Here is a 112265-nt window from a genome sequence, read left to right on the forward strand (position 1 = left end):
TGACCGCGCCGCTTTGGCTGCCCTACAAGACCGAGGATCAGGACTTCACCGCCGTCCTGTCCGGACCCACCGGCGCGCACTGGCTCGGCACCGACGAACTTGGCCGGGACATCCTGAGCCGCATCTTCGCGTCGGCAGCCGGCACGTTGGGGACGTCGATGATCACGGTGATGGTCGCCGTCGGACTTGGCACCATCCTGGCCATGCTGGCGGCAGCCGCCGGTGACCGCGTGGAAACGGTGATCAGCCGCGTCACAGAAGTCATGATGTCCCTGCCCGGCACCGTGATCATCCTTGCCGTCATCGGAGCAGTGGGAACCAACATTCCGCTGATCATGGCCATCCTCGGCGTGCTGATCTCCGCGGGCATGTACCGGGTGATGCTGGGCCAGGCCAAGTCCCTGCAGTCCCAGCTCTACGTGGACGCAGCCAAGGTGGACGGCGTCAGCACCCTGGGCATCAGCCTCCGGCATGTCCTGCCCGGCCTGGCGAACACCATCGTGGTGCAAAGCGCCCTGATCTTCGCCGTCGGCATGCTCATCCAGGCCGGGCTGGCGTTCATCGGTTTTGGTCCGCCCATTCCCGAACCGAGCTGGGGCGGCATGATCCAGGGCGCATCCCAGAACGTCTACAATGCACCCTGGCTCATGGTTCCCACCGGTGCTGTGCTGGCGCTCACCGTCCTGTCCGCCAACGCGATCGGCAACGCCCTCGGCAAGGCACCTAACGCAACTGCGTCGCACCTGCCTTCGGCCGCGGCACGGCGCCGCCGGGCAAAAGCGGTGGCCGCAATCGCTGCAGCAGCCCCCGCCCCCAACGATTCAGCCAAGAACACGCTCAGCGTCCGCAACCTCTCGGTCGGCGTGGACTCTGACGGTGCAGGCCGCGGCGTCCGCCTGGTCACCGACGTCTCCTTCGACGTCGAACCCGGCACCGTGCTGGGCCTCGTGGGGGAATCAGGCTGCGGAAAGACCATGACCGCGTTGTCCCTCCTGGGGCTTCTGCCCTCCGGCGTTTCCGTGACCGGCGGCCAGATCCTGTGGAACGGCAGGAACCTGGCCGCGGCAACTGACAAAGACATGGAAGGCGTCCGGGGCCGCGAGGTCGCGCTGATCTCGCAGGAACCCATGCGTGCCCTGGATCCGATGTTCACCGTGGGCTACCAGCTCACCGCGGCCATCCGACGCCTCCGCGGAATGGGCAGGGCCGAGGCGAAGGCCGAAGCCTTGGGCCTGCTGGAGAAGGTGGGCATCGTGGACGCCGCCCGGATCCTGAAGACCTACCCGCACCAGATCAGCGGCGGCATGGCCCAGCGCGTGGCCATTGCCCTGGCACTCTCCGGGCGGCCCCGGCTGCTCGTGGCGGATGAACCCACCACAGCGCTGGATGTCACGGTGCAGGCCGAAATCCTCTCGTTGCTGCGCGGCCTGGTGAAGGACACCGGGATGTCCGTGGTGATGGTCACCCACGACCTTGGCGTTGTGGCCGACCTCTGCGACCAGGTGGCTGTGATGTACGCCGGTGAGGTGGTGGAGAACGGCCGGACGGACAGCATCCTGGACAACCCGCGCCACCCCTACACGCTTGCCCTGCTGGCCGCGGACCCGCACGCCAACCACGCCGCGGACATGCCCGAGCGCCTTGCCACCATCAGCGGCCAGGTTCCCCAGCCCAAGGGCTGGCCCAGCACCTGCCGCTTCGCCGCCCGCTGCCAGTTCGCCGGCTCTGCCTGCATGGTGCCCGTCCCGCTGCTTCCCTCCGGAACCGAGGACGGACTGGTGCGCTGCGTCAAAGCGGACGAACTCGCCGTCGAGGGCCTGGACTGGGTGGCCACCGACGTGCCCAGCCACCACGTCCTGAACCTGGTTGAAGCCGGAACCGCCCCGGCCGGACCCGCCAAAGCACCTGCCGGACTGGAACGCCGGACTGTAGAAAAGGACCACGCATGAGCACCACAACCTCAGTCCGCCCTGACGCGCAGCGGCCGGCTGCCGCCCAGCCGCTGCTGGACGTCAAGGACCTGGTGGTCCGCTACGGCCGCGGACGCAAGGCAGCCGCGGCCCCCGCCGCCGTCGACCGCGTCAACTTCAGCATCGCGCCCGGGGAAACCGTGGGCCTGGTGGGGGAATCCGGCTCGGGCAAATCCACCATCGGCAAGGCCATCCTGGGACTTCAGAAGGTCTCAGGCGGGACCATCACCTATGAGGGCCAGGACATCACGTCCGCCGGCGCATCCCAGCGCAGGGCCCTGGGCAGCGAACTGCGGGCCGTCTTCCAGGACCCCAACTCCTCGCTGAATCCGCGGAACACGGTGGGCTCTTCGCTGGCAGAGCCGCTCCGGCTCCGCGGCGTGGGCGCTGCCGACGCCCGGCAGCGCGCTGAGGACATGCTGGAACGCGTAGGGCTCCCGCGGGACGCCGTGGACCGGTACCCCAGCCAGTTCTCCGGCGGCCAGCGGCAGCGCATTTCCGTGGCCCGCGCCCTGATCTGCGACCCCAAGCTCGTGGTCTGCGATGAAGCCGTCAGCGCCCTGGACCTCTCCACCCAGGCGCAGGTGCTGAACCTCCTGGCCGACCTGCGCGACGAGCGGGGCCTGGGCTACCTCTTCATCGCCCACGACATCGCCGTGGTCCAGTTCCTGGCCCAGCGCGTGGTGGTCCTCTACCGGGGACAGGTCATGGAAAGCGGGCCCGCCGCCGCCGTCACAGGGAACCCCAAGCACCCGTTCACCCAGGCGCTCGTCGCGGCGTCGCCGGTGCCGCGGCCTACCGAGCAGGCTGCACGCCGGGAAGCCCGCGAGTCACTCGGTGTCCGGACCGGGGCGGCCGCAGTGCCCTCGCCGGGCGGCTGCCCCTTCCGGCTGCGCTGCCCGCTGGCCACGGACCTCTGCGCCACCGAGCGGCCCGCGCTCCGGCAGGTGGGCGGCTCCGCCGTCGCCTGCCACTACGCTTAGACAACTTTTCGCCATTTTCAGAACGGACCGCTCCTTCAATGACTTCCACTCCCTGGCTCGCTGCCATGATTTCGCCCGAGCAGGACTTCGACGGCGCCCCGCTCCTCCGCAAGGAATTCCAGCTTGCGGAGGGACACGGCGGCGTTGCCCGGGCCACACTGCGTGCCACCGCCTTTGGCGTCTATGAGGCGTTCATCAATGGAGCGCCGGTGGGCGAGGACGTGCTGAGCCCGGGCTGGAGCTCCTACGAGTGGCGGCTCCGCTACCGCAGCTATGACGTCACGGCCCTACTGGGGCCCACCACGGTGATCGGTGTGTCCCTGGGCAACGGCTGGTACCGCGGACGCCTGGCCTGGCACGGCATGTCCAACCTCTACGGCAGCGAGCTGGGCTTCTTCGGGCAGCTGGACATCGAGTTTGAGGACGGACACATCCAGTCCGTGGGCTCTGACTCCACCTGGCAGTCGGGTCCCTCTGCAACCACCTTCAACGACCTCTATGACGGGCAGGCCATCGACGCCCGCCGGAACCAGGACGGCTGGGCCGAACCGGGCGCCGGAACTGGTCCCGGCAGCTGGGCGGGCGTGCGTGTGCTGGAGTTCGACGTCGACCGGCTGGCTGAGCCGGTGGGCCCGCCGGTGGTGCGGGCCGGCGTCGTCCGTCCCGTGGAAATCTTCACCTCACCCACCGGCCGGACGCTGGTGGACTTCGGCCAGAACCTGGTGGGCTGGCTGCGGTTCTCCCTCCAGGGCGAGGCAGGGCACGCCATTACCATCCGCCACGCCGAAGTGCTCGAGAACGGTGAGTTGGGCGTCCGGCCGCTCCGTTCGGCCAAGGCTGCGGACACGTTCGTCCTGTCCGGCGGCCAGGACTTCTTTGAACCCACCAAGACGTTCCACGGCTTCCGCTACGCCGAAATCAACGGCTGGCCCGGACCGCTCACCGAGGATTCGGTTGAGGCCGTGGTGGTCCACTCGGATCTCGAGCGCACCGGCACCTTTGAATGCTCCAACGAACTCGTCAACCAGTTGCACCGCAACATTGTCTGGGGCCTCCGGGGCAACTTCCTGGACCTGCCCACCGACTGCCCGCAGCGGGACGAGCGGCTCGGCTGGACCGGGGATATCGCCGTCTTCGCGCCCACTGCCGCCTTCCTGTACGACGTCAGGGGCTTCCTGCAGGACTGGCTCCTTGACCTCGCCGCGGAGCAGAAAGCAGGTGACGGGCTGGTGCCCATCACCGTGCCGGACGCCCTGAAGTACTGCCCGCAGCCGCCTGAGTTTCCGGCGCCGGAATCCTCGGCGCTGTGGAGCGAAGCGTCCGTCTGGGTTCCGTGGGCACTGTGGGAGGCCTACGGCGATGACACCGTCCTGAAAAACCAGTACGAATCCATGGCCGCGCACACCCGCCGGGTGGAGGGCCTGCTCTCACCCACCGGACTCTGGGACACGGGTTTCCAGTTCGGCGACTGGCTGGACCCCGACGCCGAGCCGGACAAGCCGTGGGACGCCAAGGCGGACACCGGCGTGGTAGCCACCACGTGCATGTTCCGCACCGCCTCCATCACTGCCCAAACGGCGCGGCTGCTGGGACACCAGGACGACGCCGATTATTTTGACCAGCTTGCTGCGCGTGTCCAGGCCTCGTTCCTGGAACACTACGTGTCCGGCGACGGCACTATCCACAGCGACTGCACCACGGTCTACGCGCTGGCGATTACCTTCGGGATCCTTCCCAACCGGGAGCACGTCGACTTTGCCGGAGAACGCCTCGCCGAACTGGTCCGGAAAAACGACTACCGCGTCTCCACGGGCTTTGCCGGCACCCCTTTCATCACTCACGCCCTCACCGACACCGGCCACGCTGACGAGGCCTACCGCCTGCTCCTGGAGGAGGGCTGCCCGTCCTGGCTCTACCCCGTGACCATGGGCGCCACGACTGTCTGGGAGCGCTGGGATTCGATGCTTCCGGACGGCACCATCAACCCTGGCGAGATGACCAGCTTCAACCACTACGCCCTGGGCGCGGTGGCCGACTGGATGCACAAAACGGTGGGCGGCATCAGCCCGCTGGCGCCCGGATACGCGAAAGTGCGCATTGCGCCCGTCCCGGGGCAGGGAATCGACTGGGCAAAGACCTCCTTAAAGACGCCGCACGGACCCGTCCGCGTGGAATGGAGGCTCGACGACGGCGCGCTCCACCTCGAGGCGACCGTACCTGAGGGGGTGGAGGCCGACGTCGTCCTTCCGGGCGGTGAGCCCCGCACCGTCCAGGGCGGCACCCACCGCTTTGACCACTGTATTGTGGCTGCCCACCTGATCCACCAGGAAAGCTGCTGATGGGCCGGAGCAACCAGCCGGCGGCTGTGCAACAACTGCGCCTCGGGGAGATCCGGATGCGCGACCCGTTCATCCTTGAGACGGTTCCAGGCGAGTTTGTCCTGTTCGGGACCAGCGACCAGAACGTCTGGGGCGGACCAGCGACTGGCTTCGACTGCTACACCAGTAACGACCTCGATCATTGGGATGGCCCCATCCCCGCGTTCCGCCCACCACCGGGCTTTTGGGCGGATACCCAGTACTGGGCGCCGGAGGTTCATGCTCTGGAAGGACGGTTCTTTATGTTCGCCACCTTCGCTGACTCCACCCGCGCCCGATCCCGTGGAGTCGCAGTCCTTGTCTCCGACCAGCCCGCCGGCCCCTACCAGCCGTGGAGTGACGGGCCGGTGACACCGGCTAACGAACCGTGCCTGGACGGAACCCTTCACATCGATGATGACTCCACGCGGTGGCTTGTCTATAGTCGCGGGACGGAAGGGACATCCGACAGCCCGGGGATCGCCGACGGTGAAATGTACGCCCTCCGGCTGTCAGAGGACCTGCGCACCGGCGTTGGTGAGCCGATCCTGTTGTTCGCCGCCTCCTCGGCGGGCTGGACCCGGCCGCTGCGGTTTCCACAAGGGGTGGAACCTCCAAAGGACCTGCACCTTGCCAAAGATCCACTGTTCACCGACGGGCCCTTCCTGCTCCGCTCCAACGAGGAGACACTGCTAATGCTTTGGTCAAGCCATGGTGAGGCAGGGTACGCAATGGGCATCGCCGAGTCGGAGAGCGGAACCGTCGCGGGGCCGTGGATTCAGCACGATAGCCCCCTGTGGTCCAGCAACGGAGGTCACGGCATGGTCCTCCGCGCGTCCACCGGGCGGGACTACCTGGCCTTCCACTGGCCGAACAACACCCCGGACGAACGCGTCCAGCTCACCGAAGTGCACATCAGCGGAGCCAGCGTCAGGATCCTGTGACCATTCGGGAGTCGGTGCTGGTGCACGCACGGTGCAGCGCCGCAGCCTACCCCCTGGAGTGGGTCCGCACGTCGGGGCTGACCTCCGCGTGGTGGCCCAGGTTCCTCGAGACGGCGCGTGCCGCGGCGCGGACGGCCGGGGCCAGCACATTCGGGGGAGTGGAACCGTCCGGGACCACGATGGACAGCGCGGCCACCACCGAGCCCTGGGCGTCGAAGATGGGCGAGGCAACCGAAACGGTCCGGGAGGGCAGGCTGCGGCGGATCATCGCGATCCCCGTGCGCCGGACGTCAGACAGCGTGCGGCGTACCTGGCCCTCGGGCATGTCCGGAACGCCGGGCTCGTTTTCGGGAGGCTTCCGCAGGATGGTCTCCTGGAACTGTTGGTCAGCTCCGGCCAGCAGGACCAGGCCCACGGCGGTGGACCGCAGCGGAGCCCGGCCGCCCACCCGGTACGCCACCTCGGTGGCGTCCTTGGAGGACAGCCGTTCGATCAGCACCGCCTGCTCGTTGTCACGGACGGCCAGCAGGACGTGGTGCCTGGTCACCTCGAAAAGGTCCTCCAGGTAGGGGAGCGCGATTTCCCGCACGCCATGCCCGCGCGGCGACAGTGACGCGACCTCCCACAGCCGGACCCCCACAACGTAACGGCCGTCGTCGAGCCTTTCCAAGGCACCCCAGGCAACCAGGCGGGCAATCAGCCGCAGTGCGGTAGGTGCGGGCATGCCGGCGTACCGGGCCATCTCTGACAACGTCAGGGCGCGACGGCGGTCGGAGAAGACCGCGAGCAGGCTGAGGGCGCGGTCCACCACCGGTTCGCCCTGCTTAGGCCGTTTTCCGCGGGCGGGGGTGGCGTCGGTGTCCGGCTGGACGGTCATGGCTTGATTCCTTGCACTGTCTGTTGTGAGCTGCGCCGATGCGTGAGCTACCCCACAATACTATTCCAACCAATGAAAGACGGGTGTGGGCTGCACGTGCCCGCACAGGAAGCTGTAACAGTTACCGCCATACGTTCAGGAGTCCGCCTGCAATGACCTCCACCAGCCTCGACGCCGCCGTCGACATCCCGCTCCGGGCGCTGCCGGCGCCCGCCCGGCTCCGCGTTGAACATCTGCGGGAGGCCTTCGGAATCACGGAAACCGCACCTCGGCTCAGCTGGACCCCGCCGGCCGGCACTGTCCAGCAGACCGCCTACCGGATCACTGCGGACAACGGCTGGGACACCGGAAAGATCACATCCGCCGGGCACCTGCTGGTCCCGTACTCCGGCCCGGCGCTCCAGTCCCGCAGCCGGTTCGAATGGCGTGTGCGCACGTGGAACACAGACGCCGACGGCACGGAAACGGCGAGCGCATGGTCCGATCCCATGCCGGTGGAGCTGGGGCTGCTGGACGCCGGGGACTGGACCGGACAGTGGATCGGCCCGGAGGAACCGGACGTTCCGGCCCCCGGCGATCGCCCCGGCTACGCCCTCCACAAGACCTTCACCCTGGACGCGGCTCCGGAGGCAGCCCGCGCCTACGCCACCGCCCACGGCATCTATGAGCTGTTCCTGAACGGCGAGCGGGTGGGGGACCAGCAGCTCACCCCGGGCTCCACCAGCTACAACACCACCCTCCAGGTCCAGGCCTACGACATCACGGCACTGCTGCGGCCCGGCACCAACACCATTAGGGCCGTCCTCACCGACGGCTGGTACCGCGGAACCTTCGGATACACGCGCGACGCCGACATGTACGGCAGCAGCACGGCCCTCCTTGCGCAGCTGGAGATGCAGTCCGGGGGCAGCAGGACGGTCGTCGGCACCGACGGGTCGTGGCAGGTATCCCGGACGGAGATCCTCAGCGCGGACCTCATGGCTGGGCAGCGGACGGATTTCCGTGCCGGCACGGACGATGGCGGCGCACCTTGCGGAAGTGCCGCCGTCGTCCGGCCCGGCAGCTACGTAACGCTGACCGGCCCGGTGGCGCCGCCCACCCGTATCGTGGAAGAACTCACGCCGGTATCCATCACCAGGCTGGCCGGCGGCCACCAGGTGGTGGACTTCGGCCAGAACATCCATGGGTGGGTGCGGCTCACCATGCTGGGCGGGACGGGCGAACCGGTGACCCTCGTGTACGGCGAGGCCGTGGATGCCGCGGGCGACGTCACCCAGGACCACCTGCGCCCGCACGACTTCCGCCGCCCGGGCCAATTCCTGCCTGCAGGGCAGGTTGACGTGGTGACGGTGTCGGGCGCTGCGGGGGAAGTGTTTGAGCCGCAGCACACCACCCACGGCTTCCAGTACGTGTCCGTGCAGGGCCTCACCACTGACTTGGCCGCGGAGGACATCACGGCCTGCCTGGTCCAGACGGACCTGGAGCCCCTGGGCAGCTTCACCTGCAGCGACCCGCGGCTCAACAAGCTCCACAACATTGTGGAGTGGAGCTTCCGGGACAACGCCTGCGAGGTGCCTACCGACTGCCCGCAGCGCGAAAAGGCCGGCTGGACGGGGGACTGGCAGCTGTTCGTGCCCACCGCCGCGTACCTCTACGACGTCACCGGCTTCTCGCGGAAATGGCTCCGGGACGTCCGTTCCGACCAATGGGAGAATGGCATCATCGCCAACATCTCGCCGTCGGCCGGTCCCGGGGTTACCTCCGCTGAGTTCATGGCGTTCACCAACGGATCCTGCGGCTGGGGCGATGCGATCGCGATGGTGCCCTGGGAGATCTACCTGGCCACCGGGGACGCCGGGGTCCTGGCCGAAAACTGGGATGCGATGAACAGGTGGCTCGGCTTCATCCGGACCACCGCAGAGTCGCAGCGGCACCCGGTCCGCGCCGATGCCGGCCCGGTTCCGGCACCGCACGGAAAGTACCTCTGGGACACGGGCTTCCACTTCGGCGAATGGATGGAACCGGACGGCCCGAAACCGGACCTGTTCGCCGCCCGCTCCGCAGACCATGGGATTGTGGCCACTGCCTATTACCGGAACACCACGGCGGTCATGGCCAAAGCTGCTGCGGTCCTGGGCCGGGCGGAGGAAGGGCGGGCGCTGGCGGAACTCTCGGAAAACGTCCGGCAGGCGTGGGAGAAGGAATACGTGGGTCCCGATGGCCAGGTCACCGAACCGAGCCAGGCCGACTGTGTCCGCGCCCTCGCCTTTGACCTGGTCGGCCCGCACCACCGCTCCACCGTTACCGCCCAGCTGGCCGCGCTCATCCGGAACGCCGGCACGCACGTGGGTACGGGGTTCCTGGCCACGCCCTACCTGCTGCCCGTTTTGGCGGACAACGGTGAACTGGACCTCGCCTACGAACTCCTCATGCAGGATTCCGAACCCTCATGGCTGACCATGGTGGACCGCGGCGCCACCACCATGTGGGAACTGTGGAACGGCATCGACGCCGACGGCACCGCGCACCAGTCGCTCAACCACTACAGCAAGGGCGCCGTGGTCTCCTTCCTGCACCGGTACACGGCCGGGCTCCGCCAGTCTCCCGGCAGCGCCGGCTGGGAGCGCATCTTCATCGAGCCGCGCCCGGGCGCCGGCCTCACCTCCGCGTCCACCGCGCACAAGGGGCCGCGCGGCCTGATTGAGGTGCGATGGGCAGTGGTGGAGGGGACAACGCTCGACGGCGTGCTGACGCTTACTGCCACGATCCCCGCCGGCACTACGGCGGAGGTGCTGCTGCCTGGCGAGCCGGCCGCCGTCGTCGGACCCGGACACCATACTTTCCGCGCCGGTACCGGCGGGGACACCGCACAACCCGAGCTGATGAGGAGCACACTATGACAGTGGATGACGCTACCGACGTACTGGATCCGTCCCGCCCGGATGTTTCCCGGCCCGTAGGCAGGGAGGTTCCGCCGTTCCCGGTCTTTGACGCGCCAGGAACAGCGGAGCAGGCCTCCGGCATCTCGGCCGTGCATCGCGAAGTCACCTACGCCAAGGCCATAGGGTTCCGGCCGTTGAAGATGGACATCTGGCTGCCGAGCAACGCCTCCGCGCCCACGCCGCTCGTCCTGTGGGTCCACGGCGGTGCGTTCCAGCTGGGCGACCGCCGCGAACTGCCGCCCACCTTCGCTCCCGACTCCGTGTTCCGGCTGCTCAACCAGGCTGGAATTGCCTGCGCCACGGTTGACTACCGGCACTCCCTGGAAGCGCCGTTCCCCGCGCAGCTCCATGACCTCAAGGCCGCTGTCCGCTACCTCCGGGAATACGCGGACCACCTCAACATCGATCCGGACCGGTTCGGGGCCTGGGGCGAATCCGCCGGCGGCCACCTGGCGGCGCTCCTGGGGCTCACCGGCAACCGCAAAGACCTGGAGGGCGGACTCGGTGCGCAGGGGCACTCCAGCGGCGTCAGCGCCGTCGTCGACTTCTACGGTGTCTCCTCGTTGGTGGACCTCCCCCTTATGAGCACGCCCGAGGGGCTCTTCCCGGCTGCCCTGACCGCCGCCGTCCCGCCGGGGATGCCACTGCAGCCGGAATTCATGCTGGTGGGCGGCTTGGATGATCCGGAACTGCTGGCCGCGGCCAGCCCCGTCAGCCATGTGACCGCTGATGCCGTGCCGTTCCTGCTGGTCCACGGTGACTCCGACGGCCTGGTCCCGCACTCGCAAACCGACCTGTTGGCCGCCGCGCTCGCAGACGTCGGAGTGGGACACGAGGTGGTGACCATTACGGGCGGTGACCACTGCTTCTTCGGTGCCGAGGAGCAGCTGGGCACCATCCTGGCCGCCGCCGTCGACTACTTCTCCCGGAAGCTGGGAACGCCATGACACTACGAACAGAACCAGCAGCGGTTTCCCCTGAGGCTGCCCCGGCAGGCGCGCCCGGACAGATCGCCGCCGGTTTCGCCGAATACCTTGCCAGCCCGGAGGGGCCGCAGTTCCTCAACGCGGACGCCGTCCGGACCCCGGGACCCGATGTTCCCATCCGCACTGTCACGGCCGACGGGCGGCACGGGCCGGTGGCAGTCCGGATCTATGGCGAACCGGCCGGCACGGACAGCCCCGCCCTTGTGTGGCTGCACGGCGGCGGCTTTGTCAGCGGCAGCGTGGACATCCCGGAATCGGATTACCTCGCACGTGTACTGGCGGACCGGGGCATGCCGGTGCTGTCGGTGGACTACCGGCTGGCCCGCGACGGCGTGTCCTTTCCGATCCCGCACGACGACGCGCTGGCCGGGTGGTTCTGGGCCCGGAAGAACGCCGAATCCCTGGGGCTGAATCCTGGCCTGCTGTGCCTGGGCGGTGCCGGTGCCGGCGGCAACCTGGCCGTAGGCGCCGCGCTTTACCTGATTGACGCCGGCAAGCCGCTGCCTGCCAAGCTCCTGTTGGCCTACCCCTTCCTGGATGCCGAGCTCCCGCCGCCGGCCGGCGGACTGGACGAGGCGGTCATGGCAGGCCTTCCGCGCCACCTGAGGTTCACCCTTGAGGACTGCATCCGGACGGCGGAGAATTACGTTGGCGGACCGGTCAGCATGGCGCCGTCCTACGCGATGCCCGGCTACGCCGACCCCGCCGGGCTTCCGCCCACCGCGCTGCTTGCCTGCGAGTACGACGACGCCCGCGGCTCCACCGAGCTGTTTGCCTCGGCTTTGGAGCAGGCTGCGGTTCCGGTGTCCCTCTTTCTTGCCGAAGGCGCGGTCCATGGCCACCTCAACCACACCGCCGGCCTGCCGGAAGGGCAGGCGGCCCTGGACTTCCTGGCCCGGGAACTGGCTGGAGCCACGGCAGAGTGAACCCGTTTCATTCAGTGAAACCGGCCACGCGGACACCACCAGCCGTGCCCCACAGTTGAGTGAAGACGCGGTCCGCAGCAGCGGCCGGCGGGGATAGAAACGGCGCGGCGCACAATGGAGTCAACGATGACGGCAGGGCAGGTCCTGAAGGGGATCGAGTTTTCCCACCCCGAGGGTGCAACTCCGTTGCTGCTGGACCTGTACCTGCCCGCTGATTCCGATACCGGCGCTGACGCCGGCGCGGCCGGGTTCCCCGCCGTGATCCACTTCCACGGCGGCGGCTGGCGGACGGGGGAGCGGTCATCGCTCGGACCAGCCGTGGACGGTTTCGGACTCAGCCCCATCGAGCAGCTGGTGGAAGCCGGCTTCGTGGTGGCATCCGCCGACTACCGCCTGACAGATGTTGCTATGTTCCCGGCCCAGCTGCTGGACGCCAAAGCAGCCGTCCGCTGGCTGCGCGCCCATGCTGCCGATTACGGGGTTGATCCGCACCGGATCTACGCGTGGGGCGATTCGGCAGGCGGCCACCTCGCATGCCTCCTCGGATTGACCGCCGGACCCGCGGAATTCGCTGAGCCGGCCGGCACCCCGGACGGCGGCGGTGATCACCATGTTGCCGCCGTCGCTGCCTGGTACCCGCCTACGGACCTGAACCGCATGGGGGAGCAGGCCCGGCCCGACGCCGTCGCCCGCGCGGATGACCACGGCTCCCGTGAGGCGCTGCTGATCGGCGCCCAGCCGGCCAGCGCGCCGGACAAGGCCAAGGCAGCCAGCCCCCTCACCTACGTGCATCCGGACGCGCCACCCTTCCTCCTCGTCCACGGAACGGCGGACCGGTTCGTCCCGGTGGCCCAGTCCGCCAGCCTGGCCGAAGCACTGGAAAGTGCCGGTGCCGCCGTCGACCTTCTCCTGCTGGAGGACGCGGACCATATGTGGCAACTGCCGGACGGGAGCCAGAATGCTGCACGACAGGCCACCGCCGCCACCATCGATTTCTTCCGCCGCCAGGCGCAGAAGCACTGATCTTTTCGCAATCCGCCGGCGCCCTCGCGCCCGGCAAGACCTGAAAGGCCCCGCCATGCAATTCATTGGCATCACCCACCACAGCGAACCCTGGGCTGCCGCCCTCATGGACTCCCGCGTTTTCCCGCTCGCCCCCGTCAACGACTTCTGGTCCGACCCCAGCGGCTGGCAGGACAAAGCCGCTTCGCTGGCACCCAACTCCTCCAGCGCGTCCGACGCCGAGAGCTGGCTGGAGCGGAGAAGCGTCACCGACGTACCGCTCGTCCCCGCGTCCGCACGGGTCATCTGCGTTGGCCTGAACTACAAGGCCCACGCAGCGGAGGGCAGCTACAAGGATCAGGAATTGCCGCCGTACCCCACCCTGTTCGGCCGGTGGACGGCGTCCCTCTCCGTGGGCAACGTGCCCGTCCCGGTACCCGCCGGCGAGGCCGGCCTGGACTGGGAAGGCGAAGTAGCCGCGTACATCGGGCAGCGGGTGCAATCCGCGGATGAGGCCACCGCAGCCGGGGCAGTCTTCGGCTACTCAACCTTCAACGACATCACCTCCCGAACCGCGCAGAAACTCACCTCGCAGTGGACGTTGGGTAAAAACGGCGACTTCAGCGGACCCCTAGGACCGCTGGTCAGCCGCGACGAGGTGGGAGACCTCCGCGACGGGCTCCAAGTACGGACCCGGGTCAACGGCGTCGAGGCCCAGAACGGCAACACCCGGGACATGATCTTCTCCGTTCCGGAGATCATTGCGCTGATCAGCCAGACCTTCACCCTGCACCCCGGTGACGTAATCGCCACGGGCACCCCCGACGGCGTGGGCTACGCCCGCACCCCGCAGTGGCTCCTGCAGCCGGGCGACACCGTCGAGGTGGAAATCGACAAGCTCGGCACTCTCACCACTCCGGTAGGCGATGTCTCGCTCCGGAGCCGTGCCTGATGGCCAGCTTCCCGAACGCCCCAGCGGCCGAGATCCCGGGGGAGGCGCAGGTCCTGGTCTCCGGCGGGGGACCGAGCGGCCTGTTCCTTGCCCTGGACCTCGCAACGCGCGGGATCCCCAGCACGGTGATTGAGCCCCGCACCTCGGTGGACCACACCAGGCCACGCGCCAAGACCACCAATGCGCGCACCATGACCCACCTCCGCCGGCTCGGCCTGGCGGACGCACTGCGCGCAGCGGCTCCGCTCCCGGTGGATTATGCGCAGGACGTCATTTTCTGCACCCGCCTCACCGGACCTGCAGCCCATGAGCTGCGCCGGTTCCGGAATGCGTTCCAGCTGGTCCCCGGCCGTTATGGCCCGCAGCCGGAGTGCGGGCAGCAGGTCCCGCAGCCAGTCCTCGAGGAGGTACTCCGCGCCGCCGCCGCCCGCAACCCGCTGGTCACCTTCATCACCGGGTGGAGCGTCGCGGAAGTACGGGAACTCCGGCATGCGGAAAGCCAGGGCGCAGGTCACGGCGCGTCGCCGCTGTACGCCGCCGTCGTTACGGACCTATCCGGCAGCACGGCGACCATCCGAAGCAGCTATGTGGTGGGGGCCGACGGCGGTTCCTCCGCGGTGCGCCGCAGCCTGGGGATCCGCCTGGAAGGCGGCTCCGCTGCACTGTCCAACATCAGCATCCTGTTCCGCTCGAAGAAGCTGGGCCCGGCCATCGCCCTGGATTCCGCCGTCCAGTACTGGGTGGTTGGGTCGGAGGCCGCCGGCATGGTGGGACGGATGGACCTGGCCGACACCTGGTGGGCCATCATCCAGGGCGTGGACCCCGCCAAGGAGATAGCCCCCAATGACGCCGCGGCCCAGGTCCGCTCCCTGGTGGGTACGGACGCGGCGGATATTGACGTTGACGTGCTGGCCACGGATCCGTGGACGGCGCGCATGCTCCTGGCCCCGCAGTACAGCCGGGGAAACATCTTTCTGGTGGGGGACGCCGTGCACCTGAATCCGCCGTGGGGCGGGCACGGATTCAACACGTGCGTTGGCGACGCCGCCAACCTCGCCTGGAAGCTTGCCGCCGATATCCAGGGCTGGGCAGGACCGGAACTCCTGGACAGCTACGGACTGGAACGCCGCCCCGTGGCAGCGCGGACCATCCGCGACGCCGCCGCAAACGGCAAGGCCCTGGCATATCACTTCGCCGATCCCCGGCTGGACCACGACGGCCCCGAGGGCGGGGCGGCACGGCGGGCGGCGCACGAAGCGCTCGCCGTCAAGCAGAGCGAGTTTGATTCGCTGGGCCTGGTGCTGGGCTACACCTATGCTGATTCCCCGGCCGTGGTGCCGGACGGATCCCCGGTGCCTGCCGAGGATCCCATCCGCTACGTTCCTTCCGCCACCCCCGGCGCGCTGCTGCCGCACGCCTGGCTGCGGGATTCCTCCTCCCTGTACAGCCGGCTCGGGGGCGGCTTCACCCTTCTGGCCGACGGCGGAGCGCTGGGCGGCGTGCCGGCAGACCTCGCTTTCGCCGAGGTGCTGGAAACCGGTGCCCGCCACGGCATACCGGTAACAGTTGCCGTGGTGGGGCCCGCCGGCGATGGCACCCCGCTGTCCGATCTGTGGGGCGCCCCCTCGGTGCTGGTCCGTCCCGACCAGCACGTGGCGTGGCGTGGTAGTTCGGCCGAGGCCGCAGCGGCAGCTTTGGCCGTTGCTGCCGGGTTCGCCCGAGCGGGGGTATCACCGCGGGGCACATCATTCAGCGTCCAGGACGAAACAAGGAGCAACCGTGTCGACGCCGTCATTCCGTGATTACCTCTTTGCCACCGATCATCCCCGCGTCGCGGACATCCGGGGCCTGGATGCCCGCGGGTACGCCGAGGCAGCTAAGCAGGACTCCTTCGCCGGCCCCATGATCGAGGGATGGAAGAAGCTGTACCCGCAGCCGTTCGTGGGGATCACCAGCGACGGAGTGCGGCGTGAGGGGCTGTTTCCGCTGGCGCCGGCCCGGCCCGGCGAGGAGGCGCCCACCGCGGAGATGGTGGCGGCAGCCCGGAAGCTCCTGGGAGCGGTGGGGCAGGAACAGGCGAAGAAGCTCACCTACGCTGTGGACGCCCCGGAGTGGCAGAGCTGGGCGAACCCGGAATTCCTGCAGCACGATACCGGCCTCCGGCTGGATGAGTTGGAAACGCCGGTCCGCTATGCTGCCCTGGCCGTGGTGGAGGCATCCCTGAGTGCCGAGGGTTTTGAGCTGGTCCGCAACCTGATGCGCATCAACGGGTTCCTGGGGGACCTGGTGGAGCTGCCCCTGCTGATGAACGAGTTCAGTTATAACTTCGCGCTGTACGGCGACCCTTCCGAAACGGAACCGTGGGGGTGGCAGATCTTTGGCCACCATGCGGCGCTCAACTGTCTGGTGGCGGGAACCCAGCTGGTGGTCTCGCCGGTATTTATGGGTGCCGAGCCGGACATGATCGACGACGGCCCGTACAAGGGCGTCCGCGTGTTCAAGGAGCGGATCTCCCTGGCCCGCGAACTGATGGCAGCGCTGCCGGCGGACCTGCGCGCAGCGGCCACCGTCTACGCATCGATGGTGGACCCCGCCATGCCCGAAGGCCGCATCCACACCGGCGATGAACGCCACCTTGGCGGGTGTTTCCAGGACAACCGGGTGATCCCGTACGAGGGCATCCGGGTGGCGGATATGCCGGCAGAAGCCCGCGCCCTCCTGGACGCGGTGGTGGACGACTATATTGCCTACCTGCCCGCCGGCCCCCGCGCCGCCCGACGCCGGGAGATCCATGAGCAGTACGGCGAGAGCTTCTTCAGCTGGATCGGCGGCTGGGATGGCCAGGAAGCGTTCTATTTCCGGCTGCAGAGTCCTGTGGTGGTGCTGGAACTCGACCACCACACTGGGGTTTTCCTGGACAACGACGAGCCCGCGCCGTTCCACATGCACACCGTGGTCCGCACACCTAACGGGAACGACTACGGCCGCGAACTGGTGAAGCAATACCCATCCATTGCTCCCTAACTGCCGTTTTCGACGTCCATAACGGCATCTACTCAGCAGCCGACGGTCCATAGAAGCCCCATGGCCCGGACTTCCTTTCGGAGGTCCGGGCCATGGGTTCTGAAGTTGGGGTATCTGGAGGCGCTAGGAGATTTCCAGGGCTGCGCGGCGCTGCGGCGGCGGGCCCACCACGGTGAGGTCCATCTCTGCCTGGGCGCGCCCGAAGCCCTCCATGTCCATGTAGGGGGTCCCGCCTTCGGTGTACATGTAGTCCTCGGTGGGCTTGTTGAAGTACTCGAAGAACCCGTTGAAGACCGACGGCGTGAGGAACCCTAGCATCTGGGTGTTGTGCGAGTCCAGGGCGAAGGAGTGGACAGTGCCGGCAGGGGCGTGCAGGAAGTCGCCCTTGGTCAGCAGCACCTCGCGGCCGTTGGCATACAGCCACATCCGGCCTTCCGTGCAGATGAAGTTTTCCGTGTGTTCGGAATGGAAGTGCAGCGGGATGTAGGGCGTCTTGGCTCCCTTGGTGTGCACAGCGAAGTAGTTGGAGCCGGTGTTGGCAGGCCGGGACAGGTAGGTGAACATCGTCTGGTAGCTGGCCAGCCGCTCGCCCTCGTGGGCGCTGAGGAAGTAGGGGCTCTGCGTGGGCGGCAGGCCGGCGTCGTGCTTGAAGGAAGGATCCACGCGCTCGACGTCCGGGAAGGTGATCCCGAACTCCGCCCCCACTTCAGCCTGTTCCTGGAGGCCGGCCGTGCGGCCTGCACGGACCGGGGGCACGTGCGAATCGACGGGGGTGCCCACCCGCTCGTAGTAGGCTTCAGCCCCGCCCGGCGTCATCCAGTTCAGAAAGCGAGTGTAGTGGCTGGCCATCCGGTACGCGTGCGGGGTGTTGGGGGGAATGACTACGGAGTCTCCCGGGGTGAGGATGCGGCTTTCGCCGGGCAGCCAGACGTGCAGGATCCCGTCGAAAACGTAGAGCGTCTTGTGTTCCACTTTGTGGCTGACGAATGGCGACTCTGCCCCCATGCCGCCCGAGATGTAGGCAGCGCTGAAGATGCCGCCGGTATCGGCTGCACGGGCGATGACCGTCACCAGCTGGCCGTTGATTTCGTAGCGTGCGCCTTCGCCCGAGGCCATGTAGTAGGGGACGGCTTCGCCGGGCAGTGCGTTGGCAACCGGGAGCTGCCTGTTCATTTCCTCAACGCTGAGGGACATGGGTTCCTTCTTTCCAGTCGGCCGGCCATCGCCGGAGCGTGACCTACATCATGGCTGCCTGGAGCCTCCTGTCACGAGTCGGGATTCCAATGAGTGAAAGCTGAACTTGGCAATCCGGGCGGCGGGGGAAGCGGAACAGTTCCGCTTCCGCAAGGCTGCCGACCTAGGACTCACACTCCTTGCAGTACTTCCGGCCGTCCTTTTCCCTGGCGAGCTGGCTGCGGTGGTGCACCAGGAAGCAGGACATGCAGGTGAACTCGTCGGCCTGGACCGGCACCACCTGGATCAGCAGCTCCTCGTTGGACAGGTCCGCCCCGGGCAGTTCGAAGCTGTCCGCGAGCTCGGTCTCGTCGACGTCGGCGATGGCCTCCCTTCGGCCCGACTTCTCGGTCTTCAGCTCCTCGAAGCCGCTGTTGGGCTCCTCCTCGGGCGTCACCCGGGGAGCGTCATAGTCAACTGACATTGGTGCGTTCTCCTGTCGACTGGATGCAGTTCCTCCTGAACAGAGCAACAACAGAACGTGGGCTTTGGATATTCCCCGGCCGATTTATAGGTAGACTGACCTACCTACCTGCCGCCGTCCATCAAGGAGGCCTTTTGTCCGCCAGGAATACCGCTGCGCACACGCCTGCGCCGCCGAGGCGTCCGGCCCGCGCGCTGCTGCTTCAGGCTGCGGCGCGGCTCTTCTATACACAGGGCGTGGCCGCTACCGGCATCGACACAATCACCACCGAAGCCGGGGTGGCCAAGAAGAGCCTCTACAACAACTTTGCCTCCAAAGCTGAACTGGTAGCGGCGTACCTCGAGGCCCGGCATGCGGAATGGCTGGGGCTGTACAGCAGGCGGCTGGAGGATGCCAGGAGTCCCCGCGAGCGGGTGCTGGCCGTTTTTGACGCCTATACGGACCATGCCAACGCCGCCTACGTCAACGGGTTTCGTGGATGCGGACTGCTCAATGCGGCCGCGGAACTGCCAGCAGGTGCGCCGGGGCGGCTGGCGGTCCGGAAGCACAAGGAAGAGGTTGAGGAACTGCTGGCACGGCACGTGGCCGAGGTGCTTCCTGCAGGCGATGGCCGCGCCGCCGGACTGGCCCGGCACCTGGCCTTCCTCCTGGAGGGTGCCATGGCCCGGGCCGGACTCGAGGGCAATGATGCGTGCCTGAAAGAGTGCCGGACCATCGCTGCCCGGCTGCTGGCGGACGTGTGAAAACGGCGGCCGGTTCGGCCCACGCGCCGCTCTGGGGCGCTTTGTGCGTGGTGGCGGCTTCCGTGCTGTGGGGCACCACGGGCACCGCTGCCACGTTCGCGCCGTCCGTGAGTCCGCTGGCCATTGGTGCGGCAGCCATGGGCATCGGCGGCCTGCTGCAGGCGCTGTACGCCGCCAGTGCAGTCAGGGAACAGTGGCCGGGCCTGCTGGACCGCTGGCGTTTGCTGTCCCTGGGCGCGGCTGCGGTGGCTGTCTATCCGCTGGCCTTCTACAGTTCCATGCGGCTCTCCGGCGTGGCGGTGGGAACGGTGGTATCCATCGGTTCCGCGCCGGTGGCAGCCGCGCTCATCGAGCGCTTCGCCGACGGCAAACACCTCACCCGCCGCTGGATGGCGGGAGCCCTGCTCGGCGTCTCGGGCGCAGCACTGCTGTCCTTCGCCGGGCATGCGCCGGCCGGTTCCTCCGGCAATTCCTGGACATCGCTGGCCGGGATAGCCCTGGGCCTGCTGGCCGGCGCCACCTATGCCCTCTATTCCTGGGCAGCGCACCGCCTGATCGGCGGCGGGCTGTCATCGCGGGCGGCCATGGGGGCAGTCTTTGGTCTCGGCGGACTGCTGTTGATGCCCGTGCTGGCAGTCACCGGCAGGCCCCTGGTTGAGTCATGGGCCAATTTCTCGGTGGGCGCCTACATGGCCCTGGTCCCGATGTTCGCCGGGTACGTCCTGTTTGGATGGGGCCTGGCCAGGATCAGGGCCAGCACCGCCACCGGGATTTCCCTGCTTGAAACCGTGGTGGCCGCTGGGCTGGCGGTCCTGGTGGTGGGTGAGCGGTTGCCGCCGCATGGCTGGCTTGGCGCCGCCGTCGTCCTTTTCAGCCTCTTTGTCCTGACGCCGGGGCGGTCAGCCCGCCGGCCGCTCCGGCCGCCTTCCCCGCCCGGGAAAAAACTTGCCCAGCAGCAGGCCGGTGCCCAGCCCCACGAGTGAAAGCCCCAGCACCACCAGCACAACGATCTGGCCGCTGAGGCCGGCGATCAGCAGTACAAGCCCGGCCAGGCCGGCGAGCGCGCCGAAAAAGAGGTCCAAACGGAACCTTGGCGCGGGGTAGCCGGAGAGCAGCTCCATGGCCAGGTGGGGGTCGTCGGCGATCAGCCCCAGCTCCAGCTCCTTGAGCAGCCGCCGTTCCTCGTCGGACATTGGCATGGGATGCCCCTGGTTTCCGGGTAAAAGGGATATCGGTATCGACGCTAAAACTCCCGTGCCGCTGCGTCAAGAGGCCGGACTGCGCCGCCGCAAGCATCAATCCAGGACGTCGTACCGCAGTACATTCCCCAGGACCCTCACGCCCTGGGTGGGGACGTGCGGGGTGGACTTGGCCGGCGGCATCAGATGTGCGACGGGCAGCCCGGCGAGCAGGAGGCAATGGTCCGCGATGAGCCTACGGTGGCACCGCCACCACACGGTTTCGCTGCACATGATGGCAGTGTGCGCAGTGTGTTCCAGCTGTGCCGCAGCAACGAGCTCTGCCGCTGCAGCGGCGAAGTCAGCGGTGCGCATGTAGGCGGCGTAGGCCCGGAACGACTCATTGCGCAGGGCAGCATCGGGGGAATCGGGAGGAAGCTTGCGGAAGCCACCAAGCCGCCGTTCCCAGCGGTAGCTGATGCCAGCCTCGGGAAGCCACGACTCCATGCGGTCCTTGCCGAAATGCGGGTGGTTCCTGCTGCCCGGCCCGATCCGGACGTCCACCAGCGACGCCACACCGGCGTCTTGCAGGCGCGAAGCGAACTCCGCTTGGGAAGCGGTCCCGTGACCGACAGTGAACAGGGCCCTCACGCAAGCAATGATAGGCACGGCTCCGAGCCCTCTCCCAACAGGCCGGGCTGAAGGGACGAACAGCCGGGAAGCAGCGGGTCCCCGCATGTGACCAGGCCATAATCCAGGCCTTGGTTTCGTCTCTGCGCCGCCCTGCAATAATCTGAACCAATCGGTTGTGCGCGGGGGTGCAGGCGCCCGGTGCAACAGGCAGCACTGTAAGTTCGGGCGACATCACACCAGACGAGGCGGACACGCATGACGGCTTCAGACCAGCAGCACCCACAGCGCACAGGGATGCCAACAGACCCTCCCGGGCTTTCGCCCGCGGCGGGCGGGGCTGCTGCCGGCGTGGCCGTGGACCCCCATTTGCTCCAGAAACTGGCCGATGCGCATGGCGTGGGCACCTCGTTCCAAGGCTGGGACGGACTGCCGCACAGTGTGGCTGAAGGGACGCTGGTCAAGGTCCTGGCTGCCTTGGGGGTGCGGGCGGACACGAACCAGGCCATCGAGGCCGCACTGGCGGAAGCTGAACTGGCCCCCTGGCGGCGGATGTTGCCTCCCGCCGTCGTTATCCAGCAGGGTGAGCCCGCGCTGGTCCCGGTCCATGTGCGAGATGGCGCCGCAGTGCAGCTGGGCATCGCCCTGGAAGGCGGGGCCGGCTCTGTAGACGCGGTCCAGGAAGACGTCCGGGAACAGCCCCGGGAGGTCGACGGCGTGGCCACCCGCCGCATGACCTTCGCCCTCCCGCAGGACCTGCCCCTCGGCTGGCATACCCTGAACGCACAGGCCGGCGGCGCCAGCGCGTCGGCCACCCTGGTGGTGACGCCGCGCCAGCTCACCACCGCGCAGCCGCTCGAACAGCGCCGCGGCTGGGGGCTGGCCACACAGCTGTACTCCGTCCGGTCCAGGCGCTCCTGGGGGATCGGTGACTTCGCCGACCTCGCCGACCTTGCCGCCATCAGCGGCGAACGCGGGGCCGACTATGTGCTGGTCAACCCGCTGCATGCGGCCGAACCCGTGCCGCCGGTGCAGCCGTCGCCGTACTCGCCGTCCACACGCCGGTTCTTCAACCCGCTCTACATCCGCATCGAGGCTGTTCCCGAGCTGGCGTACCTCAAGCCGCGCCGGCGCGCCGTGGTGGAGAAGCTCCGGGAGGAGGTGTCCGGGCTGAACAAGGATGGCGCGCGGCTGGACCGGAACGCCGTTTACGCGGCCAAGCTCCAGGCCCTGGAAATGCTCTACCACGCACGCCGCTCCCCGGCCCGGCAGGCTGCCTTCGATGAGTTCTGCCGGATCTCCGGGCAGGGACTGGACGATTTCGCGCTGTGGTCCGCCATTCGGGAGGACCTCGCGCCGGATGACCCGCTGTGGACCGATCCCGCCTGCGCGCTGGGCACCCCGGAGGCCGAGGCGCTGCGGGAAAAGCTGGGGGACCGGATCGGATTCCACCGGTGGCTGCAGTGGATCTGCGACGAGCAGCTCGAAGAGGCCCAGAGGGCTGCGCTGCGTTCCGGCATGAGGCTTGGGGTGGTGCACGACCTCGCCGTAGGCGTGGACCACAGCAGCGCCGACGCCTGGACACTGCGCGGCGTGCTGGCTCCCGCCACCAGCGTGGGCGCCCCGCCGGACATGTACAACCAGCAGGGCCAGGACTGGGGACAGCCCCCATGGCATCCGGCGCGCCTGGCCGAGGCCGGCTACATCCCGTTCCGGAACATGCTGGCCACCGTCCTGCGGCATGCGGGCGGGATCCGGGTGGATCACATCCTGGGCCTGTTCCGGCTGTGGTGGATCCCGGTGGGAAATGCCCCGGGCGACGGTGCGTACGTGCGTTACGACCACGAGGCGCTGATCGGCATCCTCGCCCTGGAGGCGCAGCGTGCCGGGGCCGTAGTGATTGGCGAGGACCTTGGCACCTTTGAGCCGTGGGTGCGCGATTACCTGGCTGCCCGCGGCATCCTGGGTACCTCCATCCTGTGGTTCGAGTACGACGGCGACTCCCCCCTTGCGCCCGAAAAGTACCGGACGCAGGCGCTCGCCAGCGTCAACACCCACGACCTTCCGCCTACTGCCGGTTACCTCGCCGGGGACCATGTGGCGCTGCGCAGTGGCCTGGGTTTGCTGGAGCGGTCCGAGGCGGAGGAACGCGCGGATCACAACGCGTCCCTGGAGAAGATGCTCGCCCTGGTCCGGGAACGTGGCTACCTGCCCGGGACAACCGCGGGCGGGCAAGCGGAGACGGAAGAGCAAACCATCGAGGCGCTGCACCTCCTGCTCACCCAGACGCCGTCGGTCCTCCTGGGTGTTGCCCTCGTGGACGCGGTGGGGGAGCGGCGGGTCCAGAACCAGCCCGGCACCACCGAAGCGCTGTATCCAAACTGGCAGGTCCCGCTGGGCGGGCCGGACGGTAAACCGGTGTTCCTTGACGACCTTCCCGGCAACCAGCGCTTCAACACGCTGTTGGCAGCGGTTGAAGGGGCCCTGCGCAGCTAACTGTCCGCCAGCAGCCTGTTGCCGCACACAGCTTGTTGCCGCAAACAGCTTGTTGCCGCAAACAGCAATGCGGGGTCACCCTCCGCCCATTTCCGGAGTCCGGAACGGCGAAGGAGTGGCCCCGCATTGACTGTTCGTGAAACGGGTTCCGCTAACCGGCCGTCATCACGTGGGTGAAGTGGTCGTAGCGGAAGGTTGCCGGGCCGCCGCCGTGCTCGAACACGATGTTGGCACCCGGCGACGCGCCGCCCGCGCCGTAGCTGACATTCCATGACCGGTCCAGGGCGGCCTTGAATTCATAGGTGCCGGCGGGCAGGGCCGGAGCGGACAACTTCCACACGAGGTCAGCCGGATCGAGCTGAAGCTGTGCCTGGTCGCAGGCAGGCTCCCAGTCCGCGCCGCAGCCAAGCTCACTGTTCATGCTCCCGGCAGCCGCTACGGCACCGGGCTGCTGGGAGGAGTAAACGGCGCTGAGCAGGCGGGTGCTGTTGTCATAGCGGAACGTCACCGGGCCGCCGGGATGGTCCAGCGTGATGTTCGGCCCGTCGAGCGCACCGCCGGAACCGTAGTTCTCGTCCCAGCCGCCGTTCAGCGCTGCCTTGTATTCGTACTGTCCCTCAGGAAGATCCACTGTGAGCCGCCAGATCTTGTCCGCGGGGTCGAGTGCCATCATTGCCTGGGAACATGCCGGGTCCCAGGGTTCGGCGCAACCCATTGCCTGGTTCAGGGAACCGGCAACCGTCACGGAATCGGGCTGCGGCGCTTCGCCCACCGTCACGGTCCGGGTTTCGCTAACCACACTGAAGCCGGGGCCGCTCAAGGAGGCCCGGTAGGCCACCTTGGCGCCGTCATCGAGCCCGGAGACGTCGTCCTGTGCCGAGTACACGGGCGAGGAATCATCCGTGGCCACCTCGGTCCAGTCGCCGTCCGCCACGCTTCGTTCGAAGGTAACTGTGTGGCTTGCCTTCTCGGGGTCCACGGTGGCACTCAGCTCCACCTGGCCCTCGGCGCTGCTGCCCTCTGCGGGCCTGTCCAGCGTCACGATGGGAGCCGCCACGCTCGCCGTGCGTGGCTGCGAGGTGGCGGTGTGCCCGCCATTGTCCAGCACGGTGGCGCGGTACTCCACGGGCGTGCCGGCGTCCAGCGCGGCCACGTCATGGAACACCTGGTACGGGGCGGTGTCGTCAGTGCCGATGGGCACCCACTCGCCGCCTGCTGTCCTGGCCTCAAAGGTGACCTCGTAGAACGAAGAACCGCCGACGTCGGCCGTCACCTTGAGGCGCCCGTTGTCACCGGGAGCCGCTGCCGGGTCCTGGAGGGCGACGGCGGGCGCGGCCTTGGAGTGCGGGATCCGCCCGGACGACTGGTACACCACGGCGGAGAGCGGCGGGACCGTAACCGTCAGCGTGCCGGCCTCGGACGTCTTGGTTTCAGCCGCAGCGTCTCCGTAGATGCGGGTGTAGTTGCGCTTGTTGATGTAGGTGGGCACCTCCGCGGTCTGCGCCTGTTCGCTGTTGTTCAGGGCCACCACGTACTCGCGCTGGTCCCCGGCGTCCGTGCGGGAGAAGGCGTAGATGCCCTGACCCTCGGAGGCGTACCGGTGCTGGTGTGCGCCGTCGCGCAGGGCCGGGTGCTCCCTGGTGAGGGCGGCCAGCTCGCTGATCTTGCGGTACAGCGGGTGGGCGGTGTTGAAATTGTCGCTGGCGTGCGTGGCATCCGTGCCCAGAAGGTCGTCGTCGAGGTACTCCGGCACCTGGCTGGCGAACAGCGTCTGGCGGGCGTCCTGGTCCCCGCCGGGGCCGGTGAAGCCCTGTTCGTCACCGTAGTAGATGACGGGGTTGCCGCGGGAGAAGTACATCAGCTCGTGGGCGAGCTGGTCGCGTGCCACCTGCTCGGCGTCGGACGATCCGGGGTTGTCCGCGGCGATAAAGCTGCCGATGCGGCCCATGTCATGGTTCCCGAGGAACGTTGGCAACTGGTAGACGTTCGAGTCCGCGTCCGTGTACCAGTCGTCTCCGGCGAAGAACGTCTCCAGCGTGCGGGCGTCCTGGCTCTTGGAGGCGAAGCTGCGGGCGGCGTCCTGGAAGGGGAAGTCCAGGACGGCCTGCATCTGGTTCCGGGTTGTGTACTGGGAGGTGAAGCTCTTGGTGGTGTCGAAGACCTCGCCGAACATAAAGAACTCGTCCTTGCCCTGCGCTTTGGCGTAGCTGAGGACGTCCGGGCCGAACTCCTGCCAGAACTCGTTGTTGACGTGCTTCATGGTGTCGATGCGGAAACCGTCAACGCCAAAGTCGCCGATCCAGGTCTTGTAGATGTCCTTCATGCCGTCCACCACGGTGGGGTGTTCGGTGAACAGGTCGTCCAGGCCGAAGAAGTCACCGTAGTATGCATCCTCGCCGACGAAGGTTGTGTCGCCCCGGTTGTGGTACAGCGTGGGGTCGTTCAGCCAGGCGGGAACCTTCAGGTCCTCCTCGCCGTCCTCCAGTACCGGGATGTAGGGGAAGGAGGTTTCCGGGTCGAGCTTCGGGAAGCTTTCCGAACCGGCGTAGTCGCGGTCGTCGAACACCTCGCCGTCCGCGGTTTTGTACGGAACCTCGTCCTTGGAGGTGTATCCCTTGCGGGCGCCTCCTTCATAGCCGATGACATCCGCGGTGTGGTTGGTGATGATGTCGAAATAGACCTTCATGCCGCGGGAGTGGGCCTCGTCGATGAGGGCTTTCAGCTCATCATTGGTGCCGAGGTGCGGATCGATCTGCGTGAAGTCGGTGATCCAGTACCCGTGGTACCCGGCTGACTTGTCCTCGGGCTGGACTGCCTTGTTCTTGAAGCTGGGGGTGAGCCAGATGGAGGTGGTGCCGAGGCCCTGGATGTAATCGATCTTCTCCAGCAGGCCAGCCAGGTCTCCGCCGTTGTAGAAACCCTTCTTGGTGGGGTCGAAGCCGGACACCATGGGATCGCCGCCCAGCCCGCCGTCGTCATTTGCGGCGCTCCCGTTGTTGAAGCGGTCGGCCATGACGAAGTAGAAGTTCTCGTCCGTGACGGGAGCGCGGAGCGAGTGGAAGGCCGACGCTGCGCCCGGGTCCTTCGGGCCGGGTGCGGCGTGGGCGGGGAGGACTGCCGCTGAAACTGCGACGGCGGCCGCCAGCAGGCCCGCGGCTGAACGGAAGGCGGTGGTTTTGGCGGTGATCTTGGTTGTGGTGCGGGCGGTGGTGCCGGCCCGTTCGGCCCGGTCGGTGCGGTCCGCCCGCTCGGCCCGCTCGGTCTGGGAGGGCGGGGCCGGTGGGGAAGCGGCGGATGTGCGGGCGGGCGCGGACACGCTGGAATGGGTGCGGAATAACAAGGGTGAGACCTTCCTGGGAGCGTCGCTGCTGTTCAGGCTTGCCGAGGAAAAACAGGCGGCAATGATGAGTGCGGGTCACAGGAAAGCCAGCTTTTCCGTGAGGCACGTCACAACTGTAAGCGCTTGCACTGAATAACTCCAGTGATTGTGCGATGGCGTCCGGGGCCGCCTCGCGTTTCTCCCGCTCTGCCGGTCCGCCTCAGAGGCGGGTTGGCAGGGCTCAAGCGGCAGGGCTCAAGTGGCAGTGTTCAAGCGGCAGGGCATACACGGCAGCGCTGCTCCGGACGCCGCCCGGCAGCGCCTATCCGGCAGTCTTCGCCAGCCCTTCCCAGTGCCCAGCCGGGGGCGACTAGATTGAAGGCACCAAGGCGGTTGGCGAGGGGGTCTGCAGGTTGTGGACAACGTCTCCCGGGCAGCCCGTGACGGCGTCCAGGGCAAAGGTGGCCACGTTGTCGGACCGCTCGTGGGCCACGTGGAGCCAGTTCCCCCTCACCAGGTGGTGGCGCGGCCAGTTTCCACCGCTGGGTGTGTCCTTGACGGGAATCAGTTCCGTCCCGCCGGCACCAACCTTGAGCACGCTGATGACGTTGGACCCACGAACGCCCACATACGCATAGGAACCTTGGAAGCCGAGGCAGATTTCCGCGCCGGAGTCGTCCGGGAGGCTGCTGCCCGAGGTTGCCGGACCGCGGAAGACCAGTTCGAATGTCCCCGCATCCGGCCTCACGATGAACACTTCAACGGAGTACTCGGACACCACGAACACGTTTCCGTCCTGGTGCTGCACCAGGTGCCGGGGGCCACTGCCGAAGGGGAGGACAACTTCGTGGTCGGCCACAAGGCCCGTGCCCGGCACGTAGTTCCACACCCGAAGGGTGTCGTGGCCCAGATCCGTCGTCATGATGCGCCCGTCTGCCAGCATCAGGCTTGCGTGGGCGCGGCTCTGCCGGGGCTCACCCGGATTCAGGCTTGTATGGGGATCGACCGACGGCGCAGCAGGGAAACGGCCGGTCATCCCGCCGTCGGCATCCAGTTCGAAGAGCAGGACCTGGCCGTCGCCCCAGCAGGCTACCGTGACGAAGCGGCCCTGCCGGTCCACAGCGACATGGCACGTTGCTTCTCCGGCGCGTTGCGGATCGCCAAGGGGCTCCAGCCCGAAGTCGCCTGAGCGGCGGAAAGCCCGGACCATTTTGCGCTGCTCCGCAACTGCGTACACCACAGGCAGGGTGGGATGAACGGCAACGAACGACGGCGAGTCGGTCTTCGCCGCAGTCCCCAGCCATCCGAGGCTTCCGTCAGGGTTAGCGGCCAGGGCGCCGATGCCGTCGGCACGGCCTCCTCCGTCGGGGGTGTAGGTTCCGGTCCAAATAACGGGGTGCTGGGCAGGCGAAGTCATGGGTCCATCCTGCCAACAAATGGATGCTTTGCGGTGCACTTGCCCACTAACATGGGCCTCCAGCCACGCCATTGGCTGCAGGCCCTTGGGAAGGGATGATGATGCGAACTTACGATGCGACTGCCGCGCCCCTTACCCTTGCTCCCATTGTGTCCGCCCTGCGCGCAGCGGGCTGCGTTTTCGCGGAAGACGAAGCGCAGCTGCTGGTAGCCGAGGCGCCGGACTCCGAAACACTCGCCGAATGGGTGGACTGCCGCATTTCCGGCATGCCACTGGAACACATTCTTGGGTGGGCGGCCTTCTGCGGGGAACGGATCGCCGTGGACCCGGGAGTTTTTGTGCCCCGGCGCAGGACAGAACTGCTGGTTCACCAGGTGGTAAGCCTGCTGCGGCGGGACCGGCCGTTGTCACCGCACCCTGTCGTTGTCGACCTTTGCTGCGGGTCGGGCGCGGTGGGTACAGCTTTAGCCCGGCTGTACCCGGAGGTGGAGCTGCACTCTGCCGATATTGATCCTGCCGCTGTAAACTGTGCCCGCCGCAATGTGGACGCGGTGGGTGGCCGCGTGTATCAGGGTGACCTGTTCGCAGCACTGCCGCCGCAACTTCAAGGACGGGTGCGGATCCTCGCCGTCAACGCGCCTTATGTCCCCACTGAGGCGATAAAAACCATGCCGCCCGAAGCGCGCCTCTATGAGTCACGGGCAGCGCTGGACGGAGGCGACGACGGGTTGGACTTCCACCGCCGTGTGGCGGTAGGGGCCCGCAAATGGCTTGTACCTGACGGGCACCTGCTGATCGAGACCAGTGGGCAGCAGTCCGGGCGGACAGCAGGGATTGTCGCTGAGGCAGGGTTCACCGTGCGTACCGTCCATTCTGATGAGCTGGGCGGGACCGTGGTGGTTGGTGCGCCTCTTTGTGGCGAACGCTCCCGGCGGATTCCAGGGCGTCGTGCGCGGTCTTACTGATCAATCCAGGTCCTTAGCCGGTGGCAGGCCGGGTTGCGCCGCGTTACATCCGCGACCGGAGGATGGGCAGTCCGGGGCCGGCGAGCTCGTCTAGGTAAGGCTTGCGGCCGGCCATGCCCATTACCAGGGCGAGGGTTGAACCGGTGACCATCGGGCCGGTGCCCGCGGCGAACGTTCCATCATCAGCGCGTAACTGCAGGCCGGCCGAAATTGTGTCGCTTTCCACGGTGAAGTTTCGTCCAGCAAAAAAATCGGCCACGACGGTCAGAGCCTCAACGCCCGGCCTCCGGGGAAGTCCCAGCGGTTGGCGGATGTCTTGGGCATGCACCACAACTTCGCCGAGGTAGGCCGCAATGTGGCCGGAGGGCGCTTTAGTACTGCCGAGTATGGCGCGGAAGTGCTCGAGCGTCTCGGCAGGCGTCCTGCCGCGATGCTCGGCCAGCCTGCGCTGATTATGGACGTCGGGACGGAACCGCGCACCCAGTATGCTGCGGAGCCACTGCCACTGGTTCAAACTCGCTGCGGCCGTGAGGTGGGCGAGAACCTGTTCGACATCCCACTGCGAACACAAAGTGGGGTGTTGCCACTGCTCTGCGGTGAGGCTCGCCAGGTCTTCTGCCAGCGCGGTCCGCTCAGCTCGAACCATGGACCATAAGTGTTCGCTTCTCGATGTCGTCATCCGACTCCCTCGCGGCCGGTGCTCACTGGCGACGCTCACGCGAGGCCGACGCGCCAGCGGCTGCCCCGACGAGACGGGAGGCGCCGCTGCCGTCGAGTCTCTCTTGGGCAACCCGGCGCCCGGAGACCGCGAGCAGCAAATCGAGAGGATCGGCCTCGACGTCGTCTCCCTTCCCCCAGGTGGCGCCGGTACTCCGGTCGATCAGCAGCAAGCCCGCGGCACGCTCGCGTCCTCCGCCGAAAGAAACAGGGGTGCGCAGTTGGTAGGAGAGCGCCTGGACGATGGCGTGCCGTGGATAGCTCCCAGACGTGCCCAGGGGGCGGCGAATGTCCTCGCCGTGGACAATGGCCTCGACCAGACGTGTAGCGACGTTTGCCGGCGGCGTGCGAGTGAACTCAGCAACCTCCCTGAATGCGCTGAGCGTGTCCTGTGGGTCCTGCCGCTTCTCCCGGGCTATACCGTTCTCGTTCGCACGATCGAAGTCCATGCGTGCCATCACCAACTCCCGGGCGAACGAGAGCCGGCTGGTTAGCGCCGTATCCACCATATGAGCCAGGACGTCATGAATGTCCCACCCTGGGCAGAGTGAGGCGAGGTTCCACTGTTCGTCAAGCAAACCCGAGAGATCAGCGGCCAGTTGGCGCCTCTCGGAGTGGACAACTTGCCAGACAGTAGCTGCTGACGCGCGCATGCCGGTTCTTTCGTCCGTGTGGGTGTGAACTGCAGATCGTCTCGAAGAATACCGAGATAGACATTATCGGGAAACATGCATCTTCGGGACCGGTTCATCGAACATATCAAGGCTATGAGTCCTCTTACTCCAGCTGTGTCCGCGGTGGCGGGGGTGGTCTGAAGTAGTAATTCTGTTGCGGTTTTTGCTGGGGGTCGATGTGTGGCGGGGGCGTGAACCAGGGTGTTCCGTGGCGGGACGTGATGGTCCATTGTTCTTTGTGTACGAGGTGGTGGTGCGCTGAACAGAGAAGTGCGCCGTTGCTGGCAGTTGTGGGTCCGCCGTTTGACCAGTAGGTGATGTGGTGGGCTTCGCACCACGGTGCTGGAATGGTGCAGTTGGGGAAGGTGCAGCCTTGATCGCGGGCAATGAGGGCTAGGCGTTGGGCCGGGGTAAAGAGGCGGGTCTTGCGTCCCAGGTCCAGAATCTCGCCCTGGGTGCCCAGGACTGCGGGGATGATATCGGCGTCGCAGGCGATCTTGCGCAGGGTAGCGGCGGCCACTGGACCGGTAAAGACGAAGTTCCCCGCCCCGGAATTTGGTCCTGTTCCGGTTACGGTGCGTGTATCCGTGCCTGTGGCTGCTCCAGTGTGAGCGCGTGTGCCTGTGGCTGCTCCAGTGTGAGCGCCTGTGCCTGTGGCTGCGCCTGCGCCTGTGTCAGTGCGTGTGCTTGCGCCGCCCGCGCCTCGGCTCCACGGGCCTGTTTCCTGGCTTCCGAGGGAGGTGGGGCGGTGGGGAAAGAGGTCCTGGTAGTTGATGGTAGCGATGATCTGGGGCCGGTTGCCGCCGGTGGCAGGCAGGGCGTTGGTGGTGAGCCCTGCTTTGACGGCGCCGATGATGCCGTCGAGTTGTTTTTGGGGACGGGTGCGACGTTCCAGGTCCGGGCCCGTGTCCTGGTGCGAGTCTTTCCAGACAGTGCCCTGCACGGCCGCACTTCCGTCTCCGCTTGCAGCGGCCAGGACTCTGTCCAATGTGGCGCCGTCCAATGCGGCGCCGCTGTCTGTGTCGGTTTCGGTCCGGATGCGTGTCCCGCTGCCGGCATCAGTATCGATGCCGATTCCTGTCCCTGTCCCTGTCCCTGTCCCAGTCCCGGTGGAGACGGTAGTGCGGGGGTTAGTGGCGGCGTTCATGGCGGTGAGGAGGTGTTCGTACTGGTCTGTGGTGGCGAAGATTTCGAGTCGGTGCAGGCCATGGCGGGGTTTGCGGATGAACGCGCCCTGGGTGTGGCGGAGGGCTTCTTCGCTGGGTTCGGTGCCGTCGGCGTCGATAGTCTCGGCCCAGCGCTGGGCCAGGCGGGCCACGAAGTCGGGGTCGGCCGTGGCCGCGGCGGTGGTGAGTTCGTGTTCAACCCGGTCCAGGGCGTCCGGAGTGGTGTGGTGCCGGATCCGGTCCAGCGCAGCGGTGATGATTGTCCCGGCGTAAGAGGACACTGCTGGTGCTGAAGCCCGCTCCGGCGAGACCCCTTTCATGCCCTCGTCCGTACCTTCGTTCGTGTCTTTGCCCGTGTCCGCGCCTGTTTCCTCAGGAGTTGCTGCGCCATCGGCTGGCCCGGCCGTGAGTGGGGTGGCTGCCGGGGAAAGGGCGCGTGCGAGGTGTGGCCGGGCCGGTGGGAGGGGTTCGCCCCTGAGGCTGGTCCCGGGCAGGGCCTGGTCAGCGAGTGCGAGACGGCGGCGGGCCTCGCGCAGGGGGATCCGGAGCCTGAGACGGAGGAACTCCGCGGTGTTCCTGCACCCGTCGTCGGCCGGAGAAGTCACGACCGGCACTACGCCACTGGTCCCGGTTTCCGCAGCGGGAAGGACTATGCCTCCAGCCGCAGTGGCTGCGCTGGGCGTCGGGTCGCTGGGTGCGGGGCGGTTAGGTTTCGAGTCGTTGGGGTCCGCGTCGCCCGTTGTGGCCTGGGCCGGCCAGTCGGCGTCTGTCTCGTTGAGTGTTTCAACGCCGTTGTCCCACCCGGTGACCCAGCCCCGGGACCGGGTGGACCGGGCGGCAGCCGCTGCGATGATCGCTTCGCTTCGGGTCCGGTCCACAGCCCCGGCAGCGAGTAGCTGCAGGCATTCAATACTCCGGGCGAGGTCCTCAACCTGGCCGGCGAAGTCGGAAGCCTGGACGTAGCCAGCCGCTGCAAGGGTATCCGGGGCAGCCATGGCCGCAGCATTGAGGAGGTCCCCAATTCCTGCCAGCCCGGCTTGTGGCTGCCCAGCTGCTTCCCCGGTACGTCCGGAGGCGCCATCAACAGCCAATGCCGGGAGCGAATGAGTCCCGGCAGTGGGTTTCGGAGTACGTTCGCCAGCCACTGCAGAGAGGTGGCCCGGGATGACAGGCCGGGTGCCTGACGCATGTGGAGAGCTTGTTGTTCCGGTTTTGGCAGGTGGAGGGAAGTAACATGCATTGCGGAGCAGGGCGGTGTAGCCGCCGGACTCTGCAAGCTGGTTTCCCATCACCTTCATGGGACAACTCTGCCAAGGACCACTGACAAAATGGTCGGCCAAAGCGGCTATGTGGATAACCCGGGAAGCCGGTACCAGCTTGAGCGGGTTATCCACATAGCCGCGGAGCCGTCTGGCAGTTAGCTGTCGAGGAGAATACCCGCTTCAGTGGTTAAGACGCCGCTGGCCGCCGCGTCCCCCAAGGATCGCGACGGCCAGCAAAGCCATTCAGTTGTAGCACAGACAAGCGTCTATTGCGTTGTCAAGCGGAAGCCGCTCGTCCGCAAGCCGCCGGAGCTGCCTGTTCAGGACTTCGAATCAGTTTCGTCCGAGGTGCCGAGGTTCTGGGTTTCCGGGTGCGTACTGTGCGCGGGGATGTGGCCCTCGCCAAGGTCGTCGTCGCCCGGGGTACCGGCAACACGAGTGCCGGTAGTTCCAGCAGCGCCGATTCCGCCCGAAGTACCCGCAGCGCTGGTGCCGGAAGCGCCGGCTGATGTGGCGGCGTCGGACGTTGGTGACTTCTTCTCACCCGGGGCGCCCTCGCGGTGCATCGCCGAGCCGATGACCGTACCTGCCCGGCGGGCGGCCTCACTCAACTGGTCCGCGACTTCAGGAGCCTTTTCCTTGATGGTCTCCGTAGCTACGGCAACCTTGTCCTGCACAGGCTTGCTGTCCCAGATGCCGGCGGCCCTGGCCTTGAGTTTGTCGTACGCTGCCCGGCCCGACCGCGATCCGAGTACGTATCCGGCGGCAATTCCTACGCCCAAAAGAAGTTTGTTTTTCATGATGAAATCCTGCTCCCTGAAAAGGTTCAGTTCCGGCCAGAGAGGCCGGGAGATAGGAAAACCGGCCTGGGGATGTTGTCCCCAGGCCGGTTTCCCTGGCTGGCGCGGCAGTTAGCTGCGTGCGCCACGCTTGGTGATCATGCCGTATACCAGCAGCACGATAAGTGCGCCGCCGATGGCCAGCAGCCACGTCTGCAGTGAGAAGAACTCCTGCAGTCCTGTGCCGAAGATCATTCCGCCGAGCCAGCCGCCGAGGAGTGCTCCGACGACGCCCAGGACCAGGGTGATGATCCAGCCGCCGCCCTGACGGCCCGGGAGGATCGCCTTGGCGATCGCGCCAGCAATAAGGCCGAGAATTAGAAATGCAATGAATCCCATTTTTTGTTCCTCTTCCTAAGTAAAGGAGGCCTCCGGATCCCGGGGGCACTTCATCCTTCTGCCTCAATAGTAATCATGCTTACTATCTATTTGCCAACCCTGGATTGAAGAAAAAGCCCATTTCAGGGCCATTTAGTGCCCTGTGACGTCGGAATCGTTGCCCGTGCCGGGTCCCTCGTCAAGGATAGCTAATTCCGCTAGATCCTGCGGGTCCAGGGCGAAGTCGAAGATATCCAGGTTTTCCCTCATCCGCTCCGGATTGGCTGTTTTCGGAATCGTTACAATTCCGTGCTGAACGTGCCACCGAAGGACCATCTGGCCGGGCGTTTTGCCGTACTTTTCGCCGAGCTGGGAGAGGATGGGCGCGCCGAGCAGACCCGCCCCGGAGCCGCCCAGCGGGCTATAGGACTCCGTGACGATGCCGTGCTTGTCATGGAATTCCCGCTCGGCGGCGCGCGTTATTGCCGGGGACAGCTGGATCTGGTTGAGGGCCGGAACAGTATCCGTTTCAGCCATCAGCCGTTCCAGGTGGGAAGGCTTGAAGTTGGAGACCCCGATGGAGCGCACTTTACCCTCCGCCTGGAGACGTTCAAAGGTCCTCCAGGTGGAGATGTACTCGTCCCGCGCCGGCAGGGGCCAGTGGATCAACAGCAGGTCCACATAATCCAGCCCCAGCCGCTCCAGCGACCCCTCCAGTCCTTCCACTGCCCTGTCGTTGCCTTGGAACTGGCCGTCCAGCTTGGTGGTGATGAAGAGCTCATCACGGTCCACGCCGCTGGCCCGGATGCCGTTGCCCACACCCTGCTCGTTGCCATACTTCACAGCCGTGTCGATGTGCCGGTACCCGGCTTCGAGGGCTTGTACGACGGCGGTGGCCGCCTGGTCATCGTCCAGCGGCCAGGTGCCCAGACCCACCTGCGGAATGGAGTGGCCGTCATTGAGTGTGATCAGCGGTGCACGTGTCATTGGAACAGTCTCTCCCGGATTCGCCTGCCCTAGCCCTTGAACGCCCTAAGAATATTGTCGGCGTTGTACTGGAGGGACACGCGGGCGGTATCGGACACAGTATCCGGGCCCTTCTGCTGCGACAGGAAGTCCACAAAGCGCTGGATGGCCTTGGCGGCCTTCGCGGCGTCGCCGTCTTGAACCGCCGTCGCAGCCTGCTTGGTGCTGGCTGCCAGCTGGCTGGCCACGGGTCCTGACACGTCCCCGGACTCCACCAGGTCTTCGAGCGCGTGCTGCAGGGCTTTCACGCTGCCGGGCAGCCAGGCTGCGCGCAGGGGCACCCCGGCGAAGTCCATGTCGGAGGCAAGGTAGAAGTCCGTGTAGGACGGCTGGTTGTAGGTGGTGTTCTGCCGTGCAACCTCGGCACGGTACTGGGGATCGTGCATGAGGGTGTAGAGCTTGTGGTTGGTCACCTCGGTGCTGAGGTACATGCGCAGCGCCGAACTGTCGGCTGTCCGGACCAACATCTCTTCGCGCCAGTCGCCCACCACGTCCGCCACCAGGCTCGGTGTGCCCTTGGTGCCGTTGTTGGTGCGGGTGCCTTCAGCGGTCAGCAGCCGGCCCCGCTTCCAGTCGTCAATGGTGGGCGCCTGCTCGCCTGCGCCATTGATGACCTGCGTGGTCATGTCCGCGGCCCACTTGATGCTCATGTTCGTGCCGGGGACGTTTTTGGGATCGGTAGTGAGCTTGTCGCCGTCGGCCGACTGCATGCCGATGGCCCAGTTCTCGATGCCGGGGACGGAGGGGTCCACATCGCCGATCATGCCGCGTCCGGTGTCCTTGCCGGAGTAGGCGCCGAAGAGCACCTGGCCGGTGGCGGCGTCGCGCATCGCGTACCCATACGGGGCGTAGGTGCCGCCCTCATGCACCGTGAAGATCTCCTTGCCCGGACGGGTGGGGTCGATGTCCGTCACGTGCATGGCGTCGCCGTGGCCCAGGCGCGCTTCCCCGCCCGGAGCGGCGCTGCCGTCAGGCATCGTGTCGAAGGAGCTGTACAGCAGCGAACCGTCGTCGTCGATGGTGGCGGAGCCGTACACGATCTCCTGCTTGCCGTCGCCGTCCACGTCGGATGCGCTGAGCGAGTGGAATCCCTGCGTCGTGAGCGTGCCGAACTCCGGGTCGGTGCCGTCCCGGCCGTGGGGACCGTCGTTGAACGGGTTGGTCATGGGAGTCCAGCCGGAGTCAACGTTCCACACGGGTGCGAGGTCCGACCCGTCCCACGTGTAGGTGGCCAGCGTGCTCCGGGTGTAGTAGCCGCGGGCGAACACGGCCGCGGGCTTCTTGCCGTCAAGGTAGGCGACGCCGGCGAGGAACCGGTCCACCCTGTTGCCCGGCTCAATGCGTGCCATGGCATAGTCGCCCCACATGAGCCCGTCGTCGTGCCTGCCGGGCTCATAGGCAACGGTCTGCAGTTCCTTGCCCGTGGCACCCTCAAACACCGTCAGGTATTCGGGGCCGGACACGATGAAGCCCTCGAAGGCCCGCAGGTTGTTCCTGGCGCTGCGCGAAGGGGCATACACGTCCATGAAGTAGTCGGCCAGTGCCTCAGCGTCAGCCTGGGACAGGGGGTACTGGTACTTCGGCGCGGTACCAAACGCTTCCTCCAGTGTGGCGGGCCAGTTGCCGGCCTTCACCTCCGGATGTTCCGTCCATCCCTGGAACGTCCGCACCATGTGCCGGTAGTAGTCCGCGGCGCTCATGCGGTAGTCGTCCGAGTTGGCGTAGCCGGCTTCGATGTCCTGCTGCAGCAGCGAAATGAACCCCTCGGAAGCAACGCTGCCATCCGCGGTGAAGCTGGTGCTCTTGGTTCCCGGGGCGGTCTTCATCATCATCTCGGCGCGGCCGTCGCCGTCGAAATCGTTGACCAGCATCTGGGTGTAGTGGGCGCCCGAGCGGATGTTTACGCCCAGGTCGATGCGGTGCAGCAGCGTGCCGTCCGCCTTGTAGGTGTCCACGTAGGTGTTGCCGGTGTAGCCCACCTGGGAAACGTCTTTGGAGTTGTTCGGGTCCCACTTGACGATGAACTCGTACTGCCCGTCGCCGTCGACGTCCCCCACGGACGCGTCATTCGCGGCGTAGGTGTAGGCCTGCCCGGCTGGGGTGACACCGTCTGCCGGCTTCTTCAGCGGGATGTCCTTGAAGTTGCCACCCCACGGTGTTGCGGTTGCGCTGCTGTCCACCTCCACGCCTCCGACGACGGCCCGCACCTGGTACCCGGAGGCGGCGGTCCCGCCGGCGTCCTGGAAGTTGGTGCTGTCCGTGACCGTGGCGAGTTTCTCGCCGTCCCGGTAGACGTTGAAGTCCGTCCCGGTCAGGCCGGTGGCGGAGGAGCCGGCGGCTTCGTGGCCCAGGAGCCGCCAGCTCAGGAAGACGCCTTCGGAGGTCTTGGCGGCCACCAGGCCGCGGTCAAGGTGGTCCAGCTGGACGTCCGGCGTGAGGGACTTGGGGGAACGTTCGACGGCGGCTGCCGGGGCGGCGAGGCAGCCGACGGTAAGTGCAATGCCGACGGCGGCGACGGACAGAAGGCGCGCCGGAGTACTGTGCGGACTCATCAGTGAATCCTTTCAATTCGAGAATGGGAAAACGCTTCCCCGATAACCTAGTGGGGGAGCGGGGCATAAAACAAGCCTTGCCACCGATGAGCAATGAAGATATTTAGAACGTTGTAGAAGTAGCGCGGCGCTGGGGACGCCGGAAAGGTGCGGGGACGCTGCACGCTTCCGGCGTCCCCGCACCCTTCCGGCGAATTCGACCGCGGCGCCCTATCAGTTCCGGGGCGGTGGCTGGATGCTATGCCCCGCTGCGCATCCAGGCGATGAGCCGGTCGCTGAGGGCCATGTAGTCCTGGTCCACGGTCTGCAGCTGCGGGTTCGCGTCAAACCACTGCACGATTTGCCGGGCGCCGTCAGCGAACGGAATGGTGGCGCGGTAGCCGGGTACCAGGGACTTGATCTTGGCGTTGTCGAAGACCACGGAGTGTGAGCGGTCGCCCAGGAGGTTGGCTCCAAGCTCGGCGCTGTGGGCGGCGATGGTTTCCGACGACACGTGGACCAGTTCCGGCTCCGGAACGCCCGCGGCCCGCGCGAACAGCTGGTAGATCTGGTTCCACGGCAGGTACTCGTCCGACGTGATGGTGTAGCTTTCGCCCACCGCCTGCGGCCGGCCCAGCAGGCCGACGAAGGCTTTGGCAAAGTCCTGGCTGTGGGTCAGGGTCCACAGCGACGTCCCGTCGCCGTGGACCATGACCGGCAGTCCCGAGCGCATCCGGTGGATGTCCGTCCAGCCGCCCACCATGGCGATCTTGGTGCGGTCATAGGTGTGCGAAGGACGGACCACGGTCAGTGGGAAGTCCTGCTCGCGGTATGCCTTGTAGAACAGTTCCTCACAGGCAATCTTGTCCCGGGAGTACTGCCAGAACGGATTCTTCAGCGGAGTGGACTCGAGGATTGGCAGCCTGGTGGGCGGCTTCTGGTAGGCGGACGCAGAGCTGATGAACACGTACTGCCCGGTGCGGCCGGCGAACAGGTCCAGGCCGGCCTGCGCCTGGTCTGCCGTAAAGGTAATAAAGTCCGCCACGGCGTCGAACTCGCGCCCGGCGAGCGCCGCACGGACCGAGGATGCGTCGCGAACGTCGGCCGTGAGGATTTCCGCCCCATCCGGGACCGGCCTTGTGGACCGGCCCCGGTTGAGGATGGTGAGCCGGTGCCCCAGCGCGACGGCGCGTTCTGCCGCCGCCGCACTGATGACTCCGGTGCCGCCGATGAAAAGGATGTTTCTCGGCGCCACGGTGTCGGCGTCAGGGGTGAGTGGGTTCACCACGCGTAGTCTTCCGGCGCAGTGCGGTGCCCCGGGAAGATGTCATCCAGCCGCTTGAGGGCATCGGCGTCCAGGGTGACGTCGAGGGCACGCACGGCAGCGTCGAGCTGTTCCTGGGTCCGCGGTCCCACGATGGGTGCCGTGACGGCGGGCTGGTGCAGGAGCCAGGCAAGGGCAACGTCGCCGGGCTCGTGGCCGAGCTCATCCGCGAAATCCTCATACTGGCGGATCTGGTCCTCGTGCTTCTTGAGCGTCTCCGCCGCACGGCCCTCGGTGCGCCGGACGCCGTCGCGCTCCTTCTTCAGTACCCCGCCCAGGAGCCCGCCCTGCAAAGGCGACCAGGGGATGAGGCCCAGCCCGTACTGCTGCGCGGCCGGAATGACCTCCAACTCCACCTGGCGCATGAAGAGGTTGTAGATGGACTGTTCGCTCACCAGGCCGGTGTAGTTGCGGCGGCGGGCCGCTTCCTGCGCCTGGGCAATGTGCCAGCCGGCGAAGTTGCTGCTGCCGGAGTACAGGATCTTGCCCTGCTGGACGGCGACTTCGATGGCCTGCCAGATTTCGTCCCACGGGGTGTCACGGTCAATGTGGTGGAACTGGTAGACGTCAATGTAGTCGGTCTGCAGGCGTTTCAGGCTGGCATCCAGGGCCCGGCGGATGTTCAAAGCGGAGAGCTTGGATTCGTTGGGCCGGTCCGTCATGGTGCCGTACAGCTTGGTGGCCAGCACCGTGTGTTCCCGGCGCTCGCCGCCCTTCGCGAACCAGCGGCCAATGATCTCTTCCGTCCAGCCGCGGTGGCCGGCGCCGCCGTAGACGTTGGCGGTGTCGAAGAAGTTGATGCCCTGCTCATGTGCCGAATCCATGATGGAGTGGGCATCCGCTTCTTCCGTCTGCGGACCGAAGTTCATGGTGCCGAGGCAGAGGCGGGAGACTGAGAGGCCGGAGCGGCCCAGGTGGGTGTACTGCATGGGTTGTCCTTTCGGGGACGTGTTCAGGGAGTCGGCCTACAGCTGGGTGAAGGCGGCGACGGCGGGATCTGACCCGATCCGGGCGCCGGACTCCAGGGCGGTGATGGCAGACAGTTCGTCCTCCGTGAGCTTCAGGGAGGATGCGGCGAAGTTCTCCCGCATGCGTCCCGGATCCACGGACTTGGGGATCACGATGTTGCCTGTTGCCAGGTGCCAGGCGAGCACCACTTGTGCCGTGGTGGCGCTGTGGGCGTTGGCGATGGCGGTGACGGCGTTTCCGTTCAGGTCGCCGCCCTGGCCGAGCGGGCTGTAGGCCTCGACGCCGATGCCCAGGTCCCGGCACTTGGCCGCGAGGGCCGCCTGCTGGTAGCTGGGGTGGAGCTCGATCTGGTTGACTGCGGGAACGATCTCCGCAGACTCCAGCAGGTTGTCCAGGTGTTCGGCCAGGAAGTTGGAGACGCCGATGGCGCGGATCTGCTTGTTCTCGTACAGCCGCTCCATCTCTTTCCAGGCCTGGACGTAGAGCCCCTGGGAAGGGACCGGCCAGTGGATCAGGTAGAGGTCCACAAACTCCAGCCCCAGTGCTTTGCGGCTGTTCTGGAAGGCTTCCTGCGCGCGGCCCTGTTCGCCGTTCCGGAGCTTGGTGGTGACGAAGATGTCCTCGCGCGGAATCCCCGTGGCAGCAATCGCCGCGCCCACTCCGGCCTCGTTGCGGTACCCGGCTGCGGTATCGATGTGGCGGTAGCCGGCCTCGAAGGCGTCCTCCACAATCCGCTGGGTGTCTTCGGGCGGGACCTGGAAAACGCCGAGGCCAAGCTGGGGGATAGTGACGCCGTTGTTCAGTGTCAGCTCTGACATGGGGGCTCCTTGATGCGCTGGTGCGGTAGTTGGATGCCGTGGGCTCGACAGGAAGAAAGCGGTTTCCGCTGGCTCCCTCCTGAGCCTATGCACTTTCCGCCGGTAAGTCAGCAGGACTGCATGATTCTGTTTTTCCTAGGACTGCCAGTCCTACCTTCGTTGTAGAGCAGAACCACCGTGCCGGGCACAATGGTCTGCATGGGTCAAAGCGCCGAGTTCGGAAAATTCCTCAAAGCCATGCGGTCCCGCCTGAGCCCGGAGGACGCCGGTGCGGGGCCGGCTTCCGGTGCCCGCAGGGTTCCCGGCTTGCGCCGCGAGGAAGTCGCCCGCCTGGCCGGAGTCAGCACTGACTACTACGTCCGCCTTGAGCAAGGCCGGAACATCCACCCTTCACGCACCGTCCTTGACGCAGTCTCGCGCGCCCTCAGGCTGGACACCGGCGAGCATGCGCACATGCTGGACCTGCTGGAAAACTGCGCCGGGTCCGCCCGGTCCAGCGTCCCCGCCGTCCAGGGTGTCCGCCCCGGGCTTCGCCAACTCCTTGAGGCGGTGGGGGACGTGCCGGCCATGGTGCTGGGGCGGCGCAGTGATGTCCTTGCCGGAAACCGGATGGCCTTCCTGCTGTTCACGGACTTTCCCGCGCTGCCGGCCGCCGAACGGAACCTGACCCGCTGGCTCATTCTTGATCCCGGGGCCCGGGAGCTTTTCCGGGACTGGAAAACCGTTGCTGCAGAAGCGGCAGGCGCCTTGCGGGTGGACGTCGGCCGGCATCCCAACGACGCCCAGGCCAACCAACTGGTAGGCGAACTGGCGGTCCACAGCGAGCACTTCCGGCAGTGGTGGGCAGGGCACCGGGTGGCCACGCGGTCGGCGGGCAGCGTTCGGCTGCATCACCCCGCCGTCGGGGATTTGGAACTGAACTTTGAGAACCTGGTCCTCCCGGACGATCCCGACCAGACGCTCCGGGTGTATTCCGCCAAGGCGGGCTCGCCGTCGGCCGACGCCCTTGCGCTGCTGGGGAGCCTGGGTGCCGCTGGACCCGCCCCGGAGCCTGCGGTCCGCGACGCCGCTCCGGCCGTTGCCGAGAACCGGGAGTAAAGCAGCCGGGAACATTGTGCTTTTGGCCAGTTGGGGCGGGTGATTCTGGCCACGAGCCCATTGGGGAAGAACTGCGCGCTTCCTAGGCTGGAGCTACACGCTTTCTCCACCCAAGGATGGTCTCAACGATGAAACGCATCGCACTGCTCAAGGAACGCAAGGGCGCCACGGCCGGCGCTCCCTCCACTGCCACGGGCTCTCACTGCCCGGTGTCCGGTCTCTGGAGTCCGGACCATGACCCGCACACCGTGCTGTCCTTTTTTGAAGGCCACGTGTTCCCCGCGTTCGACGGCGTTCCAACAGTCTGGCGGCGGCGCTCAGCCGGTACCGTCTCGGCAAACTAGCTAAACCCAAACTGGCCCGCACCTGACGTCCCCGATTCGGGTTTTTTCGACGTAGGTGCGGGCCAGTTTGGGTTGGAGCCGTTATTCTTCGAGGCGGAAGCCGATCTTTATGGTGACCTGCCAGTCAGCGATCTTGCCCTCTTCCAGGTGGCCCCGGATTTCCTTCACCTCGAACCAGTCCAGGTTGCGGAGGGTCTGAGAGGCCTTCGCGATGCCATTGCGGACGGCTTCGTCCACACCCTGGTCCGACGTGCCGACAATTTCCGAAATGCTGTACGTGTGGTTGGACAACTTCGCTCCTAGTGATCGCCTTGGGGCTCCCGGTTGCGGGCCGTTCTTGAAGACTAGTAGGACTTCAAGAACGTTGGCCAGCCTTATCCGGATGTTTGGTTGTGGATGCGAGGCGTTCCTCAGGCGAGTAACGCCACAAGGCATGAGGGATCAGTTCAGCATGCCGGCGCCTGCTCCGCGCTCAACCCGTTTCTGTGCGGACGGCGCAGGTTCAATGGGCAGATGAGGGCCGGCTATGCCCGCTACTTGCGGAGCCAGTGATGCGCCCGGATTAGCTGAATTGTAGGCGTTTAGGACGCTGACCTGCCGTCCGTTGACCCAGGTGCCCTCTTCATCGATTCCGGTGCCCCCAAAGTCTCGGATGATCTGCGAAGGAGGAATGCCCGGCGCCAGTTCAAAGGTGTTGCTCCTCGCAATGATGCTGGACTCCACACCGACGCCCCATGAGTACTGGTAATGGTCTGGGTTGGTCACCCTATACACGTTGTTATAGACGTGTGCTTGCCCAAACCGGACCCGGGGCGCCCGCTGTTCAAGATCCACCAAATCGTTGTGGTGGAGTGTGACGCGGAGCCGGCCACGATCCGCCGTAGCACCGTCGCCGTTGCCCCACAGCAAGGATTTGTCATGCCCCAGCATCCTGCTCCACGAGATCGTCACCAGGTCTGACTGGCGGACCACATCCAGGAGGCCGTCATGCCGCAGGAAGGGCTCACCGAAATGTTCGGGCTGTTCGGCGTCGACTGTCCCGCCGTCATCCAGCGACAGGTGGTCCAGCCATACGTGGGTGGAGCCCGACACCACCACGTTGTCCCACTCCGTTTTCCAGGTGTCCCCGTTCCAACCAGGGAAGCAGTCGTAGGCGTCGGAGAGGCGGAGGTTGCGGACAATCACGTTGTCCACCCGATCAATGTTTAACGTAAACCCCGTGAGCTGGACGTCGCCCACGCCAACGATGGTGGTGTTGGCGCCGACGTTGATCCGGATTTGCTCCCGCTGGTTTGCGCTGGACGCCTTGCGCGCATCTTCGAGGGGGCCGGATGCCTGCCCCGCCCAGTGTGCAGGGTCGAATGCTGCCAGGTATGCGTCCAGGGAGTAGCCGTCCACCGCGTAGTCTTCGCAGGCGATCGGGGTCCCGTCCGGAGCGGTGTTTGCGTCAATGTGCTGTTTCACGTACACGATCTTGGGATCGTTTCCGGCCACTGCCGCGGCGAATTCATCCCTCGTTGCAACCTCGTGCACGTCTTCCGGCGCTGCAGTGGCACCGCCGGTTGTTCCGCCGTCAGCAGACGCCCATCCGTCACCTGCGGCAAGAACCTGCCTCCCCAAGTCAGTGGATACCGGGACCGCTTTACCATCATGCTGCGTTGGTGCGGGAACGGACGCCGTCAGGGCAAGACCAGTGGCCATCACGATAGCCAGGGGTGTGGAAATCATTCCTGGTTCTCCTTGGAGTGTTGTTTGCCGGCCATCTCAACCACGTTCCGCGGGGGTCCAGTCACCGAGGAAGGTTTCCCCGGTGAACTTCGCGGCCTCGTCCGGCGTGAGCTGGGGGTGGAACTCGTTGATATGGGCGCCGGGTCCGCTGTTGTTGTATTCGGCAAAGCGGCCTTCCGCCCACGAATGGCCGCTCATGTCCGCCCAGCCGCGGACAGCAATGTGGCTGCCCAGGACGGAGTCCCGGATCACGGCCATGGGATGCGCATCAGGATCGCTGCTGGCGAACCAGGGCCGGCCCAGGCTCACCGTTCCCGGAGCGGCATCCGAGGTGAGCTTGCTGTCCACGATCAGGATGCCGTACGGGTTGGAGTTCTTGGTGCTGGGGGCAACGACGTAGCCGTTGTTGGTTGCGCTGCCGCGGTCCAGGGAATGGATGGTGCAGCCGTCCAGGACAGCGGTGCCCCGGCCGTAGATGAAGTCCACGTCGCCTTCGATGTAGCAGTTCTTGAGGTAGGTACGGGCGGTGGCGTCGCGGCCGGTGGTGTCGGCCAGGTACGTGTCCTGGTTGCCCAGGAAACGGGTGCCGTCGAAGGTCACCTTATCTCCCACGGACCGGACAGCGAGCGCCTGGCTGCCGCCGTTCGCGGCTTCGTCGTAGGCGTTCTCCACGGTGAGGTTCCGCACGGTGGTTCCTTCAGCCAGGACGTTGAGGGTGGCGCTTCCGCCCGCTCCCCACGTTCCGCCGTAGAACTTTACGCCGTTGGCCGGCAGGTCGTAGCTGAGGACGACGTCGGCCGGGTTGGCTGTTGCGCCCTGGATGGTGAGGTTCGTGCGGTCCGCCCAGACGTTTACGGATTCGCGGTAGGTGCCGGGCTTGACGGTGATGGTTCGGGGCATGGTGCTGCCGCTGGGGATGGATCCGATTGCAGCCTGCAGGCTGCCGAAGTCGCCCGTGCCGTCGAGGGCCACGGTGATCCCGGTGGCGTTGTTGGGCACGCTGTTCTCCCTGGGGCCGGCCCCGGCGGCAACAATGTCCGGAACGCGGGCGGCGTCGTCTTTCTGGTAGGCGTAGTTCTGGGCGGGGTCAAACGCGGCGCCCACGTTATCCCTGCGGCCGCGGGTGCCGTTGAAAACGTTGTCCCGGCTAACCACCTCGGTGCCGGGGTCCTTGGCGACAATTGGGTCCTGCACGGCTGTGAAGGTGTTGCCCTCCAGCACCACCTTGGCGGCGTTGCGGCCCATCATTCCGTACTGCCCCACGTCCTGCAGGTAGTTGTTGTAGACGTGTGCGGCTGCGGTGTTGTCCAGGCTGAAGTTTCGCTGGGTGGTGTTGCGGATCCAGTTGTGGTGGATGGTCATCCTGGTCACGGCGTTGGAGGTCCAGCCCACGCCCAGGGCCTTGTTGTTGTCCGCAAAGACGTTCCAGGAGTAGGTAACGAGGTCTGAGTCCTTGCGGGTGTCTATCAGGCCGTCGCCCATGCGCTGGATCTTCATGTGGTCCACCCAGACGTGGTGCGTGGTATCCAGCTGGATGCCGTCGCGGTCGTTATCCGGGCGCTTTCCGTCCCAGTCGCCCGGGATGTAGGAGTCCCGGATGGTGAAGTTCCGGAAAATGACATTGGAGGTATTGATGAGTTTGAAGCCTGCGTTCACCACCTCGGCACCGGCTCCCGTGCCGATGAAGCTCTTGTTGGCGGCGACGGGGACTTTGACATAGTCCGTGGCTACCAGGCTGCCCCGGATGAAGATCACGAGCGGTTCCGTGGCTGCCGCATAGTCCGTAAGTTCCCCGATGGTGGACGCGGTGACGATCCGGCCCGCCTGGCCGCCGGTGGTTCCGGCCAGACCGTACCCCGGGAGGGATGCGAAGCCGTCAGGCGTTTGCTTCCACATTGCTTCCGGGGTGCTGTCCGCTGTCGTTGCCAAGGTGGCAGGCGCGGCAGCGGCCTGCCCGGTGGTCCCGGCGGGGGCGGCGGTTGCGGCCGGGACTGCCGCCAGGCTTCCCAGCATGACGACGGCGGTGGCCGCGCCAAGTAGACGTCGCAAACTCATGCAAAACTCCTTTGTTGCGTGCCCGGGCAGCCTCCAGCCCGGGCACGGGCATTCAGGGTTGGGTTGAGTTGGTGATGCGGGACGGAGCGTGGGGGCCCTGTTGAGGGCTGGGCTACTTCAGGCCTGTTGTGGCGATGCCGTTGATGAGGTATTTCTGGCCAGCGATGAAGAAGCCGATGATGGGTGCAATGGACACGACGGACATGGCGAACATGGGGCCCCACATGCTTTGGCCTTCTGAATCCATGAAGGCCCGCAGCGCCAAGGGAACGGTGTAGAGGTCCTGGTTCTGGATGTAGAGCAGGGGACCGAAGAACTCGTTCCAGGTGGAAATGAACGTGAAGATGGCGGTGGTGGCCATCGCCGGGACACAGAGGGGCATGATGACCCGCAGGAATGTGCGGAAGGGGCCGCAGCCGTCGATCTGGGCGGCATCGTCCAGCTCCTTGGGCAGCGCCTTCATGAACTGGACCATCAGGAAGATGAAGAACGCGTTGGTGGCCATGAAGTTGGGAACGATCAGCGGCAGGTAGGTGTCCAGCCAGCCCAGTTGCGAGAAGATGATGTATTGCGGCACCAGGAGCACATGGCCGGGGAGCATCAGAGTTCCCAGCATCAGGGCAAAGAACAGCTTCCGGCCCGTGAACTCCATCCGTGCGAAGGCATAGGCAGCCAGGGCACAGGAGAAGATGTTCCCCACGATGGAGAACACCACCACTATCAGGGAATTGATGAGGTACACGTGGAAGGGCTGGTTCAGAGCGGTCCAGCCCTGGGCATAGTTGCTGAAGTCCCAGTTTTCGGGCCACAGCCCCAGCTGCCGGAAAATGTCGTTGCTGGGCTTGAACGAGCTGGACACCAGCCAGAGCAGCGGATACAGCATCACCAGGCCCACCAGGCAGAGGATCAGGTGCCGTGAGAAGCGGGTGCCCGGCGTGCCTGTCAGGGCGTCCTCAGCGGGCGGAGCTTCCTTCTTTTGCTTGTTCTTCAGGGGTAGATCGAGGAGAGCCATAGCGGTGCCTTAATTGTCGTAGAAGACCCAGAACTTGGATGCGATGAAGTTGATGGCGGTGAAAATCGCAATGATCATCAACAGCAGCCACGCCATGGCGGAGGCATAGCCCATCTCGAACTCGGTGAAGCCCTTCTGGTAGAGGTACAGGTTGTAGAAGAGTGTGGAATCAGCAGGCCCGCCTGTGCCGCCGCTCATCACATAGCCCTGGGTGAACGTCTGGAAGGACCCGATCAGCTGCATGATGAGGTTGAAGAAGATAATGGGGCTGATCAGCGGCAGGGTGATGCTGCGGAACTGCCGCCACCGGGACGCTCCGTCGATGGATGCCGCCTCGTAATACATGGTGGGCACCTGCCGCAGGCCCGCAAGGAAGATCACCATGGGCGAGCCGAAGGTCCACACATTGAGGACGATCAGCGTGCTCAAAGCGAACTCCGGGTCCGTTACCCAGGCGGGACCCTGGATTCCCAACAGTCCCAGGGCGCCGTTGACAATGCCGTCGTTGCCGAAGATGTAGCGCCACAGCATCACGATCGCGACGCTGCCGCCCAGCAGGGAGGGCAGGTAGTACACGGACCGGTAGATTGCCAGGCCCTGAAGGCCGCGGTTCAGCACGATGGCGATCAGCAGTGCCACGGCGAGCGAGATCGGGACGGAGACAAAGGTGTAGATAAACGTGACCTTCAGGGACTGCAGGAGGCGCGGATCCTCAAACAACGCCTGGAAGTTCGCCAGGCCCACGAAGTTCGGTTCGGTGAAGAGGTTGTAGTCCGTAAACGCCAGGTAGAGGGAGGCGAAGAACGGGATGATGGTGAACAGCATTCCGACGAACCACGGCAGCAGGAACAGGTAACCCGAACGCTGGTTCTTGCGCTTGGGGCGGGTCCTGCCTGGTTTCCCGCCCGGCGCGGCCAGGGTGGCAGCCGCGCCGGGGGCTTGCTTGGTCAGCACTGACATGCGTCAGGCTCCTATCTGGGTGTGGGGGTAACTGGACGCAGGCCGGCTACTTGTTGATGGCGGCATTGCTCTTCTCGAGGAAGGTCCTGGCCGCATCAGCGGGCGTGACGCGGCCAAACTCGACTTCCGTTGCCAGTTGCTTGAGGGTGTCCGCCACCACGCTTGCACCCTTGGGGTACACATACGCAGGGGCCAGGTCGTCTTCCTGGATGGCGGCCACCATGTCCACGAAGGCAATGTCGTCCTTGCCGAGTTTTGGCTTGATGGCGTCCGCAACTTTTGGATTAATGGGCACCCCCCGCTGCGTGAGCGTTTCCGCGGCTCCGTCTGCATCGTTGATCAGGAAGTTCAGCAGTTTTGCAGCTTCCTTGGGATGCTTGGACTTGGCAGCAATGGACCAGAGCATGCTGGGATCAGCTGAGTAGCCGCGGCGCTTCTCCGTGGTCTCACCGGGCATCCGGAGCAGGACCACGTTGCCGCCGGCGGCCTCGTTGTAGGCCTTGTAGTTATTGATCGGAATGATCTGCGAGGCTACGGTGCCCTTTGCCAGGTAGGACTGGGCGGCTGAGCCGCCGATCTGCTCGAAGAAGCCTGCCGGGGGATAGCCTCCGGCTGCCCGCAGGTCGACGCTGTACTGGAACCACTCCCGGATGGTCTCCTCGCTGACTCCGAGCTTGTTGTCCTTGGTGTAGAAGTCCTCGCCGCGCTGCCTGGCGAACAGGATGGGACCGGTTTCGGTGGCAACGTCGTAACCGGCCCCGTATACCTTGCCCCCGGTTTTCTGCGTGACCTCGGTGGCAAACCTGGCGTAGTCCTCCCAGCTCCAGGTCTTGTCGTCCGGGATGATGACGCCGGCTTGGTCCGTAATTGTCTTGTTGACCACCATGCCGATAGTGGTCACGCCCGTGGCCAGGCCGTAGAGCTTGCCATCCACTTCACCCCGACTTTGGATGGTGTCCGGGATGTCCGCGAGGTCCAGTTCCTGCAAGGACCTGAGGTCTGCGAGCGTGCCGCGCTGCGCATATTCGAGCAGGCTCCGGTTTGCCATGTTCAGCACGTCCGGAGGATTGCCCCCGGCGAAGCGTGTAGCCAGCTTGTCGGCGTACGGGCCGCTGTCCTGGTATTCGCTCTTGACGGTGATGCCCGGGTTCTTTTCCTCGAAGATCTTGATTGCCACGTCGGTCATCTTGGCCCTGGTGGCATCGCCCCAGTAGACGAAGTTCAGCTCCACGTTTCCACCCCCGGCGGCAGGGGCTGACCCACCGCCGCCGCAGCCGCTCAGGGCCAGCCCCGCGGCGGTGACGGCTGCGCCCAGAACCAGCCTGCGGGAGATGGGGGTGCTGACTGTCTTCTTCATTGAATGACGCCTCTCGGGGTTGCGCACCACGGTCCGGTGCGGCGGATTGTTGGAAGTTGAACGGAAAGTTTCTGAGTGTTGAACGCTCATAGGACCGCTCGTCGCTGCACTACCGAAGCAGCAGTGACGCAGAACTGAAAATCTGAGTAAACGATTTCTAGCAAACATAGGTTGTGACTGTCAACACATGTTTTTATGGTGAGTGGCGTTTTCAAAAGAAAGTTTCCGTGGATATTGCCTAACTATTTCTGTTCTGGCTAAGCTGATCCCCACGTTGCGGAAGTGTCATCACCGGAGGTTTTGTTTGGCTACTCACACCATCCCTGCTGCCGGGGGGCGCGTTTCCCGCGGGGGGCATCCCCTCGCTGTCCACAACACGGATCTGCGGCAGCCCGCCACCCTTGCGCCCCGCCCCTATCTCCATCCGGTCCGGTCGCTCGCCGGGACCGTGACCACGCAGTCACTGCCGGTCGACCATCCTCACCACCTGGGTCTGTCCATTGCATTTCCGGACGTCAACGGAACGAACTTTTGGGGTGGGTCCACCTACACGCCCGCCAATGGGCCCATACTCCTGGACAACCACGGAGTCCAGCGCCCGCACGGCTGGCAGTCAGCGCCGGATGCCGAATTCGGGGGTGTGTCCTGGCTCTCCCACTCCGGCGGGCAACTCGCAGCGGAGCAACGGCGTATCGAGTACCTTCATCACCCCGAACCTGCCAGCTGGTCCCTTTCGGTGTTCTCGGTGATAGTCCCGGCGGAAGGCATACAGCGGCTGGAGGTGTCGTCGTCGGCCGTCAAAGGCAGGAAAGGTGCCGGATACGGCGGCATATTCTGGCGGTTTCCCGAAGTCACCGGTTGGCCGGTGATTCTTTCCGAGGCGGGACGCGGCGCCGATGCCGCCCACGGCTCGGTGTCACCCTGGCTCTCGGTCAGCATGGTGGTCGACGAAGCGCCGGTCTCTGTGCTCCTCGCCCAGGAACCGGACCAGCTGCTTCCCTGGTTCATCAGGGCCGGAGACTACCTTGGCGCAGGCCCGGCAGTTTCATGGACGCAACCGGCCGTGGTAGACCACAACAATCCGCTGAGGCTGGCCCTGCACGCAGTCGTCCATGACGGTGCGGTTACCACGCCCGCCCAGGCCCTTAAGCTTCTCCAGCAGCACCCCTTCGCCAGCCGCAGTTCACCCGACAGGACATCATGACCACCCGCCTTCCCGCCCCCGTCTATCAGAACCCCATCCTCAATGCAGACTGGCCGGACCCTGACGCTGTCCAGGTGGACGGCGTCTATTACCTCATTGCCTCAAGCTTCAACCGCGTCCCCGGACTGCCTGTCCTTCGCTCACGGAACCTGGTGGACTGGGAGCACGCCGGCCACGCACTGTGTGCGCTGCCCCAGGGCAGCCACTACTCGCTGGTGCGCCACGGCAGCGGCGTGTGGGCTCCTTCGCTGCGTCACCACGACGGGCGTTTCTGGATTTTCTATCCTGACCCTGACCACGGCATCTTTGTGCTGAGTGCCGAAAAGGCAGAGGGGCCGTGGACCGCTCCCCACCTCTTGTATCCCGGCCGCGGCCTCATCGACCCCTGCCCTTTGTGGGACGACGACGGCCAGGCCTACCTTGTGCACGGCTGGGCCAAGAGCAGGATCGGCGTGAAGAACCGGCTTACGGTCCACCGGATGAGCCTGGATGCAACCAGGCTCCTGGACCGCGGAACGCACGTGATCGACGGAGCGGACCTTCCGGGTTACACAACCCTGGAGGGTCCGAAGTTCTACAAAAGGGAGGGCTGGTACTGGATCTTCGCACCCGCCGGCGGGGTGGCTACAGGCTGGCAGTCGGTGTTCCGGTCCAGGTCCCCGTTCGGGCCATATGAGGAGCGGCGCGTCCTGGAACAGGGGAACACCCAGGTCAATGGTCCGCACCAGGGTGCCTGGGTTACAAGCCCGCGTGGCGAGGACTGGTTCCTGCACTTCCAGGACCGCGGCCCCTATGGCCGGGTGGTCCACCTGCAGCCGATGGGCTGGACCGCGGATGGCTGGCCCTGGATGGGGCACCAGTCTGCCGACGGGGGACCGGGAACACCGGTGCCCACCCACTCCTACCCGGCGGGTACCTTCGCGGACCACGCGGTCCTGCCGGCCAGTGACGACTTCTCCTCGCCCCGGCTGGGACCGCAGTGGCACTGGCAGGCGAACCCCCGGGATGACTGGGCACACCAGTGCGGGGGAGGACACCTGGTTCTCACACCGAAGCCCAATGACCCGGTGAACCTTCGCGAACTCCCCAATGTGCTGGGGCAAGTCCTGCCCGGTACCCCGTCAACCTTCACCACGTCGGTGGAGCTGCAGGATGTGCCGGTGGGGACGCGGGCAGGCGTGGTGGTATTAGGCCGGCAGTACGCGTGGCTGGGTATCGTCAGGACAGAAGATGGATATGTCCTGGGCGACGGGACCGGCGGGGATGTCCCGCACGAGCAGCGGCTGGGCCGGAAAATGGCGCTGCCGGGGCCGCGCATAGAACTGCAGATCCGTACCGACGGAACCCCCCGGTCCACCTTTGCGTGGCGTTCCGGGCCGGGGAAGCCCTGGGAGGTGCAGGGCTGGAACTTTGAGGTGGTGAAGGGGCAATGGATCGGAGCTGAGCTGGGGCTCTTTGCCACGTCACCGCTGGGTTCGGAGGAAGGAGGCAGTGTTATCGTGGGACCCGTGCGCGTGGATGTTGCGCCCGCGCGCCGTCCCACCGCACCGCTCCTCGCCGCCGCAACCACATGACCCCAAGGACCGCCCCTGTGACCGCCACTCCGCGTCCCAAGATAGCTGACGTTGCGGCCGCGGCAGGCGTATCCGTGCCCACGGTATCCAAAGTGCTCAACGGCCGGATCCACGTGTCCGACGCCACCCGCGCCAAGGTCCAGCAGGCGCTCGAAGAGCTTGATTATTCCAAACGGCCGGCTGCTGCCAGCCAGCCCGGCTTCCTGCAGCTGGTGGTCAACAACTTCGATTCACCATGGGTCCTGGAAACCATGGCTGGAGTTGAGGCGGCCGCGGACCGGCTGGGTTATGCCGTGGCCTATGCGCGCGCAGAACATGCCACCGTTGAACGTTGGCGAAAGCTGCGCGAACCCTCGGTGAACCGGCTGGACGGAGTGCTGCTGCTGGCTCCGCGGAAGGGGTCACACCTGGTGACCACGTTGCGGAGCCTGAAGATTCCCGCCGTCGCAATCGACCCGGAAGGAACCGAAGGGCTGCCAATTCCCAGCGTGAGCCCGGCGTCGTTCTCCGGCGCCCTTGCCGCCGTCAGCCACCTGCTGGGCCAGGGCCACCGCCGGATCGCTATCGTCACCGGCCGGAAGCACAGCCCCGGCCATGGCCGTGCCCGCTACGCCGCCTATGCCGCTGCGCTTCACGAGGCAGGGCTGCCCGTCCTGCCCGAACTGGTCAAGGACGGCGATTTCAGTATCGAATCCGGCATGCGGCTGGGCGGGGAACTGCTGGACTTGCCAGAGCCGCCCACGGCGATCTTCACGGGCAGTGACCTGCAGGCCCTGGGCGTGATGAACGCGGCCGGGCAGCGCTCGCTGCATGTACCGGAGGATCTCAGCATTGTGGGGTTTGACGACATTGCCCAGGCGGCGTTGACGTCGCCGCCGCTCACCACGGTCCGCCAGCCCCTGGCCCAGCTGGCCTCCATGGCCGTCGGCATGCTCACGGAGCAGCAGGACCTGCCGGGTGCGGCAGTCCCCACAGCCCTGGAAGTTGCCACGGAACTGGTTGTCCGCGGAACCACTGCCCCGCCGGCGCGCTGACGCCCTGATCCCGGGGCACAGCCGGCTTACTTCGCCTCGAGCACGAGGTTTTTGAGGTCGTCCAGCGTCTGCTGCATGTGGTCATCCATGGCTTGCCGGGACAGCACCGGGTCGCGGGATTCCAGCGCCTCGGCGATCTTCTGGTGGTGCCCGATTGCGTGCTCCTGGATTTCCCGGACCGCGGACGTCTGGGTGCGGCGCTTCTGCAGCACCTGGTGCAGCGGTTCGAAAAGGACGGACACAAAGACGTTCTCGGAGGCATGCAGGATCAGGTCGTGGAATGCCAGGTCCGCTTCAACGAAGGCGGCAACATCGTTGACCTCGTGGGCGGCGCGCATGCTGTCCACGTGCCTGTGGAGCGTCTCAATATCCTCATCGCGGATCCGCCCGGCCGCCAGTTCGCAGGCGCCTGTTTCCAGCATCCGCCGGAGCTCGATGAGCTGGACCGAGGTCTCTGCCTCGTTCTTCCCCTCCGACGCCGCACGCAAGACCGCCTCAAGCGACGCCCAGCGGTTGAGGGGGTTCACGAACGTCCCGCGGCCGCGCTCAACACTGAGGATCCGCTGTGCCTGCAGTGTTTTCATGGCCTCGCGCACCGTCATCCGGCTGACCTCGTGCCGGGCACTCAGTTCGTGTTCGCCCGGCACGGTGGCGCCGGGCGGGAACTCACCGGTGATGATGCGGTCCAGTAGCTCATCCGCCACCTGGCCCACCAGTGATTGCCTCGCCATTGTGCCCCCGTTGGTTCCTTCACTGCATATGTCGGACAAGTCTACTTGCGCGTCTCTATGTGGTGTGCCACACTAAACGAAATGCAAGATGTCTGACATCTTACAGTTACCGGGATCCGCCGCCCGGATTCATACAACGTATTCATACACAATGGAGTGCACTGTGACGCTTGAAGCAGACGTTCTGGCCGCCTACCCGGCCGAGGTCCGGATTCCCGCCGAACTGGTGGCCAGCACCCTGGCTGCCTCCAATGCGGAGACCCCGCGGGTCCTGGTAGTACTCGACGACGACCCCACCGGAACCCAGTCGGTTTCGGATTTGCCCGTGCTCACCCAGTGGGATGTAGCGGACTTCATCTGGGCCTTCAGCCAGTCCAGGCCTGCCGTCTATGTCCTCACGAACACCCGCAGCCTGGACCCCGCCGAAGCCGCCGCCCGCAATGAGGAAGTGGTGCGCAACGCCCTGGCAGCAGCAGGGTCCCCCCAGGAACTGCGCCTCGGGTTTGTCAGCCGCAGCGATTCCACCCTCCGCGGCCACTACCCCCTGGAGCCGGACGTTATCGCCGCAACGGTGGCGGACGTCAGCGGAGAAAAGACCGACGGCGTGGTCCTGGTTCCAGCCTTCCCCGACGCCGGACGGGTCACCATCGGCGGAGTCCACTACATGCGCGGCACGGGCGCGGAGGCCGGCACCCTCACCCCGGTGTCCGAGACGGAATTCGCCAAGGACGCCACCTTCGGCTTCAGCACCTCCGTCATGGCCGACTACGTTGAAGAGAAGTCGCAGGGCCGCTTCGCCGCCGGCTCGGTAATCGTCCTGGACCTCAACATCATCCGCGCCTCCACCGATCCGCAGGCCACTGCCAATGCCATCGCCGACGCCCTTGATGCGGCCACCGATTCCACCCCCATCGTGGCGGACATCGTCACCGAAAACGACCTCCGCGCGCTGTCCCTGGGCCTCGAAGAAGCCGAACGGCGCGGCAAGAAGCTCCTCTACCGCGTGGGCCCCCCGTTCGGTCGTGCCCGGATCGGCCAGGAGATCCGCACCGAACTCAGCGGCGCCGAGGCCTACGCGGGCAACACACCCTCCGAGGCAGGGGGCCTGATCGTTGTCGGGTCCCACGTGGGAGTCACCACGCGCCAGCTCAAGGCCCTCACCGACCAGCACAGCGCCGCGCGCATCGTGGAGATCGACGTCGAAAAGCTCCTCGGTGCCCCTGGCGACGCCGAAGCGCACCTGGACCGGACCGTGGACACCGTCGTCGAAGCCCTCCGCGGCGGCGACGTCATCGTCCACACCAGCCGCCTGCTGATCAAGGCAGACGACCCCGCCGAAAGCCTGCGGATCGCCCGCACGGTGTCCGCCGCCGTCGTCGCCGTGGTCAACCGGACACTCAAGACCTTCCCGCCCCGGTTCGTCATCGCCAAGGGCGGCATCACCTCCTCGGACGTGGCCGCCCACGGCCTTGAAATCCGCCACGCCATTGTCCGCGGCCCCATGCTGCCGGGCATCGTCTCCCTCTGGGAACCCGTGGATGGCCCCGCCAAGGGCATCCCGTACATCGTCTTCGCCGGCAATGTGGGCGACGACCAATCCCTCGCTGACGTGACCCGCAAGCTCAGCAACACTTTCTAACCACCGGCGCCAGCCCCGCAAGAATTCAATGGAGAACACCATGACCAGCAACTACACCGTCACCGTCCTGGGCCTCGGCGCCATGGGCCTGCCCATGGCCACCCGCCTGGCGTCCCAGCTGACCGTCCACGGCTTCGACATCGCCGAACCCCGCCTGAAGCTCGCCGAAGAAGCCGGCATCGCCACGTTCGCCACCGCCCGCGAGGCCGCCAAGGGCGCCGACGCCGTCCTCCTGGCCGTCCGCAACGGCGAGCAGCTCAATGATGTCCTGTTCGGCCAGAACGGCGTGGCCTCGGTGCTGGAGCCGGGCGCCGTCGTCATTCTCGGCAGCACCGTCGGCACCGAAGCCATTCCCGCAACGGTCGCAAAGCTGGCCGAATACGGCGTCGAGCTTGTTGACGCACCGCTGTCCGGCGGCCCGAAGCGCGCCGGCGAAGGCGACCTGCTGATCGTCGTCGGCGCTTCACTGGAAGCCCGCCAAAAAGCGGCCCCCGCGCTGGAACTGTTGGCCTCCACCCTGACCGTGGTGGGCGACAAGCCCGGCGACGGACAGGCCCTCAAGACCGTCAACCAGCTGCTCTGCGGCGTCCACATTGCCGCTGCCGCAGAAGCCATGGCCCTTGCCGACGCGCTGGGACTGGACCAGGCCAAGACCCTCGCCGCGCTCGAGGCCGGCGCCGCGGGTTCGTTCATGCTCTCCAACCGCGGCCCCCGCATCCTCGAGGCGTACACCGAGGAAGGCGCCGAGGTCCTGTCCCGCCTGGACATCTTCGTCAAGGACATGGGCATCGTGGGCAAGGCTACCCGCGCCGCGGGCCTGGCAGCGCCGGTGGCCGCCGCCGCCGAGCAGCTCTACCTCCTGGGCCAGGCCCAGGGCCTCGCCGCTGCCGACGACTCCGCGGTCATCAAAGTCGTCGCCCCCACCAAGCGCACAAAGTAGCCCGGCCTTCCCCCAAACGTGCGACGGCGGCGGTCCCCCCTCCGCCGTCGTCGCACCCTCCCTGCCGTTCCCCAGCATTCCCCCAAGAAAAACCAGCTCGCTAGTCTTAACTGGCGATGTCAAAGGAGACACACGATGAGCGCATTAGCTCTCCTGGCCATAGCAGCAGCGGGCGTCGCCCTGTTGCTCGTGGCCGTCATCAAGTTCAAAATCCCCGCCTTCCTCGCCCTTCTGGTGGTCAGCGTCGCCGTTGCCCTGGTGGCGGGCATTCCGCTGCCGGACATCATCAAAACCGTCACCGAAGGCATGGGTGGAACCCTCGGTTCCGTGGCCATCCTGGTTGGCCTTGGCGCCATGCTCGGCAAGATGATCGAGATCTCCGGCGGCGCACAGTCGCTGGCCGGCAAGTTCACGCAGCTGCTCGGCCCCCGCCGGATCATCGCGGCATTGACTGCCGCAGCCTTCCTGCTGGCCATCCCCGTCTTCTTCGACGTCGGCTTCATCATCCTGATTCCCATCATCTACGGCTTCGCAAAGGCCGCCGGCGTCAACCCCGTCAAGATCGGCCTTCCGGTGGGCGCCATCATGCTCGCCATCCACGTTGTTGTCCCGCCGCACCCCGGCGTTGTGGGCGGCGCCGGCATCCTCGGCGCGGATATCGGCTGGACCACCATCCTGGGCCTCGTACTGTGCGTTCCCGTCGGGGTCCTGGGCTACTTCGTTGCCCGCAGGCTGAACCGCCGCGAATTCTCCATGCTTCCCGCCACCGCCGAGCAGTTCCGCCTCTTTGGCACCGGCACGTCCCAGGTTGAACAGGAAGCCGCCCAGGGGACCTCCTCCGTGGCTGTCAGGAACCAGGTGAAGACGGCCCCCAGCCCGGCCATGATCATCACGCTCATCGTCCTGCCCATCCTGATGATCATGGTTGGCACCGTCGGCGCGGTCATCCTGCCCAAGGACTCCTTCCCCGCCCAGCTCGCCGCCTTCGTTGGCGCGCCGCTGATCGCCCTGCTCACCGCCCTCGGCCTGGCCTACTACTTCCTGGGAATCCGCCGCGGCTGGTCCTCCCAGCACACCGGTGAAGTCATGGACTCAGCCCTGGCTCCCACCGCCATCGTCATCCTGGTCACCGGTGCGGGCGGCGTCTTCGGCAAGGTCCTCACTGTCTCCGGCATCGGCAAGGCCCTCGCCGAAGGGCTGCAGACCGCAGGCCTTCCGGTCATCGTGATGGCGTTCATCCTCGCCGCCATCCTGCGCGCTTCCCAGGGTTCCGCCACTGTTGCGATCATCACCACCTCCGGCCTGCTGGCAGCATCCGTTGCCGACGGCGGGTTCTCACCCATCCAGACGGCCCTCATCCTGATTGCCATCGGATTCGGCGCGTTCGGACTCAGCCACGTCAACGACTCCGGCTTCTGGATCGTGACCCGGTACCTGGGGCTGTCCGTGGCTGACGGCCTGAAGACCTGGACCGTGCTCACCACCATCCTGGGCCTGGCAGGTTTCGTGCTGACCTTCCTGGCCTGGATCCTCGTGGGAGGCCTGGGCGTCTGATGCGCACCCGACTCGACCACCTGGTCACCTCCGCCCTCCAGCACGGCTCCGCCGTCCCGGCCTTCACCTGCTACGACTTCACCACGGCCATGGCAGTGGTGGCCGCAGCGGAGGAGGCGGGCCGCGGCGCCATCCTGCTGGTGGCTCCCAAGACTGCCGCCACGCCCAACGGCCTTCGCCTCATCGGAGCCCTCCGTGGCCTCGCTGATGCTGCATCCGTGCCCGTGGCGGTGCAGCTTGACCACGCAACGGACCTTCAGGTGATGGCCGACGCCGTCGCGGCAGGGGCGGACTCCGTCCTCGCCGACGGCTCCGCGTTGCCTTACGAGGACAACATCGCGCTGGTCCGTGGTGCCCGGGCGTTGCTGGGCCCGGACGTTGTGCTTGAAGCCGAGCTTGGCGGCCTCGCCGGAGACGAGGACCGCGCCTTTAGTGCGGACCAGTCCGGTGTGGCCGTGGCCGGGCTGACGGATTCGGCGCTGGTGGAGGACTTTGTGTCCCGGACCGGCGCGGAACTGCTCGCCGTGGCCGTGGGGAACGTGCACGGCAAGTACAAGGGGGAGCCGCAGCTGCGCTGGGACGTCCTGCAGGACATCGCGGTGCGGACCCACATTCCGCTGGTGCTGCATGGCGCCTCGGGAATTCCCGCGGAGGAGCTGGTGAAGGCCGCCGCCATGAATGTTGGCAAGGTCAACTTCAACACGGAGCTCCGCACCGGGGTGCTGGCCACGCTGCAGGACCAGCTGCCGGGGCACCGGTCCGACGGCGAAAACCTCCAGGGGCTCCTGGGCCACTGGAACAGCTCGGCCCGCACCTTCGCTGCCAAAACGCTGGCGACGCTCACGCGCTGACGTTCACTCGAGTTATTGTCCAGCCGTGCAGGGTTGAACCCGCCCGAGGCCTGCATACGTGGACAAAAACTCCGGGAGGGGGAGGCTAGGATCAAACCCATGATCCTGGCCTCCCTCTTTTTTGCCCTCCTGGCAGGTGCGCTCCACGTCTACATCTTCACCATGGAGTCCGTCACCTGGACCAGGCCGACCACCTGGAAGCGCTTCGGTGTGGCCACCCAGGCCGACGCGGAGACCACCAGGCCGCTTGCCTATAACCAGGGTTTCTATAATTTGTTCCTGGCGGTGGGAGCTTTTGTGGGAGCAGGGTTCGTGGCGCTGGCACCGGAGGATCCGGTCCTTGCAACCGCAGGCTGGACCCTGGTCTTCAGCTGCTGCGGTTCCATGCTGCTGGCCGCGCTTGTCCTGGCCCTGACGGGCAGGAAGTACCTCCGCGCTGCCGCAACCCAGGGGGCCGCGCCGCTGCTCGCCGTCGTGCTGGGGGCCGCCGCACTCGCTGCCTAGCCGCGGCGGGCCCTCCCGGACCACTCCCTGGCCTGCGCCCATGGCGTTCCTGCCCGGGGTGCGGCGCCCGTTCCGCCCGGACGCCTCCACGGCCAGTAAATGACAGCGGGGGAAGAGGCATTGCCAGCTGAGTGAAGTAGTGCCACTGTCAAACCATGACCGAGAACATGACGTCCACCGAAGACCAGTTCAGCCCTGACGTTTCACTGGCACGCAACGATGCAGACCACCGGTATGAGCTGCGGGTGGACGGGAAACTGGCTGTCCAGACCTTCTTCAAGGACAAGCCCGGACACATCGACTTCAGCCACACGGAAACTACGGAGGGCTTCGAAGGCCAGGGCCTGGGGAAGGTGCTGGCCCACTTCGCGCTCGACGACGTTGTGGCCACCGGCAAACGGATCATTCCCCATTGCCCCTTCATCGCAGCCTACTTACGGAAGCATGAGGGGTACGAACAGTTCGTTGACTGGCCGGACAGCTGACCCGCGGACTGCACGGGCAGCCTCCTGAGCAGTTGCCCACACCGGACGTGCCGGCAAAAGATCCTGCTGCGGCTTGCTGCGGCAGCAGTCAGCTGGCCAGGGCGTGCCCGCTGAGGACGGGTGCGTCGATGGTGAAACCACAAGCGCACCGGTAGGTCTCCACGTGCTCGGACACCGGGCCGGTACCCAGCGGGCCCACTGTGGTTCCGTCCACGTGGACGGGCAGGCGGACAGGCATTTCTTCCGGATCCACCCGCTGCATCGGAGCGCGGCAATGCATGCGGGAGTTAAGCGTGAGCAGCAGCCCCATGTCCGCGGGCGCGGTGGCGTCCAGCGGAATATCTGCCCGTACGCCGGTCGCCTCGGGCGCCGTAAGCTGGTGGTCTGCAACGGTGGTCATGATGGGTCATCCTTGGGCTTCTTTCACGGAACCGCCGGCGTTGGCAGCCCCGCCGCGAACTGCTTGCGGAGGTTCATTTACCCCAATACCTAAGCATGCTTACTAATGCCCGGGCAAATCCGCGTGTGGTCCAATGCATACTGCTGCCGCTCGCTGCGCCCGGACTGGGGGCGGCCGGTTGTGAATGCGCCCCTTAGTGACGCCGGCGCTGCCACTGCAGCGCATGCCAGAACAGCAGGCAGATCAGCGCCGCAAGGCCGGCGAAAATCGCGTAGGGGGCAAAGGTGAACACAAGGAAAGATGTTGGCATCCCTCCCGCGGAGGGGCCCACCATGGCGCTCGCGTTGAGGAACACCCAGGCGCCGCCGCCGATGAAAGCGATCGTGAGGATCCACAGGGCGGCAATGAAGGGATTGATGGCCAGGCTGCGGCCCCTGCCATAGTCTTCCTCACTTGCATCGGTGGCTTCACTGTGGACGGGGTTCCCGTCGCGGTCCACTTCCCGGAATCCGATTGCGCCTGCTGGTCCCTGCTCCATGCTTCCCCCTGATCGCCGCGCAGCCCGCTCCGGCCGCCCCTGTGCCAAGCCTAGGTCCGGTGGGTCATGCCCGTCTTGTCATACGCCGGGACCGAAGGCGGGCCATTTTGCAGCAGATTTACCCTTCGCCGCCAGTCAATGACGGCTCCCGAGTACAAAAACAGCGCAATGAACACTGTTTCCGGAAATACATCACAGAAGTTTGATTAAAAGGGTTACCTAAGTAAGGCTGTCCTTTGTGATTTTCCGTGATTCCCGACAGAAGGACGACCAGTGCCGCTGATGCCCCGCTTTGACGAGACAGATTTGGATGAGCCAGCCAACCCCGCGGCAGGGACGGCCACACTGGCGCAGGGCCAGGATTTTGGCTCCAGCGTTGAAATGGCCCTGGCCGCCTCAAACCACCTCCTCAATGCCCGCAACGCGCCCCGGTATGTCGCCCAGGTGCTGCAGGGCGTCACGGCCGTGGCCACCAAACTGGAGCGGACCGCCCGGCCGTTCACCGGCGTCGACCCCGCCGGGATGAAGGCCCGGGTGGGCGCCGTGGACCTTGACGCCCCGCTGCCGGACACGGCAGCCGCGCTGCAGGAACTCGAGGACGTGTACCTGCGCGATGCTGTCTACTTCCACGATCCCAAGTACGCGGCACACCTGAACTGCCCCGTGGTGATTCCGGCCCTGGTGGGGGAGGCTGTCCTGTCGGCGGTGAACTCCTCCCTGGACACGTGGGACCAAAGTGCCGGCGCCACCATGATCGAGCGCCGGCTCATCGACTGGGCGGCCGAACGGCTGCACCTCGGCGGCAGTGCGGACGGCATCTTCACCTCCGGCGGCAGCCAGTCCAACCTCCAGGCACTGCTGATCGCCCGCAACCACGCAGTGGCCGGCCTCCGGCAGGACCCGGCACGCGCCGGCCTCCGCCTGCCGGCGCTGCTGGACACACTTCGGATCTTCACCTCGGCGGACAGCCACTTCAGCATCCAAAAGTCGGCCGCCATGCTGGGCCTGGGATTCGACGCCGTCATCACTGTCCGGTGCACGCCCGATCACCGGATGGATCCTGCAGCCCTCGCCGAGGCCATGGCGGACGCACGCGGCGCCGGCCTGGTTCCCATGGCAGTGGTGGCCACTGCCGGAACCACGGACTTCGGCGCGGTGGACCCGCTCACGGAAACCGCCGCCCTCGCCAGGGCCTACGGTGCGTGGTTCCACATCGACGCCGCCTACGGGGGCGGACTGATGGTGTCCGGCCGTTACCGCCGCCTCCTGGACGGAACGCGGCTGGCGGACTCGGTCACCGTGGACTTCCACAAAACCTTCTTCCAGCCGGTCAGTTCCAGCGCGCTGCTGGTTCGGGACCGTGCCATGCTGCGCCACATCACCTACTACGCGGATTACCTGAACCCGGAAAGCGCAGCCCTGGCCGAGATCCCCAACCAGGTGGACAAAAGCATCCAGACCACCCGGCGGTTCGACGCCCTGAAACTCTGGCTCACACTGCGGATCATGGGAGCGGACGCCATTGGCGCCCTGTTTGACGAAGCCATCGACCTGGCCGCCCGCGTGGGCTCGCTGCTCGCCGCCGACGATGATTTTGACCTGGCCGCACCGCCGCAGCTCAGCACCCTCGTGTTCCGCTACCGGCCACGCCTGGACAGCGGGGAGCGGCTGTCCGAGGACGCTGCCGATGCCCTCAACCCGGCCATCCGCGCCGCCGTCTTCGCCTCCGGAGAGGCGGTTGTGGCGGGAACAAAGGTGGGCGGCCGCCACTACCTGAAATTCACCCTGCTCAACGCCGAAGCCACCCTGGAGGACATCGCCGGAATCATCGGGCTCCTCCGCACCACCGGCGCCGGACTGCTGCAGAGCGAGGTATCCGCATGAGCACCACCGACAACCGGAAGGCAGGCAACGGCAGGATCCATGACTTCGCGGCGATCGGCGTCGGGCCCTTCAACCTGGGCCTCGCGGCACTGGCCGCGCCGGTGGAAGGCCTGGACGGCATCTTCCTGGAACGGCGCGACTCCTTTGACTGGCACCCCGGAATGATGCTGGAACCGGCCCACCTCCAGGTGCCCTTCATGGCGGACCTGGTCACCCTGGCGGACCCCACCTCGCCCTACTCCTTCCTGAACTTCCTCAAGCAGACCGGGCGGCTGTACCGCTTCTACATCCGCGAAAACTTCTACCCGCTCCGGGCCGAGTACAACCAGTACTGCCAGTGGGTGGCCGGGCAGCTGCCCGCCGTCCGCTTCGGCACGGCTGTGCTGGATGTGGCGTACGACGACGGCGTGTACCGGCTGTCCGTGTCCGGTCCGGGCGGGCACGAGGTGCTGTACGCGCGGCGGCTGGTGCTGGGCACCGGCACCACCCCCTACGTACCGGAGGCCGCCGCGGGCATCATTGCGGAGGCTGCCGCCGGCAGCGGGGGAGTGGCTTTCCACAACGCCGACTACCTGTCCCGGAAGGCTGAGCTGCAGCAGCAGCGCAGCATCACCATCCTGGGCAGCGGCCAGAGCGCGGCGGAGATCTACTATGACCTGCTGCAGGACGCGGACGCCCACGCCTACCGGTTGGACTGGGTCACCCGCTCCGGCCGGTTCTTTCCCCTGGAATACACCAAGCTGACCCTGGAAATGACGTCCCCGGAATATGTTGACTACTTCCACGGCCTGCCGCAGCAACAGCGCGAGCACCTGAACAAGACCCAGAAGAACCTCTACAAGGGCATCAACTCGGAGCTGATCGACGCCATCTACGACCTTCTCTACACCAGGAGCATCTCCGGCATGGTGGATACGCGGCTGCTGACCCATTCGTCCCTGACCGCCGCCCAGTGGAACCCCGCGGCAGGAAACCACACGCTGCACCTGAGGCACGACGAACAGGGCAGCTCCTACACCCTGGACACCGACGCCGTGGTGCTCGCCACGGGATACGGCTACCGGGAGCCGGGATTCCTGGCAGGCGTGCGGGACCGCATCGCCCGGGACAGCGCCGGCAGGTTCGCAGTGGACCGGAACTACAGCACCGGCGTCCAGCCCGGGGAAATCTTCGTCCAGAACGCCGAACTGCACACCCACGGCTTCGCCACCCCGGACCTGGGCATGGGCGCGTACCGCAACTCCTGCATCCTGCGGGAACTCACCGGCCGGGATGTGTACCCGGTGGAGGAGAGCATTGCCTTCCAGCAGTTCGGGGCACCCGCGGACCCGGGAGCCGGCAGTGTGGGCCATCCCCTCAGCAGGCCCGGCACCGCATCCGCTGGCACCGCAGTTTCCGCCACCGCAGCCGCTGGCATCGGGGCGGGGGTGCCGGCATGAGGTTCTCGTTCCGCTGCCTCGATGCCGCAGCCGACGCCGCACTCCTGCACAGCTGGGTGACCCGGCCCTACGCCACGTTTTGGGGCATGCTTTCCGCCGCCTTGGAAGACGTGGCCCGGGAGTACGCAAAGATCCAGTCAAGCGGCCACCACCACGCCCTGCTGGGGCTCGACGGCGGCACTCCCGCCTTCCTGATGGAGGAATACCAGCCGGCCTACTCGCCGCTGGCAGCCGTTTATCCTGTCCTGCCCGGTGACGTGGGCATGCACCTGCTGGTGGCGCCGCCGTCGGAAGGTCCTGAACCCGGCTACACCGCAGCGGTAATGGATGCTGTCCTGGCCCGCCTGTTCAGCGTGCCCGGGGTGGAGCGCATCGTGGTGGAACCGGATGCGCGGAACACAAAAATCCATGCCCTCAATGAGCGGCTGGGCTTCCAGCCTGCAGGCGTGGTCACCCTCCCGGACAAGGATGCGCTGTTGAGCTTCTGCTGCCGGTCCGACTACCTCGCCGCCCGCACCACCCTTCCCGCCCGCACCACCCTTTCCGCTCTCCCGTCCCGCCCGCTGATCCCCCAGGGAGCATCACTGTGACCATCCAGCTCGAACAATCCACCACCGCCGGCCAGCCCGCCGCCCCCGCCCCGCACCTCACGGCAGAGGCCTGGGCCAGGGCGAACCGGCACCTGTTGCGCAAGGCGCTCGCCGAGTTTTCGCACGAACGGATCCTGGCCCCCGAACCGGTGAACGGAAGCGGCAGCTACCGTCTGGCCAGCGGCGACGGCACGCACCAGTACCACTTCGACGCCCGGCTCCTGGAACTGGAGCACTGGTCCATCGACGCTGATTCCATCAGGCATTTCCGGGACGGCACCGAGGCGCCGCTGGACGTGCTGGAGTTCGTCACCGCGTTCCATGAAACCCTTGGCATCAACATCCAGATGCTGCCCGTCTACCTGGAGGAGATCAGCAGCACGCTGGCAAGCCATGCGTACAAGCAATGGGCCGGCCAGCTGTCGTCGGCCGAGCTGGCGGCCGGCGTTACCGGCGGACGGAACCCGGCGGCTGACTTCCAGGCCATCGAGCGCAGCATGACGGAAGGCCACCCGTGCTTCGTTGCCAACAACGGGCGCCTGGGTTTCGGCATCAGCGACTACCACGCCTTCGCCCCGGAAACCGGCGCCCCGGTCCTGCTGGAATGGATCGCCGTGCACCGGAGCAGCGCCGTCTTCACCTCCGCCGAAGGGCTGGACTACCGGGCCCACCTGGACGCCGAACTGGGCCCCCTCCTGGGCACCTTCCTCGCCCGGCTCCACGCGCTGGGCCTGGACCCGGACCTGTACTTCCTGATGCCGGTCCACCCATGGCAGTGGGAGAACAAACTGGCTGTCACCTTCGCCGCGGAGATTGCCCTGCAGCGCATCGTGCATGTGGGAACCGGGGCTGACAGCTACCAGGCACAGCAGTCCATCCGCACATTCTTCAATGTCGCTGCGCCGGAGCGGACCTACGTCAAGACCGCCATGTCCGTGCTCAACATGGGTTTCATGCGGGGCCTGTCACCGCAGTACATGAAGGCCACGCCAGCCATCAACGGCTGGCTGCGGGCCCTGATCGAGGCGGATGGCGCGCTGCAGCGGCGCGGCTTCACCATGATCGCCGAGGTGGCAGCGATCGGCTACCACAACGGGTACTACGAGGCCGGGTCCGCGCCCGGGTCCCCCTACCGCAAGATGCTCTCCGCCCTCTGGCGCGAAAGCCCGCTGCCGCTGCTGGCGGACGGACAGCAACTGGCCACCATGGCCTCGCTCCTGCACACGGATTCCGCCGGCACGCCCATGGTGGCAGCCCTGGTGGAGCGCTCCGGCCTCAGACCGGAGGAGTGGCTGCGCCGCTACTTTGAGGCCTACCTCGTCCCGCTGGTCCACTGCCTCTACCGGTACGAACTGGCCTTCATGCCGCACGGCGAGAATGTGATCCTGGTGCTTGAGGACGGCGTCCCTGTCAGGGCCATCATGAAGGACATCGCCGAGGAGATCGTGGTGATGGGGGACAGGGTGGACCTCCCCGGGGACGTCTCCCGGATCAAGGCGGAAATCCCGGACGGCGAGAGGGTCCTGGCCATCTTCACGGATGTCTTCGACTGCATCTTCCGCTTCCTGGCCGCCCTCCTGGACGAGGACGGCACCCTGGCTCAGGAGGAATTCTGGCGGACGGCCGCGGAGGCCATCAAGGACTACCAGGCCCAGCATCCCGAGCTCGCAGCCCAGTTCGCCCGCCATGACCTTTTCGCGGCGGACTTCGAGCTGTCCTGCCTCAATCGGCTCCAACTGCGCAACAACCAGCAGATGCTGGACCTCACCGACCCCTCCGGGGGACTCCAGATGGCCGGCCGGCTGGCCAATCCCCTTGCGAGGTTCCGCGCAGCGCAGGCCACGGAGGAGGGATTTGGCTAGGCTTGCCCCATGACCCCAAAGACTTCCGATGCAGCCGCCAGGACCACCGCCCTCATCACCGGAGCCAGTGCCGGGCTGGGAGCCGAGTTCGCCCGGCAGCTCGCCTCGCAGGGCCACAACGTGGTGCTGGTGGCACGGAACCGCGCCCGCCTCGAGGAATCCGCGGCGGAGCTGGAGCGGCATTACGGGGTCACGGCTGAAGTACTCCCAGCGGACCTGGCGTCCGACGACGGCGTGGCAGCCGTCGTCGGACGCCTGTCCGATCCGCAGCGGCCGGTGGAGATCCTGGTGAACAACGCTGGGATCGGGCTGCTGCACAACTTCGAGGACAACCCCATCTCGGAGGAGAAAAAGCACCTGAAGCTGCACGGGGAAACGGCCATGGAGCTGACCCACGCAGCCTTGAAGGGGATGCTGGAGCGCCGCTCCGGCCGGATCATCAACGTGGCCAGCATTGCGGCTTTCCTCCCGCGGGGAACGTACTCTGCTGCCAAGGCCTGGCTGGTGAGTTTCAGCAGGTGGGCGAACCTCTCGTACGGCAGGCAGGGCATCAAGGTCACCGCGGTCTGTCCCGGCTTCACCCACACGGAGTTCCACGACCGGATGGGGATGGACAAGTCCGTGGCGCCCTCGTGGGCCTGGTTGCACGCCGGGCGGGTGGTGCGTGAGGGCCTGGCGGACAACGCGCGGGGCAAAGCAGTTTCCATCCCGTCCAGGCGCTACAAGGTGGTGGCGGCCGTGGCACGGATCGCTCCGGCAAGGCTAGTGGCGGGGCCTGCACGGAAACCGAAAGGCGCGCGCACGCCCCAGTAGGGCAGCCGGCGTGCGGGTGGCAGCCGGCCGGACGGCCACCACCACGGTGATCCCCACCAGGGCCCCTGCCAGGGTCTCCGCCCCGCGCTCCAGGATCAGGACCGCGGGATCGATGGGATGGGCAAGCTGTGTCATCAGCAGGATGACGGGCGTAAAGGAAACCATGGCAAGGCCGTAGTGGCGGGTCATGAAGAGCTCGGTGGTGAACTGGAAGAGGACCACCAGGAGGGCCAGCACCACGGCCTGCCCGCCCGGAAACAGGCCCGCCAGGGACCACGGAACGGGAAGAATCACGACGGCGGTCACCGCCAGCCCCAGGAACGTTCCCACAATGCGGTGAACGCCGCGCCGGACGCTGCTGGGGAGGTCGGCTCCCGCGAGCGGCACGGCGGCTGCCGCCATGGCCCAGTGCGGATGCCCGCTGCCCGTGAGGACGCCTGCCGTGCCGGCGGCACCTACAGCCAGGATGTAGCGGGCGGCGTGCACCAGTTCCTCCCGGTGCCCGGCGGGGGTCACGCCGGGAGCAGCCCGGACGGCGCCGCGCTGCCAGGACCTCCGGCGGAACCAGCCGCCGAACCCCACCAGTATGGAGAACGCGGCGGAGCCTGCGGCGATGAGCATGGCCACCTGCCACGGCACCACCGTGGGTACCGAGGCGCAGGCGCCCAGTGCCAGGATCCCGAAAAACGGTCCGTTGGGCTTGAGCCGCACGCGGTCAGCAAAGACCGATCCGGCGCCGGCCAGGGCGGCCTCCACGCCCACCAGCCACCACGAGTGGAGATGGTTTACGGACAGGAACACACCCACAGCCACGCCGGTGAGCAGGACGACGGCGGCCTGGGACTGGTGCCTGAGCCGCAGCTGGTGCGGTTCGGACCGGCCGTACATGCCGGTCAGGGCACCAAACACGGCGTAAATGATCAGGTCGGTGCGGCCCGCTGCCAGGAGCAGGAGCGACGGAACGGCCACGCTGAGGGCCACGCGGGCGGCGGCGAGATGGTCGTTGTTGGCCGGCTCCAGCCGGTGGAGCGCGCGCACTTGAAGGAGGACGCGTTCCATGGCACCCAACCTCCTGCTGCTTTCCCGATCGGCCATCTGGAAGTTACCACCGGCCGGCACGGGCGGTCATTTCCGGCAGGGGCCAGGGACATGGGGCGTCATTGTGACTGGCACGCCAAAGGCCCGCCCCGCGTGCTTCCCCCAAGGAAACACGCGGGACGGGCCTTCTGAGCGGGGCTGCGTGACGTGCCCCGGAAGGGTTGTGCCGCAGGCGGTGCCGCGGCAGGACAGGCTAGACGCCGGCGGCAACCTTTCCGGTGTCCCGTGAATCGGTGATGTCCTGTTCGTCGAACGGGAGTTCGTCCAGGTTGATCAGCGGGTTCTCGTCCTGCGTGGCAACAAGTTCGCGGGCCTCAGCCTGGGTATCCACGCTGGGCATGGATCCGGGCAGCGGACGCCGGGCTGACTCCTTCAGGAAGTAGATGGCAACAGCACCCACCAGCGAGGTTGCCATCAGGTAGTACGCGGGCATCATGTCGTTGCCTGTGGCGCCGATGAGGGCCGCGACGATGAACGGCGTGGTGCCGCCAAAGATCGCCACCGAGAAGTTGTACGCGATGCCCATGGCCCCGTACCGGCTGGAGGTGGGGAACTGCGCCGGGAGTGCCGAGGCCAGGTTGGCAACGTAGAAGGTCACGGGGAACGCAATCAGCGCCAGGCCGGCCAGGGTGGACCAGATCTCACCTATGCCGATCAGCTGGAAGGCCGGAATGGCCAGGACCACCGTGCTGACTGCCCCGATCCACAGGACGGGCCTGCGGCCGATCCGGTCCGACAACTTTCCGGTCAGCGGAATGCAGAGGCTCATGACCACCAGCACGGGGATAGTCAGCAGGGTGCCGTGCACCGGATCGTAGCCCTTGGACTCGGTGAGGTAGGTGGGCATGTAGGACGTGAGGGCGTAGCCGGCCGTGTTGGCCGCCGCCACCAGGACCATGGCAACAATGATGGAGCGCCAGTAGGCCTTGACGATTCCCACCGGGCCCTTGGCCGTTGCCTGGTCAGAGGCGGCAGCATTCTTGGCAAGGTCCTCCTGGGCATCCAGGGTGGCCTGGAACTGCGGGGATTCCTCGATCCTGCTCCGGAAGTAGACGGCGATCAGCCCCAGCGGGCCGGCGATCAGGAAGGGAATCCGCCAGCCCCATTCCTCCATGGCTGCCTGGCCGAGCGTCAGCTGCAGGACCGAGACCAGGGCGGCGCCGATGGCGAAGCCCATGTAGCTGCCCAGGTCCAGGAAGCTGGCAAAGAAGCCGCGGCGCTTGTCGGGGGAGTACTCGCTGACGAAGGTCGTGGCGCCGGCATACTCACCGCCGGTGGAAAAGCCCTGGATGATCTTCAGCAGCACCAGGAGCCCTGCGGCCCACAGCCCGATCTGCGCATATCCGGGCAGGAGGCCGATGGCGAACGTGCTCGCTGCCATCAGCATCAGCGTGGCGGCAAGGACCTTCTGCCGGCCCATCTTGTCACCCAGCCAGCCGAAGATCACGCCGCCCAGGGGACGGGCGATGAATGTGGCGGCGAAGGTACCCAGCAGGAACAGGGTCTGGGTGGTGGGATCGGACTCCGGAAGGAAGACCGGACCCATCGTGGTGATGAGGTAGCCGAACACGCCGACGTCGTACCACTCCATGGTGTTGCCCACGATGGTTCCGCCGAGGGCTTTCTTCAGCATGGGCTGGTCAACCACGTTGACGTCCGACTCCTTGAGCCGGCGCCGTGCGAGTATTTTCGGTTTCCGGGTATTCCTGGAAGCCGCCGGAGACGTCGCTCCGGGGGGTGCAGCTGGGTTGGTTCCGGAGGCGGGATTAAGGCCTGCGGAAGAGTGGTTCACGCTTCGGTCTGTGGGCATTTGGGCAACTCCTGTGGAGGTCATTTGCTTGCGACTTGTAGCTGCCCCGCTCTGGGCAGGCCTTCAATTTTACGCGAATGCCGTGGCGGACGGCCTTCTGATGCCGTAGGATCGGCCCTTTTTCGGGGTCTTCGGTACGCTTCAGCGGAGTTTCCCCTCCCCGCCGATTCCCTTGCCAGCACTGGCGAAGCCCGCCACAGGCGCACCCGCCGCCCAAGTATTTAAGTGGTATGCGCCACAGTGCCGCTATTAGCGCCGCTTTCGGGGCCCATTGTGACGGCAGCCACGGCGTTTCCGGCCGTTCCGCGCAACCGGCGGGACGTCGTCGCCCGCCCTTTCCCGCCGGGGCAAAAAGGGGGGTTCACAGGCGCGCCGCGCCTCCCTAAGGTTGTGGCATGGGAACACTCTCTTTCATCTAGGCGGACGCCTGCGGCCCGCGCCCGGCCCGCCTCTCCTTCAGTCGTACACGGCCCTAAGCGGCCACTCTTGGTAGCACTTCATTTCACCGCGGAAAGGAAGAACAAATGGCTGACGACAACATGGAAAAGCACATTAAACCGGAGGTGGCGAGCCACCTCGCCGAGGCAATGAACACCCCTGACATGCCGGGCGCGGAAGCACCGCTTGCCCCGATGGCGGGACCCGGGCAGCGCACCTGGCCGGACGGCAACGGAAAGCGGAGGCACCCGAAGGAGCGGGATGCAAGCTACGGCCGCATGGGGCAGGGGGCCGCAGTGACGGTCATCCACCGCACCAGCCGGCCGCAAATGCCCCACTCGTCCTAGAAACCCATCCTCCGAGGATGCACACAAGGGCTGGGAACGCCGGACAGGTGTTCCCAGCCCTTTGTGCTGTTCCGGTCGTTCCCCGAAGGTCCGCGGCCAGCTCGGCCGCCTCCGGCTCAGTCTTCGCGCGCTACCTCCGACGGCTCCTTGTCCAGCCGCCAGCCGCGCCACACGGGGTGCCGGAGCCGTCCCGTGCCCGTCCACTCGCTGTAGGTCACTTCGCCAACCAGTTCGGGCGAGATCCAGTGCGCATCAGCGGCATCCTCGCGCGGGACGTCCTGGAACGGCGAGGTTTTCCTGGCCAGGCGTTCAACCGTCTGGCGGAGCTCCGCTAGTTCCCGGGAGCTGAACCCGCTGCCCACCCGGCCGGCGTACTGCAGCTTCCTGCCGTCCGGGATGCCCACCAGCAGGGAGCCCACGGTGTCCTGCCGGCCGCCTTTGCCGGGGCGCCAGCCGCCCACCACCACCTCCTGCGTCTGCTCCACTTTCAGCTTGGTCCAGGTGCGGGTCCGCTGCCCGCTCACGTAGCGGCTGTCCGTCCGCTTGGCCATCACCCCTTCCAGGCCCAGTTCCCGCGCGCTTTCCAGGATGTGCTCCACCTGTTCCTCCAGTACCGGGGAGAGCCCAACGGGGCAGCCGGACGGGGTGAAGAATTCCTCCAGCCGTTCCCGGCGCGTGGCGAGCGGCAGCCGCCGCAGGTCCGTGCCGCCGTCGTTCAGCAGGTCGAACAGCATCAGTTGAACGGGGATGGCAGTCCGCGCCCTCGCGACGTCGGCGGGCCTGGTCAGCTTCATCCGTCCTTGGAGCAGGCCGAAGTCGGGCCGGCCGGACGGCCCTACGGCGATGATCTCGCCATCCGCCACGAACGGCTGGTCCGGCCAGCACTGCCTGTCGGCCAGTTCAGGGTAGGTCCGGGTGACGTCGTTTCCGTTGCGGCTGAAGATCCTGATTGCTTTTTCGTCGGCCACCAGGATGGCGCGCACCCCGTCCCACTTGAGTTCGAACTGCCAGTTGCTGCCCTGCAGGGCTGCAACGTCGCCGGAGGTGGCCATCATGGGCCGGTACTCCTCGGGACCGGGTGCGGAGGAGCCCGCCGCCTCGGGCGGCGTCCCGCCGTCGTCCTTTTCCGGTCCTGGAACGGAGGGGCCCGGAACTGCGTGCCCCGGAACTGCCTGTTTCCGCCTGCCGCCGTGGCGCTCCGGGTCCATCAGGTGGATGAGCCACTGTCCCTCGGAATCCTTTCCCTGGCCGCGGCCGGTGTGGATGAGCGCGAACTTCCTGGTTCCGCCCAGACCGCCTCCCTCCGAGCCGGTCAAAGTGACGATGACTTCCCGGCCGTTGATCCACTTGTGCAGCTCATAGGTCCCGTGGTCCCAGATGGTGACCTCGCCGGCACCGTACTCGCCCTTGGGGATGGTCCCTTCGAAGCCGGCGTAGTCAAGGGGATGGTCCTCGGTCTGGACCGCCAGGTGGTTCTTGCCGCTTGATTCCGGGACACCTTTGGGCAGCGCCCAGGACACCAGCACGCCCTCATGCTCCAGCCGGAAGTCATAGTGCAGGCGGCTGGCGTGGTGTTCCTGGATCACGAAGGTGTCCCCACTGCCGGGAGCACCTGTGAAGGGCTCCGGGGTCTTGGCGGGATCGCGCATGGAGCGGTACTTGCCCAGGCGGGGGTCGCCGCCGGCATCGACGACGACGGCGAACGGGTCCGTGCCGTCCTGCACCCGCCTCATGACCTCCCTGTAGTCCAGGTGCTTGAGTCCGGGGGAGCCGATCTCCTCCCAGGTCCGGGGCGCAGCCACCATGGGCGTGGGGCGGCCGCGGAGGGAATAGGGGACGATGGTGGTTTTGGCCGCGTTGTTCTGGCTCCAGTCCACCAGTACCTTGCCCTTGCGCAGGGTCTTCTTCATGTCGCTGACGGCCAGGTCCGGGTGGTCGGCTTCAAGGGCCCGCGCGAGCTCGCGGGCGAAGGCGGAGATCTGCTCTGAGGTTTGGGACCGGTCCAGGGCGGCGTACAGGTGGATGCCCTTGCTGCCGCTGGTGACGGGGACCGGGTCCATGCCCACGTCCTGGAGGATGGTGCGGGCCAGGAGGGCCACTTCCACGCAGGCCTCCAGCCCTGCGCCTTCCCCGGGATCCAGGTCCAGGACCAGCCTGTCGGGGTTCAGCTGGCTGCCGTGGGAGTCCACCTGCCACTGGGGCACGTGGATTTCCAGCGAGTTGATCTGGCCGAACCAGGTGAGCGTGGCGGGGTCGTTGACCATCGGATAGTGGATGGTGCGGTCCTTGTGGGTGATGGCGGCCCGCGGGAGCCACCCGGGGGCCGAGTCCTCCAGGTTCTTCTGGAAGAACACCTCGCCGGGCTTGTCCGCGGTTCCTACGCCGTTCACCCACCGCTTCCTGGTGGCCGGCCTGTTGTACGCCGCGGGGACCAGGACGTGGGCCACGGCGGCATAGTAGGCCAGGACGTCCGCCTTGGTGGTGCCGGTCTCCGGATAGATGACCTTTTCCAGGTTGGTGAGGGTCAGTTCCCGCCCGGCAACCCGGACACGGTCCTTAGCGGCAGGCATGGGGCTTCACCTGCGGCGTTGCGTGATGTTCACTTGATGAATGAGAGCCATTTGGAAGGGTGCCATCGCGTTCGGCCTGGTCAACGTGCCCGTGAAGGTCTACAGCGCCACTGAGGATCATGACATCAGTCTGCACCAGGTCCACAATGCCGACGGCGGCCGGATCCGCTACCAGCGCCGGTGCGAGGTCTGCAGCCAGGTCATCGATTACTCGGACATCGAGAAGGCCTTTGAGGAGGACGGCCGGACGGTGGTCCTGTCCAAGGACGAACTCAAGGCCATTCCGGCCGAGAACAGCCACGAGATCGACGTGGTGCAGTTCGTTCCGTCCGAGCAGCTCGAGCCCATGATGTTCGAGAAGAGCTACTACCTGGAGCCGGACTCCAAGTCGCCCAAGGCCTACGTGTTGCTTCGCAAGGCGCTGGAGGACACGGACAGGGTGGCAATCGTCCAGTTCGCGCTGCGGGAGAAAACCCGGCTGGGTGCTTTGCGGATCAAGGACGATGTCCTGGTGCTCCAGTCCCTCCTTTGGCCGGACGAGGTGCGCGAGGCGAACTTCCCGTCCTTGGAGGCGGATGTACGGATCAGCGCGCAGGAACGGGACATGTCCGCAGCGCTGGTGGAGTCCATGGCTGCGGATTTCGACCCCGCGTCCTTCACCGACGACTACCAGGTGCAGCTCCGCCAGCTCATCGAGGCGAAGCTGGAACAGGGCGAGTCGCTGGACACGGAGGAAACCTTTGGGGTGGAAGCCGGCGAGGGCAGCAAGGGCGAAGTCATCGACCTGATGGAGGCCTTGAAGCGGAGCCTCGACCGGAAAAGGGGTTCCGGTTCCGCGGCAGGCAGCGCTGGTGAAGAGGCCGGCCGGGATTCCGGCGGCGCCGCCGGTGAGGGTGAGGAAGAAGCAAAGCCGGCGCGCAAGCGGTCCACGGCCGCCAAACCCGCCGCATCCAAGTCCGATGCAGCCAAGTCCGCGGACAAACCTGCTGCCCGCAAAACCAGTGCCGCGAAATCGGCCGGGGACAAGGCAGGCGCCGCCAAGTCCTCGGAGGCCAAGGGCACGGCAGGCAAGTCCACGGCGTCCAAGTCCGCCGCCGAAAAACCTGCCGCGAAAACCGCCGCCGGCAAGGCTACCGGCACGCGGGCGCGCAAGCCGGCGTGATGGAACGCGGACTGCGGTGCCTGCTTCGTTGTCCGATGCCATGCCTAAGAAACTACTAAGCTTGCTTGCTTTCCGGTAGCAGGCACCTGTTTAAGTAGCGGGGACCTGTTTGGTCCGGGTCCTTTACAGCGGCGTCCGGTGCGTCCACAATGAGTCGCATCACAGCCTCCGCTGTGGCCTCACAGCGTGCTGTCACTCACTCTGACCTGCCACCTGAGAGGGGCGCGGACATGAACGACCAGACGGGCACAGCCAAGGCGAACGGCCAGACGGACGCAGCGAAGGCGGACCGGGAACTCAAACAGAAGCACCGGGCCATGTGGGCCTCCGGCGACTACCCGGCGCTCGCAGACGAGATGCTCCTGGAACTGGGCGCCATCCTGGTGGAAGCCTGCGGCATCACGTCCCGCCACAACGTGCTGGACGTCGCCGCCGGATCAGGCAACGCGGCCATTCCCGCGGCAATGATGGGGGCAAAGGTGGTGGCCAGCGACCTCACTCCTGAGCTTTTCGATGCCGGCCGCCGTGAGGCAGCCAACCGCGGAGTCAGCCTGGACTGGAAGGAGGCCGATGCGGAGGACCTGCCGTTCCCTGACGCCGGGTTCGACGTCGTTATGTCCTGCCTCGGCGTCATGTTTGCTCCCCACCACCAGCAGGCAGCTGACGAACTCCTGAGGGTGTGCAAACCGGGCGGCACCATTGGACTGCTCCACTGGACCCCGGAAGGATTCATCGGCAAGATGTTTGCCACCATGAAGCCCTTCGCCCCGCCGCCTCCGCCCGGCGCCCAACCGGCCCCGCTGTGGGGAACCGAGGACCATGTCCGGGAACTGCTGGGGGACAGGATCACGGACACTGCAGCACGCAAGCAGACCCTGGCCGTGCGGAGCTTCCACCAGCCCGGCGACTTTGTCCGCTACTTCAAGTCCCACTACGGCCCCACCATCTCCGTCTACAAATACATCGGGGAGGACGCGGACAAAGTCAAAGCCCTGGACCAGGCACTGACGGAGCTGGCTGACTCCTTCGGTGATGCCCACGGCGACTCTCCCTTCCAGATGGAGTGGGAGTACCTGCTGTTCACGGCGAAGAAGGCCAAGTAGATCCCCCAACCAGGTAGCAGTAAGTGTCGTTATGGACGTCCATAACGACACTTGCTGCTACCTACATGGGCAAGAAGGGGCTTAAACGCCAGCGGCCGCCGTCGGGCGTTTCCCGGGAAGGGAAGGCCCGACGGCGGCCGCTGAGGCTGGCGCGCTACTCGGCGTCGTGATCCGTTTCCAGGATCTGGACCAGGTGGTTCAGCGCATCGTCCGCGCCGTCGCCCTCTGCGCGGAGGACTACCACGTCGCCGTGCGAGGCGCCCAGGCTCATGAGGGACAGGATGCTGGCAGCATCCATGGCCTCGTCCGCCGGCTCGCCTTCACGGGCGATGGTGATGTCCAGGTCGTATTCTCCTGCGGCCTCGGCAAAGATGGCGGCGGGGCGGGCGTGCAGGCCTACTCGGCTGGCGACGGTTGCGGTGCGTTCTGGCATTGTTGCTCCTTTTGTCTTGCGGCTTGCTGTAGGTCCAGTGCCGGATAGCTGTTGGTTAGGGTCAGACCGTTGCGGGAACGGATTCCACGGTATCAGCGGTCTTGGGGGCTGCCCAGCGCTTCAGTGCCACCACGGCCAGGGCAGTGACGATGGTACCGGCAATGATCGAGAGGACGAACATCAGCACGTTGCCGATGGCGAAGAACACGAAGATGCCGCCGTGGGGTGCCTGCGATGTGACGCCGAAGGCCATGGTCAGCGCGCCGGTGAGGGCGCCGCCCAGCATGCTGGCAGGAATAACGCGCAGCGGATCGGCGGCAGCGAACGGGATGGCACCTTCGGAGATGAAGGATGCACCCAGCAGCCAGGCAGCCTTGCCGTTTTCGCGCTCAGCCAGGCTGAAGAGCTTCTTGTCCAGGACCGTGGCCAGGGCCATTGCCAGCGGCGGAACCATGCCCGCTGCCATGACGGTTGCCATGATCTGCCACGGTGCCTGGTTGTCGGCCGCGCCGGCGCTCAGTCCGGCCACGGCGAAGGCGTAGGCCACCTTGTTGACAGGGCCGCCGAGGTCGAAGCACATCATGAGGCCCAGGATGATGCCCAGGACGACGGCGGAGGCGCCGGTCATGCCGGACAGCCAGTCGTTCAATGCTGCCGTGAGGCCGGCGATGGGTCCGCCGAGGACCAGGAACATCAGGCCGGAGGCGAAAATGGATGCGAGCAGCGGGATGATGACAACCGGCATCAGGCCGCGCAGCCAACGGGGGACGGACCAGGTTCCGATCAGGTGTGCCATGTAGCCGGCCAGCAGGCCGCCCACGATGCCGCCCAGGAAGCCTGCACCCATGAAGCCGGAAACTGCACCGGCCACGAAGCCGGGGGCGATGCCCGGACGGTCGGCGATGGCGTAGGCGATGTAGCCGGCCAGCGCAGGGACCAGGAAGCCCATGGACAGGGCGCCGATCTTGAACAGCACGGCACCGAGGTAGATGGCGAGGCCGCCTTCGGGCAGGTTGCCGAAGTTGTTCTCCACCACCACGGTGTCCGCTACGTCGGTAATGTCGTAGCCACCCAGCAGGAAGCCGAGCGCAATCAGCAGGCCGCCGCCGGCGACGAACGGGATCATGTAGCTGACGCCGGTGAGCAGGGCCCGCTTCAGCTTCTGGCCGATGTGCTCGCCCTTCTCCTCTGCGTCGTGCTCTGCCTGTTCCTCGGCACCGAAGTGCGGGACCCGGCGCGCATTCGGGTTGTCCGCAGCGGCCAGTGCTTCCTGGACCATCTTGGCGGGCTCGTCGATGCCGCGCTTCACGGGGGCGTTGATCACGGGTTTGCCGGCGAAGCGCTCCTTGCCGCGCACGTCCACGTCGACGGCGAAGATGACGGCGTCGGCGGCGGCGATCACGGCGGGGTCCAGCGGCTTGGCGCCGGAGGAACCCTGGGTTTCCACCTGCAGGTCGACGCCCATTTCCTGGGCGGCGGCAACCAGCGAGTCGGCGGCCATGTAGGTGTGCGCGATGCCGGTGGGGCACGCGGTGACGGCCACGAGGCGCTTGGGGCCGGAGGAGGCTGCCGGCGCGCCGGCGCCTGCCACCGCGGAAGCCCCGGCGGCGCCGGTGGCGCCACCGGCAGCAGCGGTGGCTGCAGCGTCTGAAGGAACTGCGGCTGCGTGGGCGGCGGGCTTGTCAGCCAGCGCGCCGTCCACCAGTTCCACGATCTCCTCGCGGGAGGATGCGTTGCGCAGGGCAGCGGTGAAGTCCTTCTTGATCAGGGACCGGGCGAGCTTGGAGAGCAGCTTCAGGTGGGCCTGGTCTGCTCCGTCCGGGGCCGCGATGAAAAAAATCAGGTCCGCCGGGCCGTCCTTCGCGCCGAAGTCCACCTTGGGGTTCAGGCGGGCCATGGCCAGGGTGGGTTCCGTGACGGCGGCCGAGCGGCAGTGCGGGATGGCGATGCCGCCGGGGATGCCGGTGGCGGTTTTCTGTTCGCGGGCGAAGGCGTCGGCGAAGAGGCCTTCAACTTCTGTTGCGCGTCCGGCGGCAGCGACCTTGCTTGCCAGATGCCGGATCACCGCCTCGGGCGTGTTGCCCAGGTTCTGGTCGAGCTCGACCAGTTCCGTGGTGATGAGCTGGGTCACTGTCAATCCTTTCGAAGGGCCGTGATGGTTACGGCATCCGGGGTGGTTTGGTGTACTGCCGGAACTGTGGAACCGGGCAGGGAGGCGGCTGCGGCACCGTGGGCCACAGCCTGGCGAAGGCAGTCGGCCGGGGCGGCGCCCTGACCGTGGGCGAGCAGGTAGCCGGCAAGCGCGGAATCGCCCGCGCCTACCGTGCTGACCGCGGCGACCGGCGGATGCGTGGCCAGCCACGCGCCGTCGGCCGTTACCAGGACAGCTCCCTTGGATCCGAGAGTTGCCAGCACAGCACCCACACCGGAACGCACGACGGCGGCAGCGGCTGCCGCGGCAGCCACCGGATCCGCTTCCAGTTCGTCAGCGGTGGCCGAGGCGAAGCCGGCTGCAGCAGCCAGTTCCGCCAGTTCTTCGGCGTTGGGTTTGAGGAGGTCCGGTTTCCCGGAACCAGTGGCGGCACCGTCTCCGCCGGCACCGTCTCCGGACATTGCCGCCGCGAGCGGGGCGCCGGAGGAGTCCACGGCGATGTGCGGGGCGCTGCCGTTTCCGGCTGCGCGGATCCGGCGGGCCACCGTGGCGTAGAAGTCTGCAGGGAACCCCGGCGGGAGTGAACCGGCCAGGACCACCCAGCTCGCACCGCGCGAGCTCTCCAGCAGCAGCTTGATGAGGGCTTCCTGCTGGTCCGCATCCAGGGCGGGCCCGGGTTCGTTGATCTTGGTGGTCACGCCGCCGGGCTCGGTGAGGGCGACGTTGGTGCGCAGCGGCTCATCGATGGGGAGCGATACGAACGGCACGCCGGTTTCGCGGAGTCCGGCGAGCACAGGATCACTGTCCGCGCCGGGAAGTACCGCTACGGATTCCAGGCCGGAGGCAACCAGTGCCCGGGAGACATTGACGCCCTTGCCTCCCGATTCCTGGCGGACGGAGACGGCACGCTGCACTTCGCCCCGTTCCAGGGGGCCGGGAAGCGCGACCGTGCGGTCCAGGCTTGGGTTGGCGGTGAAGGTGACAATCATGCGATCACCACGTCAACGCCGGCTTCTTCCAGGGCGGCTGCGAGTTCCGGGCCTGGTTCGCTGTCTGTAATCAAGGTATCCAGATCTTTCAGGGAGGCGAACTGGACCAGGGTTTCCGTGTCCAGCTTGGAGGAATCGGCCAGCACCACAATGCGGCGGGCCGAACGGACGAAGGCTGCCTTGACGGCGGCTTCTTCAGGATCGGGAGTGCTCAGGCCAAAGCTTGCGTGGATGCCGTTGGTGCCGATGAAGGCAATGTCGGGACGGAGCCTGCTGGCGGCCTCCACGGTTCCCTGCCCTACGGCAACCTGGGTGATGCCGCGTACCCGGCCGCCCAGGACGTCAAGGGCGATCCCGGGAACGCTGGACAGTTTGCCGGCGATGGGAACGGCGTGGGTGATGGCGACCAGTTCCGCCCGCGGTTCCGTTGCGTCGGAAGGTTCGACGGCGGCGCGGCGGGCGAGCATGTCGGCCAGGACTTCGGTGGTGGTTCCGCCGTCGATCAGGACGCTTCCCGCAGAGTTCCGCGGGATGAGGGCCAGGGCGGCCTCGGCGATACGGATCTTTTGGTCGGGCCGCTGGATGGCGCGCTCGTTGACGCTTTCCTCGGTGGTGCTGAAGCGGTCTGCCGCAACGGCCCCGCCGTGGACCCGGCGGACGGTGCCTGCGCTTTCGAGGGTGGCAAGGTCGCGGCGGACGGTTTCGGTGGTGATGCGGAAGCGCTCGGCCAGGAGGGTCACGCTGACCCGGCCGCTGCCGGCAACAAGCTCGGCAATCTTTTGCTGGCGCTCCTCGGCGAACACGTACCCTCCGTTGCGTAAGTTCAGTTGGTGCGGTGGATCCTGCAGTGCCCACATGCTGCGTGTCCAGGCCTGCGTGACTGGCATCACATGATGTTGAGTTACTTGACTTTATCTTCGCTTATGTTGGTTTGTCAATGGAAACCCACACGAAACAAAATTCGCCCGCCGCTCCCCACTGGTACTGCCCTCACCGAGGGGAACGAAAAAGCCGGGCCCGACCGCAATGGTCCGGCCCGGCTTGTCGGGTTTCATTCGTTGTCCAGCCAGGCAGCCAGGCCGGGACCTTCTCCGGTGCTACAGCCCGCCGTCGCGGCTTTCGTTCCGGGTGATGCGTTCGCCGGTGTTGGGATCCACCACCGAGCGGGTCTCGCTGACACGGCGGCTGCGGCCAGGTGAAGCGAGGATCAGGGAAGCAATGAGGCCGATGACGCCTACGGCCATCAGGATGTAGCCGATCAGGACCTGGTCCACGGCGGGGATGAGGCCCGGAGCCACCGCCCACGCGAGGATGGCGCCGAGGGCGATAAGGAAAATGGAAGATCCGATTCTCATGAGGTGCTCCTTGTTTGGGGGCCGGGCGTGGTCATCACCCGTTGACGGTTGCTAAGCATGCTGACCGTTAAGCGTCACGCTACAGCGCGGAGTAGCCGTGTTCAACGTTTCGGGGCGGTGCGTAACCCATTTGTTGCGCTGTGGCCCCTGTGAATGGTGGGGCGGCAGCTGCGTCGGTCCAGCCTGTCCCCCGACGCCGTGCCGGGCCGACCGCGGGCCCGGCCCGGCACGGCGTCGGGCTTCTTCCCGGCCTGCCTCGCTAGGCTGATCCGATGGAAACAGTTGTTTGGTCCAAACCGGAAGACCAGCGGGCGGATACCCCGCTGCTGGTCATGATGCATGGCTACGGTACGGACGAGTCCCGCATGGTGCGCCTGTTTGAATACCTGCCGGCGGAATTCACCTGCGCGGCGCTGCGGGCCCCCATGGATATCGGAGACCACTACGGCTGGTTCCTGCTCGACTACTTCCTTGCCAACGACTTCGCGGACGTTATCAAGGCTGCTGCCGCCGTGCAGGCCTGGATCAACAGCGTCAAGGGCCAGCACAGCAGCGTGAGCCTGCTCGGGTATTCCCAGGGCATGGCGATGGCCAGCACCCTGCTGCGCCTCCATCCCAAGGACTACGAGGCGGTGGTGGGGCTGTCCGGGTTCGTGCTGCAGAACGAGCTGCTGTCCCTCACTGAATCCTTTGATACCCGGCCGCCCTTTTTCTGGGGGCGGGACAAGGCGGACCTGGTCATCAATGAGGACGCCATTGCCTATACGGAGGAATGGCTGCAGGAGAACACCCTGCTCACCGCCAGGACGTACCCGGGGATGGGCCACGCCATGTCCAAAACGGAAATGGTGGACGTGAGCTCATTCCTGCGCCACTATGTGCTGCGGCCGGAGGTCTCCGCCAGCAACCGGCGGTGACGCTGCGGGCTGAGAAATGCGTCACATCGGGGCCCGAAGAAAAAACAGTTGCCAGCTAAATTTGTAAGCGCTTACACTCTTCTTCGGCCGTTATAGCGGCACTGAACTGGGCGAACAAGGAGAGCAGCGCGGTGCGGACGATGTACTGCAGCCGGCCACGGCCTGATGCTCTTGCCTGGCCTGCAAAGATCCGGCAGATCCGCCGGCTTGTCTGGATGCGCCGGCATGCCCATGATGGTAGAACTGCATCGATCGGCAGGGTCAAAGCCGCCGCGTTTTTCCGCGGGCGAGCACCTGCCGCACTTCCAGGCCATCCGGGCATCGTCGCCTCCACACTTCACGGCACCCTTCACTAAGGCTGCCCGCCGTCCTGAAAGGACACCCCACCACCCATGAGCGACACCACGGCAACAGGCCATGCAGCCGGCGACCTCTCCGTTTGGGCCGGCGCGTCGGCAATCCTCTTTGACCTGGACGGGGTGCTGACCCCCACGGCAACCGTCCACGAGCGGGCCTGGCAAGAACTGTTCGAGGGCTTCCTCGCGTCGCAGCCGCAGGTGGCCGGCTACAGCGAAAGCGACTACTTCGACCACATCGACGGCAAACCGCGCTTCGACGGCGTACGCGACTTCCTGGCCTCGCGCGGCATTGTGCTTCCGGAGGGACCCACTGACGACGACCCTGCCAACACCACCGTGCAGGGCCTGGGCAACCGCAAGAACCGGATCTTCAACGACATCGTCAGCACCGGCGTCGAGCCCTTCGAAGGTTCCGTACGCTTCCTCGAAGCCGTCATGCAGCGCGGGCTGAAGGTCGCCGTCGTCTCTTCCTCCCGCAACGCACCCGCCGTCCTGGCGGCGGCCGGGCTCGCGGACCGCTTCCCTGTGGTGGTGGACGGCGTGGTGGCTGCCAGCGAAGGCCTGCCCGGCAAGCCGAGCCCCGCCACCTACGAGTACGCCGCACGCCTGCTGGATATCCCCAGTGAGGAATGCGTGGTGGTGGAGGACGCAGTCTCCGGTGTCCAGGCCGGCGAGGCCGGATCCTTCCACTCCGTTATCGGCGTGGACCGGGGCGCCGGCCGGCAGACCCTGCTCGACGCCGGCGCCACCCTTGTGGTCAACGACCTCAAGGAACTGCTTCCCTAAAGAACCGCTGCCTTCCCCGAGGCAGTCCCGCTGCCCCGGCAGCTTGTATCAGTACCCTTCATCCCCAAAAATCATCCCCAGGCCGGCAGCAAACCAGCTGCCCGGCCACACTTCGAAGGACCCAACACCATGGCCCTGATCTCCGCGGACCGCGAAAGATTCCCCAACAACCCCTGGCAGCTCGTGGAAACCCGCCACGAACAGGGCAACGAGGGGACCCTGGAAACCCTCTTTGCCCTGGGAAACGGCCACCTGGGAATCCGGGGCGCCCACTGGGCGGCAGCCGACTCAGACCTCCCAGGCAGCTTCATCAACGGGCTGCACGAAATCTGGGACATCAAGCACGCCGAAAACGCCTTCGGGTTCGCCCGCACCGGCCAGCGCATCCTCTACATCCCGGACGCCAACAACTTCAGCGTCGTCCTTGACGGGGAGTCCCTCAGCCTTGCGGAGTCCGAGGTGCTGGACTACCGGCGTTCCGTGGACTTTTCCACCGGGGTCTACGAATGCCGGGTCACCTGGCAGTGCCGTTCCGGCGCCGTCGTCACCACCACCGAACGGCGTGCCGTCGGATTCGCGTCCCGGGGAAGCCTTGGCATCTCGCTGGAGGTGTCCACGGACCGCGAGGTCTCCGTGGACGTGACCTCCTCCCTGGTCAACCGGCAGGACCAGCCGGTGGAGGACCACTCGGTCCACGATCCCCGCCGTGCGGGCCGGCACGCCGGACGCGTCCTGCTGCCCCTGCGCCTTGACGGCGGCGACGGGTCGCTCCGGCTGGCCTGGGAAGCTGCCGAATCCAAGCAGCGGGTGGGGGTCGCGGTGGACCACTGGACCTCCGCGGGCCATCAGCCGTTCGAGACCCTTGTGGACCAGGACGACAGCAGCGTCCGCTACGTCCTGGCGGTCAGCCCCGGCGAGCCGTTCCGCCTGGAAAAGAGCGTCAGCTATGCCGCAGGACGGGCCATCCAGGAGCCGTCGGTTGACCCGGCCGCCGTCGCCGAGGAGGGCCTGCGCCCGGTCGGTGACATTTTCGCCGAGAGCGAAGCGCACTACCGGGACTACTGGGCTACCTCGGACATCGTGGTGACCAGCGAGTCCGTGTTGCAGCAGGCCATCCGGTGGAACCTGTTCCAGCTCGCCCAGGCAACGGCCCGCGCCGACGTCGCCGGGATTCCCGCGAAGGGCGTGACGGGCTCCGGCTACGAGGGCCACTATTTCTGGGACCAGGAGGTTTACCTCCTGCCCTACCTCACTTACACCAACCCCGACGGCGCCCGAAAGGTTCTCGAGTTCCGCCACGGCATGCTTCCCGAAGCCCAGGTCCGGGCCAAGGAACTGAGCGTGGACGGCGCCCTGTTCCCGTGGCGCACCATCAACGGGCTTGAGGCCAGTGCCTACTACGCAGCAGGCACGGCACAGTTCCACATCGCGGCCGCGATCGCCTTTGCCACCAACCGGTACGTGTGGGCCACGAGGGACGCCGGTTTCCGCGACGGGATGGGCGCCGAACTGCTTATTGAAACAGCGCGCATGTGGATCTCCCTGGGCTTCTTCGGCAAGGACGGGCTCTTCCACATCCACGGCGTCACCGGCCCTGACGAGTACACCGCCGTGGTCAACGACAACCTGTACACCAACGTGATGGCGCGGTTCAACCTTCGCGCCGCCGCCGCCCTGGAGCATGCCGGCATCAGCGACGAGGAGCGGCAGTTGTGGGAAGCGGCTGCGAACCGCATGCAGCTGCCGTTCGATGAACGGATGCAGGTGCATTCCCAGGACAACGACTTCATGCACCTCGAGCCGTGGGACTGGAACACGCCCAGGTCAAAGTACCCTTTGCTGCTGCACTTCCACCCGCTGGTGATCTACCGCCACCAGGTCCTGAAGCAGGCGGACACCGTCCTGGCGATGTTCCTGCAGTGGCAGGATTTCACGGCGGAGGAGAAACACCGGGCCTTCGACTTCTACGATCCCCTGACAACCGGCGATTCGACGCTGTCCGCCTGTGTCCAGGGCATCATGGCCGCCGAGGTGGGGTACTCCCGCGAGGCGCTGGAACACTTCACCAACGCCGTGTTCATCGACCTTGACGATACCCACGGCAACACCATCGACGGCGTGCACATTGCCTCCACCGGCGGGGTGTGGAGCTCCTTGGTCTGCGGGTTTGCCGGGTTGCGGGACCAGGGCCCGGTTCCGTACTTCGATCCGCGCCTCCCGTCGGAGTGGGACGGACTGGCCTTCCACCTCAAGATCCAGGGCCGCCTGCTGCTGGTGGAACTCGAGACCTGCTCCATCACGCTGACCGTCCCCGAAGGGGAGCCGCTGGCGGTGGACGTCCGCGGCGAGCAGCTCACGGTGGGCGCAGAACCCGTCAAGGTGGCACTGGAGCCCGTGCCGCAGCCGGAACCCACGGTGTTCCCCAGCGGACATCCGACGGCGAGCATTCCGGTGGTGCGTGCCAACAGCTGAGTGCGGGGCGGCGGCGGGAGCCTAGTCTCCCGCCGCCGTTGTGCGTTCCAGCGCAGGTTCCTGGTCCAGGGGGTGGGCCAGTTCGTCGGCGGGCATCCGTGCAACAGCCATGGCGATGACCGCCATTACCGGGCATACGCCGCCGGCCACCAGGAAGATCACCCAGATGGGCAGCACCTCGGCGGCCGGCCCGGCCAGCGCCATGGACACCGGCATCAGGGCCAGCGAGACGAAGAAATCCAGGCTGGAGACACGGCCCAGGAGGTGCGGCGGAACCCGCCGCTGGAGCAGGGTGCCCCAGATGACCATGCCCACGCTGCCGGTGGCCCCGAAGATGAACAGCGCCGCTGCGATTGCCCAGAAGCTGTCCATAACGCCGACGGCGGCCAGCGGCAGGCTGCCCGCACCCCAGGACACCATCATCACTGTGAGGTAGCGGCGCGGCAGCCGGAAGGACGCGGTCAACAGCGAGCCCAGCGCGGCGCCGACCCCCATCACGGCCAGCAGGAAGCCGAACATGCGGGAATCGCCCGCCAGCTGGTCGCGGACCACGAACGGCAGCAGGACCTCGATGGGGCCGATCAGGAACAGGACCGAGATGCAGGCCCACACCAGCGTCCACAACAGCCACGGGGTGCCAAGCGTGTAGATGACCCCTTCGCGCAGGTCGTGGAAGAAGGACCGCCTGCGCACCTCACCGCCCTCGGCACCGGGAGTGCCATCGGCTGCGGCACCTTCCGATGGCCCGCCTGCACCGTCCGCCGCTCCGTTGGCGGGAGCGGCCAGTGCGTGCTGGCCCAGGAAATTCAGGACGATGAACGCCAGGAGGTGGCACACCGCCACCGCCGTGACCGCGTGCGACGGCGAGAGGGCAGCCACCACGATTCCCGCCACGGCCGGACCGGCCGCCTGCTGGAGGACGGGACGCATGGACCCTTCCATTCCGTTCGCTGCCAGCAGGTCCTGGGCGGGAAGGATGCGCGGCAGGATTGCGGAGTAGGCAGGAAAGAAGAACGCCGCGCCGACACCCAGGACAAAGGAACCCGCTGCGACGTGCCACAGCTGGAGCAGGCCCGTCATGGCGAGTCCGCTGACGGCCGCTATCACAGCGAGGTTGGCGCCCTCCACGGCAATGATCAGCCGGCGCTGGGGGATCCGGTCGGCAGCGATGCCGCCGGCCAGGACGAACGCCACCAGGCCCACGCTGCCCGCGGCGGCAACCAGGGACAGCTCGAGCGGGCCGCCGCCCAGATGGATCACCTGGTAGACCATGGCCACGGCCCACATGCCGGAACCAAAGATCGAGATGGCCAGCGCCGCGATCAGTACCCTGTACTCGCGGTGGGCAAAGGGCCGCAGGGCCTTGGGGGTGGGCATAGGCTAAGTCTAGGCTTTGCGCGCGCTCCGGAGGAGCCCCGCCGGAGTGCTCCGAACGGGACGGGGCAGGTGGGTGGCCGCTCCTGCGGTGGCCTAATGTTAAGCAACCTTAGTATGAGGAATTCCGGCACAGGCGTGCCGGCGAGACAAGCAGAGGTGACCATGGCCAAGCGCAGCAATCCCGCAGTACGGATAGCACAGGAAACCGCCCACAACGCGGTGTTCGACGCAGACGGGAAGCCCAAACCGGGTGTCCACAACATGCTCCTGAAGGCGGTGGAGATCCAGCGCCCGCTGGTGGTGGCCTACATCCGCCGGCTGCAGAGGAAGCACCCCAGGGCAACAGCCGCCCAGCTCGCCGACATCCTTGAACGCGACTACCTCCGCGCTGTCACCGGCGGCGGTGCTCTGGTGGGCGCCACCGCCGTCGTGCCTGGCGTCGGCACCGTGGCGTCCCTGGGACTGTCCGCCGCCGCAACCGTCGGGTTCCTGGAAGCAACAGCCCTCTACTCCACCTCGCTGGCCGAACTGCACGGGATCCGGCTGACCAACCCCGAGAAGGCCAGCACCATGGTCATGGCCATCATGCTGGGTGAGGAAGGGACGGCGCTTTTGGGGACCCTCAGCGGCCAGGCTGCCGGCAGGGAAGTGAACGCCAACAAGGCCTGGGGCAATGCCCTGTCCAAGTCCATGGCCGTGCCGGGCTTCGGCAGCATCCGGAACAGGATCCAGAAAGCCTTCCTCAAGAACCTCCTCAAGCGGCAGGGCTCCGCGTTGTTCGGCCGGGCGCTGCCGTTCGGCATCGGCGCGGTGGTGGGCGGAGCCGGTAACCTCATGATGGGCCGTGCGGTGGTGTCCAACGCCAAGGAGGCGTTTGGACCCATGCCGGACACCATCCCCGGAGAGCTCACCGCCGCCGCGGCGGCCCAGGACACCCCGACGCTGGAAGGCAAAACTCTTGGATCTCAACGCTGACCTTGGCGAATCATTCGGCTCTTGGCGGATGGGGGACGACGCCGCCATGTTCCAGCTGGTCACCAGTGCCAACGTGGCATGCGGCTTCCACGCGGGGGACCCCGTCACCATGCTGGACAGCTGCCGGGCAGCCTACGAACTCGATGTGACTGTCGGCGCCCACGTGGGGTACCGGGACCTGGCCGGTTTCGGCCGCCGCTCGCTGGACATGAGCTTCGACGAGCTCTTCGGCGACGTGCTCTACCAGCTGGGTGCGCTCGACGGCGTTGCCCACGCCGTGGGTGCCTCCGTGGACTACGTGAAGCCGCACGGGGCCCTGTACAACCGGCTGGTCCACGATGCCGAACAGACGTCGGCCGTGGTGGCCGCAGTAAACGCCTACGATCCCGGCCTGCCCATCCTGGGGCTCCCGGACTCCGAGCTCCTGAAGCAGGCCAGGGACGCCGGGCATCCGGTGTTCATCGAGGCGTTCGTGGACCGCGCCTACCGGGCGGACGGAACGCTGGTTCCGCGCTCGGAGGAGGGTGCCGTGCTGCAGGACGTCGACGCGATTGTTGAGCGGGCCGTGCGGCTGGCTGCCAAGGGCGAAGTGGTGGCCGTGGACGGAACAGTGGTCCAGGTCAGGCCCGATTCCCTGTGCATCCACGGCGATACGCCGGGCGCGGTGGGGATGGCTGCCGCCGTCCGGGCCGGACTGGAAGCGGCCGGCATTGAACTGGAGTCCTTCGCCTAGCCGAAAATCAGGTGTGCCACCGTAAAGATGGCAAGCCCGGCCAGCGCGCCCACCACGGTGCCGTTGATCCGGATGAACTGCAGGTCCTTGCCCACCTGGAGTTCGATCTTCTGCGATGTTTCCTCTGCATCCCAGCGGGCCACGGTGTCCGTGATGACCCCGGCAATGTCAGAGCGGTAGGTCCGCACCAGGTAGCCGGCTGCGTCGCCGATCCACGCGTTGACCTTGCCGGCCAGTTCGGGGTCGCTGACCAGCCGGGAGCCGAAGTCCCGCACGGCCGCCTTGAACTTCACGGTCAGTTCGCTGTCGGGATCGTCCACGGCGCCCAGCAGCGCATTCTTGACGGTGCCCCACGTGCGGGAGGCCAGTTCGCGCACCTCGGGGTCGCCCAGCACCTGGGCCTTGATGTCCTCGGCGCGGGCGATCATCGCGGGATCATGCTGGAGGTCCTGGGCAAGGTCGTTCAGGTACTTGTCGATGGACTGCCGGACCTGGTGGTTGGGGTCTGCCTGCACTGCCCGGACGAACTTGAGGATTTCCACATAGACCTTGTCGCCCACCAGCCCGTCCACGAACTGCGGGACCCATGTGGGGGAGCGGTCGGACACCAGGTGGGTGACGGTGTCGTGGTTGTCGTCCACCCAGTCGGCGGCGCGGTCCACCAGCAGGTCCACCAGGTTGTGGTGGTGCCCGTCGCGGAAGATCCGTTCGGCCATCTTGCCCACCGGCGGCCCCCACGGCGGAGTCAGCAGGTGCTTACGCACCATTCCCTCGATGACCGCCTGGACGTCGTCGTCGTTCAACACCTTGAAAAGGCCGCGGATGACGGCGGCGCCTTCCTTGGCCACCCGCTCGGAACCGGCGGGCGTGGCAAGCCACTCGCCCGCCCGGCGGGCGATATTCACGCTGGCGAGCTTGTCCTGGACCACCTGCTCCGAGAGGAAGTTGGTCTCCACGAACTCGCCCAGCGAGGCGCCGATCTGGTCCTTCCGGCGCGGAATGATGGCGGTGTGCGGGATCTTGATGCCCATGGGGTACTTGAACAGCGCCGTGACCGCGAACCAGTCAGCCAATGCGCCCACCATGCCGCCCTCGGCCGCCGCGCGCACGTACTGGAGCCACGGATATTCCTTCTGCAGCGCGAACGCGAAGACGAAGATCACGGCCATCACCAGCAGCAGCCCCAGGGCCACCAGCTTCATTTTCCGCAGCGCTGCCGCCTTTTCGGCGTCGCCCTCACTCAGTTGGTGGCCGACGGCGGCCCGCGCCTTTGCATGGCCCCTCGCGGGCGGTGGTGTGGAGGGGGTGGGCCCGCCGGGTGATTCCCGGGTAGTTGGCTCAGAGTTCACCTGCATGTGCCAAGCCTAGTCCCGCAGCACGGGGCCGGTCGGCTACCGTGTCTGCATGACTACTGATGAGTCAGCGCCGCAACGGCCGTTGGTCTTTGCCCACCGCGGCTCCAGCGCCGCGTTCGCCGAACACACCCGGGCCGCCTACCTGCAGGCCCTGGCCGACGGCGCCGACGGCGTGGAGTGCGACGTCCACCTCACGCGTGACCAGCACGTTGTCCTCCTGCATGACGCCAACCTGGACCGGACCTCGGACGGAACGGGACCCGTTGCCGAGCGCACCCTCCGGGAACTGCGGCACCTGGATGTTTCGTCATGGAAGGGCGTCCGCATCCCGGAGGCGTACGGTGCCCGGTCAGAGCAGCTCCTGACGCTGCCGGAACTCCTGGACATCCTGCGTGGTGCCGGCCGGCCGGTGAAACTGGCGATCGAGCTCAAGCACCCCAGCCCGTACCAGCTCAAGCTGGAGGATCGGGTCCTTGAAGTGCTCCGCAGCGAGGGGTGGGACCCCAAAAGTTCTTCCGTGGACAACGTGGCGGTGACCTTCATGAGCTTCAGCCCGGACTCCGTCCGCCACCTGCTCAGCTCGGTTCCGCCGGAGTACATCTGCCAGTTGGTGGACGACGTGGACATCCGGGCGATCCGCGGCGGACTGGGGTTCGGGATGATCACCGGCGGCGCAATTGCCAACCTGATGAGGGCAACCCAGGCCGAAGGCGAGCGGATCCTGGACAACGGCGAGGTGGGCCTGGCCGGGCCCGGCATCGAGTACGTCCGCCGGCACCCCGCTGCCGTCCAGCGCTGGCTCGCCTCCGGCCGGCGCTTCCGGGTGTGGACGGTGGATTCGGAGCAGGACGTGGCGCTGTGTGCGGGACTGGGAATCCAGGAGGTGACCACCAACGTGCCGGCCCGGGTCCTGAACCAGCTGCAGGTTGCCTCGCCGCAGGGACGGTAGGGGCGCATCTCCGGGCGCCCCATCCACGGGTTCGCAACCCCTCGGCTATGGCCGCCCGCCGGTTCCCTATGGAAGCTCGGAGCTGGCCTGGGCCTGACGGTTACAGGAGCCCGCCGCGCCTGTGGTTGAGTGGAGCCATGCCTTTTCCCCGCTCCGGCCGGGCCGCCCAGACCCTCTCCGCTGCAGCCATGAGCGCGCTGCTCCTGGCCAGCGCCATGAAACACTTCCGCGACCCCGCCTTCTACCGCCAGGTGGTCCCGGGCTACCTCTGCCGTGACGATGAACCCGGCCGGGATGCCGCTCCCGCGCGTCCGCTTGCCCTCCTCTCCCGGGAGGAATGGATCGCCCTGAGCGGGCTGCTGGAACTGGCAGCCGCCGTCGGGATCCTTGTCCCCGGAACGCGGAAGGTGGCCGCCACGGGCACCGCAGTAATGTTCACCGTGTTCCTGGCCGGACACGTGGATGCGCTCCAGCGGGCGTACGGACCGCGGGGAACGCAGGCGCAGCGGAAGGTGCACACCGTCCGCCTTCCGCTGCAGGCGCCGCTCATTGCGTGGGCGTGGAGCCTGCGCCGGCCGGCCGGGGGAGCGCGTCCGTGACCCTGCTGGCCTCCCCTGCGGTGCGGATGGGGATCTCCATCAGCATTGCCACCGGCCTGTACGGCGTATCCTTCGGGGCGCTCTCAGTGACGTCCGGGCTCGACTTCTGGCAAACGATGGCACTAAGCCTGCTCCTGTTCAGCGGCGGCTCGCAGTTCGCGTTCATTGGCGTGGTGGCCGGCGGCGGGTCCGGCATCGCGGCCATGAGCGCCGCCACCCTGCTGGGCATGCGCAACGGGATCTACGGCATGCAGCTCAACGCCCTCCTGCACCCCACCGGCTGGCGGAAGTACGTTGCTGCCCAGCTCACCATCGACGAGTCCACGGCAACCAGCTCCGGCCAGACCGACCCCGCAGAGCAGCGCCGGGGGTTCTGGGCGGCGGGCATCGGCATCTACCTGCTGTGGAACCTGTTCACCGCCATCGGCGCGCTCGCCGGGAGCAACCTGGGCGACCCCAAGCAGTGGGGGCTGGACGGTGCGGCCGTGGCCGCGTTCCTGGGGCTGCTCTGGCCGCGGCTCAAGGGACGCGAGCCGGTGGCCATTGCCGCTGTATGTGCCGTGGCCACCGTCATCGCTGTGCCGTTCGTTCCCGCCGGCGTGCCAATCCTGGTGGCAGCCGTGGTGGCTGCGGTGATCGGCTGGTTCAGCCACGGGCGGCGCGACGAGGGCCTGGAGCCGGACGTGGACCCCTTCCGGGAACGCCACCACCACGGGGCGCACCGCGCAGGGGACACCGGTCCGGGGGCCGGCGAATGAGTCTCTGGATCTGGCTGCTGATTGCCTGTGCGCTGGCTTACGCGTGGAAGCTGGTGGGTTACTTCGTTCCGGCCCGGCTGCTCGAAGACCCGCGCATGTCGCGGGTGGCAGGCACCATGACCATCGGGCTGCTCGCCTCCCTGACTGTGGTGAACACGTTTGCCACAGGACAGTCGCTCGCTGCCGATGCCAGGCTGGGTGCGCTGGTGGCCGCCGCCATAGCCCTGGCGCTCCGTGCGCCGTTCCTGGTGGTGGTCCTCGCCGGCGCGGGAACGGCTGCGCTGCTGAGGATCCTTGGCTGGAACTGAGGGCGCGGCAGGGACAAGGACACGTCCCCTCCATGTGATGCCGATCACGTTCATTGTGCTTTCCCGGTTGTACTATGAAAGCGGCTATGCAGTCGGCCGTGGAATTTCGCACGAATGGTGACCATGGAAAATCAACTGCATGCAGCCGGGGAAAGATCTGGACGTCTCCACAAGAATTCGAGACGACGGGCGGGACTCCCTGCCAAACGCTTCTTCACCCGGTTTGCCCGCCTCGCTGATGTTCCGGAAGAGGACCTGGAGTTGCTTTCCCGGAGCCTTCGGACGTCGCTGGACCTGGATCCGGCATCCCACATTCCGGCACTGCAGGCCCTGGTTCACCAGGAACTTCGCAGCAGGGGCGAGGCCGGCGGCACGTAGCAAACCGCATCCCGGAACCGATATGTGGTGGACTGGCATCAGGGCCGCAAGTCCACTGCGGCGGCCACAAAGGAGGAGCCGAGATGAACGATCAGTCACGTCCGGAGCAGCAGGGGAAGCCGCGGCAAGGCTATCTTGACCCGAGGGGTTCGGAATCCACCCGGGAGATGCGGGATACAGCCCGGCGCCGCCGGGATGCCGAGGAAAAGCTGCAGCAGCACCTCAATGAAGCCAAAGACCACGTCCCCAATGAGCGCGACGACCAGCCTGGGCAGCCCGGGCACAATGAGCCCGACGGCGACGGCGACGGCGACGGCGACAGCGACAGCGACAGCGGGCAGGGCCCGTCCCGCTAGGGCTGGCCAACGGGGCTCTCGGCACATCCCGCTGGGGCCGGTGGCGGGCAGCCGCGGGCCTCAGGAAAGAAACAGCCGTAGGAAAAGGTTGGGCCGCCGGGGGAGGTTGCCAGCTTCTGCGGGAGGTGCAGCCTGCTGGCTAGGCTACGCCGTGGGCTGCGCCATCGGGCGAACCGGCCCGCCGGCAGCTTTCTTCGACGGCCATCTCGTACCACGCCTCCGCCCCGAATTCGGGTTCGGGAGTATCCAGGTTCTGGTACAGGGCGTCCAGGAGGTTTGCGAGTTCTTCCGCGGTCAGCGAGGGAAGGACTTCTTCGGGGCCGCGGGGATCGTTAAGGTAGCGGTTCAGTTTTGAACTGTTCATTGTGCCGCTGCCAGAATGCGCCGGAATTTCCGGAATTGCTTCATGGGTCACTCCATCCCAAAGTTGGGAGGCTGGCTGCGTAACCCCTCCTGAAGTGTATTGCACCTGCAGGACGCCCACAATGGTGCTGTCCGCGCACCAGGCCCGGCGGACGGCCGCGGCAGTCCGGAGCCGTGGCTGCGCCCCGTGCGGCGCGGTTCTACTGCATGCCTTAGCCCAGGTGGGGGCCGGTTCCGGGTGTGGACGGGACGGGCACGTGGGCCGGCAGGGGGCGGGTGGGCCGCGTGGTCCGGATGGCGTCCTCAACCAGGGCCAGCGGACGGCGCCAGGCGTCGGAACCGGGCTCCATGGTGTCCACCACTCCGATGAGCATGGCGAGCAACCGGAACATGTCCGTCATGGAAATGTCCGCCCGCAGGCTTCCCTGCCCCTGCCCGCGCACCAGCAGCACGCTGATGGATTCCATGAGTGAGCCGGTAATGCCGGTCAGGAGTTCGCGCCGCCCCGCGACGGCTCCCAGCAGGTTGGCGTCAGCGCTGGCCGCGTCCATGAGTGCTTCCAGGACCCGCAACAATCCGGCGGCCCCGTCGATGTCCGCCAGGGCGCCGTCCACCACGGGATCCACGGTGAGGCGGAGCTGCCGGTTAAGGGCGGCCAGTACCAGCTCTTCCTTGTCCGCAAAATTGCGGAAGAGGGTGGCCGGGCCAACCCCTGCGGTCGCCGCGATGGTCTGCAGCGGTACCTCAGGCCCAAATTCGCGGAAGCATTGCCGGGCCGCCGTGATGATCTTGTCCACATTCCGCGCTGCGTCGGCACGGAGGGGCTTACGGGCGACTGCGAGGCTCATGCGAAAAGGTTAGCAACGGAGCTTTCAGCGAACACCGTTACTGCGCGGTAGGGGGTTATATGACGCTCGCGGGCGCCATCCTGCCCTGTCGCCGCTCGCAAGGCGTGGCACACTGGCCTCATGTTGCTTGCGTTTTCTGTCGCCCCGTCCGGCGCCCCCAGCGAAGGTTCCCGGCCCACTGACGCGTCAGTGCACGACGCCGTTGCCGCCGCCGTCAAAATCGTCCGGGAGTCGGGCCTGCCCAACACAACGGACTCGATGTTCACCACCATCGAAGGTGAATGGGACGAGGTCTTCGACGTCGTCAAGCGGGCAACGGAGGCAGTGGGACGGTACGGCAGCCGCGTCTCCCTGGTGATCAAGGCTGATATCCGGCCGGGTTACACAGGGGAACTGACCGCAAAAGTGGACCGCCTGGAAGAAGCGCTCGCAGACGGTTCCTGACCCGCGCAGCCTCCGGCCCGCCGTCGGCCTTTCGCCGGCCCCAGGTTGTCCGCCGGCACCCGCCTTCGGCCGGCACCCAACTTCTCTGGATTCCAACGCCACCCCGTGCCAAACTGTGGCAATGTTTGAGCACCATCCCCGTCCGGAGTGGATTGCGGCGGAAGAGTTCCTGTCAGAAGTCGTGGTCCATCCGGATCCTGCGCTGCAGCAGGCCATCAGTTCCGCCGCCGAGGCAGGGATGCCGGCCATCGAAGTGGCTCCCAACGCAGGCAAGCTCCTCAAGCTTCTGGTCCAGCTGTCCAGGGCCCGGCGCGTGCTCGAAATTGGCACGCTCGCCGGCTTCAGCACCATTTGGATGGGCCGGGGCCTCCCTTCTGACGGGACCCTGGTCACCTGCGAATTCCTGCCCAAACACGCGGAAGTCGCGTGGGCCAACATTGATGCCGCCGGCCTGGGCGAAAAGGTGGAGATCCGGCTGGGGCCCGCGCTGGAGACCCTGGCGGCACTTGAGGAGGAAGGCCGGGAGCCCTTCGACTTCATCTTTATTGACGCGGACAAGGAGAACAACAGCCGCTACCTGGACTGGGCCGTACGGCTGGGAAGGCCGGGGGCCACAGTGGTCCTGGACAACGCCGTTTGGGAGGGTGCAATCCTGGACCCCGGAATGGACCCGGTCAACGCGCCGGGAATCATTGAGGCACTCAGGCTCCTGGGCGAGCACCCGCGGCTGGACGCCACCGTCATCCAGACCGTTGGCTCCAAAGGCTGGGACGGCTTTGCGCTTGCACGCATCCGGTAGCACCCGTGCCGGGGGAATCTTCCTGCCCGTCAAACTGCTAAGTGTGCTTAGAATCAAAGTCCGGCTGGCGATCAGCCGGACCAACAGCAGCAGTGGAGGAAACTGATGAAAGCGTCACCCACCCTTGCCGGCAATCTTCAGACGGTGCTTACGGACCTCATTGAGCTGCACCTGCAGGGAAAGCAGGCGCACTGGAACCTCGTGGGCACAAACTTCCGCGACCTGCACCTGCAGCTCGACGAGATCATCGCTGCCGCCCGGCTCTTCGCGGACCAGGCCGCGGAGAGGATGCGCGCGCTCCACGCCCTTCCGGACGGCCGCAGCGGCACCGTGTCCGCCGGCACCCGGCTGGACGGGTTTCCCGAAGGCCTGACCTCCACGAAGCAGACCGTCAAACTCATCACCGCCCGGCTGGAGCGGACAGTCCAGACCATGCGGGATGTCCACGATGAGGTGGATGAGGAAGACCCCACCAGCGCCGACCTGCTCCACGCCGCCATCGAGCGGCTGGAACAGCTGGCCTGGATGGTCAATGCCGAAACCATGGCACCCACGGCCTCCGTTACCGAGCCGGCCGGCACGTAGGCGCCGCCATCACGATGCAGGAACTCTCCAAAGAACACAGCGCACCATCCGCCGGGGACGCGGTGCCCGGCACCAATGCAGCGGTCCGGCTCTCCGCCGGCGGGGAAGGCCCGGACGGCCTGGATCCTTTGTTCCAGGCCGTCTCCGCCAGCGCCGGCAACGTGCCGGCTTTGCTCGGCCTGGCGCAGGAAGCCGGAAAGGAGTGGCCGCGGCCCGGTGAAGGGAACACCGGGCTTCTCTGGGAGCGCCTGGCCACCGTTGCCGCCCTCGACGTTGCCGCTGCCCGGGTTTTCGAACCGCACCTGGATGCCTTGGCGATCCTGGCCCAGGCAGGGCATGATCCCTCCCGTGCCAGCGGCGCCTGGGGTGTTTTTGCCGCGGAAGGACCAGGAATGCGGCTCGCTGCCGAAAGCAACGGTTCCGGGGTGCTGTTGAGCGGCGCCAAGCCGTGGTGTTCCCTCGCCCAGGTGCTTGACCACGCGGTGGTCACTGCCCACACGGATGACGGCGGCCGTGCAGCTTTCGCAGTTGACCTGCGCCACGCCGGCGTGACCTGCGAGGAACCGGAGTGGGTGGCCAGGGGGCTGCAGGAAATCCCCAGCGGGACCGTTCGGTTCGACCGGGTCCCCGCTCAGCCGTTGCAGGGAAACAATTGGTATTTCAGCCGGCCTGGCTTCGCCTGGGGCGGCATGGGGGTGGCCGCGTGCTGGCTCGGGGGAGCCGTAGGCATCGCCCGGGACTACCGGGATTCCCTCCGGGCCGGACGTCTTTCCGGCCGGGAGCCGGACCAGGTTGCGCTGGCCTCGCTGGGGGAGCTGGACCGCACCCTGACCTCCGCCCTGCAATACCTTGCAGGAACCGCGGAAGGCATCGACCAGCGGGGACAGGTGTCCGCTGAACAGGTGCCCGCTGACCAGGGGTCTTCTCTACAGCGGAACGCCGGGCGGATTACGCCGTGGAGCGATGCGCTGCGTGTGCGCGGAACCTGCGCCGCCGCCGTCGAACGCGTTTTGACTGTAGTGGGCAGCAACCGGGGTCCGGGACCGCTGGCCTTCGACCGGACGTATGCCAAGCGGATGGCTGACCTTGCACTGTACGTCCGCCAGCACCACGGCATGCGTGACGACGCCCAACTGGGCTCCCTGACCCTGAAAGGTGACGCGCCTTGGTGACCTTCCTGCACACGGACGAGGGGACTGACGAGTCGGCCTGGTCCGCCGGGGGCCTTCCGGTCATTCCTGAGCTCCCGCTCGGTCCGGAGGAGCTTGCCGCCATGCGGTTCCTGGTCCTTGCCGCCCACCCGGACGACGAGACGCTCGGAGCGGGCGGCCTAATGGCGCGGCTGCACGCCCTCGGTGCCGAGGTGCGGGTGTTGTTGTGCACTGCGGGGGAGGCCTCGCATCCCGGGTCGGAAACAGTCTCCCGGGAAGAACTGACTGCCAGGCGCCTGGCGGAGTTCGCCGCGGCCCTGGACCGCATGGGGCTGAAAGACCGCTGGCGGTACCTCGGCCTGCCGGACAGCGGCCTGGCGGAGCGCACTGCCGGCATAACCCGTTCGGTCAGCGAAGCCGCCGCAGCGCTGGCCGGTCCTGCCGGCCGGGTAGCTATTCTTGCGCCATACCGCGCCGACGGGCATACGGACCACGATGCCCTCGGCACTGTAGCCGCTGCCGTTGCCGCCGACAATGGTTACGCACTGCTGGAATACCCCATCTGGTACTGGCACTGGGCCACCCCCGCGCACCCCGAATGGCAATCGTGGGTGAGGATGCCGCTGGAGCCTGGAGAGCAGTCCGTCAAGGAGCGGGCCATGCAGGAGCATGCCAGCCAGACCAGGCCGCTTTCTCCGCATCCCGGTGACGAGGTCCTCCTGAGCGAGTCCTTCCTGCGGCACTTCTCCCGCCCCTTTGAAACCTTCGCATGGACTGCTCCGCAGGAGTTCATTCCCGGAAAACCAGGTGGCCCCGGAACCATGCCGCGCACCAGCAGGGAAGCACAGGGCATCTTTGACGGCATCCACAGCCGGGAGCCGGACCCCTGGAAGTACACCACCAGCTGGTACGAACGGCGGAAGCGTGCCCTGACGCTCGCGGCGCTGCCTTCCGAACACTATTCCGCGGCGCTGGAGATCGGTTGTTCCATTGGCACGCTGACGGCCGATCTTGCCCCGCGGTGCACCAGCCTGCTGGCCGTGGATGCCAGTGGTGCAGCGTTGGCGCAGGCAGCGCAACGCCTGGCCCCATTCCCGGGCGTCACCGCCATGCAGCTGACGCTGCCCGCCGAGTGGCCTGCCGGGAGCTACGACCTGGTGGTGGTGTCCGAGGTGGGGTACTACCTCGCCGCCGGTGAGCTCGATGACCTGGTTGAAAAAACCAGGGACTCGATCCTCCCGGGCGGCACCCTGCTGCTGTGCCACTGGCGCCACCCCATTTCCGGCTGGGAGCTGGATGGCGAAGCAGTCCACACCCGCGTCCGTGACGGGTTGAAATGGCCCACCGCCGGCCTGTACCGGGAGCGGGACTTCCTGCTTGAGACCCTGATTGCGCCCATGGCGGCGGTGCCTGCGCCTTGACTCCCGTTGACAGGGTGGCCGTGGTGATTCCGGTCCACAATGAGGAGGAACACCTGGGCCGCGCCCTCGCCGGCGTGGAGGCCGCGGCATCGACGCTCCGGCAGGTCCAGCCGGGAATCGATGTCAGGGTTCTCGTGGTCCTTGACTCCTGCACGGACGGTTCTGCGGCCATCGCCTCCGCGTACACCGCCCGGAACGCCTGCTTCTCTGTCCTTGAGGTCGCCTTTCGAAGCGTGGGAAGGAGCAGGCGGGCGGGAAACTGGCAGGCCCTGGGTGCTGGGGCAGATGCAGGCCCTGGCGCCGAGGCCGGGTTGTGGCTGGCGAACACCGACGCCGACTCGGTGGTTCCGGACAACTGGCTCGTTGGGCAGCTTGAATTGGCTGCGGCGGGAGCCGATGCAGTGCTCGGGTCTGTTGAGGTGGACCCTGCAGGGATGGCACCCGAACTGCTCAGCCGCTGGCAGTCGATGCACTCCTTCGGGGAAGACCACCCGCATGTTTTCGGGGCAAACCTCGGCGTCCGCGGTTCGGCGTACCTTGTGGCGGGCGGGTTCCCGCGGCACCTCTCGCATGAGGACAGGGTGCTGGCAGGGCGGCTGCGGGAACACGGGTTCGATGTCAGGGCCACGGATACAATCCGCGTGCGGACGTCCGGCCGCACGCAGGCCCGCGCGCCGAAGGGCTTTGGGGCCTATTTGCGCACGCTCGGCATGGAGATCGCATTGGCGCCGGAAGCATAAGGGCAGTCCCACGGCGGCGTGGTATGCGCGATGACTTAACGGGAAAGGGGCTGCTGCGGTTGCGCAGCAGCCCCTTTCGGCAGGACTAGTCTTTCCGGAAAGCGTCCTTGACCTTCTCGCCGGCCTGCTTCAGGTCAGCCTTGGCCTGGTCCATTTGGCCTTCGGCCCGGAGGCTTTCGTCATCAGTTGCCTTGCCGGCGGCTTCTTTGGCCCTGCCGGCCATCTTCTCGGCGGCGTTGTCGATCTTGTCGTCCAAACCCATGGCATTTCTCCCTTCGGCTGGTGACCTGCGGCGATACGCAGGTCATGCTCCCATGCTAGCCAGCCAAGGGTTGCTTCAACAGATGGCTGGCTGCAGCAGAGGAGCTGTGGCCGGAGGGAAAAACCGGTGTGTCAGACGAGGTCGGGGGCGCTTGCGACGATGTAATCCGCGGCGGCAGGGCCGGTCATGGACAGGTTGTTATTGTCCGGGTTGATACCGTGTTCTTCCAGCGCCACCCACAGTGCTTCCGGCGGCTGAAGCTGGGCTTTGTGGAGGAGGCACCAGCTGGTGTAGAGGCCGTATAGCTCATCGCGTCCGAGGCCCAGCCCCGGCTCCCTGTCCGCGACGACTGCTTCGGCAAGAAAATCTTCAAAATGTGTAGCAGGCATGTTCGCTCATTCGGGCTCGACCTTGATGCCGCCGTATCTGCTTCAGCGGCCCTGCCAGCCCCGGAGGGGCTCAACAGAGTAATCATGAAGGTATGGCAGGGCGGCTCGCTTTGTCCAGTTAGGCTTCCCAGCCTGGACAGGCAATGCCAGCCGGCGGGAAACCCTGCCGGCGGGGACGCTACAGCGGTTGATTGGGCCCGTGGGTGCAGCTGGACCGAACGGATCGAGGGGGCCGACGGCGACTGGGGGGACTGGCCTCGGTCTCAGAAGAGGCCATCTCACCGCCGGCCCCGCCTGCTCCCGGGTCCCTTGTTAAGACCCGGGAAAACTAAACAGGACCTTCAAGACAATTTTCTCCCATCTTGAAGGTCCTGCCTAGTCCCCGCGGAATGCCCTACCGGGCGTCGTTGCCGCCCCGGTCTTCGTTCCCGCCAAGGGCGCGGTCGCGCACCTTGTCCCGGACCCGGTCCCGGTGCGGTTCCCGGGGCTCGTCGGAGTCCCGGCCCCCGTCCTGGTCCCGGCCTTCGTCCGGGGACTCATCCCGGCCGTTCTCCGCGCTGTACTTCTCACGGATTTCCCGCCCGTGCCGGATGTCCTCTTCCTCCTGCTTCTGCAGCTTTTCGCTCTTCTTCGTGTCCCTTGGCGGCAGCTGGATGGTTTCCTCTGCCTTGATGCCTGCCTGGAGCTGCCGGCCGCGCTCCATCTCGGCGTCGAACTCTGCACCGAAGAGCAGCGACATGTTGAGGATCCAGAGCCACAGCAGCATCACGATCACGCCGCCCAGGGCGCCGTAGGTCTTGTTGTAGTTGCCGAAGTTGCCTACGTAGAAACCGAAACCCAGCGATGCAAGCAGGAAAATGAAGAGCGCGATGCCGGAGCCCAGGCTCATCCACTTGAATTTGGGCTGCTTGACGTTGGGGGTGGCGTAGTAGAGGACGGCGATGATCACAATGATCAGTCCCACCATCACAGGCCATTTGGCGATGTCCCAGATAGCAAGGAAGACGCCGCTGAGGCCGATCAGGCCGCCCACCGCTTCTGCTACCGGGCCGCTCAGGACCAGCATGCCGGCCAGGATAGCCACGATGACGACGGCAAGGAGGGTGACCACCAGCATGGTTCCGCGCAGCTTGACAAAGGGCCTGCCCTCATCCACCTCGTAGACCCGGTTCATGGCACGGCCGAACGCGCCGACATACCCTGAGGCGGACCATAGGGCCGTGGCAAGGCCAAGGACAAGGGTCAGTCCTGCGGCCGGTGCGCTGGCCAATTCTTCGACAGTTCCGCTGACGGTGTTGACCGTCTCGGCAGGGGCAAAACCGCTCACGATCTGCAGGAGGGCACTGGTGGTTTTCTGGGGGTCGCCGAATAGCCCGATCACTGAGATGAGTGCCAGGATGGCCGGGAACAGTGACAGCACCGCGAAGTAGGTCAGGGCTGCGGCCTGGTCAGGGCACTGGTCCTTGCTGAATTCCCGAAAGGTCTTCTTGGCGATGTATTTCCAGTTCGGCTTGACGAGGTCTTTCGGACTCTCCGGCTTCCGGGAATCATCGGGTGCCGGGGCCTGGCCTGCTTTGGCGGTGCTGCTCTCGGATGCGTCATGAGTGGCCATGGGGTGTCCTCTCGATAAGGGGCGAAAAACGGACAGGCCAGCTCCGCGGTTGGCGGGGCCGGCCTGTCAGGTAGTGCTGGGTGCCTTGCGTGTGCCGCGGTGTACTGGATGCCGCTTAGGTGTTTTTGACGTTGCCTGCGGCGTCGGTGGTGCGGTCTCTGACGTCGGTGGCGGCGTGTTGGCCTTCGGCTTTGACGTTTTGGGCGGCGTCGGTGGCGGTGGCCTTGACGTTTTCCATGGCTTCCTGGGCGGGTTCCTTGAGGTCCTGGACCATGTCCTTGGCGGCGTCGGTGACCTGGGTGGCCAGGGGCTGGGCGGCGGTTTTGAGCTGGTCCGCGGCCTCGCGTTCCTTTTGGCTGGCCGGGATCAGTGAGGAGATCAGCATGCCGGCGCCGAACGCGATCAGGCCTGCGGCCAGGGGGTTGCCCTGGGTTTTGGCTTTGACATGGTCCGGTGCGTTGGAGATCGCGGTTCCGGCGTCGCCGAGTTTGGCTGCGGCGGTGTCTTTGGCCCCGTGCAGGGTGTCCCCGGTGGAGTGCAGGGCGTTGCCGGTGTGCCCGGCGCCGGTGTGCATGGTGTCCTGGACACGGGTGGTGGTGTGGTCTGCTGCGCCCATGATTTTCTCCTTGACCCCGCTCACGGCGTCTTTTACCTTGTCGGTTTGGCGGTTCACGATGTTGGACGGGGTGACCTTATCGGCCACGGCGTCAACGTTGGTGCCCAGGCGTGCGCGGGTGGCTTCTATGTCTGAACGGATTGCGTCCGGGTTATCGCTCATCGGTTTACCTCACCTGGTTTTAGGGTTGGGGGTATTTCGGACAGGGTTTCCCCGGTCTGGGGCAGGCCTTTGACCTGTTTGAGTTCCTTGCGGCCGATCGAGGCCAGGACCGCGGCGATGATGCCCCAGACCACGGCGACGATCAGGGCGGCCCAGCCCAGCGGCATCAGGGCGCCCAGGGCGAACATCAGGCCCAGGGACAGGAAGACCAGGACGAAGTGTCCTGCCACCCCTGCCCCGGCGAGCATGCCCGAGCCCTTGCCGGCCTTCGTGGCTGACTGCTTCAGTTCGGCCTTGGCCAGCTCGACTTCCTGGCGCATCAGCGTGGACAGGTCACGGGTCACGTCCCCGAGCAGCTCACCCAGCGAGGCGTTATCCGCCTTCTGGTGCGCCGCACTCGGAGCAGGCTCCGGAATCGAGCTACTCATCACAGCCCGCCAGACTGGCCATCCCTGGAACGGTCCCGGGTGAGGGGATCGCCTGCCATGGGATCGTCGGCAAGGTCGCGGTCGCCCAGCGGATCATCGGCAATCCGGTTGCCGGACCACGGTTCTTCGACCAGCTGCGGGCTGTCCAAGGGACTGGCGGGTCGCGTGGGGTCGGAGTAGCTGCTGCCTGGCGCGCCGCCGTCGTATCCTGCCGTTGTGGTGGCCGGGCCGGGAAGTTGCACCGGAGGGGGCGGTACGGTGCCGCCCGCGGGCACATAGGACTCGGTGTACCGGTCACCGTACGGCGTGCCGGAGTAGAGCCCCGCCGTGCCAGTGGTGCCGCTGGTGGGCGAAGACTCCGGTGCCCCGGCTGTCAGGCCGCGGGTGAGCCGGCCGGCCAGGACGCCCGCACCCGCTGCAAGCAGCAGGAAAGTTCCGGGGTTGTTGCGGGCGAACCGCTGGACCTCGCCGAGAATGTCGCCCGGCTGCTTGTTCTCCAGCCAGGACGCCATGGAAGAGGTGCGCTCCGCAGCCTGCCGGACCAGGTCGCTGGCCATGCCCTGCTGGTTCGGAGCGGTGGCCATGCTGTGCAGCTGGCTGGAGATATTGCGCATGCCTTCTGCGGCCTTCTGCTGCTGGGTCCCAGCCTGGCTTGTCAGGCCCGACTTCGCCTGGTGCAGAAGATCCTGCGCGCTGTGCTTCGCCTCGGACGCAACGTGCGCGGCTTCTTCCTTGGCGGTCTGGGCAACGTTCTGGGCCGAGCCCTTCGCCGTGCGGGCGACGTCAGCCGCTTCTTCCTTGGCCGCATCCTTGCGGGAGGTCCCCGTGCTGTCGCCGGCCTGGCCTGCACCGTACTGGGGAGTGGCGGCTGACGGGAAAGTGGCGGCGGACCGCTCACCCGGAATTCCTGTAGAGGCCGGTGGAGCCGTGGTAGCGGGATCCTCGGGCCATTGGTTCTCTGTCATCTTCGCTCTCTCTTTCCAAGAAGGCCGGTTGTTGATCAAGAACCAGCAGTACTGGCCGTAAAATAATAAGCATGATTACTAATAAAAGGTAAGTACCCTTGCTAAGCGAGTTCTAAACGGATCCAACAGAGTCAGCCGGAAGGGCGCAGGCCGGTCCGGTCACGTCAAGTGGAAAGTGGTGGGTAGTGTGGAAACAGCTCCATGGGTTTGGGTAGTCGTTGCCGTAGTTGTGGTGGTGCTGATAGTGCTGCTGTTGCTGGCCAGCGGAAGGCGCCGGAAGGCGATCCAGCAAAAGCGTGACGACGAACACCGGGAGAAGGCTGCGGAAATCCGCCGCGAGGCCGAGGCGAAGGAACTTGACGCCCGGGAGCGTGAAGCGAAAGCGACGCGTGCCAAAGCGGATGCAGAGCAGGCCCAGGTGGACGCAGCCAGGCTGCGCCAGCAGGCTGACCAGCAGGCAATGGAGGCCAAGGCACTCCGCGACGATGTGAATGAACGGGCGCGGAAAGCGGACGAGCTCGACCCCGATGTCCACGGCGACCGCCGCGGTGATGTGAACCCGGACCGCCGGGACCGCAGCAACCGCGAGCGAGCCGGCCACGAGGGCGTGGGGGATGGCACCACTGACGCGGCCCGCGGCGCTGATGACCGGGGCGTCCGCGGGGCCGAGCCCCGTGACGGCGTCCGGGACGAGGTGGCCCATGACGGCGTCCGGGACGACGGGGTGCAGAATGACCGCCCCGGCCAGGGTCCTAACCGTGACCGGAGCAGCCGCCGTGACCGGGAGGAACCCCCCTCGGGTATCTAGTCCACGGGCGGTACCGGTTTCCTTGGCTTGAGCACGGGGGAGGGAGTTACTCCTTCCCCCGTTCCCATGCCCCGGAGCACGGCCCTGACCGCATCGGTGGCCGGTATCGTTGGCTCCCAGCAAAGAATCCGGCGGGCCCGGCCCGTGTCCATGATGGGGGCGCCGGCAGCCATCTCCACCCATCCGGAGTCTGTGGGTTGGAGCCGCAGCCGCCACGTCAGGCCGACGATCTTGTGAAGCAGTCCCATGGGAATGGGGAGGATCCTGCGGGCGCCTACAATGCGGGCGAGCTCCTGCGGCGTCAGTACCGGCTCCGCCGCAATGTTGAAGGCCCCGGATGCGCGCTGGTCGATCACACGCCAGTAGGCATCCGCCACGTCATCAGCGTGCACCGCCTGGAAGACCAGGTTGTCCGGGGCGGGCAGCAGCGGAATCCGAAGTTTCCCCGGCAGGAGACGCGGCAGGAGCCGGCCGAGAAAATACCTGCCGATTTCACTTCCGGCATCGGACTGGAAAATCAGCCCTGGCCGGAGCCTTGCCACCGAGATGCCCGGCTCCGCTGCCATGAACGCGTCCAGGGCTGCTTCCTGCTCCGCCTTGTGCCGGCTGTAGTGCGAGCCCGCCATGCCGTTGACCGGCCAGGATTCGTCGCGTCGCTGATCTTTGGGCGCCTTGCTGTAGGCACCAACGGAAGAGGCGCACACCACCTGTTTCACCCCGGCCCTGGACGCTGCCGCGAGCACGTTCCTGGTGCCCGTCACATTGGTGCGGTACAGCTTCTCCAAATCCCGGTTGGGCTGGATCTGCCAGGCCAGGTGGACAACGGAATCCACACCTTCCAGGGCGGCATCAAGCTGGGCGCGGTCACCATCCAGGCCGATGTCCAGGGTGTGCCATTCAACGCCGGAGAAGGGTTCCCGGCCGGTGTCTGGGCGGCGCCTGCTGATGCCCGTCAGTTTCAGGCTTCCCGGCTTTTCAGACAACTGGGACTGCAGCCTGCGGAGGAGTGCTGTTCCGGCGTTTCCGCTGGCACCCGTGATGGCGATGTGCATGGCAAGGACTCCTCGGCGTGGCCTCTCGGTACGGCTGACATACCGAGCCTATATCCGGGAACCATTGTTTTATAAGCAACCTTATGATTTCCTACTTCTAAGTCTTGCCGCAGGCTTTCGGACCCCTACCCGAGGGAACCAACGACAATGCCCGAATACTTTCCCGCACTTGCCGTGGATACGATGCCCGTCCACCAGCACCAGCCAGAACTCGCGGAAACAAGCCCGTCCGGCATCAGAGCGGGGCGGCTGCACCAGACCTTCGAAAACGACTTAGTCCTCCGCTACCTGGACCTGGCTGAAGCGCTGGCCGCCCGGTTTGAGGCCCGCGGACGCGAGCGCGCGGACCTGAACCAGGTGGCCTACCTTGGGCTCGTGAAGGCTGCCCGCGGTTTTGACCAGTCCAAGGGAGACAGCTTTCCCGCCTATGCAGCCCCCACCATCACGGGTGAGCTAAAGCGGTACCTGCGTGACCGCACGTGGGTGGTCCGCCCGCCACGGCACATCCAGGACCTGCGCACCCGGATGTTCCGGGCCGAGCCGGAGCTCACCCAGTCGCTGGGAAGGAATCCCAGCGTGGCCGAACTGGCAGGGGCGCTGGACGAAGATGCCGCCGCCGTGCAGGAAGCCATCTCGGCCTCGAGCAGCATGCACCCGGACTCGCTGGACGCCGTCAACCCGTACTCCGACGCGCCGTCCATCGGCGAGGTGCTGGCCTGCCCCGAGACGCCGCTGGAGCGCCTGGAGGAGCTTGCGTGCCTGCGTGATGCCATCCAGGACCTGGATCCCGCGGACAGGGAACTCCTGTACCGCCGCTACTTCTGCGAGGAAACCCAGGTGCAGCTGGGAAAGCGGCTGGGCATGTCCCAGATGCAGGTCTCGCGCCGGCTTGCCCGGGTGCTGGTGGCCCTCCAGCGCAGGCTGGAAGGCAGTGCGCTCCCGCTACCAGGGGACGAAGCACGCGGAAACACTTCGCACGGAAAGACTTCCCGGACCCGGACGGGCTAGCCGCCCGGCTCGTTTGGACGGCATCCGCAGGGCTCGGGATCCGCAGCACAGGATTCCTGCGCCACGGCATCCAGATCCCGGACACCGTCCAACCGAAATCCGGCATACCGCACCCCGCTGGGAAAACCGCAGGAAGACCCCCGTACCAAGCACAGGCACCACGGCCCTATCTTGCCTGTTCAGCGCCCAGGGACGAATAACAAACGACAGTTGAGAAAACCGTGCGGCCCTGTTTAGGGACATCGGCAGAGGGGAACAGGGAGGACATGGTAAGCACCGAAACATCCAGGCTCAGGGCTGTCCTGTTCGACCGGGACGGAACCCTGGTGGTCGATGTGCCGTACAACGGGAATCCGGACCTTGTCCGGCCGATGCCCGGCGCCAAAGACGTGCTTGACGCCTTGCGTTCCGCAGGCATAGCCACCGGGGTGGTCAGCAACCAGTCCGGCATCGCCCGGGGCATGATCTCCGCCGACGACGTCGCCCGGGTGAATGCCAGGGTGGAGGAACTGCTTGGCCCCTTCGACGTATGGGAAGTGTGTCCCCACGCTGAACAGGACGGTTGCCTGTGCCGCAAACCGGCGCCGGGCATGGTCCACAGCGCGTGCCGGAAGCTCGGCATACCGGAGTCCGGGGCTGCCCTGATCGGCGACATCGGCGCTGACGTCAGGGCTGCGGAAGCAGCCGGTGCCACGGGCGTCCTGGTCCCCACCCCCGTAACTCTTGCCGCGGAAGTGGCTGAAGCGCCGCTGGTGGCGCAGGACCTGGCCGGCGCCGTGCGCCTGCTGCAGGAGGGGCGGTGACGGGCCGCGTCCTGGTGGCGCGCCTGGACAGCATGGGCGATGTCCTGCTGGCCGGTCCTGCAGTCAGGGCCGTGGCCAACGGCCGGATTCCGGACGGCAGCAGGCCCAACCACGTTGTGATGCTCTGCGGCAGGCAGGGGGAAGCTGCCGCAGCCATGCTGCCGGGGGCCGCGGAGGTGTACAGCTGGGACAGCCCGTGGATCATGAACCCGGCACCGGCAATGACCGGCCCGCACGCGGACAGGCTCATCGACTATGTCCGGAACTCCAGGATCACCGAAGCCGTCATCCTCACGTCCTTCCACCAGTCGCCCCTTCCGCTGGCGCTGCTGCTGCGGCTGGCGGGTGTTGAGCGCATTACCGGGGCGTCCACCGATTACGCCGGGTCCCTCCTTGATGTCCGGCTGAAGCCGGGGGAGGACTTTTCCGAAGACCAGCCTGAGGCCGAACGCGCCCTGGGCATCGCGGAGGCGGCAGGGTTCAGGCTCCCGGCGGGCGACGACGGCAAGCTCCGCCTCGCCTCCGTGCCCGATGTCGCGGACCTTGTGGGGCACGGCCCATACGTGGTGGTCCATCCCGGCGCGGCCGTCCCCGCAAGGGCCTGGCCGCCGCTGCACCACGCGGCCGCCGTCGAACTCCTCCAGGGCGCGGGGCACCGCGTAGTGGTCACCGGAGGTCCCGGCGAAACGTCCTTGACCGCCACAGTGGCGGGTCCCTCGGCGCTGGACCTGGGCGGCCGGACGGACCTCACCTCGCTGGCGGGCGTCATGGCGGGAGCCGGGGCAGTCATCACCGGCAACACCGGTCCCGCACACCTCGCGGCCGCCGTCGGCACTCCCGTTGCCTGCCTTTTCTCCCCGGTGGTGCCGGCCATCCGCTGGGCACCGTACGGGGTTCCGCTGGAACTCCTGGGGGACCAGAACGCTGCCTGCCGGATGACCCGCGCCCGCGTCTGCCCGGTTCCGGGACATCCCTGCCTGGACTCCGTGTCGCCCGAGGAAGTGGTGGCAGCAGTGGAACGGCTGATGGGTGGAGTGAGCTCTTTCAGTACCCACGTCCGTACCCGGAGAAAGGCCCGCAACAGATGAGAATCCTGCTCTGGCATGTCCACGGTTCCTGGACGGACGCCTTTGTGCGCGGCCGTCACGAGTATCTTCTCCCTGTCCTGCCCGGCGGTGGGCCGTGGGGGCTTGGCCGTGCCGACAGGGACTGGCCCAAATCAGTGCGGGAGGTGGAGCTGGCGTCGCTGGACGCCGAAGCCGTGGACGCCGTCGTCCTGCAACGCCCGGAGGAGATCGACGAAGTTGCGCGGGTCCTGGGCCGCGGGCCCGGCGCGGACCTGCCGGCAGTGTACGTGGAGCACAACACCCCCAAGGGCGACTTCCCCTTCACAAGGCACCCGCTCGCGGACCAGCGCGGCATCCCGCTGGTCCACGTAACGCACTTCAACCGGCTCGCCTGGGACAACGGGTCTGCGGTGTCAACGGTGATCGAGCACGGAATACCGGACCCCGGGCAGCTCTACACGGGCGAGCTGGCAGAGCTCGGCGTGGTGGTCAATGAACCCATCCGGCGCGGCCGCGTGACGGGGACGGACCTGCTGCCCGCCTTCGCCTCAGTGGCACCCCTGCAGGTCTTCGGTATGAAGACCGACGGCCTCGCCGCCGCCACCGGGATCGACGCGTCCCGGCTGACCTCCCGGGGCGACCTGAAGACGCTGGAGCTGCACCGCGAACTGGCACGATGCCGGATCTACGTGCACCCGATGCGCTGGACCTCTCTGGGGCTGTCCCTCCTGGAAGCCATGCACCTGGGAATGCCCGTGGTTGCCCTGGCAACCACCGAAGCACCGCGGGCGGTGCCGCCGGAAGCGGGCGCCGTGTCCGCCGACATCGACGAGTTGCTCCGGTGTGCGCGGCGGCTGGTGTCCAATCCGGAGGAAGCGCGACGACGTGGCGTCGCCGCGCGCGAGGCGGCACTCGAACGCTATGGCCTGGCCAGGTTCCAGCAACGCTGGGACGAGCTCCTGGGGGACCTGGCCGGCCATCCCCGGCGCCCGCTGTCCGCCGGCAATAACGGCCCGGACGAGCGGATCCTTGTTCCGGCTCGAGAGAGGAAGACGCCATGAGAATCTCGATGATTTCAGAACATGCCAGCCCTTTGGCGGCTTTGGGCGGAGTGGACGCCGGCGGGCAGAACGTGCACGTCGCGGCACTGTCCGAAGCGCTGGCCAGGCGCGGCCACCACGTCACCGTCTACACCCGCAGGGACGCAACGGAGCTTCCCGCCCGGGTCCGGGTGGGGCACCGCCTGGAAGTGGTCCACGTGGAGGCCGGACCGGCACGCCACGTTCCGAAGGACGGGCTGCTGCCCTTCATGGGTGAACTCGCTGACGGTGTGGCCAGGGACTGGACCCAGCGGCCCCCGGATGTGGTGCACGGCCACTTCTGGATGTCGGGCCTGGCTGCCCTGGACGCCGCCAGGCGCACTGGTTCCGGATACCGGATCCCCGTCATCCAGACCTTCCACGCGCTGGGAACGGTCAAGCGCCGGCACCAGGGCGCCGGGGACACCAGCCCGCAGGAACGCCGCTGGCTCGAACCCGGCGTGGGCCGGTCCGCGGACCGGATCATCGCCACCTGCTCGGACGAGGTGTTCGAGCTCAAAGCCATGGGCATCCACACCGGCAAGATCTCCATCGCCCCCTGCGGCGTGGACCTGGACTTCTTTTCCGCCGACGGTCCCACGGCTGCACGGACTACAAGCCACCGGATCCTCTCCGTGGGCCGCCTGGTGCCGCGCAAGGGAGTTGACCTGGTGATCCGGTCGCTTCCCTACCTGCGCGAGTCGGGGTTCGACGACGTTGAGCTCCTGATCGTGGGCGGCGGCGGGGATTCGGGGGTGCTTGACGCGGATCCGGAGGTGCGCCGCCTGCTGGGCCTTGCCGCCGAACTCGGTGTGGCGGACCAGGTGCGGCTGCAGGGCCAGGTGTCCCGCGGCGAGATGCCCGGGATTTTCCGCAGCGCGGACGCCGTGGTCTGCGCCCCCTGGTACGAGCCCTTCGGCATCGTTCCGCTGGAAGCCATGGCCTGCGGCGTCCCCGTGGTGGCTGCCGCCGTCGGCGGTCTCCGTGACACCGTGGTGGACCATGGAACGGGGCTGCACGTGCCGCCCCGCGATCCGGAAGCCATCGCTTCCGCCCTGGCCATGCTGCTCCGCAATCCGTCGCTGCGGACGGAGCTGGGCAACGCGGGAAAGGTCCGCGCCCGCACCCGGTATTCCTGGGACCGGGTGGCCGCCGAAACCGAAAAGGCCTACCAGCTGGCGGTGGCAGGAGCTCCTGCCGGTGTTTCCCCGATGGAAGGAGCGGCGCTGTGACTCCGGACTGGTCCCTGCGTGACGCGGGCCTGAGGACCCTGGCCGCCCCTCCGGCTTTGCCGGCCGTCCTGCCCGGTTCCGGCTTTGTGGACCCGGCCACCGCGGACATCGTCCAGGCCCATCTGGACAACGTCCTGCCGGCGCTGGATTCGTTGCGGCGCCAGTCCGGCCGCCTTGCCGCATGGGGAGTGGACCTGGCGCACCGACTGCTGCGCGGGCAGCGCCTCCTGGCCGCAGGCAACGGCGGTTCAGCCGCGGAGGCGCAGCACCTGACTGCCGAGCTGGTGGGCAGGTTCGACGGCGAGCGTGTCCCGTTCTCCGCGATCTCCCTGCATGCCGAGTCCTCGGCCGTCACGGCGATCGCCAACGACTATGGGTACGACGACGTCTTCGCGCGCCAGGTGCGTGCCCACGGCCGCTCCGGCGACGTGCTGATGCTGCTGTCCACCAGCGGCAAGAGCCCCAACCTGCTGCGGGCCGCGGAGGTCGCGTCCCGGCTCAACATCACCACCTGGGCGCTCACGGGGGCCGGCCCCAACCCCTTATCCGACGCGTGTGACGAGGCAGTGATGATTGACGCCCTTAACGCCAATGCGCAGGAAGGGCACCTGATCGCCCTGCACGCCATGTGCCGTGTCTTCGACCTGGAAGTGGGGCGGCGCAGCACTCCCGACGCCGGGCTCCAGGGACGGGGCCGGTCATGAGGATCGTGGTGGTGGGCGACGTGATGCTGGACGTGGACCTGTCCGGGGAGGCCACCCGGCTCAGCCCCGACGCGCCCGTTCCGGTGGTGGACGTCTCCGGGGTGAAGCGCCGCGCCGGCGGCGCCGGCCTGGTGGCGCGGATGCTCGCGGAGGACGGCTGGCCCGTCACCCTGGTGACTGTCCTGGGCGACGACGACGCCGGGCGCCAGCTTGAAGCGCACCTCGCCGGGGTGCGGCTTGTGTCCGGCCCCAGCGGCCACGCCTCGCCGGTCAAGACCCGGGTCAGGGCGGGATCGCACCCGGTGGTGCGCTTTGACGAGGGCTGCGGCAAGGCTCCCAT

At 66.6% G+C, this 112265-nt stretch carries 104 protein-coding genes (2 of these 104 running past the window's edge); 59 read left to right on the forward strand and 45 right to left on the reverse strand.

Going from position 1 to position 112265, the window contains the following annotated elements; genetic code table 11:
* The 4 genes in view from IEX33_RS07505 to IEX33_RS07520 are tightly spaced (at most 38 nt apart) and all read left to right on the forward strand, a layout consistent with a single transcriptional unit that may run on beyond the window.
* A protein-coding gene (locus IEX33_RS07505) for a dipeptide/oligopeptide/nickel ABC transporter permease/ATP-binding protein (RefSeq protein ID WP_229675275.1) crosses the window boundary here: on the forward strand, positions 1 to 1949 show its 3' portion. Its footprint begins 175 nt before the window's first position; 1949 of the gene's 2124 nt are visible here — the last part of the coding sequence; its start codon lies off the left edge, out of view; it ends in the stop codon at positions 1947 to 1949.
* Positions 1946 to 2953 carry an oligopeptide/dipeptide ABC transporter ATP-binding protein gene (locus tag IEX33_RS07510; RefSeq protein ID WP_188729006.1) on the forward strand — a complete coding sequence of 336 codons (1008 nt, stop codon included), beginning with the start codon at positions 1946 to 1948 and terminating at the stop codon, positions 2951 to 2953. Before IEX33_RS07505 ends, IEX33_RS07510 begins: the two co-directional genes overlap by 4 nt.
* A gap of 38 nt (positions 2954 to 2991) precedes the next feature.
* Positions 2992 to 5292 (forward strand): family 78 glycoside hydrolase catalytic domain, encoded by a 2301-nt coding sequence (locus IEX33_RS07515; RefSeq protein WP_188729008.1) that lies wholly within the window; start codon positions 2992 to 2994, stop codon positions 5290 to 5292.
* The gene (locus tag IEX33_RS07520) at positions 5292 to 6254 is read left to right on the forward strand and encodes a glycoside hydrolase family 43 protein (RefSeq protein WP_229675276.1); all 963 of its coding nucleotides are present in this window, start codon (positions 5292 to 5294) and stop codon (positions 6252 to 6254) included. The genes IEX33_RS07515 and IEX33_RS07520 overlap by 1 nt, the downstream gene beginning before the upstream one ends.
* 46 nt (positions 6255 to 6300) lie before the next feature.
* Here the strand turns inward: IEX33_RS07520 and IEX33_RS07525 are convergent, their stop codons facing one another.
* Positions 6301 to 7131 carry an IclR family transcriptional regulator gene (locus tag IEX33_RS07525; RefSeq protein WP_188729010.1) on the reverse strand — a complete coding sequence of 277 codons (831 nt, stop codon included), beginning with the start codon at positions 7129 to 7131 and terminating at the stop codon, positions 6301 to 6303.
* Positions 7132 to 7283: 152 nt separating this feature from the next.
* On the opposite strand from IEX33_RS07525, the gene IEX33_RS07530 reads away from it, so the two are divergent.
* From IEX33_RS07530 to IEX33_RS07560, 7 genes are all read left to right on the forward strand, one after another.
* Positions 7284 to 10031 (forward strand): alpha-L-rhamnosidase, encoded by a 2748-nt coding sequence (locus tag IEX33_RS07530; RefSeq protein WP_188729011.1) that lies wholly within the window; start codon positions 7284 to 7286, stop codon positions 10029 to 10031.
* Entirely contained in the window at positions 10028 to 11020 is a 993-nt protein-coding gene (locus IEX33_RS07535; RefSeq protein ID WP_188729012.1) for an alpha/beta hydrolase, read from the forward strand. Before IEX33_RS07530 ends, IEX33_RS07535 begins: the two co-directional genes overlap by 4 nt.
* Positions 11017 to 11985, forward strand: a complete 969-nt coding sequence (locus IEX33_RS07540; protein ID WP_188729013.1) for an alpha/beta hydrolase — start codon at positions 11017 to 11019, stop codon at positions 11983 to 11985. The genes IEX33_RS07535 and IEX33_RS07540 overlap by 4 nt, the downstream gene beginning before the upstream one ends.
* Positions 11986 to 12111: 126 nt before the next feature.
* Positions 12112 to 13008: an alpha/beta hydrolase gene (locus IEX33_RS07545; protein ID WP_188729014.1), complete on the forward strand. Its 897-nt coding sequence runs from the start codon at positions 12112 to 12114 to the stop codon at positions 13006 to 13008.
* Between the two features lie 55 nt (positions 13009 to 13063).
* On the forward strand, positions 13064 to 13939 hold the full coding sequence (locus tag IEX33_RS07550; RefSeq protein ID WP_188729015.1) for a fumarylacetoacetate hydrolase family protein: 876 nt from the start codon (positions 13064 to 13066) through the stop codon (positions 13937 to 13939).
* Entirely contained in the window at positions 13939 to 15741 is a 1803-nt protein-coding gene (locus IEX33_RS07555) for an FAD-dependent monooxygenase (RefSeq protein ID WP_188729016.1), read from the forward strand. Before IEX33_RS07550 ends, IEX33_RS07555 begins: the two co-directional genes overlap by 1 nt.
* Positions 15719 to 16963: a DUF3500 domain-containing protein gene (locus IEX33_RS07560; protein WP_188729017.1), complete on the forward strand. Its 1245-nt coding sequence runs from the start codon at positions 15719 to 15721 to the stop codon at positions 16961 to 16963. Before IEX33_RS07555 ends, IEX33_RS07560 begins: the two co-directional genes overlap by 23 nt.
* Positions 16964 to 17086: 123 nt before the next feature.
* Here IEX33_RS07560 and IEX33_RS07565 read toward each other — a convergent pair whose 3' ends face one another.
* Both IEX33_RS07565 and IEX33_RS07570 read right to left on the reverse strand, forming a co-directional pair.
* Positions 17087 to 18157, reverse strand: a complete 1071-nt coding sequence (locus IEX33_RS07565; RefSeq protein ID WP_188729018.1) for a quercetin 2,3-dioxygenase — start codon at positions 18155 to 18157, stop codon at positions 17087 to 17089.
* Positions 18158 to 18320: 163 nt separating this feature from the next.
* Entirely contained in the window at positions 18321 to 18620 is a 300-nt protein-coding gene (locus tag IEX33_RS07570) for a DUF4193 domain-containing protein (protein WP_174178421.1), read from the reverse strand.
* A gap of 134 nt (positions 18621 to 18754) precedes the next feature.
* Here IEX33_RS07570 and IEX33_RS07575 point away from each other — a divergent pair, with 134 nt between their 5' ends.
* Complete coding sequence (locus IEX33_RS07575; protein ID WP_229675277.1) at positions 18755 to 19363, forward strand: TetR/AcrR family transcriptional regulator; 609 nt, start codon at positions 18755 to 18757, stop codon at positions 19361 to 19363.
* Positions 19360 to 20346: a DMT family transporter gene (locus IEX33_RS07580; RefSeq protein ID WP_229675278.1), complete on the forward strand. Its 987-nt coding sequence runs from the start codon at positions 19360 to 19362 to the stop codon at positions 20344 to 20346. The genes IEX33_RS07575 and IEX33_RS07580 overlap by 4 nt, the downstream gene beginning before the upstream one ends.
* Here IEX33_RS07580 and IEX33_RS07585 read toward each other — a convergent pair.
* Positions 20263 to 20562, reverse strand: a complete 300-nt coding sequence (locus tag IEX33_RS07585) for a DUF3040 domain-containing protein (RefSeq protein ID WP_229675279.1) — start codon at positions 20560 to 20562, stop codon at positions 20263 to 20265. The two genes, IEX33_RS07580 and IEX33_RS07585, sit on opposite strands and share 84 nt — an antisense overlap.
* Positions 20563 to 20658: 96 nt before the next feature.
* Positions 20659 to 21192, reverse strand: coding sequence for a DUF488 domain-containing protein (locus IEX33_RS07590; protein WP_229675280.1), 534 nt, complete (start codon positions 21190 to 21192; stop codon positions 20659 to 20661).
* A 237-nt stretch (positions 21193 to 21429) separates the two neighbouring features.
* Between IEX33_RS07590 and malQ the strand changes: the two genes are divergently transcribed.
* On the forward strand, positions 21430 to 23667 hold the full coding sequence (gene malQ / locus IEX33_RS07595) for a 4-alpha-glucanotransferase (protein WP_188729021.1): 2238 nt from the start codon (positions 21430 to 21432) through the stop codon (positions 23665 to 23667).
* A 151-nt stretch (positions 23668 to 23818) separates the two neighbouring features.
* Here malQ and IEX33_RS07600 read toward each other — a convergent pair whose 3' ends face one another.
* Complete coding sequence (locus tag IEX33_RS07600) at positions 23819 to 27007, reverse strand: alpha-amylase family glycosyl hydrolase (RefSeq protein WP_407681607.1); 3189 nt, start codon at positions 27005 to 27007, stop codon at positions 23819 to 23821.
* Between the two features lie 349 nt (positions 27008 to 27356).
* Positions 27357 to 28403: a lactonase family protein gene (locus IEX33_RS07605; protein ID WP_188729023.1), complete on the reverse strand. Its 1047-nt coding sequence runs from the start codon at positions 28401 to 28403 to the stop codon at positions 27357 to 27359.
* 101 nt (positions 28404 to 28504) lie between these two features.
* Between IEX33_RS07605 and IEX33_RS07610 the strand changes: the two genes are divergently transcribed.
* Positions 28505 to 29368 (forward strand): putative protein N(5)-glutamine methyltransferase, encoded by an 864-nt coding sequence (locus IEX33_RS07610; protein WP_188729025.1) that lies wholly within the window; start codon positions 28505 to 28507, stop codon positions 29366 to 29368.
* A 43-nt stretch (positions 29369 to 29411) separates the two neighbouring features.
* Here IEX33_RS07610 and IEX33_RS07615 read toward each other — a convergent pair whose 3' ends face one another.
* The 10 genes from IEX33_RS07615 to IEX33_RS07660 all read right to left on the reverse strand — a co-directional run bounded on the left by IEX33_RS07615 (position 29412) and on the right by IEX33_RS07660 (position 41012).
* Positions 29412 to 30014 (reverse strand): maleylpyruvate isomerase family mycothiol-dependent enzyme, encoded by a 603-nt coding sequence (locus IEX33_RS07615; protein ID WP_188729027.1) that lies wholly within the window; start codon positions 30012 to 30014, stop codon positions 29412 to 29414.
* Between the two features lie 55 nt (positions 30015 to 30069).
* Positions 30070 to 30738, reverse strand: a complete 669-nt coding sequence (locus IEX33_RS07620) for a maleylpyruvate isomerase family mycothiol-dependent enzyme (RefSeq protein ID WP_188729029.1) — start codon at positions 30736 to 30738, stop codon at positions 30070 to 30072.
* A 124-nt stretch (positions 30739 to 30862) separates the two neighbouring features.
* The gene (locus IEX33_RS07625) at positions 30863 to 32920 is read right to left on the reverse strand and encodes an HNH endonuclease signature motif containing protein (protein WP_308421966.1); all 2058 of its coding nucleotides are present in this window, start codon (positions 32918 to 32920) and stop codon (positions 30863 to 30865) included.
* A gap of 587 nt (positions 32921 to 33507) precedes the next feature.
* The gene (locus tag IEX33_RS07630; protein ID WP_188729033.1) at positions 33508 to 33987 is read right to left on the reverse strand and encodes a YtxH domain-containing protein; all 480 of its coding nucleotides are present in this window, start codon (positions 33985 to 33987) and stop codon (positions 33508 to 33510) included.
* A gap of 111 nt (positions 33988 to 34098) precedes the next feature.
* Positions 34099 to 34365 (reverse strand): GlsB/YeaQ/YmgE family stress response membrane protein, encoded by a 267-nt coding sequence (locus IEX33_RS07635; protein ID WP_104185602.1) that lies wholly within the window; start codon positions 34363 to 34365, stop codon positions 34099 to 34101.
* Between the two features lie 132 nt (positions 34366 to 34497).
* Positions 34498 to 35331, reverse strand: coding sequence for an aldo/keto reductase (locus tag IEX33_RS07640; RefSeq protein WP_188729035.1), 834 nt, complete (start codon positions 35329 to 35331; stop codon positions 34498 to 34500).
* A 29-nt stretch (positions 35332 to 35360) separates the two neighbouring features.
* The gene (locus IEX33_RS07645; protein ID WP_188729037.1) at positions 35361 to 37922 is read right to left on the reverse strand and encodes a rhamnogalacturonan lyase; all 2562 of its coding nucleotides are present in this window, start codon (positions 37920 to 37922) and stop codon (positions 35361 to 35363) included.
* 238 nt (positions 37923 to 38160) lie between these two features.
* Positions 38161 to 39189, reverse strand: coding sequence for an NAD-dependent epimerase/dehydratase family protein (locus IEX33_RS07650; RefSeq protein ID WP_188729038.1), 1029 nt, complete (start codon positions 39187 to 39189; stop codon positions 38161 to 38163).
* Positions 39183 to 40154 (reverse strand): aldo/keto reductase, encoded by a 972-nt coding sequence (locus IEX33_RS07655; RefSeq protein ID WP_188729040.1) that lies wholly within the window; start codon positions 40152 to 40154, stop codon positions 39183 to 39185. Before IEX33_RS07655 ends, IEX33_RS07650 begins: the two co-directional genes overlap by 7 nt.
* Before the next feature lie 36 nt (positions 40155 to 40190).
* Positions 40191 to 41012, reverse strand: a complete 822-nt coding sequence (locus IEX33_RS07660) for an aldo/keto reductase (RefSeq protein WP_104185598.1) — start codon at positions 41010 to 41012, stop codon at positions 40191 to 40193.
* Positions 41013 to 41210: 198 nt separating this feature from the next.
* Between IEX33_RS07660 and IEX33_RS07665 the strand changes: the two genes are divergently transcribed.
* Complete coding sequence (locus IEX33_RS07665; RefSeq protein WP_188729041.1) at positions 41211 to 42110, forward strand: helix-turn-helix domain-containing protein; 900 nt, start codon at positions 41211 to 41213, stop codon at positions 42108 to 42110.
* 128 nt (positions 42111 to 42238) lie between these two features.
* Positions 42239 to 42454, forward strand: a complete 216-nt coding sequence (locus IEX33_RS07670; RefSeq protein ID WP_104185596.1) for a hypothetical protein — start codon at positions 42239 to 42241, stop codon at positions 42452 to 42454.
* 81 nt (positions 42455 to 42535) lie between these two features.
* Here the strand turns inward: IEX33_RS07670 and IEX33_RS07675 are convergent, their stop codons facing one another.
* The 6 genes from IEX33_RS07675 to IEX33_RS07700 all read right to left on the reverse strand — a co-directional run bounded on the left by IEX33_RS07675 (position 42536) and on the right by IEX33_RS07700 (position 49566).
* Positions 42536 to 42745 (reverse strand): dodecin, encoded by a 210-nt coding sequence (locus tag IEX33_RS07675; RefSeq protein ID WP_104185595.1) that lies wholly within the window; start codon positions 42743 to 42745, stop codon positions 42536 to 42538.
* A 150-nt stretch (positions 42746 to 42895) separates the two neighbouring features.
* Entirely contained in the window at positions 42896 to 44182 is a 1287-nt protein-coding gene (locus IEX33_RS07680; protein WP_188729043.1) for a pectate lyase family protein, read from the reverse strand.
* A gap of 36 nt (positions 44183 to 44218) precedes the next feature.
* Positions 44219 to 46237, reverse strand: a complete 2019-nt coding sequence (locus tag IEX33_RS07685) for a pectinesterase family protein (protein WP_188729045.1) — start codon at positions 46235 to 46237, stop codon at positions 44219 to 44221.
* Between the two features lie 112 nt (positions 46238 to 46349).
* Positions 46350 to 47249, reverse strand: coding sequence for a carbohydrate ABC transporter permease (locus tag IEX33_RS07690; RefSeq protein WP_188729047.1), 900 nt, complete (start codon positions 47247 to 47249; stop codon positions 46350 to 46352).
* A 9-nt stretch (positions 47250 to 47258) separates the two neighbouring features.
* The gene (locus IEX33_RS07695) at positions 47259 to 48209 is read right to left on the reverse strand and encodes a carbohydrate ABC transporter permease (protein ID WP_188729049.1); all 951 of its coding nucleotides are present in this window, start codon (positions 48207 to 48209) and stop codon (positions 47259 to 47261) included.
* A gap of 46 nt (positions 48210 to 48255) precedes the next feature.
* On the reverse strand, positions 48256 to 49566 hold the full coding sequence (locus tag IEX33_RS07700) for an ABC transporter substrate-binding protein (RefSeq protein ID WP_188729051.1): 1311 nt from the start codon (positions 49564 to 49566) through the stop codon (positions 48256 to 48258).
* 304 nt (positions 49567 to 49870) lie between these two features.
* On the opposite strand from IEX33_RS07700, the gene IEX33_RS07705 reads away from it, so the two are divergent.
* From IEX33_RS07705 to IEX33_RS07715, 3 genes are read left to right on the forward strand one after another with little or no spacing between them, the layout of a single operon-like run.
* On the forward strand, positions 49871 to 50770 hold the full coding sequence (locus IEX33_RS07705) for a DUF6807 family protein (RefSeq protein WP_188729054.1): 900 nt from the start codon (positions 49871 to 49873) through the stop codon (positions 50768 to 50770).
* A complete protein-coding gene (locus IEX33_RS07710; protein ID WP_188729056.1) occupies positions 50767 to 52344 on the forward strand; it encodes a glycoside hydrolase family 43 protein in 1578 nt (525 codons plus the stop codon). Before IEX33_RS07705 ends, IEX33_RS07710 begins: the two co-directional genes overlap by 4 nt.
* A 17-nt stretch (positions 52345 to 52361) precedes the next feature.
* On the forward strand, positions 52362 to 53378 hold the full coding sequence (locus IEX33_RS07715; RefSeq protein ID WP_229675281.1) for a LacI family DNA-binding transcriptional regulator: 1017 nt from the start codon (positions 52362 to 52364) through the stop codon (positions 53376 to 53378).
* A gap of 26 nt (positions 53379 to 53404) precedes the next feature.
* Here the strand turns inward: IEX33_RS07715 and IEX33_RS07720 are convergent, their stop codons facing one another.
* Positions 53405 to 54109 carry a FadR/GntR family transcriptional regulator gene (locus tag IEX33_RS07720; RefSeq protein ID WP_188729060.1) on the reverse strand — a complete coding sequence of 235 codons (705 nt, stop codon included), beginning with the start codon at positions 54107 to 54109 and terminating at the stop codon, positions 53405 to 53407.
* A 163-nt stretch (positions 54110 to 54272) separates the two neighbouring features.
* Here IEX33_RS07720 and IEX33_RS07725 point away from each other — a divergent pair, with 163 nt between their 5' ends.
* From IEX33_RS07725 to IEX33_RS07750, 6 genes are all read left to right on the forward strand, one after another.
* Positions 54273 to 55748, forward strand: a complete 1476-nt coding sequence (locus tag IEX33_RS07725; protein ID WP_188729062.1) for a four-carbon acid sugar kinase family protein — start codon at positions 54273 to 54275, stop codon at positions 55746 to 55748.
* Between the two features lie 40 nt (positions 55749 to 55788).
* Positions 55789 to 56688 (forward strand): NAD(P)-dependent oxidoreductase, encoded by a 900-nt coding sequence (locus tag IEX33_RS07730; RefSeq protein WP_188729064.1) that lies wholly within the window; start codon positions 55789 to 55791, stop codon positions 56686 to 56688.
* Between the two features lie 135 nt (positions 56689 to 56823).
* Positions 56824 to 58242: a GntP family transporter gene (locus IEX33_RS07735; RefSeq protein ID WP_188729066.1), complete on the forward strand. Its 1419-nt coding sequence runs from the start codon at positions 56824 to 56826 to the stop codon at positions 58240 to 58242.
* On the forward strand, positions 58242 to 59093 hold the full coding sequence (locus tag IEX33_RS07740) for a class II fructose-bisphosphate aldolase (protein WP_188729068.1): 852 nt from the start codon (positions 58242 to 58244) through the stop codon (positions 59091 to 59093). The genes IEX33_RS07735 and IEX33_RS07740 overlap by 1 nt, the downstream gene beginning before the upstream one ends.
* Before the next feature lie 99 nt (positions 59094 to 59192).
* Positions 59193 to 59597 carry a DUF1304 domain-containing protein gene (locus IEX33_RS07745; protein WP_188729070.1) on the forward strand — a complete coding sequence of 135 codons (405 nt, stop codon included), beginning with the start codon at positions 59193 to 59195 and terminating at the stop codon, positions 59595 to 59597.
* Positions 59598 to 59752: 155 nt separating this feature from the next.
* Complete coding sequence (locus IEX33_RS07750) at positions 59753 to 60082, forward strand: GNAT family N-acetyltransferase (RefSeq protein ID WP_104185583.1); 330 nt, start codon at positions 59753 to 59755, stop codon at positions 60080 to 60082.
* Between the two features lie 88 nt (positions 60083 to 60170).
* Here the strand turns inward: IEX33_RS07750 and IEX33_RS07755 are convergent, their stop codons facing one another.
* Both IEX33_RS07755 and IEX33_RS07760 read right to left on the reverse strand, forming a co-directional pair.
* Entirely contained in the window at positions 60171 to 60482 is a 312-nt protein-coding gene (locus tag IEX33_RS07755) for a hypothetical protein (RefSeq protein WP_188729072.1), read from the reverse strand.
* Positions 60483 to 60675: 193 nt separating this feature from the next.
* Complete coding sequence (locus tag IEX33_RS07760; protein ID WP_188729074.1) at positions 60676 to 61020, reverse strand: hypothetical protein; 345 nt, start codon at positions 61018 to 61020, stop codon at positions 60676 to 60678.
* 381 nt (positions 61021 to 61401) lie between these two features.
* Here IEX33_RS07760 and IEX33_RS07765 point away from each other — a divergent pair, with 381 nt between their 5' ends.
* The 5 genes from IEX33_RS07765 to IEX33_RS07785 are packed head-to-tail and all read left to right on the forward strand — an operon-like array spanning position 61402 to position 67608.
* Positions 61402 to 62904 (forward strand): pyridoxal phosphate-dependent decarboxylase family protein, encoded by a 1503-nt coding sequence (locus tag IEX33_RS07765; protein ID WP_188729243.1) that lies wholly within the window; start codon positions 61402 to 61404, stop codon positions 62902 to 62904.
* On the forward strand, positions 62901 to 64343 hold the full coding sequence (locus tag IEX33_RS07770) for a lysine N(6)-hydroxylase/L-ornithine N(5)-oxygenase family protein (RefSeq protein WP_188729075.1): 1443 nt from the start codon (positions 62901 to 62903) through the stop codon (positions 64341 to 64343). Before IEX33_RS07765 ends, IEX33_RS07770 begins: the two co-directional genes overlap by 4 nt.
* Positions 64340 to 64933: a GNAT family N-acetyltransferase gene (locus IEX33_RS07775; protein ID WP_188729076.1), complete on the forward strand. Its 594-nt coding sequence runs from the start codon at positions 64340 to 64342 to the stop codon at positions 64931 to 64933. The genes IEX33_RS07770 and IEX33_RS07775 overlap by 4 nt, the downstream gene beginning before the upstream one ends.
* A complete protein-coding gene (locus IEX33_RS07780; RefSeq protein WP_229675282.1) occupies positions 64930 to 66795 on the forward strand; it encodes an IucA/IucC family protein in 1866 nt (621 codons plus the stop codon). Before IEX33_RS07775 ends, IEX33_RS07780 begins: the two co-directional genes overlap by 4 nt.
* A gap of 9 nt (positions 66796 to 66804) precedes the next feature.
* Positions 66805 to 67608, forward strand: coding sequence for an SDR family NAD(P)-dependent oxidoreductase (locus IEX33_RS07785; RefSeq protein ID WP_188729077.1), 804 nt, complete (start codon positions 66805 to 66807; stop codon positions 67606 to 67608).
* Here IEX33_RS07785 and IEX33_RS07790 read toward each other — a convergent pair.
* Positions 67558 to 68667, reverse strand: coding sequence for an FUSC family protein (locus IEX33_RS07790; protein WP_188729078.1), 1110 nt, complete (start codon positions 68665 to 68667; stop codon positions 67558 to 67560). The genes IEX33_RS07785 and IEX33_RS07790 overlap by 51 nt on opposite strands.
* Positions 68668 to 68899: 232 nt before the next feature.
* Complete coding sequence (locus tag IEX33_RS07795) at positions 68900 to 70516, reverse strand: MFS transporter (protein ID WP_188729079.1); 1617 nt, start codon at positions 70514 to 70516, stop codon at positions 68900 to 68902.
* A gap of 524 nt (positions 70517 to 71040) precedes the next feature.
* Here IEX33_RS07795 and IEX33_RS07800 point away from each other — a divergent pair.
* Positions 71041 to 71301 carry a hypothetical protein gene (locus IEX33_RS07800; protein ID WP_188729080.1) on the forward strand — a complete coding sequence of 87 codons (261 nt, stop codon included), beginning with the start codon at positions 71041 to 71043 and terminating at the stop codon, positions 71299 to 71301.
* Between the two features lie 116 nt (positions 71302 to 71417).
* Here IEX33_RS07800 and IEX33_RS07805 read toward each other — a convergent pair whose 3' ends face one another.
* Complete coding sequence (locus IEX33_RS07805; RefSeq protein WP_188729081.1) at positions 71418 to 73871, reverse strand: ATP-dependent DNA ligase; 2454 nt, start codon at positions 73869 to 73871, stop codon at positions 71418 to 71420.
* A gap of 40 nt (positions 73872 to 73911) precedes the next feature.
* On the opposite strand from IEX33_RS07805, the gene ku reads away from it, so the two are divergent.
* Complete coding sequence (gene ku, locus IEX33_RS07810) at positions 73912 to 75033, forward strand: non-homologous end joining protein Ku (RefSeq protein ID WP_188729082.1); 1122 nt, start codon at positions 73912 to 73914, stop codon at positions 75031 to 75033.
* Positions 75034 to 75263: 230 nt separating this feature from the next.
* A complete protein-coding gene (locus IEX33_RS07815; protein ID WP_188729084.1) occupies positions 75264 to 76136 on the forward strand; it encodes a class I SAM-dependent methyltransferase in 873 nt (290 codons plus the stop codon).
* 154 nt (positions 76137 to 76290) lie between these two features.
* Here the strand turns inward: IEX33_RS07815 and IEX33_RS07820 are convergent, their stop codons facing one another.
* The 5 genes from IEX33_RS07820 to IEX33_RS07840 all read right to left on the reverse strand — a co-directional run bounded on the left by IEX33_RS07820 (position 76291) and on the right by IEX33_RS07840 (position 81065).
* On the reverse strand, positions 76291 to 76569 hold the full coding sequence (locus tag IEX33_RS07820) for an HPr family phosphocarrier protein (RefSeq protein WP_104185572.1): 279 nt from the start codon (positions 76567 to 76569) through the stop codon (positions 76291 to 76293).
* 61 nt (positions 76570 to 76630) lie between these two features.
* On the reverse strand, positions 76631 to 78700 hold the full coding sequence (locus tag IEX33_RS07825; RefSeq protein ID WP_188729085.1) for a PTS fructose transporter subunit IIABC: 2070 nt from the start codon (positions 78698 to 78700) through the stop codon (positions 76631 to 76633).
* Positions 78701 to 78702: 2 nt separating this feature from the next.
* Positions 78703 to 79710, reverse strand: coding sequence for a 1-phosphofructokinase family hexose kinase (locus IEX33_RS07830; RefSeq protein ID WP_188729086.1), 1008 nt, complete (start codon positions 79708 to 79710; stop codon positions 78703 to 78705).
* The gene (locus IEX33_RS07835) at positions 79707 to 80513 is read right to left on the reverse strand and encodes a DeoR/GlpR family DNA-binding transcription regulator (RefSeq protein WP_188729247.1); all 807 of its coding nucleotides are present in this window, start codon (positions 80511 to 80513) and stop codon (positions 79707 to 79709) included. Before IEX33_RS07835 ends, IEX33_RS07830 begins: the two co-directional genes overlap by 4 nt.
* A gap of 294 nt (positions 80514 to 80807) precedes the next feature.
* Positions 80808 to 81065 (reverse strand): DUF6458 family protein, encoded by a 258-nt coding sequence (locus IEX33_RS07840; RefSeq protein WP_104185568.1) that lies wholly within the window; start codon positions 81063 to 81065, stop codon positions 80808 to 80810.
* 272 nt (positions 81066 to 81337) lie between these two features.
* Between IEX33_RS07840 and IEX33_RS07845 the strand changes: the two genes are divergently transcribed.
* The 3 genes from IEX33_RS07845 (at position 81338) to IEX33_RS07855 (ending at position 85599) form a co-directional block, all read left to right on the forward strand.
* Positions 81338 to 81982 (forward strand): alpha/beta hydrolase, encoded by a 645-nt coding sequence (locus IEX33_RS07845; RefSeq protein WP_188729087.1) that lies wholly within the window; start codon positions 81338 to 81340, stop codon positions 81980 to 81982.
* A gap of 392 nt (positions 81983 to 82374) precedes the next feature.
* On the forward strand, positions 82375 to 83127 hold the full coding sequence (locus IEX33_RS07850; protein WP_188729088.1) for an HAD family hydrolase: 753 nt from the start codon (positions 82375 to 82377) through the stop codon (positions 83125 to 83127).
* Between the two features lie 129 nt (positions 83128 to 83256).
* Positions 83257 to 85599: a glycoside hydrolase family 65 protein gene (locus IEX33_RS07855; protein ID WP_188729089.1), complete on the forward strand. Its 2343-nt coding sequence runs from the start codon at positions 83257 to 83259 to the stop codon at positions 85597 to 85599.
* Between the two features lie 21 nt (positions 85600 to 85620).
* On the opposite strand, the gene IEX33_RS07860 is transcribed toward IEX33_RS07855, so the two are convergent.
* On the reverse strand, positions 85621 to 86976 hold the full coding sequence (locus tag IEX33_RS07860; protein WP_188729090.1) for an MFS transporter: 1356 nt from the start codon (positions 86974 to 86976) through the stop codon (positions 85621 to 85623).
* A 162-nt stretch (positions 86977 to 87138) separates the two neighbouring features.
* On the opposite strand from IEX33_RS07860, the gene IEX33_RS07865 reads away from it, so the two are divergent.
* Together IEX33_RS07865 and IEX33_RS07870 are read left to right on the forward strand one after the other, a co-directional pair.
* Positions 87139 to 87951, forward strand: coding sequence for a hypothetical protein (locus tag IEX33_RS07865; RefSeq protein ID WP_188729103.1), 813 nt, complete (start codon positions 87139 to 87141; stop codon positions 87949 to 87951).
* Entirely contained in the window at positions 87935 to 88684 is a 750-nt protein-coding gene (locus IEX33_RS07870) for a LamB/YcsF family protein (RefSeq protein ID WP_188729104.1), read from the forward strand. The genes IEX33_RS07865 and IEX33_RS07870 overlap by 17 nt, the downstream gene beginning before the upstream one ends.
* On the opposite strand, the gene IEX33_RS07875 is transcribed toward IEX33_RS07870, so the two are convergent.
* Positions 88681 to 90039: a DUF445 domain-containing protein gene (locus IEX33_RS07875; RefSeq protein WP_188729105.1), complete on the reverse strand. Its 1359-nt coding sequence runs from the start codon at positions 90037 to 90039 to the stop codon at positions 88681 to 88683. The genes IEX33_RS07870 and IEX33_RS07875 overlap by 4 nt on opposite strands.
* Positions 90040 to 90088: 49 nt before the next feature.
* On the opposite strand from IEX33_RS07875, the gene IEX33_RS07880 reads away from it, so the two are divergent.
* The 6 genes from IEX33_RS07880 (at position 90089) to IEX33_RS07905 (ending at position 93387) form a co-directional block, all read left to right on the forward strand.
* Complete coding sequence (locus IEX33_RS07880; protein WP_188729106.1) at positions 90089 to 90988, forward strand: glycerophosphodiester phosphodiesterase; 900 nt, start codon at positions 90089 to 90091, stop codon at positions 90986 to 90988.
* 137 nt (positions 90989 to 91125) lie between these two features.
* Positions 91126 to 91587, forward strand: a complete 462-nt coding sequence (locus IEX33_RS07885; protein WP_188729107.1) for a DoxX family protein — start codon at positions 91126 to 91128, stop codon at positions 91585 to 91587.
* A gap of 26 nt (positions 91588 to 91613) precedes the next feature.
* Positions 91614 to 92345, forward strand: coding sequence for an AzlC family ABC transporter permease (locus IEX33_RS07890; protein WP_377090235.1), 732 nt, complete (start codon positions 91614 to 91616; stop codon positions 92343 to 92345).
* On the forward strand, positions 92342 to 92653 hold the full coding sequence (locus IEX33_RS07895; protein WP_104185558.1) for an AzlD domain-containing protein: 312 nt from the start codon (positions 92342 to 92344) through the stop codon (positions 92651 to 92653). The genes IEX33_RS07890 and IEX33_RS07895 overlap by 4 nt, the downstream gene beginning before the upstream one ends.
* 123 nt (positions 92654 to 92776) lie before the next feature.
* A complete protein-coding gene (locus IEX33_RS07900; protein ID WP_188729111.1) occupies positions 92777 to 93031 on the forward strand; it encodes a hypothetical protein in 255 nt (84 codons plus the stop codon).
* 83 nt (positions 93032 to 93114) lie between these two features.
* Positions 93115 to 93387 carry a hypothetical protein gene (locus IEX33_RS07905; protein WP_229675283.1) on the forward strand — a complete coding sequence of 91 codons (273 nt, stop codon included), beginning with the start codon at positions 93115 to 93117 and terminating at the stop codon, positions 93385 to 93387.
* 139 nt (positions 93388 to 93526) lie between these two features.
* On the opposite strand, the gene IEX33_RS07910 is transcribed toward IEX33_RS07905, so the two are convergent.
* Entirely contained in the window at positions 93527 to 93751 is a 225-nt protein-coding gene (locus tag IEX33_RS07910) for a hypothetical protein (RefSeq protein WP_188729113.1), read from the reverse strand.
* A 211-nt stretch (positions 93752 to 93962) separates the two neighbouring features.
* Positions 93963 to 94598, reverse strand: coding sequence for a TetR/AcrR family transcriptional regulator (locus tag IEX33_RS07915; RefSeq protein ID WP_188729114.1), 636 nt, complete (start codon positions 94596 to 94598; stop codon positions 93963 to 93965).
* A gap of 120 nt (positions 94599 to 94718) precedes the next feature.
* On the opposite strand from IEX33_RS07915, the gene IEX33_RS07920 reads away from it, so the two are divergent.
* From IEX33_RS07920 to IEX33_RS07945, 6 genes are all read left to right on the forward strand, one after another.
* The gene (locus tag IEX33_RS07920; protein WP_174182222.1) at positions 94719 to 95042 is read left to right on the forward strand and encodes a thiamine-binding protein; all 324 of its coding nucleotides are present in this window, start codon (positions 94719 to 94721) and stop codon (positions 95040 to 95042) included.
* Between the two features lie 121 nt (positions 95043 to 95163).
* Positions 95164 to 95841 carry an O-methyltransferase gene (locus IEX33_RS07925; RefSeq protein WP_188729116.1) on the forward strand — a complete coding sequence of 226 codons (678 nt, stop codon included), beginning with the start codon at positions 95164 to 95166 and terminating at the stop codon, positions 95839 to 95841.
* A 105-nt stretch (positions 95842 to 95946) separates the two neighbouring features.
* On the forward strand, positions 95947 to 96426 hold the full coding sequence (locus IEX33_RS07930; RefSeq protein WP_188729118.1) for a Dps family protein: 480 nt from the start codon (positions 95947 to 95949) through the stop codon (positions 96424 to 96426).
* Positions 96427 to 96440: 14 nt separating this feature from the next.
* Positions 96441 to 97598, forward strand: coding sequence for an acyl-CoA dehydrogenase family protein (locus IEX33_RS07935; RefSeq protein WP_229675284.1), 1158 nt, complete (start codon positions 96441 to 96443; stop codon positions 97596 to 97598).
* A complete protein-coding gene (locus IEX33_RS07940; protein WP_188729122.1) occupies positions 97592 to 98998 on the forward strand; it encodes a bifunctional PIG-L family deacetylase/class I SAM-dependent methyltransferase in 1407 nt (468 codons plus the stop codon). The genes IEX33_RS07935 and IEX33_RS07940 overlap by 7 nt, the downstream gene beginning before the upstream one ends.
* The gene (locus tag IEX33_RS07945) at positions 98995 to 99738 is read left to right on the forward strand and encodes a glycosyltransferase (RefSeq protein WP_229675285.1); all 744 of its coding nucleotides are present in this window, start codon (positions 98995 to 98997) and stop codon (positions 99736 to 99738) included. Before IEX33_RS07940 ends, IEX33_RS07945 begins: the two co-directional genes overlap by 4 nt.
* Before the next feature lie 85 nt (positions 99739 to 99823).
* Here the strand turns inward: IEX33_RS07945 and IEX33_RS07950 are convergent, their stop codons facing one another.
* The 6 genes from IEX33_RS07950 to IEX33_RS07975 form a co-directional block, all read right to left on the reverse strand.
* Positions 99824 to 100000 (reverse strand): CsbD family protein, encoded by a 177-nt coding sequence (locus IEX33_RS07950; RefSeq protein WP_174182211.1) that lies wholly within the window; start codon positions 99998 to 100000, stop codon positions 99824 to 99826.
* 131 nt (positions 100001 to 100131) lie between these two features.
* Positions 100132 to 100389, reverse strand: coding sequence for a hypothetical protein (locus IEX33_RS07955; protein WP_188729123.1), 258 nt, complete (start codon positions 100387 to 100389; stop codon positions 100132 to 100134).
* A gap of 394 nt (positions 100390 to 100783) precedes the next feature.
* Positions 100784 to 102001: a YhjD/YihY/BrkB family envelope integrity protein gene (locus IEX33_RS07960; RefSeq protein ID WP_188729126.1), complete on the reverse strand. Its 1218-nt coding sequence runs from the start codon at positions 101999 to 102001 to the stop codon at positions 100784 to 100786.
* 115 nt (positions 102002 to 102116) lie between these two features.
* Positions 102117 to 102779 carry a DUF3618 domain-containing protein gene (locus tag IEX33_RS07965; protein WP_188729128.1) on the reverse strand — a complete coding sequence of 221 codons (663 nt, stop codon included), beginning with the start codon at positions 102777 to 102779 and terminating at the stop codon, positions 102117 to 102119.
* On the reverse strand, positions 102776 to 103207 hold the full coding sequence (locus IEX33_RS07970; RefSeq protein ID WP_188728498.1) for a phage holin family protein: 432 nt from the start codon (positions 103205 to 103207) through the stop codon (positions 102776 to 102778). The genes IEX33_RS07965 and IEX33_RS07970 overlap by 4 nt, the downstream gene beginning before the upstream one ends.
* On the reverse strand, positions 103207 to 104172 hold the full coding sequence (locus IEX33_RS07975) for a hypothetical protein (protein WP_188729130.1): 966 nt from the start codon (positions 104170 to 104172) through the stop codon (positions 103207 to 103209). Before IEX33_RS07975 ends, IEX33_RS07970 begins: the two co-directional genes overlap by 1 nt.
* A 187-nt stretch (positions 104173 to 104359) precedes the next feature.
* On the opposite strand from IEX33_RS07975, the gene IEX33_RS07980 reads away from it, so the two are divergent.
* Complete coding sequence (locus tag IEX33_RS07980; RefSeq protein WP_188729132.1) at positions 104360 to 104980, forward strand: hypothetical protein; 621 nt, start codon at positions 104360 to 104362, stop codon at positions 104978 to 104980.
* On the opposite strand, the gene IEX33_RS07985 is transcribed toward IEX33_RS07980, so the two are convergent.
* A complete protein-coding gene (locus tag IEX33_RS07985) occupies positions 104977 to 106032 on the reverse strand; it encodes an NAD-dependent epimerase/dehydratase family protein (RefSeq protein WP_188729134.1) in 1056 nt (351 codons plus the stop codon). The two genes, IEX33_RS07980 and IEX33_RS07985, sit on opposite strands and share 4 nt — an antisense overlap.
* A 147-nt stretch (positions 106033 to 106179) precedes the next feature.
* On the opposite strand from IEX33_RS07985, the gene IEX33_RS07990 reads away from it, so the two are divergent.
* The 7 genes from IEX33_RS07990 to rfaE2 form a co-directional block, all read left to right on the forward strand.
* A complete protein-coding gene (locus IEX33_RS07990; protein ID WP_188729136.1) occupies positions 106180 to 107040 on the forward strand; it encodes a sigma-70 family RNA polymerase sigma factor in 861 nt (286 codons plus the stop codon).
* A gap of 266 nt (positions 107041 to 107306) precedes the next feature.
* On the forward strand, positions 107307 to 107843 hold the full coding sequence (locus IEX33_RS07995) for a D-glycero-alpha-D-manno-heptose-1,7-bisphosphate 7-phosphatase (RefSeq protein WP_188729138.1): 537 nt from the start codon (positions 107307 to 107309) through the stop codon (positions 107841 to 107843).
* A 32-nt stretch (positions 107844 to 107875) separates the two neighbouring features.
* Positions 107876 to 108931, forward strand: coding sequence for a glycosyltransferase family 9 protein (locus IEX33_RS08000; protein WP_188729253.1), 1056 nt, complete (start codon positions 107876 to 107878; stop codon positions 108929 to 108931).
* Positions 108928 to 109971 (forward strand): glycosyltransferase, encoded by a 1044-nt coding sequence (locus IEX33_RS08005; protein ID WP_188729140.1) that lies wholly within the window; start codon positions 108928 to 108930, stop codon positions 109969 to 109971. Before IEX33_RS08000 ends, IEX33_RS08005 begins: the two co-directional genes overlap by 4 nt.
* Positions 109968 to 111221: a glycosyltransferase gene (locus tag IEX33_RS08010; RefSeq protein ID WP_188729142.1), complete on the forward strand. Its 1254-nt coding sequence runs from the start codon at positions 109968 to 109970 to the stop codon at positions 111219 to 111221. Before IEX33_RS08005 ends, IEX33_RS08010 begins: the two co-directional genes overlap by 4 nt.
* Complete coding sequence (locus IEX33_RS08015) at positions 111218 to 111925, forward strand: D-sedoheptulose-7-phosphate isomerase (RefSeq protein WP_188729145.1); 708 nt, start codon at positions 111218 to 111220, stop codon at positions 111923 to 111925. The genes IEX33_RS08010 and IEX33_RS08015 overlap by 4 nt, the downstream gene beginning before the upstream one ends.
* A protein-coding gene (gene rfaE2, locus IEX33_RS08020) for a D-glycero-beta-D-manno-heptose 1-phosphate adenylyltransferase (RefSeq protein ID WP_188729147.1) crosses the window boundary here: on the forward strand, positions 111922 to 112265 show its 5' end (the start). It continues 1129 nt past the right edge of the window; the window shows 344 of its 1473 coding nt (coding positions 1-344); its start codon is at positions 111922 to 111924; its stop codon lies beyond the right edge, outside the window. The genes IEX33_RS08015 and rfaE2 overlap by 4 nt, the downstream gene beginning before the upstream one ends.

It is taken from the genome of Pseudarthrobacter scleromae (genome assembly GCF_014644515.1).
Taxonomy (GTDB): domain Bacteria; phylum Actinomycetota; class Actinomycetes; order Actinomycetales; family Micrococcaceae; genus Arthrobacter; species Arthrobacter scleromae.

Bases quoted from the DNA above. Each gene is read 5' to 3' on its own strand.
- IEX33_RS07510 (WP_188729006.1), top strand. From the start codon at position 1,946: ATGAGCACCACAACCTCAGTCCGCCCTGACGCGCAGCGGCCGGCTGCC.
- IEX33_RS07515 (WP_188729008.1), top strand. From the start codon at position 2,992: ATGACTTCCACTCCCTGGCTCGCTGCCATGATTTCGCCCGAGCAGGAC.
- IEX33_RS07520 (WP_229675276.1), top strand. From the start codon at position 5,292: ATGGGCCGGAGCAACCAGCCGGCGGCTGTGCAACAACTGCGCCTCGGG.
- IEX33_RS07525 (WP_188729010.1), bottom strand. From the start codon at position 7,131: ATGACCGTCCAGCCGGACACCGACGCCACCCCCGCCCGCGGAAAACGG.
- IEX33_RS07530 (WP_188729011.1), top strand. From the start codon at position 7,284: ATGACCTCCACCAGCCTCGACGCCGCCGTCGACATCCCGCTCCGGGCG.
- IEX33_RS07535 (WP_188729012.1), top strand. From the start codon at position 10,028: ATGACAGTGGATGACGCTACCGACGTACTGGATCCGTCCCGCCCGGAT.
- IEX33_RS07540 (WP_188729013.1), top strand. From the start codon at position 11,017: ATGACACTACGAACAGAACCAGCAGCGGTTTCCCCTGAGGCTGCCCCG.
- IEX33_RS07545 (WP_188729014.1), top strand. From the start codon at position 12,112: ATGACGGCAGGGCAGGTCCTGAAGGGGATCGAGTTTTCCCACCCCGAG.
- IEX33_RS07550 (WP_188729015.1), top strand. From the start codon at position 13,064: ATGCAATTCATTGGCATCACCCACCACAGCGAACCCTGGGCTGCCGCC.
- IEX33_RS07555 (WP_188729016.1), top strand. From the start codon at position 13,939: ATGGCCAGCTTCCCGAACGCCCCAGCGGCCGAGATCCCGGGGGAGGCG.
- IEX33_RS07565 (WP_188729018.1), bottom strand. From the start codon at position 18,157: ATGTCCCTCAGCGTTGAGGAAATGAACAGGCAGCTCCCGGTTGCCAAC.
- IEX33_RS07570 (WP_174178421.1), bottom strand. From the start codon at position 18,620: ATGTCAGTTGACTATGACGCTCCCCGGGTGACGCCCGAGGAGGAGCCC.
- IEX33_RS07585 (WP_229675279.1), bottom strand. From the start codon at position 20,562: ATGCCAATGTCCGACGAGGAACGGCGGCTGCTCAAGGAGCTGGAGCTG.
- malQ (WP_188729021.1), top strand. From the start codon at position 21,430: ATGACGGCTTCAGACCAGCAGCACCCACAGCGCACAGGGATGCCAACA.
- IEX33_RS07605 (WP_188729023.1), bottom strand. From the start codon at position 28,403: ATGACTTCGCCTGCCCAGCACCCCGTTATTTGGACCGGAACCTACACC.
- IEX33_RS07610 (WP_188729025.1), top strand. From the start codon at position 28,505: ATGCGAACTTACGATGCGACTGCCGCGCCCCTTACCCTTGCTCCCATT.
- IEX33_RS07615 (WP_188729027.1), bottom strand. From the start codon at position 30,014: ATGGTTCGAGCTGAGCGGACCGCGCTGGCAGAAGACCTGGCGAGCCTC.
- IEX33_RS07620 (WP_188729029.1), bottom strand. From the start codon at position 30,738: ATGCGCGCGTCAGCAGCTACTGTCTGGCAAGTTGTCCACTCCGAGAGG.
- IEX33_RS07625 (WP_308421966.1), bottom strand. From the start codon at position 32,920: ATGGCTGCCCCGGATACCCTTGCAGCGGCTGGCTACGTCCAGGCTTCC.
- IEX33_RS07630 (WP_188729033.1), bottom strand. From the start codon at position 33,987: ATGAAAAACAAACTTCTTTTGGGCGTAGGAATTGCCGCCGGATACGTA.
- IEX33_RS07635 (WP_104185602.1), bottom strand. From the start codon at position 34,365: ATGGGATTCATTGCATTTCTAATTCTCGGCCTTATTGCTGGCGCGATC.
- IEX33_RS07640 (WP_188729035.1), bottom strand. From the start codon at position 35,331: ATGACACGTGCACCGCTGATCACACTCAATGACGGCCACTCCATTCCG.
- IEX33_RS07645 (WP_188729037.1), bottom strand. From the start codon at position 37,922: ATGAGTCCGCACAGTACTCCGGCGCGCCTTCTGTCCGTCGCCGCCGTC.
- IEX33_RS07655 (WP_188729040.1), bottom strand. From the start codon at position 40,154: ATGCAGTACACCCACCTGGGCCGCTCCGGCCTCTCAGTCTCCCGCCTC.
- IEX33_RS07660 (WP_104185598.1), bottom strand. From the start codon at position 41,012: ATGTCAGAGCTGACACTGAACAACGGCGTCACTATCCCCCAGCTTGGC.
- IEX33_RS07665 (WP_188729041.1), top strand. From the start codon at position 41,211: ATGGGTCAAAGCGCCGAGTTCGGAAAATTCCTCAAAGCCATGCGGTCC.
- IEX33_RS07670 (WP_104185596.1), top strand. From the start codon at position 42,239: ATGAAACGCATCGCACTGCTCAAGGAACGCAAGGGCGCCACGGCCGGC.
- IEX33_RS07680 (WP_188729043.1), bottom strand. From the start codon at position 44,182: ATGATTTCCACACCCCTGGCTATCGTGATGGCCACTGGTCTTGCCCTG.
- IEX33_RS07685 (WP_188729045.1), bottom strand. From the start codon at position 46,237: ATGAGTTTGCGACGTCTACTTGGCGCGGCCACCGCCGTCGTCATGCTG.
- IEX33_RS07690 (WP_188729047.1), bottom strand. From the start codon at position 47,249: ATGGCTCTCCTCGATCTACCCCTGAAGAACAAGCAAAAGAAGGAAGCT.
- IEX33_RS07695 (WP_188729049.1), bottom strand. From the start codon at position 48,209: ATGTCAGTGCTGACCAAGCAAGCCCCCGGCGCGGCTGCCACCCTGGCC.
- IEX33_RS07700 (WP_188729051.1), bottom strand. From the start codon at position 49,566: ATGAAGAAGACAGTCAGCACCCCCATCTCCCGCAGGCTGGTTCTGGGC.
- IEX33_RS07710 (WP_188729056.1), top strand. From the start codon at position 50,767: ATGACCACCCGCCTTCCCGCCCCCGTCTATCAGAACCCCATCCTCAAT.
- IEX33_RS07720 (WP_188729060.1), bottom strand. From the start codon at position 54,109: ATGGCGAGGCAATCACTGGTGGGCCAGGTGGCGGATGAGCTACTGGAC.
- IEX33_RS07730 (WP_188729064.1), top strand. From the start codon at position 55,789: ATGACCAGCAACTACACCGTCACCGTCCTGGGCCTCGGCGCCATGGGC.
- IEX33_RS07735 (WP_188729066.1), top strand. From the start codon at position 56,824: ATGAGCGCATTAGCTCTCCTGGCCATAGCAGCAGCGGGCGTCGCCCTG.
- IEX33_RS07740 (WP_188729068.1), top strand. From the start codon at position 58,242: ATGCGCACCCGACTCGACCACCTGGTCACCTCCGCCCTCCAGCACGGC.
- IEX33_RS07745 (WP_188729070.1), top strand. From the start codon at position 59,193: ATGATCCTGGCCTCCCTCTTTTTTGCCCTCCTGGCAGGTGCGCTCCAC.
- IEX33_RS07750 (WP_104185583.1), top strand. From the start codon at position 59,753: ATGACCGAGAACATGACGTCCACCGAAGACCAGTTCAGCCCTGACGTT.
- IEX33_RS07755 (WP_188729072.1), bottom strand. From the start codon at position 60,482: ATGACCACCGTTGCAGACCACCAGCTTACGGCGCCCGAGGCGACCGGC.
- IEX33_RS07760 (WP_188729074.1), bottom strand. From the start codon at position 61,020: ATGGAGCAGGGACCAGCAGGCGCAATCGGATTCCGGGAAGTGGACCGC.
- IEX33_RS07765 (WP_188729243.1), top strand. From the start codon at position 61,402: ATGGCCCTGGCCGCCTCAAACCACCTCCTCAATGCCCGCAACGCGCCC.
- IEX33_RS07770 (WP_188729075.1), top strand. From the start codon at position 62,901: ATGAGCACCACCGACAACCGGAAGGCAGGCAACGGCAGGATCCATGAC.
- IEX33_RS07775 (WP_188729076.1), top strand. From the start codon at position 64,340: ATGAGGTTCTCGTTCCGCTGCCTCGATGCCGCAGCCGACGCCGCACTC.
- IEX33_RS07785 (WP_188729077.1), top strand. From the start codon at position 66,805: ATGACCCCAAAGACTTCCGATGCAGCCGCCAGGACCACCGCCCTCATC.
- IEX33_RS07790 (WP_188729078.1), bottom strand. From the start codon at position 68,667: ATGGAACGCGTCCTCCTTCAAGTGCGCGCGCTCCACCGGCTGGAGCCG.
- IEX33_RS07795 (WP_188729079.1), bottom strand. From the start codon at position 70,516: ATGCCCACAGACCGAAGCGTGAACCACTCTTCCGCAGGCCTTAATCCC.
- IEX33_RS07800 (WP_188729080.1), top strand. From the start codon at position 71,041: ATGGCTGACGACAACATGGAAAAGCACATTAAACCGGAGGTGGCGAGC.
- IEX33_RS07805 (WP_188729081.1), bottom strand. From the start codon at position 73,871: ATGCCTGCCGCTAAGGACCGTGTCCGGGTTGCCGGGCGGGAACTGACC.
- ku (WP_188729082.1), top strand. From the start codon at position 73,912: ATGAGAGCCATTTGGAAGGGTGCCATCGCGTTCGGCCTGGTCAACGTG.
- IEX33_RS07815 (WP_188729084.1), top strand. From the start codon at position 75,264: ATGAACGACCAGACGGGCACAGCCAAGGCGAACGGCCAGACGGACGCA.
- IEX33_RS07820 (WP_104185572.1), bottom strand. From the start codon at position 76,569: ATGCCAGAACGCACCGCAACCGTCGCCAGCCGAGTAGGCCTGCACGCC.
- IEX33_RS07830 (WP_188729086.1), bottom strand. From the start codon at position 79,710: ATGATTGTCACCTTCACCGCCAACCCAAGCCTGGACCGCACGGTCGCG.
- IEX33_RS07840 (WP_104185568.1), bottom strand. From the start codon at position 81,065: ATGAGAATCGGATCTTCCATTTTCCTTATCGCCCTCGGCGCCATCCTC.
- IEX33_RS07845 (WP_188729087.1), top strand. From the start codon at position 81,338: ATGGAAACAGTTGTTTGGTCCAAACCGGAAGACCAGCGGGCGGATACC.
- IEX33_RS07850 (WP_188729088.1), top strand. From the start codon at position 82,375: ATGAGCGACACCACGGCAACAGGCCATGCAGCCGGCGACCTCTCCGTT.
- IEX33_RS07855 (WP_188729089.1), top strand. From the start codon at position 83,257: ATGGCCCTGATCTCCGCGGACCGCGAAAGATTCCCCAACAACCCCTGG.
- IEX33_RS07860 (WP_188729090.1), bottom strand. From the start codon at position 86,976: ATGCCCACCCCCAAGGCCCTGCGGCCCTTTGCCCACCGCGAGTACAGG.
- IEX33_RS07865 (WP_188729103.1), top strand. From the start codon at position 87,139: ATGGCCAAGCGCAGCAATCCCGCAGTACGGATAGCACAGGAAACCGCC.
- IEX33_RS07875 (WP_188729105.1), bottom strand. From the start codon at position 90,039: ATGCAGGTGAACTCTGAGCCAACTACCCGGGAATCACCCGGCGGGCCC.
- IEX33_RS07880 (WP_188729106.1), top strand. From the start codon at position 90,089: ATGACTACTGATGAGTCAGCGCCGCAACGGCCGTTGGTCTTTGCCCAC.
- IEX33_RS07885 (WP_188729107.1), top strand. From the start codon at position 91,126: ATGCCTTTTCCCCGCTCCGGCCGGGCCGCCCAGACCCTCTCCGCTGCA.
- IEX33_RS07890 (WP_377090235.1), top strand. From the start codon at position 91,614: ATGGGGATCTCCATCAGCATTGCCACCGGCCTGTACGGCGTATCCTTC.
- IEX33_RS07895 (WP_104185558.1), top strand. From the start codon at position 92,342: ATGAGTCTCTGGATCTGGCTGCTGATTGCCTGTGCGCTGGCTTACGCG.
- IEX33_RS07900 (WP_188729111.1), top strand. From the start codon at position 92,777: ATGGAAAATCAACTGCATGCAGCCGGGGAAAGATCTGGACGTCTCCAC.
- IEX33_RS07905 (WP_229675283.1), top strand. From the start codon at position 93,115: ATGAACGATCAGTCACGTCCGGAGCAGCAGGGGAAGCCGCGGCAAGGC.
- IEX33_RS07910 (WP_188729113.1), bottom strand. From the start codon at position 93,751: ATGAACAGTTCAAAACTGAACCGCTACCTTAACGATCCCCGCGGCCCC.
- IEX33_RS07915 (WP_188729114.1), bottom strand. From the start codon at position 94,598: ATGAGCCTCGCAGTCGCCCGTAAGCCCCTCCGTGCCGACGCAGCGCGG.
- IEX33_RS07920 (WP_174182222.1), top strand. From the start codon at position 94,719: ATGTTGCTTGCGTTTTCTGTCGCCCCGTCCGGCGCCCCCAGCGAAGGT.
- IEX33_RS07925 (WP_188729116.1), top strand. From the start codon at position 95,164: ATGTTTGAGCACCATCCCCGTCCGGAGTGGATTGCGGCGGAAGAGTTC.
- IEX33_RS07930 (WP_188729118.1), top strand. From the start codon at position 95,947: ATGAAAGCGTCACCCACCCTTGCCGGCAATCTTCAGACGGTGCTTACG.
- IEX33_RS07935 (WP_229675284.1), top strand. From the start codon at position 96,441: ATGCAGGAACTCTCCAAAGAACACAGCGCACCATCCGCCGGGGACGCG.
- IEX33_RS07950 (WP_174182211.1), bottom strand. From the start codon at position 100,000: ATGGGTTTGGACGACAAGATCGACAACGCCGCCGAGAAGATGGCCGGC.
- IEX33_RS07955 (WP_188729123.1), bottom strand. From the start codon at position 100,389: ATGCCTGCTACACATTTTGAAGATTTTCTTGCCGAAGCAGTCGTCGCG.
- IEX33_RS07960 (WP_188729126.1), bottom strand. From the start codon at position 102,001: ATGGCCACTCATGACGCATCCGAGAGCAGCACCGCCAAAGCAGGCCAG.
- IEX33_RS07965 (WP_188729128.1), bottom strand. From the start codon at position 102,779: ATGAGCGATAACCCGGACGCAATCCGTTCAGACATAGAAGCCACCCGC.
- IEX33_RS07970 (WP_188728498.1), bottom strand. From the start codon at position 103,207: ATGAGTAGCTCGATTCCGGAGCCTGCTCCGAGTGCGGCGCACCAGAAG.
- IEX33_RS07975 (WP_188729130.1), bottom strand. From the start codon at position 104,172: ATGACAGAGAACCAATGGCCCGAGGATCCCGCTACCACGGCTCCACCG.
- IEX33_RS07985 (WP_188729134.1), bottom strand. From the start codon at position 106,032: ATGCACATCGCCATCACGGGTGCCAGCGGAAACGCCGGAACAGCACTC.
- IEX33_RS07990 (WP_188729136.1), top strand. From the start codon at position 106,180: ATGCCCGAATACTTTCCCGCACTTGCCGTGGATACGATGCCCGTCCAC.
- IEX33_RS07995 (WP_188729138.1), top strand. From the start codon at position 107,307: ATGGTAAGCACCGAAACATCCAGGCTCAGGGCTGTCCTGTTCGACCGG.
- IEX33_RS08000 (WP_188729253.1), top strand. From the start codon at position 107,876: ATGGGCGATGTCCTGCTGGCCGGTCCTGCAGTCAGGGCCGTGGCCAAC.
- IEX33_RS08005 (WP_188729140.1), top strand. From the start codon at position 108,928: ATGAGAATCCTGCTCTGGCATGTCCACGGTTCCTGGACGGACGCCTTT.
- IEX33_RS08010 (WP_188729142.1), top strand. From the start codon at position 109,968: ATGAGAATCTCGATGATTTCAGAACATGCCAGCCCTTTGGCGGCTTTG.